We start from the raw sequence: 115,343 nt of genomic DNA, 5'->3' as shown, positions 1-115,343 counted from the left end.
CTTTATTCATATGACTGAGCCGGCCATCAAACCGATGTGGGAATCAAAACCTGATTGGGAGATTTTCGCGCTGTTAGCCAAAAAGGTGGGCGAGGTTGCGAAAAAGAAAGGGTTCACACGCTACTTCGACGAAAAGTTCAACATCGCTCGCGATCTTACCAAGCTTTATGATCTGCAAACCGATGAAGGAAAGCTGGAAACAGATGTGCAGGCTTGTCAGTTTATCCTGGACAACGCGCCGCAGACAGCAGGTATCACTCTGGACATGATTCGCAAGGAGGGACCCCAGCGCTTCAAGAGCAACTGGACCTCTCCGATGAAGGAGGGCGTGCCCTACGTACCCCTGCAAAACTTCATCATCAAGAAGAAACCATGGCCGACACTGACCGGGCGGGAACAGTTCTACATCGACCATGCCACGTTCTTCGAGATGGGTGTAGAGCTACCGGTCTACAAGGCACCGGTTGACGCTGACCAATATCCCTTGCGCTTCAACACGCCCCATAGCCGATATGCGATCCACTCCACCTGGAAGGATAACATCCTGCAATTGCGCCTGCAGCGTGGCGGCCCAATGTGCGAAATCTCGCCGGCAGATGCCAAGGCACGTGGTATCCGCGATAACGACTGGGTCGAGGTGTTCAACGATCACGGCAGGGTCATTGTGAGGTGCAAGATCCGTAACGGAGAGCAGACTGGCCGCGTGAGCATGCACCATGAGCCGGAGCTCTACATGGATCTTATTGGAGACGGCAGCTCTCAGAGTCCATTGCCTGTTCGCTTAAACCCGACCGCACTGGTAGGCAACTATGCACACCTCAAGTTCAAACCCAACTACTACGGTCCGGGTGGTGTGCAACGGGATGCCCGAGTCGAAGTGCGTCGCTACACCGGTTCTGTCACCGTCTGATGCCAGTGTAAATATGCAAACCAATACGGTGATCAGCCTCCATGGCTGATCACCTAAGAGGAATAGAAATCATGTCCAACAAGATGTTAGTGAAACCTAATCGTCAGTTGACCTATGTTGTCGACCTGAACAAATGTATCGGATGTCAGACCTGTACTGTCGCCTGTAAAAAACTCTGGACGACCTCGCCAGGTCAGGAGTTCATGTACTGGCGTAATGTGGAAACCACCCCGGGCCTGGGGTATCCGAGGAACTGGGAGAAAAAAGGCGGTGGCTACAAGAATGGCGTGTTGCAGAAAGATGGCCATAAACCCACATTGGACGAGTATGGTGTGCCGTTTGAGTACGACTATGCCGCCCGTCTGTTTGAAGGTAAAAAAGGCAGGGTGAAACCGAGCCCAGAACCCCGCTGGGCGCCGAACTGGGATGAAGAGCAGGGTACGGGAGAGTACCCCAACAATATGTTCCAGTATCTGCCGCGCATGTGTAACCATTGTGAAAATCCGGCATGTCTGGAGTCCTGTCCCAACGATGCAATCTATAAACGGGCGGAAGACGGACTCAATATAGTAAACCTGGATAAATGCAAAGGTCGCCAGGAGTGCATCAAGGCGTGTCCCTACGGCAAGGTTTACTTCAACACTACCGATCAAAAAGCCAATAAGTGTATCGGTTGTTTCCCGCGTATAGAGAAGGGTGTAGCACCCGCATGTGTCGCTCAGTGTGTTGGTCGTGCCATGCACGTCGGGTTTATTGATGACACCGAAAGCTCGGTCTACAAGCTGGCTAAGTTGTGGAAAGTAGCAATGCCCATGCATCCGGAGTTCGGTACCAAGCCCAACGTACTCTATATCCCTCCCTTCGTCGGTCCCTTAAAGGAAGACGAAAACGGCAACATGCTTGCCACACAGAAGATGCCGTTGGAAGTGCTTCAGGGACTGTTTGGTCCGGATGTGGTCGGTGTGCTGGATATCCTGCGGGCTGAGCGCGAAAAGAAGATGGCGGGTCAAGGATCGGCACTCATGGATACCATGATTGGTGAAATGAGCGATTCCATGATGATCTCACCGTTAACCTGAAGGTAGGAGTGGGGTGGGTGCATTTCACCCACCCCATGATTGCCATCCCCATCTATTCGAGAGGACTTAACATGTCTATTGGTATTCATCGATCACTGTTGATAACCAGTACGGTTTTAATTGGCCTGGTGGCTTTCAGCGGCACAGTATCAGCGGCTGGCGCGTCTGCAACCTACGAGGGAAAGGAGGTCTGTATAAAGTGCCATGACCTTCAGGGAGAAACCTTTGAAGAGACGGTTCATGCAAAAGCGTATGAATCACTTAAGCCGAATGTAAAAAGTGAAGCCAAGAAATTGGCCATGCTCGATCCTGCCAAGGATTACACCAAGGACCATAACTGCATTGGTTGCCATACCACCGGATATGGTGAACCTGGCGGATACAGTGAAGATTTACCGGCTGGTCTGAAAAAATCCCTTCAGGGCGTTACCTGTGAATCGTGTCATGGGGCCGGAAGCCAGTTTCGTGAGCTGCATGGCGAAGCGGAAAACACCCTGAGAAGAGAGGGCGAGTATACCGATCGTAGTGTCCTGATAGCTGCCGGCCAGAACTACGACTACGAGGCCAAATGCGCCGCCTGTCACCTGAACTACGAAGGTTCCGGTTTTGCCGCCACTCATCCGCCCTATACACCATTCACTCCGGCGCTGGGGGATAAGTACAAGTTTGATTACCTGGAATCTGTACTGCATGGCGAAAACAGTGACGTTAAGCCGATACATGAACACTTCAAACTGATTGGTGTATTCAACGGCGAAGCACCAGCAATACGCGAAGAGCTCCAGGAAAATGCAATAGATCCTGACAGTTATTAGCCCTAACCCGATATTCAATAGAGTAGGTATTAAGGAGCAAACGTTATGAATGTATCTGTCAGCTCGATAGATGAAGGTCGTGCAAGCATGTATGGATTGATAGCACTGGGGTTGTCTTACCCGGATGCGGAGTTGCATGAATACTGGAACCAAGGTGGATTTGTTCGAGACCTGGGCGCTGCGGTTGATAAAGCGGTACCGGAGTTACTGGAAGAGTTCCAGACAACCATTGCACCGAACCTCTGCATGACTGCCGATTATGAGGAGTTTGAGGCGGCCTATCTGACCGCGTTCGAAACTGACCTGCCAAAGCGCAGCGTATCGCTCTATGAAGGGAGCTATGTGCGGGGTGGCGGTAAGGCTGAGTTGTTGCTGGAACTGAAGGATTTCTACAACAACTTCGGTCTCGAGGTCAGCGAAGAGCTGCATGAGCTGGAGGATCGCATCACAGCGGAACTGGAGTTCATGCAATTTCTGACGTTGAAGCAGTGTCAGATTGGTATCGATAAAACCCCTTATATCCGCGCACAGCGTGATTTTCTCGAGCGTCACCTTGGACCCTGGATGGGCCCACTCCAGGAGGAAGTAAGAAAAAGGAAGATTGAACCGTTCTATATAGCGCTCACTGACCTGATGGCTGGTTACATTGAGATGGAGCTCGCCTATCTCAACGACATCTCTTTGTGTCTGCCGAAACAGCAATCAATTCAGTAAAGGGCTTCTGTCTTCAACCTCCGGGTAGTGGATGTAGAAGGAAACAGTGGATATGAAAATATTAAGCAAGACGAGAAAGCTCGGATGGTTGGGCAGCTTTACCCTAATCGGGGCCATGGTGTTCTTCGTGACCGGTATTATTTTCTGGGGTGGTTTCAACACCGTTATGGAGGCTACCAACTCCCTGGAGTTCTGTATCAGCTGTCATGAGATGGAGGATACCGTCTACAAGGAGTACACCGAAACCGTTCATTACTCAAACAGGAGCGGGGTCAGGGCGATTTGTTCCGACTGTCATGTACCGAAAGACTGGGTACATAAAATAGTTCGCAAAGTACAGGCAAGTGGAGAGATATACCACAAGATTATGGGTACGGTCAGTACACCGGAGAAGTTCGAAGCGAGACGACTCCATTTGGCCAACCGGGTGTGGGCCACCATGAAAGCCACCGACTCCAGAGAGTGTCGAAACTGCCACAGTTGGGAGGCCATGTCTTCCGATGCGCAAAAGTCCACCGCAAAGCGGCGTCACCGCAAGGCTCTGAAAACCGGTGAGACATGTATCGATTGTCACAAGGGTATCGCACACAAGGATATATCCAAATTTTATGATCCGGATGCGGCCCAGGAGTAGTTTGTGAGGCTTCCGAAGGAGAACCGGGGAGCCTGTAGAAAAAGCGGATTAATAACCGTGCTCTTAAGCAATTAACGCTGAGACACAATGAAGCAACTAACCGGAGATGTCATGATGAAAAAGATGTTTACAAAAAGCATTATTGTCGCCTTGCTCGGAATGATCACGGCTGTGCCTGCCGTGCAGGCAGCCGACATGGGTATGAAGCCCATGATGGTGGAGCGTGCAAAAATTTTAAAGGACACAGGTGTGTTTGGCGCATTCAACGCCTACAAGGTAACACAGGAGTGGGCATTGCTGCCTGCCGAAACCCGTATGAACGCCGTTGATGAAGTCACTTCGTTGATAGAGAAGTACAAAGGCAAAGTGCTGGTGGATATGTACCTGACCCGTGGTCTGGAAGCACAGTCGGATTTTCTTATTCGACTGCACGCTTATGACCTGAAAAGCGATCAGGAGTTTATGGTGGAGTTTGCGGCGACCACGCTGGGTCGTTACTCAATGCCGACTGAAACACTGGTGGGTGTTACCAAGGCACTTAACTATATCGACAAAAAGCAGTCACCGTCGCTCAACGCAGGCCTCAAGTCTGCCACCTACAGTGCTGCCCCTCCCCGTTATTTCCTGGTGGTACCTGTAAAGAAAAGCGCAGAGTGGTGGAATATGACCCAGGAGGAGCGGCTGAAAAAGATGGAAGAGCATACCGCTCCAACCCTGGCTTACCTGGTTAACGTTAAACGGAAGCTTTACCACTCTACTGGTATCGACGACACCGATTTCATCACCTATTTTGAAACCGATGATATCGAGGCATTCAATAATCTGATGATTTCACTGGCATCGGTACCCGAGAATCTCTATCAACCCCGCTGGGGCAGCCCGCTGATTCTGGGTACCATCCACACTCCCGAAGAGGTTGTGAAAGCGCTGGCGATGTAACAGTAAACATCACCATGCGTGCAGGCGCTCCACCCATGTACCGGATCCTCCTCATGGGTGGAGCTTTTTAATCAGAAAAACAGAAACGTCGTGTAACCCGCAACCATGGCCATGGCCAACACAATGGCCACGAAGGCCGCCAACAACCTGAGCGTAAACAGAGAGCGCAGCAGGATCAACTCGGTGAGGCTGGCGCCAGCGCTCCCGATAATCAACGCCAGTACTGTTCCAGCACCAACCCCTTTGGCCATCAAAGCGGCGGCCATCGGTATTACCGCTTCTGCACGGATATAGAGGGGAATACCGATAATGGCAGCCACAGGAATGGCCAAGGGATTGTCGGGACCGGCATGTTTTTCCAGCAGGCCGCTGGGCATAAAGCCGTAGATCGCGCTGCCAATGACAATGCCGACAAGCAGATAGGGCAGAACCTGTCTGAAATCTGACCAGGTTTCACGCCATACGCCGGTATAGCGTCCTTTCCCTGTCCCGGGTGCGCTTATTTGGGCCTCGCAACAACCACCCGTCGCCACTGCGGTCGAAGCGCCGCTTACAGAGACCTCTTCCAGGGGGCGGCTGTCACAGCAAACGCTCTCCTGTCTGGCAACAGCGGGCGCGTTGCAGCACCCATTGGCAGGGGGGCCGTATTGGACCTCTTGCGAAGTATTCTCTTGTCGTACATAGCGCTCGAATCCGAGCGTTTGCAATAGTCGGCCGGCACCCAGGGAGACCATGAATGCTGCCAGTACGTAGATACTGGACAGCGTGATTCCGAAAGTGGCGATCAGCAGGGCCACAATGATGGGGTTCAGCAATGGGGACGCGAACAGAAACACCATCATCGGTCCGAATCCCGCCCGAGCCCGAATCAAGCCCTTCAACATGGGGATGGTTGAACAGCTGCAAAAAGGTGTGATTGCACCGAGGCCGGCGGCCAGGAAGTAGCCCCTGCGTCGATGGGCTCCCAGCAGGGTTTCCACCCTGGATGGCGGGATATGACGTTGAACAACGCCCACCAGCAGGCTGATCCCGATAAATAATGCAGACAGTTCGACGGCCAGAAAGGCGAACATGCCGAGTGTATCCTGGAGTTGAGATGCCATCTTAAAGGTTCCTGTATTTCTAGAATAATCGAAATAATACGGAATCCTAAATTGCTGCATCCTGCCTGGTCAACTATAATTCTAAAAATATCGAAATAAGTGGAATGATCATGGATCACGAGCAAGTCGCGGCCAGTCTGGCCGAACTGGGGAATGTCCACCGGCTGTCAGTGTTTCGGTTCCTGGTCAAAGCCGGACATGCAGGGGCACCGGTAGGGGAGATACAGAAAGCCCTGGGGATTCCCGCTTCAACATTGTCACACCACCTGGCACGCATGGCCCGGGTCGGACTGATCAGGCAGGAGAAGCACAGCCGCAGCATTGTCTGTATACCCGAGTATGAACATTTAGATAATCTGATCGGCTTTTTGCAGGATCAGTGTTGCATGGGCATGGATGATGGAGGTGATTCCAGACCGCGCTGACGTTTTCTCTGTTCCCCGGGGCTGGTCTGCTTCCCGGTGCGTTGGTTGTTGAATTTCAGGTCGTCCCAGCGCGCTACCAGATGGGCTATCTGGTTCGTTATGCTCGGAAGATGGTATGTTACCAGTCGTGAATAGGTGCCGATTGGTTCTGATGTCCAAACCACTGGATACCCCGTGACCCAGCTAGAGAAGAGACCCTGTAAAGGGTTCTTTTTTTGCCAGTCGTTTGCTACCACTTTTTCATGGCAGACCGAAAACAGATGCGAACTGCCGGACCGGTTCGGTTGTCGTAGAGCCGGGACGCCCGGTACCCGGAGCTGCTTGGGCTGGATTTGACAGCAGTATCTGTTTGTATAACCGGTTGGCAAAATCCTGAGTGTGGTCAAAGCCCACCGGATCCAAAATAGCTATCATCAGTGCAAGGCCTGCCGGACAATCGGTATCAGTCGGGTCTTGCGGTGAAACGGAACCCTATATGGAACATCTGGCACAAATCCTTCTTCTTCTGGCCGTTGCGATTGCCATCGTGGTGACGTTTCAGCGCCTGCACATTCCCACCAGCCTGGGTTATCTGCTGGTGGGCGTGGTGCTGGGCCCTTATACCATGGGGCCGGTTGTCTCCATGCCGGAGCTGCATGCGCTGGCCGAGTTCGGCGTGGTTTTTCTGTTGTTCACCATCGGACTCAACTTCTCCATACCCCAGTTGAATGCACTGCGGAATCAGATTCTCGGCCTGGGGACCGGGCAGGTGGTGTTCACCACCCTGGTGGCCGGCGTGGTGGTCTGGCTGGCCGGTCTGCCGGTCGCGGCGGCCTTTGTATTCGGGGCGGTATTTGCCCAATCCTCCACCACCATTATTGCCAGTCTGTTGACCGAGCAGGGGGAGGAGAACAGCCAGCATGGACGGCTCGGTCTGGCCATGTCGGTTTTTCAGGATGTGACCGCGGTGCCGTTCCTGGTCATCATTCCGGTTCTGGGTATGTCGGTAGCGCCGGATGTGCTGTCCGTAACCCTCGTCTGGGCCCTGGCCAAGGCGGTATTTGCTTTCCTGGTGATGTTTTTTGCCGGACGTTGGTTGCTGGGGCCGCTGTTTCAACTGGTTTCCGAACGCCGCTCGCTGGAGATGTTTACCCTGACCGTCCTCCTGGTCGCACTGTTCGCCGCCTGGACCACCCATAGCCTGGGCCTGTCGCTGGCCTTTGGCGGTTTTCTGGCCGGTATGATGCTGGGTGAAACCGAGTTCCGTCACCAGATTGAATCCAGTGTCAGTCCCTTTCGTGATGTACTTTTGGGGCTGTTTTTTATCGGCATCGGCATGCGTTTTGACCCGGCTTCCATTCCGCCCATCTGGCATTGGGCGCTGCTGGGTGCACTACTGATCCTGGTAAGTAAGATTCTGATCGTGGCTATCATGGTGCACCGGGTCACAGCGGATAAACGGGTAGCCTGGCGCACCGGCCTGATGTTGAGTGTGGGGGGCGAGTTCGGACTTGCCCTGATCGCCATCGCGATCGACTCACAGGTGCTGGATCTGCAGCTGAGTCAGGTAGCGATCACCTCTGTGCTCCTCTCCATGGTTGCGGGGGCTATCCTGATTCGGTTCAATGGACCTGTGGTGAATCGCCTGGTGAAGGGGGCTGGTGCGAAGCTCGATTCTTCCGAGGGATTGAAAGATATTCCTGGACAACAGGTTGTGATCGGCGGCTACGGCCGGGTCGGCCATACCATCGCCGTGCTGTTGCACTCCTGCGGGATTCCTTTTGTGGCCGTCGATGCGGATCCAGAACGGGTAGCCCAGGGGCGGGCGGACGGTCACCAGGTGTTTTTTGGTGACATCACCGACCCGGGTTTGCTTGCGGCGATTCACGTGGAGCGGGCATCCCTGCTGGTGATTACAGTGGACGGCTCCGCCACCGCCCTGGGTGCCATATCCTATATGCGTCGGGCCTGCCCCCAGGTGCCGGTGGTGGTTCGGGCGCGGGACCTGGAGTCCAGTACGCAGCTGCTGGATGCCGGCGCCTCCCACGCTTACCCGGAGACCATTGAGGCCAGCCTGCGTCTCGGTGCCAGTGCACTGCAGATGCTCAATGTACCGGTAGATGAAATCGACCAGGTGGTTCAGGGTGTGCGGGACTGGGGTTACCGTCCGGTTCTGGAAAAAGATACAAAGGAGTCCTGATCATGCGACGTTGCACGGACTGCATGCAGGATAGGGTGTAATACTGGCTCTTCAGCACGGGGTATAAGCGGAATGAACCTGTTTAGCAATATTCTTTACCTGTCCGAAGCGGGGGCCGATCAGGCGTCCTCCCTCGAACGGGCCGTCACCATGGCGGAAAACAGTCTGGCGAAACTGACAGTGATCGACGTGGTCCCGGTACTTTCGGCGGGCATCGGTCTTCCCGCAGGTGGTCCGATTTCGGAAAAACTGCAGACGCATATGGTTTCAGATCGTCGTCAGGAACTGGAAGCCCTGGTGGAGCCTTACCGGGAACGGCTTGATATCCAGATCGACGTGTTGGTGGGGACCCGGTTTATCCAGGCCATTCGGGCGGTGCTGCGCAACCATTATGATCTGCTGATCAAACCGGTTGAAAATCCCGACTTCATACAGCGCCTGTTCGGCAGTGACGATATGCAGCTGCTGCGCAACTGTCCCTGTCCCCTGTGGCTGGTGCGGGAAGCAGAGAAGACTAACTATGAGAACATACTGGCGGCGGTCGATTTTGATCTGGACAACCTCGATACAGAGGACCAGGGCCTGAATCGCCAGATACTGGATTTGTCCAGTTCGCTGGCCCTGTCCGATTTCGCCGCGCTGCACCTGGCCCATGTCTGGGAGGCGCCGGGTGAACTGTCGATCCGGTTATGGAGTGATGATCCGGAAACCGCCAGTGTGGCCTATCTCAACGATGTGCGGTCTCGCCACGAAGCGGCCCTGGAGGCTTTCCGCAAACAGTTCAAGGAGCGGATCGGCGAGGAGACCTATGACTACCTGGCCCCCAGTTTCCATCTCTACCAGGGGGCGGCCGCCACGGTCATACCGGAACTGGCGGAGAAGATCGATGCCGATCTGGTGGTGATGGGGACAGTGGCGCGAACCGGTATCGCCGGATTACTGATTGGTAATACCGCGGAGGCGATCCTGGAGCAGTTGCAGTGTTCTGTACTGGCGATCAAGCCGAGCGGATTTGTCTCACCGGTCACCCTGCCCAAAGAGTAAGCGACCCGCCGGGCGGGTGGGGGAGGCGCATCACCTGGGAAAGCCCTCCCGCTTCATAACGCCTTTGTGTTGCCGGAAGGGTCGATGGACTCCGGTATCACCCGGGGGCTGTACAGCCCGGTCTGTTTGGTTAATGAGGTTGCCTTTTACCGCCTTTCTGCATTGTAATACCGGCCCATCCCTAAGCTAAAACCCCGACACTACCGGATAATGAGAAAACCACAGGCAAGCAGATTGTTCAATGCCCGGTCAGCGGCGGCCGCCTCAGTGCGCCATCCCGGAAGGGACTGCTAGGTGTTTTTTGCCCAGGGCCGGGAGCACTTCTTCAAACCGCTCAACGGCAAATACCGTGGCCAGGTGCTGGACTGCCTGCGCACTTTTTACGCCACTCTGTATGGCTCGCTGGCTGATTACAGTCGCAGTTTCCAGCGTGATCAGGTGATCGAGATCCTGGAGGAGACCATCGCCCGCAGCCCGGTGCTGGACGAGGATGAAGCGGAGGCCCACCAGGCCCCGGCCCGTTCCCAGCGTGAGCAGGCCAACTGGATACTGAATCAGCTGCTGGAGCACGGCTGGCTGGAGCGCCAGGTGGACGAGGCCACCATGCAGAGCACCTATGCCTTCACCCGCCTTGGCCGGCTGTTCACCCAGCCCATGGTGGAGGCTGCCGGCGGCCGGTTTCGTACCCGCCATCGCAATACCCGGAACACCCGCAACGCCCTGCAGTCGTTTCTCGATAAGGGCGAAGTGTACGACCTGCTGGATGCGTTCGAATATTCGGAACGGATCATCTCCGATTTCTCCGATGTGATTGCCGAACTGGATGAGCGTAAGCGCCAGCTGGTCCGGGAGGTGGAGGCGCAGCAGGTGGTGCAGCGCGCCTCGGATGAGTTTTTCGATTTCATGGAGCGGCGCTTCATGCCGGATCTGTCGATCCGTCTTTCCGCCGACTCGGTGGAGAAGTACCGGGACGAGATCGGTGAATTGATCAACAAGGCGCGGCGCAAGCGGCGGGAGTTCAAGGCCCGGGCGGAGCGGGAGCTGCGCCGGGCGGCACCGGAGCTGATTGAGCATGTCAGCCGATCGGTCTACCTGCGCATACTCGATGGCATCGAGACCCGTATGCACAACGCCTCTGCCATTATGCTGCCGGCACTGCGCCAGGCGCTGAACGGCTTCACCCGCCGGGCCGATATCATCATGCGCCAGTTGAGTTATACCGGGGCGTCGGCCCAGAACCGGCTGTTCAGCCTGTGCGAACAGCTGCGCCAGGCCCCGGAAGCGGAGCAGGCGCGGCTGTTGTCCGACATGGGGCGGGTTCTGTCGGTGATGGATATGGGCTTTGTCGATCCCGACACTATCCGGCTGCATCAGGGCCGGCGGCCCCGGCTGGTGAATACCGCGGTCGAAGCGGAACCGAGCGACGACCGGGCTTCGCGCAAGGCACTGTTTGTCCAGACAGCGGTGGACCTGGCATTCACCTTCAACAGCCAGGGGCAGCGGGATTACCTGGTGCGGGCGCTGTGTGAAGGTCACCGGATCAGGAGTCACCAACTGCCGGTGGGGGACGCCCGTGAACTGTTGATGAGTGCCCATGTGATCGAGGTCGGGGCCCTGGGAGCGGGCGAATTTGCCTTTCGCGTGACGCCCACCAACAACCGGGTTGGTAGTGAATATTTTCACGCCTGTGACGAATTTACCATTGAACTGATTGAGCGAGAGAGTGATGCTGAGCGAAGCGCTGGGTGAGGCCCTGGAGACAACCGGGGTGACGTTGCAGGAGTTCCGTGAACTGCTCCTGCGGTTGCTCAATTACGGGGTGCTGTGCCGCGCCGAGAGTCACACCGAACAGCAGCTCTACGACCGCTATCTGCGTATCGAATCCCTGGTTGGGGAGTATCTGGATCTGATCGGTATCACGCTGTTCCATGATCGTCGTTTCGCCTACCTGCGGCTCTATCCCCCCGGTGCCAGCGTGCCCGGCATGGAGGATGCACCCGAGGGCGCCTTTGCCGGCGGTCTGCGGGCGCGGCTGCGCCAGGATGAGGTGGCGCTACTGCTGGTACTGCGCTTGCAGTATGACAAGGCGCTGCGGGAGGGGCAGCTGGACGAGCAGGGCTATGTCATGGAGTCGGTGGAGTCCCTGTCCATCGCCATGCGCAATCTGCTGGGCCGCACCCTGCCGGACAAGATCATGGAGCGCAAGCGGGTATTCAACCGGCTGCGGCAACTGCGCCTGATCGAGTATCGCCAGGACGAGGAGATGGAGAGCGGCGAGGCCTGGATGCGGATCCATCCCATGATTGTCACCTTTGTGACGGATGAGGCCCTGGCGGCTCTGGAGCAGGGGCTGCCACAAACCGACCCGGATGAGGACGACAATGTTTCTTAAGCAGTTTGTCTATATCAACTGGGGCAATATCCCCAATATTGAATTTGACTTCGGTCCGGTCAACCTCTTTTCCGGTGGCAACGGCTCCGGCAAGACCACCGCGGCGGATGCCATCCAGACGGTGATGACCGCGGCCCATGAGAATCTGTTCCAGTACAACCCGGGCCAGGATGAGACCACCCAGCGGGGCCGTGGCGGTAAGCGGGTGCGCACCCTGGCCTCCTATGTGCTGGGTTGCGATGACGGCAGTTATGCCCGGCTCGATCCCACCGACGGCTACCTGGCGGCGGTGTTTCATCCCACCCGGGGGGAGAGCGGTGAACCCTTCACCGCCATTATTGCGGTGCGGGCCTGGCTCGACAGCGCCGGCAACAACCGGGTGGCACGCCAGGAGGATGGGCAGTTTTTCATCATCAGTGGTGAACAGCTCGGCTTGAATCACTTTGTACGCCAGGACAGTGCCGGTCGCTATGTGGTGCCTCTGCCCGAGTTGCAGACCCTGTTGATCAGTGAGTTCGGCAAGCGCCGGGTGGAGAAGTACGACACCAAAAAGGCCTATCTGCGGCGCCTCTACGGCGCCCTGCGCGGCAAACCGGATGCCGTCACCGAGGCGGAAGCGGTGGCCGCCGCCCGCGCCTTCTCCCGTTTCATGTCCTACAAGCCGATCAAGGGGATCAACCGTTTCGTGGCGGACGAGATCCTGGAACGGAAGGATCTGGGTGAGGCGGTTCGCTCGGTCTCCAGCCAGCTCAAGACCATTCACCACATGGAGCGGGACGCCGCCAATCTGCTGGCGTCCATGGCGACCCTGCAGCGTGCCGGCGATCAGGTGCAGCGTTATAACGAGCAGTGGAGTGAACTGAACCTGCTCGATTACTCCCTGGCCCAGGCGGAATACCAGACCCGTCAGGCCGATTATCTGCGCGGTAAGCGCCGGCAGCAGAGCCAGCGCGAGGCGCAGCGGGATACCGATCAGGCGCTGGTCCGGCTGGAGCACCAGATGGAGCAGGTGCGTGATCAGCTGATCAGCCTGGAGGCGCAGCGCCAGGGGGTGCACTCCCTGCGCCAGAAGGATGAGCTGGAGAAGCAGCGTGACCAGCTGAATAACCGGTTGGCGCAGCAGGCCCAATCGGTGCTGGCCCAGGACCGGCTGGTCTCGGACAACATCCAGGCCAGCCAGGATATCGCCGAGGCATTGCAGGATGGAACCCTGCTGGAGGGCCAGTCCCGGATCACGGCTATGGAGGCGGAGGCCCTGACGCGGGAGGTGGCCGGTACCGACCGGCAGCTGATCCAGGAGCTGCACCACCTGGTGCAAAGGGACATCTCCGGTGCCATGCCGACCCTGGAGGCTGAGCTGGCGCAGGCCCAGGCTTTGCAGCAGACACACAATCGCTGGCACCGGTTCTGGCATGACGGCGAAACCGGAGAGTCGCCGCGGGAGCAGCTGGCGGCTTTGTCGCACGCACGCCGATCCCGTTACCAGCAGCTGACCGAGCAGCGGCGTCAGAAGCAGCAGGAGATCGAGCGGCTGAATGCCAACCAGGTCAGCTATCCCCCCTATGTGGAGCGGGCGCTGAAAGCGATCCGTCAGCACTGCCCGGCGGCCGATCCCCGGGTGCTTTGCGACCACGTGGAGGTGAAGGACCCCCGCTGGCAGGCGGCTATCGAAGGCTACCTGGGGGGTGCGCGCTTCTCCATTCTGGTGGAGCCGGACTACGAAGCTGAAGCGATCCGCATCGTGCGACAGCTGCCGGGCCGGGACAACCGGGCCCGGGTGATCCAGGGGACCCGGGCGGCCCGGGATGCAGCCCGTCTGAGTCTCGATCCCCAATCGATTATCCATGTTCTGGCGTTCAGCCATGCGGTCGCCCGTGCCTACCTGACCGCCAGCTATGGCAGTGTGTTGCGGGTCGCATCAGCGGAGTCCCTGCGCATGACCCGCCGCGGTATCACCGAGGATGGCATGGGCTCCGGTAACTACAGTATGTGGCGCTGTGATCTGCCGGACAGTGAACTGGTGTTTGGCGCAGCGGCGCGGGAGCGGGCCTTGCAGGCCAAACTGCAGGAGCTCACCGAGATCGAACTGGAGTGGAACCAGGCCAATGACCATCTGCAACAGATCGGCCGGTTGCTGGGGGCGGTGGACCGGCTGCGTGTCACCGGCTATGGCGATGGGTTACAGGCGATCGTGGAGACCCATCAGGCGCTGGCGCGGGTCGAGGGATTACTGCAACAGCTGGACCTGAGCGAGCACCAGGAGCTGGAGGAGCGTCTGCAGGCGCTGAAGGCAGAGCAGCAGGAGTTGGAGAAGAGCAAGGGTCAACTGCATGAAAAGCGCGGTGAGATCCGTACCGAACTGGAGAGTATCGATAAACAGCTCAAGGCCCTGAGTGATCTGCAGGAGCAGAACCGGGAGCGGTTGGATCAGTGCGAGGCGGCACTGCAGGCGCTGGCGGCGACCTGGCCCGAGTTCGATCTGGAGGCACGTCTGCAGCTGGCGGACGAGGAGGCGCCTGATCTGGATATCAACACAGCGCGCAATTTCCGTCACGAACTGGAGAAGGGGTTGCAGTACTCCCAGCGCAAGGCGGAGGAGGAGATCAAGGCCCACAACCAGCACTGTCGACCGGCCGATACCATCATCTATCCCGATTTTACCGGTGACTACGATGCCGCCCTGTTTCGTGCCATGTGCGGCCTGCGACGGGAGATCGACCGGGTCTACAATATCCTGAAAAACAATATCCTGGTGGAGAAACACCAGCAGCTGGATGAGTTGAAGGGGGCGTTTAACAACGCCTTTGTAACTCACCTCTGCCACACCATTCACCAGGCACTGAACGACGGCAAACGCCAGGTCGAACAGTTGAACCGGGAGCTGCAACACCACCGCTTTGGCGCTGACCGGGAGACCTTCCGCTTCGACAGCGATTGGATACCGGAGTACCGGGACTACGCCCGCTTCTTTCAGGAGGTGGTGAAGAATCCGCAGTTGGGGGATGAGGCTACCCTGTTCGAGGTGGAGCTGTCGGCAAAATCACAGAAGGTGCTGGACGAGTTGATGGGTATGCTGCTGGACGAGGACGAGCAGCGGGCGATGCGGGATCTGGAGCGAATTGCCGACTACCGCAACTATCGTCGCTACGAGATCTACAAGGAGGTGGAAGGGAAGCCGCCCATCCCCCTTAGCGAGTACGGCACCGGCTCGGGTGGTCAGCTGGAAACGCCGGCTTATATCATCCGCTCCGCTGCCATCACCTCCGCTTTCCGGTTTGCCGAAGGCAGTACCCACCTGCGCATGGTGCTGGTGGACGAGGCGTTCTCCAAGATGGACGAGACCCGCTCCCGGGAGGTGATCGACTACCTGACCGGCAGCCTGGGTCTGCAACTGCTGTTTATCATGCCCACCAGCAAGTGCGGCCCTTACATGGACCTGATCAGTCACGAGTTCGTCTTTGCCAAGGTGCCGAGCGAGACACTGCGGGGCGAGCTGCGGACCCGTGTACTGGTGGATCGGAAGCAGTGTAACCAGGAGCGTATCCAGGCCCTCTGGGCCAATCACCGGCGTAACGTCTATCACCAGGCCGAGCTGGATTTCATGCAGGAGTTTGCTGCCAGTGGGGAGTGATGCGCTCTCTATGGCGGGGGCAGAATTTAACTTGTTCCAGAGTTTTGATTAAGGAAGAGTAGGAGGATCGGCATTGTGACAAACGGCCAATTGGATGGGCTGCCGGTACCGCCCTGGTTGCACGAAGAGCCGGAGATCCGAGATCTGCTCGATTCACTCTTGACACGGTTGGATAAAACACCGCTGGCCGAGCGCAAGCAAGCGCTCACCGTGCGGTTGTCAAAAAAGCATCAGCCGAATCTGTTCAAAAACAGTGAAGCGTCGGATTGCAGCTGGGGGCTGCTGATGTCGCTGTCAGGTGTGGTACTGACGGTCACTGAGAATCCGAAACGGAAACCGTTTGATCCTGTCTGTGCCGGTGCCACCGTTCGTTTGCTGGCCGGGGCTGAAGAGGCAGCGGAGGCGCTGCTTCGACGGTGGCTGGATCGCCCCTGTTTGCCATCCTATTCAGCTCGTTGGGCAGCAGTGGTAGCGGCAGGTGACCAGCTGTTTCCCGGGGCAACAACTGAACTCATTCGGCGGGTGCCCAAGCTGGCCGACAAGACCCCGCGGGAGTTGCTGTCCGCCTTTGTCTGCATAGGTGCCTATCAGGAAGAAGGGCTGACGCTTCGTCAGCTGAGTGCCAGATGTTTCTGGGGTAACTCCAAGTTTCTTGATTCACGAGAGGATCTGGTGCGGAGTCTGTTCCCTCAGATAATTATTGCCCCCCGTCCGGTCATTATTCATGTGTATCTCCCCGCCCAACTGACCGATGTCCTGTTTATAGAGAATCAGGATACCTACCTGCAGACTGCTGCCAGTGACTCAGCTGCGGTAGACAGACACGCACTAATTTATGTGTCCGGTTTTAAAGGAGCTGCCGCGCGAATCCGTGACCCACAGGGGGCGTTAGTGCATTTCCATGCCGTCAGCGATCCACGGCATCAAAAACAGTTTCTGGACTGGTGGTTTTCCAGGAACGAGGCCAACTGGCCTGTCTGGTTCTGGGGTGACCTGGATTTTTCCGGTTTTATGATTCTGAAGGCTTTACGGGGCGTGTTCGGTGATGTGAGCGCCTGGCCCGCCGGTTATCTGCCCATGCTGGATCTGCTGGCTAAATCAGCAGGGCATTCGGCTGAAAACGGTAACAAAGGCGGCCAGATTGATCCGGGGGATACCGGCTGTGCATACGCAGACGGGGTGCTGTTGCCGGCGCTGAGATCGAGCGGACTGCTTGTCGATCAGGAAGCCGTTTCGATCTGAATGCGACCTGCGCGGTTGCGGTCAATCTCACGGCTGCCCCGGCAATCCGGGGCAGCCATGATCAGTTCAGTGGGTCAGCATCCAGGCGATTACTTTCTTGATGTCGGCGATCGGTGCCGGGCTGGGTGGCATGGCGGTGTCGCCCCATTTTCCACCGTCACTGCCGGCCTGCACTGTCTCCGCCAGGGCATCTACTATGCCATCCTGACCGGCATATTTCTTGGCGATGTCCTGGAATGAGGGGCCGATCAGTTTGGCGTCCACCTTATGGCATCCGAGACAGCCTGACATCATGGCGGTTTGCTGGTCAGCCTGGACCACCATGGCCGCACTCATCAGTAGAATAACAACTAAGGCTTTTTTTGCTGTTCTGGTCATAGCAGTTCCCTACGGGTTAATGGAGAAAATGTTGACGGAGTTAGTGACATAATCACCGGGATCTTTCCGATCCTTCAGGATCTGTTTATTCCTGCTTATCTACACAATTTAACGGCAGCAAAAAGGGAAAGTTTACTGTTTTGCCAGCCGGCTGTTTTTATCCCTGAAACAGCCTGTTGAGATGGGTGACTGCGGGAGTGTTTGAATCGGGATACAATGCCTAAGATCGGTTGTCCAGGTGCGCCGATTTCGTCAGTGGTGGCCGTCGTATTGGCGATGTTTTTGTTCTTAATCACTCGGGACAGTCATGGTCTATAAGTTCGAACCGATCGGTTTTATCCGTTCCCCCTACAAGGAGAAGTTTGGTATTCCCCGCCAACCCGGGTTGATTACGGAAGCCCGGGGGGAGCTGGTGTTCTCCGAACCCTACAGCCGGCCCGAGGCGGTGATCGGCCTGGAGGGATATTCCCATGTCTGGTTGCAGTTCGTGTTCCATCAGGCGATGCGGGAGGCGTGGCAGCCCATGGTGCGTCCTCCCCGGCTGGGTGGTAACAAAAGGGTGGGGGTATTTGCCAGTCGTGCGCCATTCAGGCCCAACCCCATCGGTCTCTCGGTGGTGCAACTGGAGGGTGTGCAGGCCCGGGACGGGGAGGTGGTGCTGGAGCTGGCCGGACTGGATCTGCTGGATGGCACCCCGGTGCTGGATGTGAAGCCCTACGTGGCCTATGTGGACAGTATTCCGAACGCCCGCTCCGGATTTGCCCCGGAGCCGCCGGCGGTTCGGTTTCAAGTGCGATTTTCGGATCTTGCGGAAGGGCAACTGCTGTCCCGCCCGGAGCCGGATCAACTGCGCCGTTTCATCATCCGGGTGCTGGAGATCGATCCCCGTCCGGCCTATGCGGGCGACACCCAACCGGAGCGAATCTATGGTATCCGGTTGTACGACTTTGATCTGCGTTGGCGTATCGACGGGGATCTGATCGAGGTGCTGGAACTGGCGCCGCCCGGTGTGGATTAGTCTGACGCCAGGTAACGATCCACGGCCCTGCGGACCTTTTTGATATCACACAGCATACCCGCCAGGGTGGGAATGGTGTCTTCCCGCTCAATCACCGTGGTGACCCGGCCAAAGCGGTCCAGAACCCGGGTATAGAGTTGCCAGATCGGATCGATGAGGTGTGGCGGCGCGTCGCATTCGTCTTCTGTGCCCGGCTGGAAGCTGATGTCGGGGAGATGGATCTGTTGCACCCGCTCCCGGGGTAGCCGATTGATGTATTCCGATGTGTCAAATCCCTGGTTCAGGCTGCTGGTGAGCAGATTGCCGATATCGATCAGCACCAGGGAGTCAGAGCGTTCGGCCACTTCCCGGATAAATTCCGCTTCCGGGATTTCCTGCTCTCCATCATTCTGCTCCATGGGTACGTTTTCCAACAGGATTTGTCGACCCAGAAACGACTGCACCTCGTTCACCCGGGTAACCAGATGCTCCAGGGTCTCTTCGCTATAGGGCATGGGTAGCAGTTCACCCTGCTGGGCGTCTGCCCCCCGCCAGCCCAGATGATCGGAAATCCAGAGCGGCTCAATGCGCTCGATCAGCTTTTTCAGCCTATCCAGGTAGTGCGGATCCAGTGGCCAGGGGTTGCCGATAGAGAGGCTGATGCCGTGCAGCAGGAGTGGATAGCGTTCTTTCAGTCGTTCCAGCTGCTGCAGCGCCTGTTCATCCGCATCCAGGTAGTTTTCGCTGATCACCTCGATGCAGTCCAGTTCCGGTCGGGTGTGCAGAATAGTTTCCAGATACTCAGTACGCAGACGCAGACCGTATCCAGGACAGGGGGGCGTAGTCTGTTTTTCTCTTCTGGTCATGTTAATTCAGAATGCGATTGACTGGTTTGACAATACTCCGCTTACTGACCGCAAGGCAAGCGTCGGGGATAGTGGGTATATCAGTAACTGCTTGAAAACTGATTTAACCGCACCCAATTGAACACCAGAGCATTTAGGTTAGCCGGAGGCGTGTGATGCCCAATATTCTGTGTCCCCATTGTCAGGGAATAAATCGTGTTCCCGAGCAACGTCTTGGTGAGCATCCCAAGTGCGGGAAGTGTCACCAGCCCCTGTTCAATGCCCGGCCCATTGCCCTGGATGGGGCCGGTTTCGAGCGTTTTATCAGTCGTAGCGATCTGCCTCTGCTGGTGGACTTCTGGGCCCCCTGGTGTGGCCCCTGCCGTATGATGGCACCGGCCTTCGAGGAGGCGGCCCGGCGCCTGGAACCGAAGGTGCAGCTGCTCAAGGTGAATACCGAGGAACAGCAGTCGGTGGCCGCCCGGTTCGGTATCCGCAGTATCCCCACCCTGATTCTGTTCCGGGGTGGCGCCGAGGTTGCCCGGATTTCCGGTGCCATGGATGCCGCCGGGCTGGTCTCCTGGACGACCCGGCAGCTGTGATTTTTACCGGGTGCTCCATGGACAGGAGTAGCCCGCTTCAAGTAGAATCCCCTCGGTTGGCGGCTTTGCGGTTCAGTATGGTCGCTCCCAGAAAATTCTAATCTGTTCGGGATGGCTCCCTCGAGACTGTCCCGTTTGGCATGCCTGAAGGGGACTGGTTTCTTGAGTAAGCCCGCAATATTGGTCTTGGAAGACGGAACGGTCTTCCGTGGTGAATCCATCGGTGCCGATGGCCAGACGATCGGCGAGGTGGTGTTCAATACCGCTATCACCGGCTATCAGGAGATCCTTACCGATCCCTCCTACTGCAGGCAGATCGTTACCCTGACCTATCCCCATATCGGTAATACCGGTACCAACAATGAGGATGAGGAGTCCGGTAGCGTTCAGGCCGCGGGGTTGATTATCCGTGATCTGCCACTGCTGGCCAGCAACTGGCGCAATCAGCGACCCCTGGATCAATATCTGCGGGACCACGGTGTGGTCGCCATCGCCGGGATCGACACCCGCAAGCTGACCCGGATTCTGCGTGAAAAGGGCGCCCAGTCCGGCTGCATCCTGGCCGGTGATCAACCGGATGAGGCCGCCGCACTGGCCGCCGCCCGCTCCTTCCCGGGCCTGAAGGGTATGGATCTGGCCAAGGTGGTCACCACCCACTTACCGTATGAGTGGGCCCAGGGTACCTGGAGTCTGGAGGGCGGTTTGCCGGAGTCGCCGGGGCATATTGAAGAGAGCCTGCCGATCCACGTGGTGGCCTACGACTACGGTATCAAACGCAACATCCTGCGCATGCTGGTGGACCGGGGCTGTCGGGTGACGGTTGTGCCGGCCCAGACCCCGGCAGACGAAGTGCTGGCGATGCAGCCGGATGGAATCTTCCTCTCCAACGGTCCCGGTGATCCGGAGCCCTGTGATTACGCTATTGAGGCGATCCGGCAGTTTCTGGAGATCGGCATTCCCCTGTTCGGCATCTGTCTCGGGCATCAGTTGCTGGCACTGGCCAGTGGTGCCAAAACCATCAAGATGAAATTCGGTCACCACGGCGCCAACCATCCGGTGCAGAATCTGCAGGACCGGGTGGTGATGATCTCGAGCCAGAATCACGGCTTCGCCGTGGATGAACAGAGCCTGCCTGACAATCTCGAGCCCACCTATCGCTCACTGTTTGATGACTCCCTGCAGGGAATTCATCGCACTGACTGCCCGGCATTCGGCTTCCAGGGGCACCCGGAAGCGAGCCCGGGACCCCACGATGTGGCACCGGTGTTTGACCACTTTATCGAGTTGATCGAGGCCGCCAAAGCGGGCGGCCCGGACGACAACTGAAACAAGCTATTTACTGCGGGTTTAAAAGCAACCAATGCCCAAAAGAACAGACATTGAAAGCGTACTGATTATCGGTGCCGGACCGATCGTTATCGGCCAGGCGTGCGAGTTTGACTACTCCGGTGCCCAGGCCTGTAAGGCGTTGCGGGAAGAGGGCTATCGGGTGATCCTGGTCAACTCCAACCCGGCCACCATCATGACCGATCCCGACAGTGCCGATGCGGTCTACATCGAACCGATCACCTGGCGCACGGTTGCGCGGATCATCGAAAAGGAGCGCCCCGATGTGCTGCTGCCCACCATGGGTGGACAGACGGCGCTCAACTGCGCCCTGGATCTGGTGCGGGAAGGGGTGCTGGAAGAGTACGGAGTGGAGATGGTTGGCGCCTCCCGGGAGGCGATCGATAAGGCGGAGGACCGTGACCTGTTCCGCCAGGCGATGCAGAAAATCGGCCTCGACATGCCCCGTTCGGCAGTGGCCCACAGTATGGAAGAGGCGCTGCAGGTGCAGGCGCAGATCGGTTTTCCCACCATTATCCGTCCCTCCTTCACCATGGGTGGCTCCGGTGGCGGCATCGCCTATAACCGGGAAGAGTTCGTGGAGATCTGCGAGCGGGGACTGGATCTGTCCCCTACCCGGGAGTTGCTGATCGAGGAGTCTGCCCTGGGTTGGAAAGAGTACGAGATGGAGGTGGTGCGGGACCGCAAGGACAACTGCATCATCATCTGTTCTATCGAAAACCTGGATCCCATGGGGGTGCATACCGGTGACTCCATCACCGTGGCGCCGGCCCAGACCCTGACGGACAAAGAGTACCAGATCATGCGCGACGCCTCCCTGGCGGTCTTGCGCGAGATCGGTGTGGATACCGGTGGCTCCAACGTGCAGTTTGCCATCAATCCGGAAGATGGGCGCATGATCATTATCGAGATGAATCCCCGGGTCTCCCGCTCTTCCGCCCTGGCTTCCAAGGCGACCGGCTTCCCGATCGCCAAGATCGCTGCCAAGCTGGCGGTGGGTTACACCCTGGATGAGTTGCGCAACGAAATTACCGGTGGCGCCACCCCGGCCTCCTTTGAGCCGACCATCGATTACGTGGTGACCAAGATTCCCCGGTTCGCCTTTGAAAAGTTCCCGGCTGCGCCGGATCGCCTGACCACCCAGATGAAGTCGGTGGGTGAGGTGATGGCCATCGGCCGCACCTTCCAGGAGTCGCTGCAAAAGGCCCTGCGGGGTCTGGAGACCGGCAAGAGCGGTCTGGATGAGGTGGTGGACCTGGATTCCGAGGAACTCAAGACCATCCTGCGCCATGAACTGCGTGAGCCCGGCGCCGAGCGGCTCTGGTATGTGGCGGATGCTTTCCGCTCCGGTATGTCGATGGAAGACATATTCGAGGTGACCAAGATCGATCCCTGGTTCCTGGTACAGATCGAGGAACTGGTGAAGATCGAGGCCGATGTACGTGCGGGGGGTATGGCCGCTCTGGATGGCGACCGGCTGCGCTATCTGAAGCGCAAGGGTTTCTCTGACGAACGGCTGGCCGCGCTGGTGGGCGTGCAGCAGGCGCAGATCCGTGCAGCACGCTGGAACGCCGGTGTGCGCCCGGTATTCAAGCGGGTCGACACCTGTGCCGCCGAGTTTTCCACCAGTACGGCTTATATGTACTCCACCTATGAGGAGGAGTGCGAAGCGCTGCCGACGAACAACAAAAAAATCATGGTGCTGGGTGGTGGTCCGAACCGGATCGGCCAGGGCATCGAGTTTGATTACTGCTGTGTCCATGCCGCCTTCGCCATGCGCGAGGATGGCTACGAGACCATCATGGTCAACTGTAACCCGGAGACAGTCTCCACCGATTACGACACCTCGGACCGGCTCTATTTCGAGCCCCTCACCCTGGAGGATGTACTGGAGGTGATCGAGGTGGAACAGCCCACCGGTGTGATCGTGCAGTATGGTGGCCAGACCCCGCTGAAGCTGGCGCAGGCGCTGGAAGCGGCCGGTGCCGCCATTATCGGCACTTCGCCCGACTCCATTGACCTGGCCGAGGATCGTGAACGGTTCCAGCAACTGGTGGAAAAACTGGGCCTTAAACAGCCGCCCAACCGTACCGCCACGGATCCGGAAGAGGCGGTGGCGCTGGCCCGGGAAGTGGGCTATCCCCTGGTGGTGCGGCCCTCCTACGTACTCGGCGGACGGGCGATGGAGATTGTCCATGACGAGGACGATCTGCGCCGCTACATGCGGGATGCGGTGCGGGTCTCCAACGACTCACCGGTGCTGCTGGACCGCTTCCTGAACGATGCTATCGAGGTCGATATCGATGCCATTTGTGACGGCACCGACGTGGTGATCGGTGGCATCATGGAGCATATCGAGGAGGCCGGTGTTCACTCTGGTGACTCTGCCTGCTCACTGCCGCCCTACACGCTCTCCAACGAGATCCAGGATCGTATGCGGGAACAGATTCGCCGCATGGCCCTGGAGTTGAAGGTGGTCGGCCTGATGAATACCCAGTTTGCCATCAAGGATAACGAGATCTATCTGCTGGAAGTGAATCCGCGCGCCTCCCGTACCGTACCTTTTGTGTCCAAGGCAACCGGGGTGCAACTGGCCAAGGTGGCTGCCCGTTGTATGGCGGGTGTTTCACTGAAAGAGCAGGGCTTTACCGAGGAGAAGATCCCGGAGAACTATTTTGTCAAAGAGGCCATCTTCCCGTTCGTCAAGTTCCCCGGTGTGGATACGCTGTTGGGACCGGAGATGAAGTCCACCGGTGAGGTGATGGGCGTCGGGGCCACCTTTGGCGAGGCCTTTGCCAAGGCCATGGAGGGGGCGGGTGATCTGCTGCCGCGCTCCGGCCGGGCGCTGCTCTCGGTGCGTGAGCAGGATAAGAGACGCATCGTTGCGGTGGCGCGGGATCTGCATCAACTCGGTTTCCAGCTGTTTGCTACCGGCGGTACCTGCAATGTGATTCTGGAAAACGGGATCGAGTGTGAACGGGTGAACAAGGTGGCTGAGGGTCGCCCCCATATCGTGGATATGATAAAAAATGACGAATTCCGGCTGATTATCAATACCACCGAAGGCAAAAAGGCGATCGCCGATTCGGCGGCCATACGCCGTTCCGCCCTGCAGCACAAGGTGACCTACACAACCACCATGTCAGGTGGCGAGGCGATCTGTCTGGCCTTGAAACAGGCGGATAGTACCAATGTTAACCGGCTACAGGATCTGCACTGATCTGCAACGGCGGATTTCAGTCAGATTCCTGAATAGTAAACAGAGACGAGGTTTTAGGTATGAGTAAGGTGCCCCTGACTGTCAGAGGTGCGGAGAATCTTCGGGCTGAATTGACCAGGCTCAAGCAGGTTGATCGACCCAAGGTGATTCAGGCGATTGCCGAGGCGCGCGCCCATGGTGACCTGAAAGAGAACGCGGAATACCATGCGGCCCGTGAACAGCAGGGATTTATTGAGGCCCGCATCAAGGATATCGAGTCAAAGCTGTCGCACGCCCAGATTATCGATGTAAAGAGCATTAATGCTGGCGGCAGGGTGGTTTTTGGCGCAACGGTGGATGTGTATGAGGAGGAAGAGGATGCCGAACACACGTTCCAGATCGTTGGTGATGACGAGGCGGATATCAAGCAGGGGCTGATTTCGGTCAGTTCTCCCATGGCCCGTGCCTTGATCGGTAAATCGGAGGGTGATGAAGTAGCGGTGCAGACCCCCAACGGTCCACGCCACATGGAGATACTGGACGTTCGCTACGAATAACGAGTACCAGGCAGTGCGGATTTCACCAGAGGGGGCGAAAGCCCCCTTTTGGCTATGGGGGTTGGGTGATCAGTCCTGGGCCAGTGAAATGACCGGATTGTCCGGGTTACGCCTGTAAAAAGCCGCCACATGGCCGATGCTCTGTACCAGTTCGGCGCTGCATCGACTGCAAATACTGTCGATCATCGCCTGGCGCTCATCCCGGTCACCCCCATTCAGCCTGATCTTGACCAGTTCATGGGTGTTCAGGGTGATATCGATTTCATTGATCACCGCGTCGGTCAGACCGTTCTGGCCAATGATGACCACGGGGTTGAGGTGATGCACCAGGCTCTTGAGCTGGCGGATCTGTTTTTTTGTCAGTGGCATCACAGGCTCCGGTCGTACTTGAAAGGCCGCGCATTCTAACGTAGTTATAGGTAACCCGACACTATTTTGATCCCGGTGACTGTTGTGCGGAGCCATTTCCGGGCCGCTATGACCGGATTGGTATCGAGAAGAAACGGTTTTGGCCGCGACCTGATGGGTGCATTTAGCAAGTAGGCACGATGAAAAAAAGTAAAAGCAGTCACCAATGGCTGGATCGGCACTTCAATGATGAATATGTAAAGCGCGCTCAGGCCGCCGGTTATCGGTCACGTGCTTCATTCAAGTTATTGGAATTACACGAGAAAGACCAGCTGTTCTGTGCCGGACAGGTGGTTGTGGACCTGGGGGCTGCGCCCGGTGGCTGGTGCCAGGTGGCGGAAAAACTGGTGGGAGCCAATGGCCGGGTGTTTGCGCTGGATATTCTGCCGATGGACCCGCTTCCCGGGGTAGAGTTCATCCAGGGCGATTTTCGTGAAGATGAATCGGTTGAGCAGTTACGCGCCCTGCTGGCGGGGCGCCCGGTTGATCTTGTAATCTCAGATATGGCCCCCAATGTGAGTGGTATGAGTGCGGTTGATCAGCCCCGCGCTATGTATCTGTGTGAACTGGCTCTGGAATATGCACGGGAGGTATTGCGTCCCGGCGGTAGTTTTGTGGTAAAGGTTTTCCAGGGAGAGGGGTTTGATCAGTATCTGCGGGACTTGCGGAGTAGCTTCTCCAAGGTGGTGACACGCAAGCCCGCTGCGTCTCGGCCCCAGAGCCGGGAGGTGTATCTGGTGGCGAGGCGCTATAATCTATAGTACTGTAGGTCGCCCGATATGGTGATAACCAGTTGAATTAAGGCCGGTTCCCGTGGTCAGTAGATACGAGGGGCCGGGAAGTGCCGGGGACGGTATGGAGATTTCTCCGGTTTTGGTAGTTATATAGAGGGTTTTGACCTTGAACGATATGGCAAAAAATCTGGTTCTCTGGGTGATCATCGCGATCGTTTTGATGTCGGTGTTCAATAATTTTTCAACCCAGACCACACAGACCAATGCGTTGTCTTACTCGGATTTTATTGCCCAGGTCAAAAATGGTGCAGTCGAGAAAGTGACCATTGATGGTCGGGAGATCAAAGGTACCCTGAGCTCCGGTGCGACCTTTTCGACCTACAGCCCCGGCGATGACGGGCTGGTGGGTGATCTGTTGAACAACAATGTGCAGATTGTTGCCACCCCGCCGGAAAAACCCTCGATCCTGATGACCATCCTGATCAACTGGTTCCCGCTGTTCATTCTGATTGGTCTGTGGATCTTCTTCATGCGTCAGATGCAGGGTGGAGGCGCCGGTCGGGGTGCCATGTCCTTCGGCAAGAGCAAAGCGCGCATGCTGGGCGAGGATCAGGTCAAGGTCACCTTTGCCGACGTGGCGGGTGTCGAAGAGGCCAAGGAAGAGGTCTCGGAGATGGTCGAATTTCTGCGAGACCCGTCAAAATTCCAGAAACTGGGCGGTAAAATCCCCAAAGGCGTGTTGATGGTGGGGTCTCCCGGTACCGGTAAAACCCTGCTGGCCAAAGCCATTGCCGGCGAGGCCAAGGTGCCGTTCTTCACAATCTCCGGTTCCGATTTCGTTGAGATGTTCGTGGGTGTGGGTGCCTCTCGGGTGCGTGACATGTTCGAGCAGGCGAAAAAACACGCCCCCTGTATCATCTTTATTGACGAGATCGACGCCGTCGGGCGTCATCGTGGTGCTGGCCTGGGTGGCGGGCACGATGAGCGTGAGCAGACACTCAACCAGTTGCTGGTGGAGATGGATGGATTCGAGGGTAACGAGGGTGTGATCGTTATCGCGGCGACCAACCGTCCAGACGTGCTTGATCCGGCGCTGCTGCGCCCTGGTCGTTTTGACCGCCAGGTAGTGGTGCCCTTGCCCGACGTACGTGGTCGTGAACAGATTCTCAAGGTACACCTGCGCAAAGTGGCTGCTTCCGATGACGTGAAGCCGGCGCTGATTGCAAGGGGTACACCCGGCTTTTCCGGAGCAGATCTGGCTAATCTGGTCAACGAGGCAGCGCTGTTCGCCGCCCGGGCCAACAAGCGTGTGGTCGGCATGGTGGAGATGGAGCGGGCCAAGGACAAGATCATGATGGGCGCTGAGCGCAAGTCCATGGTGATGAATGAGGACGACAAACGGCTGACCGCCTACCACGAAGCGGGGCATGCCATTGTAGGACGCCTGGTTCCCTCCCATGACCCGGTCTACAAGGTGAGTATTATTCCCCGCGGTCGGGCACTGGGTGTCACCATGTTCCTGCCGGAAGAGGATCGCTACAGCCACAGCAAGGAGCACCTGGAGAGTCAGATTTCCAGTCTGTTCGGTGGTCGTGTGGCTGAAGAACTGGTGTTTGGCAAGGATATGGTCACCACAGGTGCCTCTAATGACATCCAGCGCGCAACCAGTATTGCCCGCAGCATGGTCACCAAGTGGGGCCTCTCCGAGCGCCTGGGGCCATTGATGTACGGTGAGGAAGAGGAAGAGGTATTCCTGGGTCGATCGGTCACCCAGCACAAGAATGTTTCGGATGAGACAGCCCATGCCATCGATGAGGAGGTGCATAACTTCATCGAGCGCAACTACTCCCGGGCCAGAAAGATTCTCGAAGAGCATATGGATAAGCTCCACCTCATGGCAGAGGCCTTGATGAAGTATGAGACCATCGACAGCTCGCAGATTGATGACATCATGGCTGGAAAGAAGCCCCAGCCTCCCGAGGATTGGATAGACGATTCTGATCTGCCGCCCAACTCCGGTGATGATGGCGTGAAAGCAGACGTAGTGGAGAAGCCGAAGGGCGATTCACCTGACGGCATTGGTGGTCCGGCTGGACAGCACTGATCCGTTACGGCAACAACTGATAGTTTGTCATGACGATCCTGGATTGCGCTGGTAAACCTGTCGATCTGACCCAACCACGGATCATGGGCATCCTCAATGTCACCCCCGACTCCTTCTCGGATGGGGGTGATTTTATCTCCCCTGATGCGGCCCTGAAACGGGCCCGCGCCATGGTCGACGAGGGTGCCGATCTGCTCGATATCGGGGGGGAGTCCACCCGTCCCGGTGCCCAGGCGGTTTCCGAGCAGGAAGAACTTGATCGAATTATTCCCGTCATAGCGGCTATTGCAGCGGAAATACCGGTGCCAATCTCTGTGGATACCAATAAGGCCACGGTCATGCGCGAGGCGGTTGCTGCAGGTGCCGGACTGATCAATGATGTGATGGCGCTGCGCGATGAGGGTGCCGTGGCTGCTGCGAAGGAGTCGGGCGTGCCGGTCTGTCTGATGCACATGCAGGGCCAGCCCCGCACCATGCAGCAGAATCCACAGTACCAGAATGTGGTGACCGATGTGATGGCGTTTCTGCGCTCCCGGGTGGAGGCCTGTGTTGCAGCAGGCATTCCCCGGCAGCAGCTGTTACTGGATCCGGGGTTCGGTTTTGGCAAGTCGTTACAGCACAACCTCACCCTGTTACGCCATCTCGATCGATTCCGCGAATTGCAACTTCCCCTGTTGGTCGGTATCTCCAGAAAATCGATGATTGGGGCGGTGCTGGATGGCATACCGGTGGATCAACGCTTGCCTGGTGGGTTGGCTTGCGCCGTGATGGCTGTGGAGCGGGGGGCGGATATTGTACGGACTCACGATGTTAAGGCGACCGCCGAGGCGGTGCGCATGACCCACGCGGTGATGGGAGCAGCTGGACAGGAATGATGCCTGCATAGCAGATCCCTGATCTGGTTTGGAGCAGCTGGTTGCTCATCGATTTTTCAACATAATTTGCAAGACTTGCCGGGACAGAGGGGAGCAGCTTGAAACGGAAATATTTTGGTACCGATGGTATCCGCGGCCGTGTTGGTGAGGGAAAAATAACGCCCGAGTTTGTCATGCGTCTGGGCTGGGCTGCGGGGCGCGTCCTCGGTCAGGGGCGCGGTGGTAAGGTTCTGATCGGCAAGGATACCCGGATATCGGGCTATCTGCTGGAGTCGGCGCTGGAGGCCGGCTTGGTGGCTGCCGGGGTGGATATCCATCTGCTGGGCCCCATGCCGACCCCGGGAATCGCCTATCTGACCCGTACTCTGCATGCCCAGGCCGGTATTGTGATCAGCGCTTCGCACAATCCCCACTGCGACAACGGCATCAAGTTCTTTTCCAGTGAAGGTAAAAAGTTACCTGACGAGGTGGAGATCCAGATCGAACAGGAACTGGATAAGCCGATGACCACGGTGGATTCTGAACACCTCGGCAAGGCGTATCGGGTCAATGACGCCGCTGGCCGCTATATTGAATTTTGTAAGAGTACCATTCCCTGGACCATGAGCTTCAAGGGAATGAAGATTGTTGTGGATTGCGCCCATGGCGCGACCTACCACATCGCTCCCCATGTGTTCCGGGAATTGGGTGCGGAGGTGGTAGCCATCGGTGCTGAACCGGATGGGTTGAATATCAACGCTGGTGTCGGTTCCACCCATATCGAGACTCTGCAGAAAGCGGTGCTGGAGCAACAGGCAGATCTGGGTATCGCCCTGGACGGGGATGGAGACCGTCTGATGATGGTGGATGCCGGTGGTTCAGTGCTTGATGGGGATGACATTCTCTACATCATCGCCTGTTCCCGATTGCGTCGGGGCGTCCTGGAAGGGGGCATTGTCGGTACCAAGATGACTAATTTCGGCCTGGAATACGCCCTGAATGAACAGGGTATAGATCTGGTACGCACGGACGTGGGAGATCGCTATATTCTGGAGCGGTTGCAGCTGGAGCGCTGGTCCCTGGGCGGAGAGCCATCGGGGCACATTATCTGTCTGGATCGGACCACCACGGGTGATGGTATCATTTCGGCTCTACAGGTCCTGGCGGAGATCAACAAGAGCGGCAGGACGTTGAAAGAGTTGCGGGATGGTTACAAGAAATTCCCACAGATCACCCGGAATGTGAAGCTGGGTAGTGTCCCGGCTGCAGAGCTGATGGCTGCCGGTTCGGTGTGCGAGGCGGTGGCGGAAGCTGAGCGCGCGCTGGCCGGTTCTGGACGGGTGTTGCTGCGGCCTTCCGGTACAGAGCCCCTGCTTCGGGTAACAGTAGAAGGACCGGACGATCTGCAGGTCGATCAGTTGTCCCAGCAGATTGTGGATGTGTTGACTCAGTTAGTGAGTGAGCCGGTCTAGGTCGATAGCCGAATCCAGCCACCACATCAGGAGTCCCAATCATAGGGAGAACTGATCCCATCTATACCATTTGTTGATTTGATTTGGCCCGGGTCGCTGGATAGACTTTCTCCCCTTACTAGGATTCCCCCGGAAACAATTGATGGCGATCCGCAAGGGATTGCCGGTCAGGAGAGAAAGATGCGTCAACCACTCGTTGCGGGTAACTGGAAAATGAACGGCTCTCTGGAGAGCATCAGCCTGCTGCTCCAGGGCATTAAGGCTGGCATGGGCGATGTGAAGCGTGCAGCTGTTGCTGTCTGTGCTCCAGCCATCTATCTGCCGGCTGTCCAGCAACAGTTACAGGGGAGTGGGATTGGCTGGGGAGGGCAGGACGTCTCAGCCGAAGCCTCCGGTGCCTATACCGGCGAGATCGCCACCTCCATGTTGAAGGATTTTGGTTGCCAATACGTGATTGTCGGTCACTCGGAACGGCGCGCTTATCATGGCGAAACCGATGAGCTGGTGGCACGCAAATACGCCGCTGCCCGGGCAGCCGGCCTGATCCCGATACTCTGTGTTGGCGAAACCCTGGATGAGCGGGAGCAGGGGGTGACTGAATCGGTGGTTGCCCGTCAATTGGATGCAGTGATTCAGCTGGAGGGCGTCGGTGCACTGGCTGATGGGGTGGTGGCCTATGAGCCGGTTTGGGCAATCGGTACCGGCAAGACCGCTACACCGGAACAGGCCCAGGAAGTACATGGTTTTATTCGCCAACGGGTGGCTGAACAGGACGCAACGGTGGCCGAAGGTCTCCGTATCCTGTACGGTGGCAGCATGAAACCGGATAATGCTCAGGAACTGATTGCCAAGCCGGATATTGACGGGGGGCTCATCGGAGGCGCTTCGCTCAATGCGGCAGATTTTCTTGGAATCTGCACGGCCGCCAACTGACCGGTAACAGAAATCGGAGCACTTCTTCCCCTGTTTGGGATGATTGTCCGGATTTTTCATGTGATGCGCCGTAAAAATTTGGTGTTTTGGTGTTGATGTGTCTTCTTTATCGCATCTGCATCATGTACAATGCGCGCTTTGAATTTTCAGCGATACAACGGAAACCTGAATGCAAACAGTTCTGGTCGTAGTCCATCTCTTCCTGGCGTTGGGCGTCATTGGTCTTGTGCTGATGCAGCACGGCAAGGGTGCTGACGCAGGCGCGGCTTTTGGTTCCGGGTCATCGGGTACCGTATTCGGTGCCGCAGGTTCCGCCAACTTTTTAAGCCGGGCGACCGCCTTGCTGGCAACTCTTTTCTTCCTGACCAGCCTGGGAATGGGTTGGTTTGCCATGCAGTCAGTGGAACGCCCCGGACTGATTATCGAAGATACTCAGCCAGCGGTGGAGGTGCCGGTCTCCGATCCGGCGCCTGTGTCTGAAGTCCCGGCTATTCCCGGTCCCGCAGCCGGCGCCGCAGCAGAAGAGATACCCGTGATTCCCTCCACAACAACCGGTGGTGGCGAACAGCCGAAGGGAACTGAATGATATAATTTGTAATCAGGCTCAGGCAGCCTGCATGCCGATGTGGTGAAATTGGTAGACACGCTATCTTGAGGGGGTAGTGGCGCAAGCCGTGCCGGTTCAAATCCGGCCATCGGCACCATACTTAAAAAAACGGCATCGCCCCGTTAAGGAGCGATGCCGTTTTTTGTTAATAAAATCAAACATAAGTGACTGATTATAAAGTTTTTTGTTAGCTGTATAAGCTTGACAGATCAGGCGCGCTGCTCTACCATTGCGCCCCGTTAATCTTACGGCTGGGAACACCAGAAATGGGGGCCTGGCAAGAAGGACGAGAGCAAATGTTAGAGAACTATCTTCCCGTTCTGGTGTTTGTCGGTGTCGGCCTGATCGTCGGGGTCGTCATGGTGGCACTGGGTTTTGTGCTCGGTACAAGACGTCCGGATAGCGAAAAGCTGTCCCCCTACGAATGCGGTTTCGAGGCATTTGAAGATGCCCGTATGAAATTCGACGTTCGGTACTATCTGGTCGCCATCCTGTTCATTATCTTCGATCTCGAGATCGCTTTTCTGTTTCCCTGGGCCATCGTCCTGGATCAGATCGGAATGGTCGGCTTTATCGCCATGACTATTTTTCTGGGCATTCTGGTGGTCGGTTTTATCTATGAGTGGAAGAAAGGGGCGCTGGAATGGGAGTAGAAGGCATACTTGAAAAGGGTGTCATCACCACAAGCGCCGACAAGTTGATCAATTGGGCGCGTACCGGTTCCCTCTGGCCAATGACCTTTGGTCTCGCCTGTTGTGCGGTGGAGATGATGCACGCGGGAGCGGCGCGCTATGATTTGGACCGATTTGGAATTATCTTTCGGCCCAGTCCCCGCCAGTCCGATGTGATGATTGTTGCCGGAACTCTGGTTAACAAAATGGCACCTGCATTGCGTAAGGTGTACGACCAGATGGCCGAACCCCGCTGGGTGATCTCCATGGGCTCCTGTGCCAATGGTGGCGGCTACTACCACTATTCGTATTCCGTGGTGCGCGGCTGTGATCGCGTGGTGCCAGTGGATATCTACGTGCCGGGTTGTCCACCGACGGCAGAGGCTCTGCTGTACGGCATTCTGCAATTACAGGCGAAAATCAAACGCACCAGCACAATCGCGCGTCAGGACTAGGTGAGCCGGATTAATGAACGAGACAGTCAAGACGAAATTCCAGCTTCGCCACGAGGCACTCCAGGAAACTTTGAACGAGCGCTATGCCTCCAAGGGATGTGCGGTCAGCTATGCCCTCGGCGAAGTAACCATGGTTGTACCCAGAGAGCATCTGTTGAGCATCGCTACGGAACTCCGTGATGACGAGGCGTTCCTGTTTGAAGAGTTGATCGATGCCTGCGGAGTCGATTACGCCAGTTACGGGGAGTCTGAATGGATCACCCAGGAGGCATCGGCGTCCGGCTTTTCACGCGGTGTTGATCGTCATAATATCGATGTGTCCACCCGTGGTGATAACGATCGCTTTGCCGTGGTCTATCATCTGCTCTCTGTGGCGCACAATCAACGGTTGAGGGTGCGGGTCTTTGTCGACGCCACGCAACCGATTATCGATTCCGTCGTTGGTATATGGCGTGGTGCAGACTGGTTCGAGCGCGAGGCGTTCGACCTGTACGGCATCATGTTCAGCGGCCATCCGGACCTGCGGCGAATCCTGACCGATTACGGGTTTGTTGGCCACCCGTTCCGCAAGGACTTCCCCCTGGAGGGGACGGTGCAGATGCGCTATGACGCCGAACAGGGCCGGGTGGTGTACGAACCGGTCTCTCTCGACCCCCGTGTGCTGGTGCCGAAGGTGATCCGAGAAGATAACCGTTTTGTGTCCAAAGCACAGCAGGACTCCACAGATGCCTGAAATTCGTAACTACACCCTCAACTTCGGTCCCCAACATCCGGCCGCCCATGGCGTATTGCGTCTGGTTCTCGAGATGGATGGCGAGGTTATAGAGCGCGCCGATCCACACGTTGGTTTGTTGCATCGAGCCACCGAGAAGCTGGCCGAGAGCAAACCCTTCAATCAGGCGATTCCCTACATGGATCGGCTCGACTACGTATCCATGATGTGCAACGAGCACGGTTATGTGATGGCGGTGGAGAAACTGCTGGGTGTGGAGATTCCCGAACGGGCCAAGTACATCCGCACCATGTACGATGAGATTACCCGGATTCTCAACCACCTGATGTGGCTGGGGAGCCATGCGCTCGACGTCGGTGCCATGACCGTGTTCCTGTACGCCTTCCGCGAACGCGAGGATCTGATGGACTGCTACGAAGCAGTGTCCGGGGCGCGGATGCACGCCGCCTATTATCGGGTCGGTGGTGTCTATCGTGACCTGCCGGAGGTGATGCCGCGCTACGCCAATAACCAGTTTCGTAGCGATGCGGAAATCGCGCGTAAAAACGAAAACCGGCAGGGTTCACTGCTGGACTTTATCGAGGATTTTGCCGACCGGTTCCCCAGCATGGTGGATGAGTACGAAACCCTGTTGACCGATAACCGGATCTGGAAACAGCGTACAGTGGGTATCGGCGTGGTGTCGCCGGAACGGGCCAAACAGCTCTCCTTCAGTGGTCCCATGCTGCGTGGTTCCGGAATAGCCTGGGATTTACGTAAAAAGCAGCCCTACGCCGCCTACGACAAGGTGGATTTCGATATTCCTGTGGGCGTGAATGGCGACTGTTATGATCGTTACCTGGTGCGGATTGAAGAGCTGCGCCAGTCGGCTCGAATCATCAAGCAGTGCGTGAAGTGGTTGCGTGAGAATCCGGGGCCGGTGATCGTGGAAGATCACAAGATTTCACCGCCCAGGCGTGATCATATGAAGGGCGACATGGAGAGCCTGATCCACCATTTCAAGCTGTTTACGGAAGGCTACTGTCCGCCGGCCGGAGAGGCCTATGCGGCAATTGAAGCACCCAAGGGAGAGTTTGGTTGTTACGTGGTGTCGGACGGCGGTAACAAGCCGTTCCGCCTGAAGGTCCGTGCCCCCGGTTTTGCCCATCTGGCGGCGATGGACGAGATGGTAAAAGGCCACATGCTGGCCGACGTGGTGGCGGTGATCGGCACCATGGATATCGTATTCGGGGAGATTGATCGCTGATGGGGTTTAAGAATTTACCAATGACCACAGTCAAACCGACGGAGAACAAGGAACAGCTGTTCCCGGCGGAGATTAGGGCGGAGATCGATACCTGGATTGCAAAATATCCGGAAGGTTGGCAGCAGTCGGCGGTTATGGCCGCACTGCGTATCGTTCAGGATGACAATGGTGGATACCTGACTGAAGAGTTGATGGATAAGGTGGCTGCCTATCTGGATATGCCACCTATCGCCGTCTACGAGGTGGCGACCTTCTACTCCATGTATGAACGGGAAAAAGTGGGCAAACACAAAGTGTGTGTCTGTACCAATGTCTCCTGCATGATCAATGGTTCCGACAAGCTGGTGGATCACATGGAGAAGAAGCTCGGTATCAAACTGGGTCAGACCACGGAAGATGGGCGTTTCACCCTTAAAGAGGTGGAGTGTCTGGGCGCCTGCGGTGGTGCACCTATGTTCCAGATTGGCAACAAGTATTACGAGAATCTGACCCCCGAGTTGGTGGATTCGATTCTGGACGGACTGGAGTAACGATCATGGCCAATGAAGTCTGTCTCAGAAATAATGATCTCGAACGCCCCTGGCTGCTGGAGACTTATCAGAGCCGTGGCGGCTACTCTGCACTGACCAAGATCCTGAAAGAGAAAACACCGCCGGAGCAGATAATTGAAGAGGTCAAGGCGTCCGGCTTACGGGGCCGTGGTGGTGCCGGATTTCCAACCGGTCTGAAGTGGAGCTTTATCTCCCGCAACGCACCTGGTCAAAAATATGTGGTGTGTAACTCGGACGAGGGTGAACCCGGTACATTCAAGGACCGGGATATTCTGCGTTATAACCCCCACCAGTTGATCGAAGGGATGATTATTGCCGGGTACGCCATCGGCGCTACGGTCGGTTACAACTACATCCGCGGTGAATTCTGGGAGCCCTACGAACGTTTCGAAGCTGCTCTGGAAGAGGCGCGGGCGGCCGGCTTCCTGGGTGAGAACCTGCTCGGTTCCGGGTTTGATTTCCAACTCCATACGCACCTGGGTGGCGGCGCCTATGTGTGCGGTGAAGAGACGGCGCTGCTGGAGTCCATCGAGGGCAAGAAGGGACAGCCCCGTTACAAACCGCCGTTCCCGGCTCACTTCGGTCTTTATGGCAGACCGACCATTATCAATAACACCGAGTCACTGGCCTCCATTCCGGTCATCATGGAAAAGGGTGGCGAGTGGTTCAAGCAACTGGGCGTGGAAAACAGTGGCGGTTCCAAGCTGTTCTCTATCTCGGGCAATATCAACAATCCGGGGGTGTTTGAAATTCCCCTGGGTACGCCGTTCTCTGAACTGCTGGAGATGGCGGGTGGCATGAAAGATGGCCGCAAAATCAAGGCAGTTATACCCGGTGGCTCCTCCGCTCCCATTATTCCGGGTGAGCAGATGATGGAGTTGACCATGGACTATGATGCCATCGCCAACGCCGGCTCCATGCTCGGTTCCGGTGCCGTGATTGTACTGGATGACACCAACTGCATGGTCAAGGTGCTGGAGCGTATGTCCTACTTCTATTATGAAGAGTCCTGTGGCCAGTGCACACCTTGTCGTGAGGGGACCGGCTGGCTCTACCGCGTAGTGAACCGTATTGAACGTGGTGAGGGGCGTCCTGAAGACCTGGCGCTTCTGGATGATGTTACGCAGAAAATAGCCGGTCGCACCATCTGTGCCCTGGGTGATGCGGCAGCGATGCCGGTACAAGGCATGCTGAAGCACTTCCGGCATGAGTTCGAGTATCACATTGAACACAAGAAATGCATGGTCGATTGAAGTCACGCCTCGCATTGAATGTTATTTACGCTACTGGTTAGAGAACGAAATCAATGTCTGAAGACCAGACGATTACAATTGAGATAGATGGCAAGGCGATAGAGGCCACCCCCGGTCAGATGCTGATCGAGGTGACCGATGCCGCCGGTATCGATATCCCACGTTTCTGTTATCACAAGAAACTCTCCGTTGCCGCAAACTGCCGGATGTGTCTGGTTGAGGTTGAGCGGGCGCCCAAGCCGCTGCCGGCCTGTGCGACGCCGGTGAATGATGGCATGAAGGTGTTTACCCGCTCCCCGATGGCGCTGGCTGCGCAGAAGGGGACCATGGAGTTTCTGCTGATCAATCATCCGCTGGACTGCCCTATTTGCGACCAGGGTGGCGAGTGTGAGTTGCAGGATATCTCCATGGGGTACGGCGGTGATGTCTCCCGGTTCGTGGAAGGCAAGCGGATCGTCAAGGACAAGGATATCGGTCCTCTGATCGTGACCGATCTGACCCGTTGTATTCACTGCACCCGTTGTGTACGTTTTGGCGCCGAGATCGCCGGTATCCGCGAATTGGGTGCCACTGGTCGCGGTGAGCACATGACCATCGGTACCTACGTTGAGCGCAGTGTTGATTCGGAGCTTTCAGGTAACATTATCGACGTCTGCCCGGTGGGTTCGCTGACCTCCAAACCTTCGCAGTTCAAGGCGCGCGCCTGGGAGTTGATCCAGCGCGATTCTGTTGCTCCGCATGATTCCGTTGGCTCCAATATACATGTCCACGTTCGGCGAAATGAACTGATCCGGGTTGTTCCCAAAGAGAACGAGCCGGTCAATGAGTGCTGGATCTCCGATCGGGACCGCTTCAGTTACGAAGGCGTCTACAGTGAGCAACGCCTCACCTCTCCGATGCTCAAGAAAGACGGTGAGTGGACCGCGGTAAGTTGGGATGTGGCTCTGGAGGAGACGGCCAAAGGCCTCAAGGCCGCTGGCGCCGATCTGGGCGCACTGCTTTCACCCGGCTCGACGCTGGAAGAACTATTCCTGGCGCAGAAACTGGTCAGGGCGCTTGGTAGTGAAGCGATCGACAGCCGTTTGCGGCAGGGTGATTTCCGCGATGCGGCACCCCGGGTACCCTGGCTGGGGCAGCCGATCGCGGCGCTGGAAACAGTCGATGCGGCATTGCTGGTGGGCAGTAACATCCGCAAAGAGCAGCCCCTGCTGGGACATCGTCTGCGCAAGGCGGCTCTGGAAGGTGCCAAAATCAGTTTCATCAACCCGCTGGAGTTGGACCTCAACTACAAGGCCGACCAGCTGGTGAGTTCGCCGCGCGGCATGATCGACGAACTGGCGGCGGTTGCCAAGGCGGCTGGTGCCAGTGGTGCGCTGATAGACCAGGCGGTGGTTTCTGAACAGCATCAGGCGATCGCTGCGAGCCTGAAATCCGCGTCCAACGGAACCCTGTTGCTGGGCAATCTGGCCACAGCCCACGACGACTTCGCGCTGCTGCGGACCCTGGCGACCGCCATCGCAGAGGCGTGTGACCTGACCCTGGGCTACCTGCCGGAATCGGCCAACAGTGTGGGAGCCCATATGGTTGGTGCGGTCGGGACGGCGGACAGTAACGCCCGGACGATGCTCGAACAACCCCGTAAGGCGTATCTGTTGATGGGGATACAGCCTGGACTGGATCTGTGGAACCCGACCGCTGCCAGCAGCGCTTTTGCGCAGGCTGATTTCGTGGTTGCCCTGACCGCTTATCGAAGCGCGGATCTGGAGTCGGCGGCCAACGTGCTGCTGCCAACAGCGCTGTTTGCCGAAACTTCCGGCAGCTTTGTTAACGCAGCTGGCACCCTGCAGTCATTTGCGGGAGCCATCACTCCCGCCGGCGCAATCCGCCCGGCCTGGAAAGTGCTGCGAGTCCTGGGCAATCTGCTGGATGTGTCGGGTTTCGATTATATTAGCTCCGACGAAGTACTGGCGGAGATTAAGACGGTGCTTGCCGAGGTTACCCCGGACAACGCCGTGACGACCGGTGGTATTTCGGCGGCACATCCCGGTACCGGCGGCCTGCAACGCATCGGTGATGTGCCGATCTATGCAGTGGATCCGTTGGTGCGCCATGCGCCATCCCTGCAGAAGACCCATGATGGGATTCCGGCAGGTATCTACATCAACAGTGAAGAGGCGGAGCGGCAGGGGCTATCCGAGGGCGAGACGGCTGTCGCTGTACAGGATGGTAACCGCGCCCAGCTGCCAGTCTTTATTGATCCCAACGTACCAAACGGTTGTGTCCGGATACCCGCTGCGCTGGCCGGTACCGAGACACTGGGTGCCCAGTTTGGTGAAGTGACCCTGGAGAAGGTTTAAGCGATGGATTCATTGATAACTCTCTGGGAATGGCTCGGTCAAAACCTGATCGTGGTTCAGATCCTGATTAAAATCGTGGTAATCATCGCGCCGCTGATGCTCTGCGTGGCCTACTTTACCTATGCTGAGCGTAAGCTCATCGGTTATATGCAGGTCCGTATCGGACCCAATCGGGTAGGCCCCAAGGGCTGGCTGCAGCCGATTGCCGACGCCGTCAAACTGATGTTCAAGGAGATCGTGATCCCGACCAAGGCCAACAAGGTCCTGTTTTTGATCGCACCCTTGTTGACGTTGGGGCCGGCACTGGCGGCCTGGGCAGTGTTTCCCTTTACCGATACTCTGGTGCTGGCGGATCTGAATGCCGGATTGCTTTATATCCTGGCACTGACCTCGATCGGTGTTTACGGCGTGATCATTGCCGGCTGGGCGTCCAATTCCAAGTACGCCTTCCTGGGTTCAATGCGTTCCGCCGCACAGATCGTCGCCTACGAGATCGCCATGGGGTTTGCCCTGGTGGGTGTGCTGGTTGCCGCCGGTAGTCTCAACCTGGGCGAAATTGTGCGGGCTCAGCAGAGCGAAGCGGGTATTCTGGGCTGGTTCTGGTTGCCGCTGTTTCCCCTGTTTCTGATCTATTTCATCTCCGGTGTTGCGGAGACCAACCGTGCACCGTTTGACGTGGCCGAGGGTGAGTCCGAGATCGTAGCGGGCTTCCACGTGGAGTACTCAGGCATGCCGTTCGCCGTATTCTTCCTCGGTGAATATGCCAATATGATTCTGATATCGGCCCTGACCACGCTGCTGTTCCTGGGCGGCTGGTTGTCGCCGCTGCCAGCCAGTTGGGTAGACGGTGTATTCCTGCTTGGTGATGGTATCCACTGGCTGTTCCTGAAAGCCCTGTTTGTCGGCTTCTTCTTCCTCTGGTTCCGTGCCACGTTCCCGCGTTATCGCTATGATCAGATCATGCGTTTGGGCTGGAAGGTGTTCATACCCATCACCATCGTCTGGATCCTGGTTGTCGGGTTAATGGTTGTTTACCAGTTCGCTTGGTTTAGCTGAGGTTGGATGAACGATGAAAATGCTACGCGATTACATCAAAAGTCTGGCCATGCTGGAACTCCTCAAGGGTTTGGGGGTGACCGGGCGATATCTATTCAGAAAAAAATTCACGGTTCAATACCCTGAAGAGAAGGCCCCGATCTCTCCGCGCTTCCGGGGGTTACACGCCCTGCGGCGGTATGAGAACGGAGAGGAGCGCTGTATTGCCTGCAAGCTGTGTGAGGCGACTTGTCCGGCAGTGGCCATCACCATCGAAGTGTCACCACCACAACCGGATGGGTCACGACGGACATCCCGTTATGATATCGATCTGTTCAAGTGCATCTTCTGCGGCTACTGCCAGGAAGCATGCCCGGTGGATGCAATTGTGGAAACACCGATCTACGAGTACCACTTTGAAAATCGCCAGGATGCGGTCATGACCAAGGAAAAGCTGCTGGCTGTTGGTGATAAACATGAATCCGCCCTGGCCGACTGCATTCGTGCAGACGGTAAGTACCGGTAATAGTGGTTTTTAAAAACTGAAATTGGAATAACCCATGACATTCGAGAAGTTTGTCTTTTATCTGTTTGCAGCCACCCTTGTGTTTGCTGCCACCATGGTTGTTACCCGGCGCAATCCTGTGCATTCGGCACTGTTCCTGGTGCTGGCGTTTTTTTCCAGCGCCGGTATCTGGCTGCTGGCTGAAGCGGAATTCCTGGCGATCGTCCTGATTCTTGTCTATGTCGGTGCCGTCATGGTGTTGTTCCTGTTCGTGGTGATGATGCTGGATATTGATGTCGCCACATTGCGAGCTGGTTTCATTCGCCATATGCCGGTCGGTCTGCTGGTGGCTGTGGTGATGGCGGTGGAGATATTCCTGGTGGTGGGGCCGGGCAACTTCGGCCTGGACAAAATGCCCGCTCCAGCCGCCCATGCAGCCAGTTACAACAATACCGAAGAGTTGGGTAGTGTGCTCTACACCGTCTATATGTATCCGTTCGAAATAGCGGCAGTCATACTGCTGGTGGGCATTATTGCCGCCATCGGGCTGACCATGCGCCGGCGCCCGGATACCAAGTATCAGAACCCCTCATTACAGGTTCGTGTGAAGAAGGAAGATCGCGTGCGGGTATTGAAAATGGATGCAGAGGATTGATGGGAGCCGACATGATTGCACTTTCCGACTATCTCATACTCGGCGCCATACTGTTTTCACTCAGTGTGACGGGTATTTTCCTGAACAGGAAGAATGTCATCATCCTGTTGATGTGTGTGGAGCTGATGTTGTTGGCTGTGAATATCAACTTTATAGCTTTCTCCCATTTTCTTGGTGACACCGCCGGTCAGGTGTTTGTCTTTTTCATCCTGACTGTGGCCGCCGCTGAAGCGGCTATTGGCCTGGCGATTCTCGTGGTGCTGTTCCGTAATCGGCACTCCATTAACGTTGAAGATCTGGATACTCTCAAGGGTTAAGCATGGACAAGATCTACCTCCTTATCGTGCTGGCGCCCCTGATTGGCGCAATCATCGCCGGCTTAATGGGCTCGCGTATCGGTCGTGCCGGCGCGCACTGGATAACCAGTGGCGGTGTCGGGCTGTCCATGTTGTTGTCTGTTTATGTATTGCTCCAGTTTATTAACGGTACCACCGGGGTTTATAACGAAAGCCTCTACACCTGGATGGTCAGCGAAGGTATTCGCATGGAGATCGGTTTCCTGGTGGATCAGCTGACTGCCATGATGATGGTGGTGGTTACCTTCGTCTCCTTCTGTGTACATATCTACACCATTGGCTACATGGCCCATGATGAAGAGAACTGGCCCAATGAGAGCCTGGCCGGTATCAACAGCTACCAGCGCTTCTTCAGTTACATTTCCCTGTTTACCTTCTCCATGCTCATGCTGGTGATGTCGAATAATTTCCTGCAGCTGTTCTTCGGCTGGGAAGCAGTGGGCCTGGTCTCCTATCTGTTGATCGGTTTCTGGTCGGTGCGGGAGACCGCGGTATTCGCCAATCTTAAGGCGTTCCTGGTCAACCGGGTCGGTGATTTCGGTTTCCTGCTGGGTATTGCAGCGATAGCCATGTACACCAACAGCCTGGATTACACCGAGGTGTTCAAGGCCGCTCCGCAGCTGGCGGATACCCAGATCAGCCTGTTTGGTGATACCGCCTGGTCGTTGATGACGGTGATCTGTATCTGCCTGTTTATCGGTGCCATGGGTAAATCGGCCCAGGTGCCGCTGCACGTCTGGTTGCCGGATTCAATGGAAGGTCCGACGCCGATCTCCGCATTGATCCACGCCGCCACCATGGTAACCGCCGGTATCTTCATGGTTGCGCGTATGTCGCCTCTGTATGAACTGTCCGAGACGGCGTTGACCTTTGTGCTGGTTATTGGTGCCACCACCGCACTGTTTACCGGTTTGATCGGTGTGGTGCAGAACGACATTAAACGGGTGGTGGCTTACTCCACCCTGTCCCAGCTCGGCTACATGATGGTGGCGCTGGGTGTTTCAGCCTACGCGGCGGGGGTTTTCCATCTGATGACCCACGCCTTCTTCAAGGCGCTGCTGTTCCTGGCCGCTGGTTCGGTCATCATCGGCATGCACCATGATCAGGATATCCGTAACATGGGCGGTGTCCGCAAATACATGAAGATCACCTGGATCACGGCACTGATCGGTTCGCTGGCGCTGATCGGTCTGCCGGGGTCGTCCGGGTTCTTCTCCAAGGATGCCATTATCGAAGCGGTACATCACTCCACTATCGCCGGTTCTGGCTATGCCTACTTCGCCGTAGTGGCTGGTGTGTTCATTACCGCGCTCTACAGCTTCCGTATGTACTTCCTGGTATTCCACGGCAACGGTCCGCGGGATGAGCATGCCAGGGAACACCTGCGGGAGTCGCCTAAAGTGGTCACCATTCCACTCATACTGCTGGCCATCCCATCGCTGTTTATCGGTATGTTTACCGTCAGGGAGATGGTGTTTGGTGACTGGTTCAAGGATGTGATCTTTGTATTGCCAGAGCACAACACGCTGGGGCAGATCGAGTTCCATGGTACCTGGGCCTTCTTCACTCATGGCATCTTTGGCCTGCCCACCCTGCTGGCGGCTTCAGGTGTAGCCGTGGCATTCGTCTTCTACATGGTGAAGCCGTCCCTGGCCAGCGCCTGGAAGAAGCGCTTCGAGAGTGTGGGTATTTACCAGATACTGGACAAGAAATATGGCTTTGACGAGGCTTATCAGGCGATATTCGCCGGGGGCAGTCGGGGTCTCGGGAAGCTGTTCTGGAACCTGGGTGACCGTCGTTTGATTGATGGGCTGATTGTTAACGGGTCCGCCCGCTCCGTTGGCCTGTTCGCTGGTTGGGTGCGTAACATCCAGACCGGTTATCTCTTCCATTACGCAATTGCCATGATTCTGGGTCTGCTGGTTCTGCTGACCTGGTTCGTGATCGCTTAAAAAAAGGTAGGACGCATCGCATGTTAGCAGACTGGCCCATCCTCAGTTTGACCATCTGGTTACCCATCGTTGGTGGCTTACTGGTTCTCGCAAGTGGAGACAAGGCAGCCAACGCCACGCGCTGGACGGCCCTGACCATTGCGATCCTCACATTCCTTGTGAGTCTGCCGCTCTACTCGTCTTTTGACCCGTCTACAGCAAGTATGCAGTTTGTTGAGCGCGCGAGCTGGATTGAACTGTTCAATATCGAGTACTACCTTGGGGTGGACGGTATCTCCATGCCGTTGATCATCCTTACGACCTTTATCACAATTCTGGTGATAATCGCCGGTTGGGAGGTGATTCAGTACAAACCCTCCCACTACATGGCGGCGTTCCTGATCATGGAAGGTGTCATGATCGGTGTCTTCTCGGCCCTGGATGCCATGCTGTTCTACGTATTCTGGGAAGCGATGTTGATACCGATGTTCCTGATTATTGGTGTCTGGGGTGGGCCAAACCGGGTTTATGCCACCATCAAGTTCTTCATCTACACCTTCTTTGGATCGGTCTTCATGTTGGTCGCCCTGATCTACATGTATTTCCAGGCGGGCAGTTTCGATATCCTCGCATTCCACGATCTGAAAATGGATCTGAATGTGCAGATTCTGATCTTTATTGCCTTCCTGATGGCGTTTGCCGTTAAAGTGCCGATGTGGCCGGTGCATACCTGGTTGCCGGATGCGCACGTGGAGGCACCGACTGGCGGTTCGGTTATTCTGGCAGCAATCATGCTGAAGATCGGTGGCTACGGCTTCCTGCGTTTCAGTCTGCCGATTACACCGGACGCGAGTCAGCACTTGGATTGGCTGATCATTACTATCTCCCTGATCGCTATCGTCTACATCAGTTTCGTTGCACTGGTGCAGCAGGATATGAAGAAGCTGATCGCCTATTCATCCATCGCTCACATGGGTTTTGTGACCCTGGGCTTCTTCATCGTGTTCATGATTGCCCAGAACGGCAACGCCAATGGTGGTGCCTTGTTGGGTATGGAAGGCGGCATGGTACAGATGGTGTCGCACGGTTTTGTATCGGCTGCGATGTTCCTCTGTGTCGGCGTGTTGTATGACCGTCTGCACAGTCGCCAGATAGCCGATTACGGTGGCGTGGTCCACAGCATGCCCATCTTTGCCGGTTTCATGGTGTTCTTCGCCATGTCGAATGCCGGACTTCCCGGCACCTCGGGGTTCGTGGGTGAATTTATGGTTATCCTGGCCAGCTTCCGTGCCGACTTCTGGTTCGCTTTCCTGGCCGCGACCACCTTGATTACCGGTGCCGCCTACACCCTGTGGATGATTAAACGGGTGGTGTTTGGTCCTGTGGTCAGTGACAAGGTCGCTGCACTGAAGGATATCAGTGGGCGCGAGTTTCTGGTGCTCGGCTCACTGGCAATCGCCGTGTTGGCTCTCGGTCTCTGGCCTGCGCCTCTGGTCGAGGTGATGGATGCATCCGTCGCCAACCTTCTGAAACATATTGCGGTAACAAAAATACCCTAACCGGCCCCATTCAAGGAATTGGTGAGATTCGATGCAATTTGATACATCCAGCCTGATACCGGTACTACCGGAGATCTTTATCTTGTCAGCGGCCTGTTTGATCCTGGTGGTGGATCTGTTTCTGAAAGAGGAGCAACGGGTAATCAGTTACGGCATGACCCTGATCAGTCTGCTGCTGGCGATTATTGTCACCCTGATGACATCCCCTGACGAAACACGCATTGTGTTCGACGGCAGTGTTGTGCGGGATGGTATGGCGGATATCCTCAAGATAGCCATTTTCATCATCAGTGCCGGTGCCTTCCTCTACTCCAAGGATTATCTGCGGGACCGGGATCTGTTCAAAGGTGAGTACTATGTGCTGGGCCTGTTCGCCATCCTGGGCATGATGGTGATGATCTCGGCCAACAGCTTCCTGACGGTCTATCTGGGTGTGGAATTGCTGGCGCTCAGTTTCTACGCGCTCGTCGCCTTTAACCGGGATTCTACCGGTGGTGCAGAGGCCGCGATGAAATATTTTGTACTGGGTGCGCTGGCTTCCGGCATGCTGCTCTATGGTATCTCCATGATCTATGGTTCAACCGGATCTATCGAGTTCCAGGCGATCAGTGCCGGCTTGACCAATCCGGATGTGAACAAGATTGTACTGGTCTTCGGGCTGGTGTTTGTAGTGATCGGTATGGCCTTCAAGTTTGGTGCAGTGCCGTTCCATATGTGGGTTCCCGATGTGTATGAAGGGGCGCCCACCGCCGTAGTGACCTTGCTTGGTAGTGCGCCCAAGATTGCCGCATTCGCGCTGGCGATACGGATGCTGGTGGATGGCCTGGGTGGGCTACATGGCGATTGGCAATATATGCTGGTGATATTGTCGATTCTCTCTATGGGTGTGGGTAATGTTATTGCCATTGCCCAGGGGAATATCAAACGCATGTTGGCCTATTCAACCATCTCCCATGTGGGTTTCATTCTGCTGGGTATACTGGCTGGCACGAGTACCGGTTACACGGCCGCCATGTTCTACACTATCGTCTATGCGATCATGGCCCTGGGTGCCTTCGGAATTGTCATGCTACTCAGCCGGCGGGGTTTCGAGGCGGAGAATCTGGATGACTACAAGGGTCTCAACGAGCGCAGTCCCTGGTTTGCCGGCATGATGCTGCTGGTGATGTTCTCCATGGCTGGCGTGCCGCCTACTGTCGGCTTCTTTGCCAAGATGGTGGTGCTGGAAGCGGTCATCAGTGTGGATATGACCTGGCTTGCCCTGGTGGGTGTGTTCTTCTCCATTATTGGTGCTTTCTACTACCTGCGTATCGTCAAGCTGATGTATTTCGACAAGCCGGTGGATGAGACGCCCCTGATCGCTGGTATGGACACCCAGATTGCACTATCGGTGAATGGGCTCTCCATGTTGGTCTTGGGAATGTTTCCCGCCGGTTTGCTATCGCTTTGCGCTGCAGCGTTCGGATAAGCCCTGTTAAAAGCTTCAGTTTGTTTCTGAGCTAAAAAAGCCCTGTCATTAGGACAGGGCTTTTTTCGATATACAAAACAGGAGCGTAATCTGTGAATTGTCGTGGTTATTGATTATTCCTGTTAAATGTCTGAACAGGGGTTGCCAAAGCGTTTTTATGTGCGTATTATCTGCCCTCCAGATGCGGGGTGGAGCAGTCTGGCAGCTCGTCGGGCTCATAACCCGAAGGTCGTAGGTTCGAATCCTGCCCCCGCTACCAAACCAGGAAAAGGGTCGCCAAAGTGCGGCCCTTTTTCATTTTTTGAAAGAAGAGCATTCGAACCTACGACATCCAAACAGTCAGGTTCGACAAGCGCCGCCAGGCGCGCAGTACGAGCGCAGCGAGCTCATCCTGCCCCCGCTACCAAACCAGGAAAAGGGTCGCTAAAGTGCGGCCCTTTTTCATTTTTTGAAAGAAGAGCATTCGAACCTACGACATCCAAACAGTCAGGTTCGACAAGCGCCGCCAGGCGCGCAGTACGAGCGCAGCGAGCTCATCCTGCCCCCGCTACCAAACCAGGAAAAGGGTCGCTAAAGTGCGGCCCTTTTTCATTTTTTGCAAGAAGAGCATTCGAACCTACGACATCCAAACAGTCAGGTTCGACAGGCGCCTTAGTGCAACTTTTCTCGAAGCTTAGAGTAGCTCTCTCGCGCCAGCCGTATGCTTATCCGTAGCATGGTAACCACCTTCCCGGTGGCCTGCGCCCCTGAAGAAAATATTTCTACAGCCATTGACAGGTTTTTATATGTCGAATATTCTGGACATATGGACATACAAAATGCTATTACCATGTTCGACGCACTCTCCCAGGAGACCCGGCTGCGGGCATTTCGCCTGCTGGTTCGTGCCGGGGTGGAGGGGATGCCGGCTGGAGCGGTTAGTGAGCAGTTGGGTACACCCCATAACACCATGTCATTCCACCTGAAACACCTGTCCAACGCCGGACTTATCTCTTCCCGGAAGGAAGGGCGTTCCGTGATCTATTTTGCCAATTACGATGCGATGCGTGACCTGATTGGTTTCCTGATCAAGGATTGTTGCAGTGGTGACTTTGCCAGTATCCGCCAGGATAAGCGCAAAGGCTGTTCCGTCATTGAGTTGGCTGACTTCTGTTGTGAGCCATAAGCAAACTGAAGAGTTCAATTATGAAACGTATGCATATACATCTTGGAGTCGATAATCTCGACGAAGGTATCCGGTTCTACAACACGCTGTTTGGTACGGAACCAGTAAAAATAGAGAGTGACTACGCAAAATGGTTACTGGATGATCCGTCCATTAATTTTGCCATCTCTACCCGGGTCAAACCGGGGCTCGATCATCTGGGTGTGCAGGTTGAAGAGCAGAATGAACTGGGTGAGTTACGCGAACGCATGAAAAGTGCAGATATGTCACTTTTCGATGAAGGCGAAGTGGTCTGCTGTTATGCCCGTTCCGATAAATCCTGGGTGACCGATCCAGCCGGAATCGCCTGGGAGGCGTACCAGACCATGGAGGACACGCGTTACTTTTCAGACGCGCAAGCCAGCGGTGAAGCGGTTTGCTGCGTCCCGGATGTGAACGCCCAAGCAAATTGTTGTGCTCCTTCGGATAGTGCAAGCAGTTGTTGCGGCGGGTAATTCTGGAAAGCTGCGCCTGCTTCGGGTACGGGCAGTTTTTCAAGCTGCTCCGGTAATAGGAATAAATTGGTAGAGAAAAGTTGCAATGAGTACTGAATCCTCGTCACCCATGGGAATTTTTGAACGCTTACTATCGCTTTGGGTCGCCCTCTGTATCGTCGCGGGTGTTATCTTGGGTGCTCTGTTTCCGGGCATGTTTCAACTGTTGGCGTCCATTGAATATGCCAGCGTTAACCTGGTGGTGGCGCTGTTCATCTGGGTGATGATCTACCCGATGATGGTCAACGTGGATTTTTCTTCTATCAAGGATGTGGGGAAAAAGCCCAAAGGGTTGTGCATAACGCTGGTGGTGAACTGGTTGATCAAGCCTTTCACTATGGCGGCTCTGGGTATTCTGTTTTTTGAACATCTCTTTGCCGGGCTTGTTGAACCGCAAGTGGCGAAAGAGTATATCGCCGGAATGATTCTGCTCGGCGTTGCGCCCTGTACAGCAATGGTTTTTGTGTGGAGTCAACTGGTACGTGGTGATGCCAACTACACCCTGGTGCAGGTATCCCTCAACGATCTCATAATGGTCTTTGCTTTCGCGCCAATAGCCGCGCTGTTGCTTGGGGTAACGGATATTATCGTGCCCTGGGAGACCCTGCTGCTGTCAGTTGTGCTCTATGTGGTGATACCCCTTGTGGCCGGGTATGTGACCCGCAAGTCCCTGGATGGCGGCGGCAACGAGGAGCGCATAGCGGCATTTACCGGCAGGATAAAGCCTTTCTCCGTGATCGGGCTATTGGCGACGGTTGTGTTGTTGTTTGGCTTTCAGGCCCAGACAATCCTGGATAAGCCATTGATTATACTGCTTATTGCGGTGCCATTGCTGATTCAGAGCTACGGCGTGTTTATGATAGCTTATGGGTGGGGTTATCTGTGGCGAGTCCCTTTCCGTATTGCAGCGCCGGCTGCCCTGATCGGAACCTCCAATTTCTTCGAGCTGGCCGTTGCGGTGGCGATCAGTCTGTTTGGCCTGCATTCCGGCGCTGCGCTGGCGACTGTTGTGGGTGTGCTGGTGGAGGTGCCGGTGATGCTTTCATTAGTGGCGCTGGCCAATCGGACCCGCTCACACTTTGCCTGAGGAGTTGCCGGCCTCCGGGCGACCAGGGATGGTCTGGTCCGGAGCCTGGCCTGTTGATGGGTACCGTAGTGCCGATTGCATGGAGAGTTACTCACAGGTATAATGGGCCGGATTCGGTAGCCACGGTGGTGGCTTGCAGTGGTAGTATTTAAATTCACTGCTTTTTAGAAGGGCCCCGTTTGGGGTTTTTTTATTGGTATCGCCGGCCAAAAGGTCGGCTACCTGTGTACTTGGGCCAATGGCCCTTTTTTTATTTCTGATTTTTGTTGATGAACATGGCGGGCGCATCTGAAAGCTTGATTGAAATTGTCCGGGGGGCGGTAGAGCCTCTGGGGTACGAGCTGGTGGGCGTGGAGTACCTGAGCCAGGGAAAGGGCGGGTCGCTGCTGCGCATCTATATAGATCACGAAAACGGGATCAGTGTGGATGATTGCGCCACGGTCAGCCATCAGGTTAGCGGTGTACTGGACGTAGAAGATCCGATCAAGGAAAACTACAGTTTGGAAGTGTCGTCGCCGGGTCTGGACAGGCCCCTGTTTTTTGAAAAGGATTTCGTGCGATTTGCCGGCCAGAAGATCAACGTCCGGTTGCGAACGAAATTGCATGACAGACGCCGTTTCGAAGGCGTTTTAAAGGGCGTGCAGGATGGTGAGGTCCTGGTGGCCATGGACGGTGAAGTGACCGCCCTGCCACTGGATTTGATTGATAGAGCGCGATTAGTGCCTGAATTTTGATTGGGTTGAGACAGATGAATAAAGAGATTCTGCTGGTCGTTGATGTGGTGTCCAACGAAAAGGACATTGAGAAACAGATCATTTTTGAGGCGATCGAGTATGCGCTCGCTTCTGCTACCCGAAAAAAACACGGGGGCGACATCGGTGTGCGCGTTGAAGTGGATCGGGTCACCGGTGACTACTCCAGCTTCCGCCGTTGGGAAGTTATCGATGCAGTGGAAGAGGGAGAAGAGCTGAACCCGGAGAAAGAGATTCTTCTGGAAGAGGCGCGCAAAACCCATCCGGACATTCAGGTCGGCGAGTTCATCGAGGAACCGATGGAGTCGATCGCATTTGGCCGTATCGCAGCGCAGACCGCCAAGCAGGTGATTGTACAGAAAGTACGCGAGGCGGAACGGGCGAAAGTGGTAGAGGCTTACCAGGAGCGTATCGGAGAGCTGGTGACCGGCATCGTCAAGCGGGTCGACCGGGGCAACGTCACCCTGGATCTGGGTGGCAATGCGGAAGCGATCGTCCTGCGTGACCAGATGATACCCCGTGAGCCGGTTCGCACTGGTGATCGGGTCAGGGGCTATCTCTATGACGTGCGCTCAGAACAGCGTGGGCCTCAGCTGTTTGTCAGCCGCAGCTGCCCGGAACTGCTGATCGAGCTGTTTAAGCTGGAGGTGCCGGAGGTTGGTGAAGGTCTGATCGAGATCAAGGGTGCTGCCCGTGATCCGGGTTTGCGCGCTAAAATTGCCGTCAAGACCAACGATCAGCGGATTGATCCGGTGGGTGCCTGTGTCGGTATGCGGGGTTCCCGGGTACAGGCGATATCCAATGAGCTGAATGGCGAACGGGTGGATATCATCCTGTGGAATGACAATCCGGCCCAGTTCGTGATTAACGCCATGTCGCCGGCTGATGTCGCGTCGATCGTGGTGGACGAGGATTCCCACAGCATGACTGTCGCGGTCAGTGAGGATAATCTCTCTCAGGCGATTGGACGCGGCGGCCAGAATGTACGGCTGGCCAGTGAACTGACCGGTTGGGAACTGAACGTCATGAACGAGTCCGATGCCGAGGCCCAGAGCGAGGCCGAGGTGCGTGAGTTTGTGGACAACTTCATGAAGCAGCTCGACGTTGATGAAGAGGTGGCAATGATCCTGGTACAGGAAGGATTCACCACCCTCGACGAAGTGGCCTATGTACCGATCAGCGAAATGCTGGAGATCGAGGAGTTCGATAACGAGATTGTCGAAGCGCTGCGCGGTCGAGCGAAAGAGATCCTGTTAACCCAGGCGATCGCCAAAGAAGAGGCGATGGGCGAAGGCCCGGCGGAAGATCTGCTCAGTATGGATGGGATGGATTCGGACCTGGCCTATGAAATGGCCAGCCGGGGAATCATCACCATGGAAGACCTGGCAGAACAATCGGTTGATGAGTTGATGGAAATTGATGGTATGAACGAGGAGAAGGCGGCGCAGTTGATTATGACTGCACGGGCTCCCTGGTTCGCGGACGAGCAGCAGAGCTAAGGTTGCCGGAGGTACTACCCTATGAGTGATGTAACGGTAAGGCAGCTCGCAAAAGATGTTGGAATTGCAGAAGAGCGCCTGCTAACCCAGCTGAAAGAAGCTGGAGTAAACAAGAACAGCGCTGATGACCCGATCAGCGTGTCAGAAAAAGCGCAGCTGTTAGGGTATTTGCGGGAAAGTCACGGCAAGAAAGATGGTGAATCTGCCTCCGGTGGTCCCCGGAAAATCACCCTGAAGCGTAAAACGGTCAGTGAATTGCAACAACCGGCGGCCGGTGGACGCGGTCCGGGTGGCCGGGGTGCGGTACGGGGTGCCGGCAAGACCGTGAGCGTCGAAGTGCGTCGCAAGCGCACCTACGTCAAACGGGGTTCAGCCAGCGAGAACGAGAAGACACTGCAGGACGCCGAGGAGGCCCGTAAGGCGCTCGAGGAGCAGGCCCGGAAGCGCGAACAGATCGCTGCTGAGGATCAGGCTCGCCGTGAAGCCGAAGAGGCGATGAGACTGGCGGAACTGGAAAAGGTCAGAGAAGAAGAGAACAAGCGGCTGGCTGAAGAGGCGCGGCTGCGGGAAGAAGAAGAGAAACAGCGCCGGGCTGAGCAGGAAGCCCGTCAACAGCAGGAACAGGGGCTGAAAAAACCGGAATCTGAAGAATCTCCGACTGCGGTCAAATCCACACCGAAAGAAGAAGCGCCTGCTGTGGTGGAGACTGAAGCTGCACCGGCAGTAGCTGCTGTCGCTGAAGAGCGGCCCGCCAAGCGGGCCAGCCAGAAAAAAGAGACCCGTGCCAGCGCCGGGCGCGGTCGTAAAGCCAGCGATGATGGCGACAGCCGTAAAAAGCTCCATGTCTCTGCGGATAAGCGGGGCCGTCGGAAAGGCAAGGCTGGGCGCGGCAAAACCGGAGCCTCTCAGGGCGATTCACAGCACGGGTTTGTCAAACCGACAGCCCCGGTGGTTCGTGAAGTGGTGGTGCCGGATACCATTACCGCTGCTGAATTGGCCTCACAGATGTCCATCAAGGCAGCGGCCGTGATCAAGGAGCTGATGAAGATGGGTATGATGGTTACTATCAACCAGCCCCTGGATCACGACACGGCAACCCTGGTGGTAGAAGAGCTGGGGCATGTGCCGGTCACCAAGCAGGATGACAGCATCGAAGCCCAGGTGATGAGCTCGCTGGATGAGGTTCAGGGCGAACTGGTACATCGCGCCCCGGTTGTGACCATCATGGGCCACGTCGATCATGGTAAAACCTCGTTGCTGGACTACATCCGTAGCACCCGCGTGGCGGCGGGCGAGGCGGGTGGTATTACCCAGCACATCGGTGCCTACCACGTGGAGACGGATCACGGCATGGTTTCGTTTCTCGATACCCCGGGGCATGCTGCATTCTCCGCCATGCGTGCCCGCGGTGCCCAGGTAACGGATATCGTGGTGCTGGTGGTGGCGGCCGATGATGGCGTCAAACCCCAGACCATTGAGGCGATTCAGCACTCCAAGGCCGCCGGTGTGCCGCTGATCATCGCCGTCAACAAGATGGATAAGCCGGAAGCCAACCCGGATCGGGTCAAGCAGGAGTTAAGCCAACACGAGGTGATACCGGAGGACTGGGGTGGTGATACTCAGTTCATCGAGGTCTCTGCCAAAACCGGTGCCGGTATTGACGCCCTGCTGGATGCCATTCTGCTGCAGGCGGAAGTGCTGGAACTGACCGCCGTGAAAGAGGGTCCGGCCCGGGGAATCGTGGTCGAGTCCAGTCTGGACAAAGGACGCGGTCCGGTGGCTACTATCCTGGTGCAGTCCGGTAATCTCAAGAAGGGTGACATGCTGGTGTGCGGCCAGGAGTTCGGCCGTGTGCGGGCGCTGTTGGATGAGAACCGTCAGCCGATTGACTCGGCCGGTCCTTCGATCCCGGTTGAGGTGCTGGGACTCTCCGGCGTGCCCAATGCCGGTGACGAGGTGATTGCGGTAGCCGACGAGCGTAAAGCCCGTGAACTGGCATCGGTTCGTCAGGAGACCAATCGTGACAACCGGCTGGCGGCTCAGAAAGCGGCCAAGCTGGACGAGTTCTTCTCCAAGATGACCGAAGGTGACGTGGGCGTTATCAACCTGATTATCAAGGCGGATGTACAGGGTAGTGTGGAAGCGCTGCGGGAATCCCTGCTGAAACTCTCCACCGATGAAGTAAAGGTCAAGGTGGTCGCCTCCGCGGTGGGCGGTATCAACGAGACCGATATCAACCTGGCCGCCACTTCGGATGCCTTCGTGATCGGTTTCAATGTGCGTGCCGATGCGGCCGCCCGCCGCGCCGCAGAGGATCGTGGCCTGGATATCCGCTACTACAGCATCATCTACGAGGTGATTGATGATGTGAAAAAGGCGCTCTCCGGTCTGCTCTCTCCCGAAGTGCGGGAAGAGATTATCGGTCTCGCCGAGGTGCGGGATGTGTTCCGCTCCTCCAAGCTCGGGGCCATTGCCGGCTGTATGGTTGTCGAGGGCATGGTCAAGCGCAACAACCCGATCCGTGTGCTGCGTGACAACGTGGTGATCTATGAAGGGGTGCTCGAATCATTGCGCCGTCTCAAGGATGATGTGATGGAAGTGAAGGCAGGCACCGAATGCGGTATCGGCGTGAAGAACTACAATGATGTCAAGCCGGGTGACCAGATCGAAGTGTTCGAACGCACTGAAATCGCCCGCCAGCTCTGATTGTGAACTGATCAGTCAATGGCACGTGAATTTAAAAGAACCGATCGGGTGGCTGCGCAGATCCAGCGCGAACTGGCGGAGCTGGTGCGGGTCACCCTGGACAGTCGCAAAACCGGCATGATCACCATCCAGGCGGTGGATGTGGTGCGGGATTTCTCCCACGCCAAGGTTTATTTCACCTTCCTGGGTGGGGAACTGGACCAGCACGGAGTCACCCGGGCGTTGAAACAGGCGGCTCCCGGTCTGCGTCATGAACTGGGGCAGCGCATCCGTATGCGTACTGTGCCGGAACTGCATTTCGTGCACGATGAATCGATTGAGCGGGGCAGCCGGCTCTCCGCCCTGATTGAGCAGGCGGTTAAATCGGATCATCCGGACCGTGATGAGCACAACGACTGATGGGACGCAGACGTCAACGGGGACGTAACGTCCAAGGTATTCTGTTGTTCGACAAGCCGCTGGGGGCAAGCTCCAATAAGGCGCTGCAACAGGTTAAGAATCTCTATTTCGCCAGCAAGGCGGGCCATACCGGCAGCCTTGATCCACTGGCCACCGGGCTGTTGCCAATCTGTTTTGGTGGTGCCACCAAGGTATCTGCCTTCCTGCTGGATGCGGATAAGCGTTATCGGGTTCGGGTCAAGCTGGGTGAAACCACCAGCACGGCAGACTCCGAAGGGGAAGTGCTGCAGACCCGATCCACCGAAGCCATCACGCCTGAACAGTTGAATCGGGCGCTGCAACAGTTCGTCGGTGAGATCGAGCAGATCCCACCCATGTATTCGGCGCTCAAGCACCAGGGTGAGCGACTCTATAAATTGGCCCGGGACGGGGTCGAGGTGGAGCGCAAACCACGCCGGGTGACCATCCATGAGATCCGTCTGCTCACCTGTGATCTGCCGGAATTTGAACTGGAGGTCCACTGCAGCAAGGGTACCTATATCCGTACATTGGCTGAAGATATCGGTGAATTGCTCGGTTGTGGTGGCCATGTGATCGGGTTGCGACGCACCCAGGTCGGCCCCTTCTCCGGGGAAGGTATGCTGGATCTGGCGACCCTGCAAGCGACCGCCGAACAGGGTAGGGATGCCCTGGATGCGCTGCTGTTGCCAGTGGACAGCGCCATCATGGATTGGCCCGACGTACGCCTTAATGGCGACACCGCTTTCTACCTGCGTCAAGGTCAGCCGGTCATTGTGCCCCGGGCGCCCACCCAAGGTCGGGTACGCATCTATGATGACCAGGACAACTTTATGGGCGTTGGTGAAATTCTGGATGATGGACGGGTGGCGCCCAAGCGCATGATCTGACCGACCGATTCAGTCCCTTAATGACGGAATAAGGTGCCGGCATTTGATTGCCACACCAAAACCCCGCATAATCCCCCGTTTACAGATCCCGCACGGCTGAGCCAGGCTGTTCGGTGATTGTTCGACGACCCGCACAAGCGGGTCAATAGTCCGCCCCTGATCCCACTTGTCGGGCGCGGATTTCTTAATTTAACAACAGTGAGGAAAAACAAAATGGCATTTAACGCAGAACAGAAAAAGGCGATTGTTGAGGAATATGCACAGGGACCGAACGATACCGGTTCCCCTGAGGTGCAGGTAGCCTTGTTGACCGCTCGCATCAACCAGCTGACCGAGCATTTCGCTGCCCATAAACACGATCACCACTCCCGTCGTGGACTGGTGCGCATGGTGAACTCTCGCCGCAAGCTACTGGATTATCTGAAGTCCAAGGATGTTGAACGCTATCGCTCACTGATTTCGCGTCTAGGCCTGCGTCGCTAACCCGAACCTGAACCAAATTTGAGGACACTATTGTGACCCCTACCAAAAAAGTATTTCAGTACGGTGAACACACCGTAAGCCTGGAGACCGGCGAAATCGCCCGCCAGGCGGACGGCGCGATCATGATCGATATGGACGGCACTGTGGTGCAGTGCACCGTGGTGGGCGCCAAGAGCGCCGTTGAAGGCCGGGACTTCTTCCCGCTGACCGTTGATTACCAGGAGAAAACCTACGCTTCCGGCCGGATTCCGGGTGGTTTTTTCCGGCGTGAAGGTCGCCCTTCCGAGAAGGAGATCCTGACCTGTCGCCTGATTGACCGGCCGGTTCGCCCCCTGTTCCCGAAGGGCTTTACAAATGAGGTACAGATCATCTGTACCGTGATGTCGCTGAACCCGAAAGTGGATCCGGAGATTCCGTCACTGATCGGCGTCTCCGCGGCACTGGCCATCTCCGGTCTGCCGTTCCAGGGACCGATTGGTGCGGCCCGAGTGGGTTACAAGGATGGCAACTACATCCTTAACGCTTCCAGTACCGGACTCAGCGACGAGAGCGATCTGGACCTGGTGGTTGCGGGTACCGAGCATGCGGTGCTGATGGTTGAATCCGAGGCACGTGAACTCTCCGAGGAGGTGATGCTGGGTGCGGTACTGTTCGGTCACGAACAGATGCAGGTCGCCATCAACGCCATCAAGGAGCTGGCCGCTGAAGTCGGTAAGCCGACCATCGAGTACAGTGTCCCGGTTGAAGACGAGTCGCTCACCGAGGCGGTGGCTGCCGCCGCCGGCGATGCGATCAAGCAGGCCTACACGATAGCTGACAAGATGGAGCGTTACGCCCAGCTGGACGCGGCCACCAATGCCGCTGTCGAAGCGCTCTGCTCCGGTGAAGATGCCAAGTGGAGCGAGGGTGAGGTGAAAGATGCCATCGGTAAACTGAAGAAGAAGATCGTCCGTGGACGGATTCTCTCCGGTGAGCCCCGTATCGATGGTCGTGACACCAAGACCGTACGTCCCATCAGCGTGCGTACCGGGGTATTGCCCCGTACCCATGGCTCCGCCCTGTTCACCCGTGGCGAGACCCAGGCGCTGGTGGTGACCACGTTGGGTACCGAGCGTGATTCCCAGATTATCGATGCACTGGATGGCACGTATCGTGAGCCGTTCATGCTGCACTACAACTTCCCTCCCTTCTGCGTGGGCGAGACCGGTCGTGTCGGTTCACCCAAACGGCGTGAGATCGGTCACGGTCGTCTGGCCAAGCGCGGCGTGCTCTCCTGTATGCCGACCCTGGAGGAGTTCCCCTATTCGATCCGTGTGGTCTCTGAGATTACCGAGTCGAACGGCTCCAGCTCCATGGCTTCGGTCTGCGGTACCAGCCTGGCACTGATGGATGCCGGTGTGCCGATCAAGGCGCCGGTAGCCGGTGTGGCCATGGGCCTGATCAAAGAGGATGACGCCTTTGCCGTGTTGACCGATATCCTGGGTGACGAAGATCACCTGGGTGATATGGACTTCAAGGTGGCCGGTACCTCCAACGGTATCAACGCCCTGCAGATGGATATCAAGATCGACGGGATCACCAAGCAGATCATGGAGATCGCTCTGGATCAGGCCAAGGCAGGACGCCTGACCATCCTGGAAGAGATGAACAAGGCGATCGATACCCATCGGGAAGAGATGTCCGAGCATGCGCCGCGCATCATCACCATCAAGATCGACCCGGACAAGATTCGTGACGTAATCGGCAAGGGTGGCACCACCATCCGTTCCATCACCGAAGAGACCGGTGCCACGGTTGACGTCAGCGATGACGGTGTGGTGAAGATCTTCTCGGTCGACAAGGCCGCCGGTGAAGATGCCAAGAAACGTATCGAACTGATCACCGCTGATGTGGAAGTGGGTGCGATCTACGAAGGTAAGGTGGTCCGTCTGATGGACTTCGGCGCCTTTGTCACCATCCTGCCGGGCCGGGATGGCCTGGTGCACATCTCCCAGATCTGTGAAGAGCGGGTCGAGAAAGTGAGCGACAAGCTGGCCGAAGGTGATGTGGTCAAGGTGAAAGTCCTGGAGGTGGACAAGCAGGGTCGTGTCCGTCTCAGCATGAAAGCTGTGGAAGAGGGCGAGTCCTGAAGGATCTGCCGCTTCGCTGAGTAGTATCCAAGGGGGCCTCGGCCCCCTTTTTAATGGTGCAGATTTATCATCGGCCTGTCCGTGCGGGGGGGCTGCAAGCGTCTCTCTGGTTACACCTCCTGGCGGCGGTAGAGGGAGGCGTAGAGTCCCTGGTTATTGATCAGCTCTTCATGGCTGCCCTGCTCGATAATCCTGCCATCGTCAAACACCAGCGCCCGGTCAGCCTGTTTTACTGCGCTCAGCCGGTGGGCAATGATCAGGGTGGTGCGATCCTTGAGGAAACTCTGCAGCGCCTCATGCAGATGCTTTTCCGTGGTGCTGTCAAGGGCCGAAGTGGCCTCGTCCAGAATCACCAGGCGGGGGTTGGTCAGTACCATCCGGGCCACCGCCAGCCGCTGGCGCTGGCCACCGGATAGACGCACTCCGTCCCGCCCCACCTGTGTGTCCAGTCCCTTATCCAGCTCCCGAATGGTCTCCTCCAGTTGGGCAATCCGCAGCGCCTCCCAGAGCTTGTCGTCGCTGCATGGTCGACCCAGGGTGAGGTTGATGCGCACGCTGTCGTTGAACAGGGCCGGCTGCTGCAGGACCGTGGCTACGTGCTCCCGCACCTTGTCCATGCCGATCTCGGTCATCGGTACTCCGTTGAAATAGATGGTGCCCGATTCCGGAGGATAGAGTCCGAGGATGATCTGCACCAGGGTGGTCTTGCCGCCGCCGCTGGCCCCCACCAGGGCCACTTTTTCTCCGGCCCGGATATTGAGCGACAGATTGTCCAGCACCAGCGGGCCATCGCCGTAGCGGAAACTGATATGCTCCAGGCGCAGGTCGGTGGTGGTGACCCCCTGGAAGGGATTCTGATTGTGGGGATACTCGGGTTCCAGGTCCATGCGAATCAGTTGATTGATCCGTTCCAGTGCCGCCTTGGCACCGTTATAGGAGTACTGGATCGCCAGGATCTCCTGTAATGGGGACATCATGAACCAGAGATAGGCGTAGACCGCCAGCATCTGACCGATGCTGAGACCGGAGAACAGCACCATCACCATGCTGAGAGCGCGGAAGAAGTCGAAACCGAACAGCACGGTGGTGAAGGAGAGGCGCTGGGCCGCATCACTCTTCCAGGTGAAGGCGGCGGAGTGCTGGCGTATGCGGTCCGCCTTGCCGATGATGCGCTGGATATAGTGGCGCTCCCGGTTACTGGCGCGGATCTGCTGGATCGCGTCCAGGGTCTCGGCCAGGCTCTCCTGGAACGCCTGGTAGGCGCTGTTCTCACGCCGTTTCAGCGCTTTCACCTTGTGACCGAAGATAGTGGTGATCCAGATCACGATAGGGTTGATCAGCAGGATCACGATAGCCAGTTGCCAGTGCATCCAGAGCAGCACCATGGCGGTACCGATGATACTCAGTACCGCCACCAGGAACTTGCTGGTGGCGACGCCGAGAAAGCTGTCCACCGCGTCGATGTCTGTCACCAGGTGAGAGGCCACGGTGCCGCTGCCGAGGGTTTCGTACTCCGCCATGGAGACCCGTTCCAGCCGTTTCAGCAGGCTGCGCCGGATACGGAAGGTGACATCCTTGGAGATGATGGTGAACTGGCGCATCTGCCACACGCCCAGCAGCAGAGAGGCGAGACGCATCAGCATGGTCAGTAGCAGGATGACGCCGATATAGAGCAGAGGGGAGTGCCAGGAGTCGGGAAACAGGGAGTTCATCAGTGGTACGCTGGGGCCGGGTTTGTCCAGCAGTACTTCGTCCACGATCAGGGGGATCAGCAAGGGGATCGGCACGGAGATACAGGTACCCAGGATGGCAATGATATTTGCCTTCACTAGCTCGCTGCGGTGTTCCAGTACCATGCTGACCACTTCCGGCCAACTGTAGTGTCTGCTGCGAATCTTGTGCTGTGTAGGATGGGTATCTGTCATTTTATGGCGTATCCGGGGAACGACGGCTGTGATTTCGGGTCAGAAATTTCCATGTGATCTTTCCCTCTGGCATTATTTCATGATTAACTGATACACAGAAATCGTGGCCCTGTCAGAATGCATCGTGCAGGTTCCGGTTGCTGCCCCAATATCGGGACCTGTCTCCGCTAGGTACTCCAATCAACCATGGCTGAAAACCAACATAAAATGAAATCTCCTGTCTCCCTGGTCCGTTATCTGCTGATCTGTGCCGTTCTGCTTATCTCCACCCCCGGGTACGCCGGTTACACCCTGGAGGGAAATTATGTCCAGGGCGGCCTGGTGGTGGGTAAAACCGAGCCGGGTGTACAGGTGAAACTGGATGATCTGTCGGTTGCGGTGTCGGATCAGGGTTACTTTGTGTTGGGATTCGATCGGGATCATCCGCCCCAAAGTCGGTTGCGGCTCACCTATCCCGATGGCCACAGCGAGGAGCAGGTACTGGAGATCGCCCGGCGAGAGTACAAGATCCAGCGGATCGATAATCTGCCGAAACGGAAAGTGACGCCGGAGAAGATGGATCTTAAGCGGATTCGCCGGGAGTCGGCCCTGGTCAAGGCGGCCAGGAAACTGGACGATCCCCGGACCGATTATCTGACCGGCTGGCAATGGCCGGTAAAGGGGCGCATCTCCGGCGTCTATGGCAGCCAAAGGATACTCAACGGGAAGCCGCGGCGGCCCCACTATGGAGTGGATGTGGCCGCCCCGGTCGGTACCCTGGTGCGGGCACCGGCGGATGGTGTTGTCACCCTGGTCCATCCCGACATGTTTTTTTCCGGCGGTACCCTGATCCTGGATCATGGTCAGCATCTCTCCTCCTCTTTTCTGCATCTGAGCGAGATTCTGGTAAAGGAAGGTGACCGGATCCGGCAGGGTGATCCCATCGCGCGGGTGGGAGCGACGGGAAGGGTGACCGGGCCACACCTGGACTGGAGAATGAATTTCCATCAGTTCCAGATTGATCCGCAACTGCTGGTGCCGCCCATGCCACAATAACCCACCAGTTCAGTAGCACTTTGATGATATAATTTTATGATTCTCGATTCTGTACAGGATTAACCATGAAAAAGATGTTGTTGCCGCTTTTGCTTGGCCAGTTGCTGGGGGCCTCCTCCGCCCAGGCGGAGGATCTGTGGGAGATTTATCAGCTTGCATTGCAGAATGACGCACAATTGCGAGCGGCCATGGCAAACCGGGATTCTGCCCTGGAAGCGAAGCCGCTTGCCAAGGCGTTGCTGCTGCCATACGTCAGTCTTTCCGGTGACGCCGGTCTGATCCGTTACGATATCAACCACTCCGCTTCCAGTCCGACCAAAAACCCGAACAACTATGCCACGGCGGGCCTTGCGCTCAATCTCTCCCAGTCCATCTATCATCCGGAGCTCAACATTCAGCTCGACCAGGCTGACCGGCAGATTGCCCAGGCCCAGGTGACCTACGCGGCTGAAGAGCAGAATCTGATCATCCGGGTTGCCCAGGCCTATTTCAATGTACTGTCGGCCAAGGACAGCCTGGAATTTGCCAAGGCGGAGAATGCGGCTATCGAACGCCAGCTGGATCAGGCCAAGCAGCGTTTTGAAGTGGGTCTGATCGCTATTACCGATGTGCATGAGGCGCAGGCCGCATTCGACCAGTCCCGGGCCGACCTGATCCAGGCGGAAAATGCTCTGGATAACGCTTGGGAAGCGCAGCAGGAGATTATCAGACAGTCGGTCAAGGAGTTGGCACCGCTGGCCGAAAAACTGCCGCTCAATCCCCCGCAACCGCAGAATCCGGAACAGTGGGCCGAGGCGGCCCAAACCCAGAATCTCTCCCTGCAGGCAGCAAGCTACGGTGTCGATATTGCCCGTCTCAACATCGACCTGCAGGACACCGGTGACTCCCCAACCCTGGACCTGGTGGGATCACACTCGCTGGATGTCAGCAGCAGCAGGACCGGCACCGATGCCCACACCACCTATGTGGGGCTGGAACTGAATCTGCCGCTCTATACCGGTGGCGGGGTCAGTGCCCGTACCCGACAGGCCCGTTTTGATTACGAAGCTGCCCAGCAGAGCCTGGATCAGCAGCGACGCTCGGTCAACCGTTCGGTACGGGACGCCTACCGGGGCGTGATGTCCAGTATCAGCCGGGTTGAAGCGCTCAAAGCCAGTACCATCTCCGCCGAGAGTGCCCTGGAGGCCACCACCGCCGGCTTCGAAGTGGGTACCCGCACCATGGTGGATGTGCTGAATGCGCAGCGGGACCTGTTCAGTGCCCGCAGCAATTATGCCCAGGTGCGTTATGATTTTATCCTCAATGGTCTGCTGCTGAAGCAGGCGACCGGCAACCTCTCCATTGATGATCTGAAACAGGTCAACAGCTGGCTGCAGTAACCCGGTTCTGGCAGGGGCGCCCGGCGTTCCTGCCAGACACTATCGATCATCCAACAGGCAGTACACTATGTCTGGAAACAGCTACGGAAAACTCTTTACCGTTACCTCGTTTGGCGAAAGCCACGGGCCGGCCATCGGCTGTATAGTCGATGGTTGTCCACCGGGACTGGCGCTGAGCGAGGCGGATCTGCAGGACGACCTGGATCGTCGCAAGCCCGGTACCTCCCGCCATACCACCCAGCGGCGCGAGGCGGATCGGGTGGAGATCCTCTCCGGCGTGTTCGAGGGCCGAACCACGGGCACGCCGATTGCGCTGCTGATCCACAACACCGACCAGCGCTCCAAGGACTACTCCAAGATCATGGACCGCTTCCGTCCCGGTCACGCCGACTACACCTACACCAAGAAGTACGGTCTGCGCGACTATCGCGGCGGTGGCCGCTCTTCTGCCCGGGAGACGGCCATGCGGGTAGCGGCCGGTTCCATCGCCAAAAAATATCTGCGTGAGCAGTGTGGTATCACTATCCGCGCCTGTCTCTCCCAACTGGGGCCGATCCGTATCGACAAACGGGACTGGGATCAGGTGGAGCAGAATCCCTTTTTCTGTCCCGATGCGGACAAGGTGGCCGAGCTGGAAAATTACATGGATGCCCTGCGCAAGGAGGGTAACTCGGTGGGGGCGCGTATCGATGTGGTGGCCAGCGGCATTCCGGTGGGACTGGGAGAGCCGATATTCGACCGTCTGGATGCGGATATCGCCCATGCCCTGATGAGTATCAATGCCGCCAAGGGGGTGGAGATCGGCGCCGGTTTTGACTGCGTGGCCCAGAAGGGCACGGAGCACCGGGATGAGATGACCCCGGAGGGGTTTCTCAGCAACCACGCCGGCGGTATCCTGGGTGGTATCTCCAGCGGTCAGGATATTCTGGCCAGCGTCGCCTTCAAACCCACCTCCAGCCTGCGTTTGCCGGGTCGCAGCGTGAATCTGGCTGGTGAACCGGTGGAGGTGGTGACTGAAGGGCGTCACGACCCCTGTGTGGGTATCCGGGCCACACCGATTGTGGAGGCGATGCTGGCGCTGGTGCTGATGGACCATCTGCTGCGGCACCGGGCGCAAAACCTCGACGTTCAGAGCGGGACGCCGGATATCCCTGCCTCTGTATAACCCCTGGCCGGTGGCGCAAGCGTGCTACCGGCCGGTTCACTGATCCCATAGATTGACGCGTATGCCCTATTGGCGCCTGTCGGGCTTCTATTTCTTCTACTTTGCCGCACTGGGTGTCCTGGTGCCCTACTGGGGACTCTACCTGAAGAGTCTCGAGTTCAATGCCGTGGCGATCGGCCAGCTGATGGCTATCCCCATGGCTACCAAGATTGTTGCGCCCTTTGTGTGGGGCTGGCTGGGGGATCACCTGGGCCGGCGCATGGTCATCGTGCGCTTCGGAGCCCTGCTCACTACGTTGGTATTCGTGGCGGTGTTCTGGTTCCAGGGCTTCTGGCAACTGGCCCTGGTGATGATACTGTTCAGCTTTTTCTGGAACGCGGTGTTGCCCCAGTTCGAAGCGGTTGTGCTCTGTTATCTGGGTGAGCGGGTCTCCCGGTATGCGCAGATCAGGTTGTGGGGATCGGTGGGCTTTATCGTTACGGTGGTAGTGCTTGGCGTGGCGGTGGATCTGTACGGCCCGGTCGCGGTACTGCCGGTGCTGCTGGCCATCTATGGGCTGTTGTGGGGCGCCAGCCTGCTGATCGCCGACCCGGCCAGCCGGCCCCACCCGGTGGATCAACCCAGTATCCTCTCGGTCTTGCGCAATCCGGCGGTAGTGGCTTTTCTTGCCACCTGCTTTCTGCTGCAGGCTGGTCACGGCGCCTACTACGGGTTTTATTCTATCTACATGGAGTCGCTCGGTTACAGCAAAACCCTGATCGGTCAGCTCTGGGCCCTGGGTGTGGTGGCGGAAGTGGCGGTGTTCCTGGTGGTACCCCGTCTGTTGCTGCGTCTGGGAGCGCGCAATGTGTTGATGGCCAGTCTGCTGCTGGCGGCGCTGCGCTGGTTTCTGATCGGCAATTTTGCCGACTCCCTGATTCTACTGTTTTTTGCCCAGACGCTTCATGCCGCCACTTTCGGTACCTTTCACGCCTCGGCGATCCACCTGGTACACCACTACTTCACCGGCCGTCACCAGGGCCGGGGACAGGCGCTCTACAGCAGTCTCAGCTTCGGCCTCGGCGGAGCCCTGGGTACAGTGGTGAGCGGGGCGCTGTGGGAGCACATCGGGCCTGCTGTGGTATTCAATCTGTCCGTCGCGGTATCCCTGCTGGGACTGATCATCGCCTGGCGCTGGGTAGTGAATGATCTGAATCAGTAGCGCCTGCGGGCGTCTGTAACAGGCCACTGGATTATGGGTGGTGGTGGACTGGCATACCGCCTGCCAATCAGCCTGTTCATCTTAAAAAACGTTATTCAGCGTTTGGGTTTCACAGGGGTGGCGTGGTGGCGAGAGAGTTTTGGTTACTTTTACCCGTAAAAGTAACCCGGCCCGGCGGATCGGATCACCTGTTTAAAAAGGCATTTCGCCCGGCCTGAAGGCCTTCGGCGAGGTACTTTTGTGGCCAAAACTGCCCAAAAGCCTTTCCCCGGTCAGCCTGCCCTTCGGGTACTCTGCGCTTCTCGGTCTGAGCGGCGCGTGAAAAAACTCGCCGCTGTGCGGCTCAGACAATTTCACGCTTGTATCCGCTCAGTCCTGCGATGCTCGACAGGCTGAACGGGGGAGGGACACTGGCATACCGCCTGCCAATCTACCTGTTCATTATGGAAAGCGTTAATGGTCTAGGCTTAGCACGATAATCCGACTTCCGCGCCACCGAGTATCGCAGCAAGGGACGGACAAAGGCACGCATCTGTCTGAGCGCAGCGAGTTATGCGCGCCCCGTTGCTGGCGAGAAACAGAGGGAACCCCGCCGGGGTGGCGTGGTGGAGCGGGGGTTTTGGTTACTTTTACCCGTAAAAGTAACCCAGCCCGGAGGGCTGGTTTCCCCGAGTTAAAAACAGGTTGACCTACTAGAGGAATTTCGCCCGACCTGGCGGCCTGTGACGAGGTACTTTTGGATACAAAAGTACCCACAAGCATTTCCCCGTTCAATCCTGGGATGTCTGTCAGGCTGAATGGAGAGGGGCGCTGCCGTACGTCGTGTCAATCTGCCGGTTGGTCGTCAAATAGGCAAACCAGTGCAGGCGTCCTGCCATGTACGGAATCCCTATTCGCTGAAAAAGCGGCGGACCACCTCCGCTACCGGTTGCGGATTCTCCATGTGCAGATGATGTCCACCGCTCAGTTTGGCGATTTTCAGGTTGGCGATCAGGGTTTCCCGTTGCTGCCAGTTGTAACGGGCCGGAGGGGTGCGTTCCCCGTCCCGGATGAACAGGGTGGGGGCCTGGATACGGGACAGGAATCCCTGGGCTTGCTCCTCGGTGATATAAATGGGCGAGCGGTAACGCAGTCGCGGGTCGGTGCGCCAGAAGATGCCCTCTCTATCGGTGCCGGTGTTTCGCTCCATCAGGCGGCGGGCGGAGGATTCACTCAGGTCTCCGGCCTGCAGACGGGCCCGGATGATCGGTTGCAGCGAGGGGTAATGCCGCTGTTTGGTTGGGTTCCCGTCGAGTAGTTGCCGGGTCGCTTCAGCCAGGTGATCGGCGCAGTTTTCCGGATCCTCTCCCCAGGGACCGAGCCCCTCAATCAGTACCAGGCGTTCCACCCGTTGCGGAAAGCTGGCAGCAATCAGGCTACTGATGGCGGCGCCCATGGAGTGTCCCATGAGGGAGAACTGCTCCCAGCCGATTGCGTCGGCGGCGGCTACCACATCCGCTACGAAATCGACAAAATGGTAGTGTTGTCCGGCTGGTCGGTGGGCCGAGTGGCCGTGGCCCGGCAGATCCAGGGCCAGGATATCCAGGTCCGGCAGCAGGGGCGCGATGGGGTCAAAACTGGCGGCATTATCCAGCCAGCCATGCAGCGCGATGACCGGTCTGCCCCGGCCCTCATGAAAGCGTTTTGCCGCCAGCCTGGTCCAGCGGGTATTGAGGGTTAGCTCCTGCGGCATCTGCTGTCCCCGTGGCGAGATTCAGGCCGGCTGGAATCTCAGGCGGTGTCGGGCGTCATATCGGATTGGGTGTTTGAGACGGCCGCCGGCTCGGTTTTGGTGAGTCGGTTGTCGATGATGTTTTTCAGGGCGATCATCAGGCCCATACCCAGGAAGGCACCGGGCGGCAGGATGGCCAGCAACATGCCCTTGAAATCGCTGCCCAGGCTCAGGGTCCAGCCGCTGGCGATCTCACCGAACATCAGATCCGCCTGGGAAAACAGGGTGCCCATGCCGATCAGCTCCCGCATCGAGCCCAGGGTCACCAGGGCACAGGTGAATCCCAGCCCCATGGCCAGCGCATCCACGATGGAGGGTAGCAGGCGATTCTTAGAGGCAAACGCCTCGGCCCGACCGATGATGGCGCAGTTGGTGACGATCAGCGGAATGAAGATGCCCAGCACGTTGTAGAGATCATGGAACCAGGCGTTCATGCTCAGTTCCACCGCGGTGACAAAAGAGGCGATCACAATCACGAACACCGGCAGTCGCACCTCCTGGCGCACCAGGTTGCGGATCAGGGAGACGGTGGCGTTGGACATCACCAGCACGGCGGTGGTGGCGATACCCAGCCCCAGTCCATTGATCGCGGTACTGGTGACCGCAAGCAGTGGGCAGAGACCCAGCAGGGCCACCAGGGCCTGGTTGTTGTTCCAGAGACCGTCGCGGATCAGTCGGCCATAGTTTATGTCACTCATCTTTGGCTGCCTCGTCGGGTTTCTGAAACAGGGTCTTGCCCTGTTTCTGGTAGTACAGAAGGGTGTTCTTCACACCGTTGACAATTGCCCGGGGCGTGATGGTGGCTCCGGTGAACTGATCGAACTCGCCGCCATCTTTTTTCACTTTCCAGCCGGACAGATCCGGGTTGGTGAGCGATTTCCCTTCGAACGAGAAGATCCAGTCGGAGCGGTTCTCCTCCACCTTGTCACCCAGCCCGGGCGTCTCCTTGTGAGATACCACCCGGACACCGCCGAGTGTGCCGTCAACCTTGACCGCCACCAGCAACTTGATCGGGCCACTGTAACCGTTCGGCACCATGGAGGTGAATACGGCCGCGACCGGTTTGCCCTGTTTGCGCCCCAGGTAGACCAGGGTCTGATCGCCGCCCAGCAGCTGTTTGTCAGACACTACGCGGGTATCGGTGACAATATCGTTGTCGATGGTCTCGGCCGGCACCAGGGCGGTCAGGCTCTGCAGCAGTGCCTCCCGTTCATTGGCGGCGATCTTGTCGGCGGTCAGATTATTGGTCACCGCCACCAGTGCGGTTCCCGCCGTGGCGAACAGGGCCAGCAATATGCCTGCGAGAGAAACCGGATGCCTAATCACGTCCCGCTCCCGGATGGCCGAACGCCCTCGGTTGGGTGTAATAGTCAATGGTGGGCGCCGCCATATTCATCAGCAGCACCGCAAAGGCCACTGCATCGGGGTAGCCACCCCAGGTACGGATAATAAACACCAGCAGGCCGATGCTGGCGCCATACAGCAGCTGTCCCTTGCGGGTGGTGCAGGCGGATACCGGGTCGGTGGCGATAAAGAAGGCTCCCAGCAGGGTGCCACCGGTAAAGATGTGGAACATGCCGAAGGGGTAGGCCTCCTGGTCCAGGAAATGGAACAGCATGGCGATCACCAGCAGGCTGCCCAGCATGGAGACCGGAATATGCCAGCTGATAACCCGTTTGTAGAGCAGGAACAGACCACCCAGCAGGAACCAGTTACCGGCCCACTCCCAACCACGGCCGCCAAAGTCACCCCAGAGTGGCTGGGTCAGGATCTCGCTCAACATCCGGCTCTGATCCAACTGGGTAAACATGGCGTCCAGCGGTGTGGCCATGGTCAGGGTATCCCAGTCGAGCCCGTCCGGAAGGGCACCGGTGAAGATCACACTGGCGCTCTGTAAAAAGGTCAGGGGGTATTCGTTAAGCATGGCCGGTGGCAGCCAGGAGGTCATCTGTACCGGGTAGGAGACCAGCAGCAGCACATAGGCCGCCATGGCCGGATTGAATGGATTGTAGCCAAGGCCGCCGTAGATCTGTTTGACCATCAGGATGGCAAAGGCGACACCGAGGACGGTCAGCCACCAGGGCAGCAGGGGCGGCACCGCCACAGCGAACAGCAAGGCAGTGAGCACGGCGCTGAAATCACCCACCACCGGCAGTACCGGCCGTTTGCGCAGGCGCATGGCAAGCGCCTCACAGGCGACGGCGGTCACGCTGGCCAGCAGCATGTTGATCAAGATGCCCCAGCCGAAAAACCAGATCATGGCGGCCGCACCCGGCATCAGTGCCAGGATGACCAGCAACATGGTCTTCCTGACGCTGTTGGGCCGGTCGCTGTGGGGGGAGGTTATGGTGGTAAAACGCATCGGTTATTCACCCTGCTTTTCAGAGGTCACGGCGTCGGTTTGATTTTCGGTCCGGCGCTGATCCGCCCGATCAATCGCCTTTTGCTGGGAATCGCTGAGGTTGGCCTGGTTTTTGGGAGCGATCCCCTGTTCTGCGAGCTTGGCTTTTTTCTCGGCGGCCCGTTTCAGGGCGGCGGCGATGGCTGCTTTTTTGGGATCTGCCTCAGCACCGGCTACATCGGAGTCCGGCTGTTTTCTAACCGGCTTCTTCAGCGCCTCTTTCTTCTTCCGCAGTTTGGCCTTGCGCTCCGCCTCCAGGCGCTCCTTTCTGGCCAACTGTGCTTCGTGACGCTGACGCGCCCGTTCCGCCGCCCGCTGCTCCTTCTCCTGTGCCCAACTCTCGGTCTTGGCAAAGCGGAAATACTGCACCAGCGGGATATGGGAGGGGCAGACATGGGAGCAGCAACCGCATTCGATACAGTCAAACAGGTTGTACTCCTGCACTTTCTCCAGATCCTTGGCCCGGGCATACCAGTACATCTGTTGGGGCAACAGGTTGGCGGGGCAGGCGTCGGCACAGCGACCGCAGCGGATGCAGGGCAGTGCAGGGCCGGGATCGGGTGCCTCGTGGCTGTCGGCCGCCAGCAGGCAGTTGGTGGCCTTGGTGACCGGTACCTGGTCAGTAGTCAGGGTGAATCCCATCATGGGACCGCCAACGATCAGTTTGGTCACCTGGTCAGTGTAGCCGCCGGCCTGGGCGATCAGGGCCGCTACAGGTGTACCGATCAACGCCTCCAGGTTTCGCGGTTGCCTGACCCCATTACCGGTCACAGTGACATAGCGGGAGATGAGTGGTTTGCCATCGACCACCGCTTCCGCAATGGCGAAGGCGGTTGTCACGTTATGGCACAGCATGCCGATCTTGGCGGGGATACTACCGGAGGGTATCTCCTGGTCGGTCAACACCTTGATCAACTGCTTCTCGCCACCGCTCGGGTAGAGGGTGGGGATGGCGATTACCGAGATCCAGTCGAATCCGGCTTCATTTACCGCCAGCTGGATCTGCTCGATCGCTTTGGGCTTGTTGTCTTCAATGCCAAACAGACAACGCTCCGCACCAACCAGGCGGCGGATGATGTCCACGCCCAGCAGGATCTTCTCCGCCTGGGTCTGCATCAACAGGTCATCACAGGTGATGTAGGGTTCGCACTCCGCACCATTGATGATCAGGGTATGGATCGGGTTTTCCTGCCCTGGTGTCAGCTTTACGCTGGCCGGGAATGCGGCACCGCCCATGCCCACAATGCCCGCATTGCGGATACGTTCCCGCACCAGCGATGGGTCGACCTCCCGGTAGTCGGGCATCGGTTCCAGCTGGTTGCCCCAGGTCTCCTTGCCGTCGGTTTCAATCACCACGCAGTCGGCCCGTAAACCGGAGGGGTGGGGGATCGGCTGGGCTTCGATTGCCACCACAGTGCCGGATGAGGAGGCGTGTACCGGGGCGCTCACGTAGCCCTGTGGTTTGGCCAGCATATCGCCCTTGAGTACATGATCCCCCACCTTGACCAGGGGCTCCGCGCTCTCGCCGATATGCTGTTGCAGGGGGATGATCAGCTGTTTTGGCAGCGCCACCTGCTCCAGCGGTAGTTTGAGTGACTGGCTTTTGTTATCCGGCAGGTGCAACCCGCCATGGAATCGGTAGAGGGTATGCTTCTGCTTTGACACGGAGTGCTGCATATCGTCTAGTTCTCGGGGGCGGTTTCAAGGGTGGCACTGTTGCGGGTGTCCCCCGGGAATGGCCATTTCCAGTTGCTGATGTTGACCTCGATCGGCACCATGTCGATGCACTCCACCGGACAAGGGGGTACACAGAGTTCACAACCGGTGCACTCATCGCGAATCACCGTATGCATGTGTTTGGCGGAACCCAGGATGGCATCAACCGGGCAGGCCTGGATGCAGAGCGTACAACCGATACACTCCTCTTCCCTGATCACCGCGACGGCTTTTGGTTTCTCCTCGGCGGCGGCGCCTTCCAGCGGAACCGGATCTTTGCCCAGCAGATCCGCCAGGGAGATCATGGTGGCTTCGCCACCGGGGGGGCAGGCGTTGATCTCAGCCTCATCGTTTGCCAGTGCCTCAGCGTAGGCGTGGCAACCGGGAAAACCGCACTGGCCGCACTGGGTCTGGGGCAGCAGGGCTTCGATCTTCTCCACGATCGGATCCCCCTCGACGTGGAAGCGGATGGCGGCATAGCCGAGCAGCAGGCCAAAGGCGAGCGCCAGTAGGGCAATGGCGGCAATTGCAATCAGCATCCTGTCATCACCTCAACTGGATACCAGGCCGGAGAAGCCCATGAAGGCGATGGACATCAAGCCGGCGGTGATCATGGCAATGGCGCTGCCCTGGAAAGGCTGTGGTACATCCGATACCGTGACCCGCTCACGCATGGCGGCAAACAGCACCAGCACCAGGGAGAAGCCGGCAGCGGCACCGAAACCGTACAGGCCGGATTCAATAAAACCGTGCTGCTCCTGAACATTGAGCAGGGCCACGCCCAGAACTGCACAGTTGGTGGTGATCAGGGGCAGGAAGATGCCCAACAGTTGATAGAGAATCGGGCTGGTCTTGTGCATCACCATCTCGGTGAACTGCACCAGCACGGCAATGAGCAGGATAAAGGTGATGGTGCGCAGGTACTCCAGTCCCAGGGGTGCCAGCAGGTATTCGTTAGCCAGGTAACTGCAGATGGAAGAGAGAGTCAATACAAAGGTGGTCGCCATACCCATGCCGACCGCCGTCTCCAGTTTTTTGGAAACGCCCATGAAGGGGCACAGGCCAAGAAACTTCACCAGGACGAAGTTGTTGACCAGCACGGTACTGATGAGGATAAGCGCGTACTCTTTCATCTAAAGCGGACCTACTCTATATAAGGAGAGGGATGGTCGATGGTAGTGGTTAACCCTAATGCTAACAACCGACAGTTTGTGTGTGTATAACCTTATAACCATTGGGTATATACGGTGAATGCCTCAAATATTGCCCATTCTGTATGACCGGTCATGCAACATAATATTTGCAGCATATTTTCCGGCTCTCCCATCCCGGCCCCGTTGACCATCATCACCTGCCCACCGGCTGTTGCCGGGAGCAGGTGTCAACAGCCATCAGAAGCACCAGGTCATTGCTGTAATCCGCCTATTTGACCCGCATTCCCGGTTTGGCACCGCTGTCCGGAGACAGGATGAATATCTCTTTACCGCCCGGGCCCGCTGCCAGCACCATGCCTTCCGACACACCGAAGCGCATCTTGCGGGCGGCCAGGTTGGCCACCATGACCGTCAGGCGTCCCTCCAGGTCGGCGGGGTCGTAAGCGGACTTGATGCCGGCGAAGACATTGCGCGTTTCGCCACCCAGATCCAGGGTCAGCTGCAGCAGTTTGTCTGCCCCTTCAACCCGTTCCGCCTTGACGATTTTCGCCACCCGCAGATCGATCTTGGCGAAGTCGGCAAAGTCGATGGTGTCGCTGATCGGATCATCGGCGAGCGGTCCGGCCGGTTGGGTGGCGGCATCCGCCTGTTTTTCCAGATCCTCTTTCGATGCGTTGATGATCGCCTCGATCTGGCTCGGCTCAATGCGGGTCATGAGCGGTTTGAAGGCGGCGATATGGTGATCCAGCAGCGGGTTTTTCAATGACTCCCAGGTCAGTGGATCAACCTGCAGGAAGGCCTCGGAACGCTCCGCGGTAGCCGGTAGAATGGGCCGCAGGTAGCCGATCAGCAGCCGGAACAGGTTGAGCCCCATGGAGCAGACCTGCTGCAGTTCCGCATCGCGCTCCGGCTCCTTGGCGATAATCCAGGGTTTCTGCTCATCGATATACTGGTTGGCCCGATCGGCCAGGGCCATGATCTCCCGCACCGCCCGGCTGAATTCCCGTTTTTCATAATGTCCGGCGATCTGCTCACCGGCCTGGACAAAACTCTGGAACAGGTTCGGGTCGGCCAGTTGCCCGGCCAGCTGGCCGGCAAAACGCTTCTTGATAAAGCCGGCGCAACGGCTGGCGATATTGACCACCTTGCCCACCAGGTCCGAGTTCACCCGGGCCTGGAAATCCTCCAGGCTCAGATCGATATCCTCGATTCCGGCGCCGAGCTTGGCAGCAAAGTAGTAGCGCAGGTACTCGGGATTCAGGTGATCCAGGTAGGTGCGGGCCTTGATGAAGGTGCCCCGCGACTTGGACATTTTCTGGCCGTCCACGGTGAGGAAGCCGTGGGCGAACACCGCGGTCGGGCTGCGGAAGTCGGCGCCATTGAGCATGGCCGGCCAGAACAGGGCGTGGAAATAGATAATATCCTTGCCGATGAAGTGGTACAGCTCCGCATCCGACTCCGGGCCCCAGAACTCGTCGAACTCCAGACCCTCAGTACGATCACACAGGTTCTTGAAGCTGGCCATGTAGCCAATCGGTGCATCCAGCCAGACATAGAAGTACTTACCCGGATGGTCGGGGATCTCGAAACCGAAGTAGGGGGCGTCCCGGGAGATATCCCATTCATGCAGCCCCGCCTCGAACCATTCGCCCAGCTTGTTGGCTACCTCCTCCTGAAGATGACCGTCGCGAATCCAGCCTTTCAGCATGGCTTCAAAGTTGGCCAGTTTGAAGAAGTAGTGTTCGGAGTCCCGCTCCACCGGCGTGGCCCCGGAAACGGCCGACACCGGGTTTTTCAACTCGGCCGGGGAATAGCTGGCGCCGCACACTTCACAGTTGTCACCGTACTGGTCCTGGGCGCCGCATTTGGGGCACTCACCCTTGATGAACCGGTCCGGCAGGAACATCTCCTCGATCGGGTCATAGGCCTGGGTGATGGTTCGGCTGGCGATGTTGCCCTTCTCCTTGTTGCGCTGGTAAATCAGGCTCGCATAGTGCCGATTCTCTTCTGAATGGGTGGAGTGGTAATTGTCGAAACCGACGTTGAAATCGGCGAAATCGGCCTTATGCTCCTGGGCAACCCGGGCGATCAGGGCCTCCGGTTCGATCCCCTCTTTGCGGGCCCGCAGCATGATGGGCGTTCCGTGGGCATCATCGGCACAAACGTAGAGGCACTGGTTACCGCACATTTTCTGGAAGCGAACCCAGATGTCGGTCTGAATGTACTCCACCATGTGACCGATATGGATCGGACCGTTGGCGTAGGGAAGGGCGCTGGTCACTAGTATTTTTCGCGCTGTCTGATTCATGATCTCACGGTTGCGTCCGGGGGAAAGATTTTCGACCGGTGGGGTTGCTGATCTAAAGCCACAGGCACCGGCCCGATAAAACAGGCAATTATCACATAATTAGAGGGATTGCGAAAAGCGATCAACGTCGATGGTCTGACCAGATTTCTGTTAAAAGATTAGTATCCCAGGGGTTTAAAGTAGGTATAAACGACATTTGTCAATCTACCCAGGAGTAAAGACCAAGCGATTTGGTTGGGCATAAGTGTTTTTTAATGTAGAATGTCCGGCTATTCATTACGCAAATCTGCGGCCTCCCGTTGGGGCCATCTCGTAGGAGCATGCAATGGCTGAAGTAACAAAAGAGATGATCGAAGAGGCGATCAAGGGCTACACCGAGCCCCATCTGGATAAAGATCTGGTAAGTGCCAAATTTATCAAGGGCATAGAGATCGACGGCGGCGCGGTAAAGGTGGCTGTTGAGTTGGGTTTCCCGGCAAAAGGTTTCAAAGACGAACTGGCCGACGCGCTGAAAGCGCAGATCGCCGGTGTGGCGGGAGTCTCTTCGGTGGACGTGGATGTCAGCTGGAAAATTACCGCCCATTCGGTACAGAAATCCCTCAAGCCGATTGATAACGTAAAGAACATCATTGCCGTGGCATCCGGCAAGGGTGGGGTGGGTAAATCCACCACCGCCGTCAACCTGGCCCTGGCCCTGGTTGAAGAGGGCGCCACCGTGGGACTGCTGGATGCGGATATCTACGGTCCCTCCCAGCCCCGTATGCTGGGCGTCTCCGGACAGCCGGAATCGAAAGACGGCAAGAGCCTGGAACCGATGGAAAACTACGGCATCCAGGCCATGTCCATCGGCTTCCTGATCGATGAAGAGACCCCCATGATCTGGCGCGGACCCATGGTCACCCAGGCGCTGGAACAGCTCCTGAACGACACCAACTGGTCCGACCTGGACTACCTGATTATCGATCTGCCGCCGGGTACCGGTGATACCCAGCTGACCCTGGCGCAGAAAGTACCTGTATCGGGTGCCGTAGTCGTGACCACGCCGCAGGACATCGCCCTGCTGGATGCCCGCAAAGGCTTCAAGATGTTTGAGAAAGTCGAGGTGCCGGTGCTGGGCATTGTGGAGAACATGAGCATCCACATCTGTTCCAAATGCGGTCACGAGGAACACATCTTCGGTGAAGGCGGCGGTCGCCGCATGGCGGAGCAGTACGGGGTTAACTTCCTGGGTGCCTTGCCACTGGATATCCGTATCCGGGAAGAGACCGATGGCGGCAAACCCACCGTGGCCGCCGATCCGGATGCGCGCATTTCCCAGATCTATCGCGAGATCGCCCGCCGGACCACCGCCAAACTTGCCCTGCAGGCCAAGAGCTACGCAGCCAAGTTCCCCAATATCGTGATTCAGAACAACTGACCGTGAGATGCCGGGTGACGGTTTCGCCGTCACCCGGTGATGCACTTTGTCCCGTGCACATCAACCGATCTTCAATGAGGCCACCTGAATGAGTGTTAAATGGGATACCCGTTTCCTGGGCCTGGCGGCTCATGTCTCCGCCTGGAGCAAGGACCCCTCTTCCCAGGTGGGGGCGGTTATCACCGATGGTAACCGGATTGTTTCGGTCGGTTACAACGGCTTCGCGGCCGGGGTGGAGGATCGCACGGAACGGCTCACTGACCGCAACTGCAAGCTCAATCTCACCATCCATGCCGAAGAGAATGCCATGATCTTCGCCAAGCGGGATCTGACCGGTTGTACTGTCTACGTCACCCATCCCCCCTGTCCGCGCTGTGCTTCCAAGCTGATCCAGGAAGAGGTGGGGCGCATTGTCTGTATCGCTCCGAGCGAGGATTTTCTGTCCCGCTGGGCGGATGATCTGAAACTCTCCCAGGAGATGTACCAGGAGGCCGGGGTGGAGTACAGCAGTTACGATCTGGAGCAGATCAATGTGGATGATGCCCGTATCACGGTGGCGCCGGGTGGTTTTTTCAGATCGGTGATGAGCCGCCTGTTACGGCGCGACTGACTCAGCCGTTGCCATCCTGCCAGGTGACCGAGATCAGTTCCATGATGTAGTTGCCTTCCTTCTCATGCTTGGTGATCTTCACCGGCAGGTAGTTCAGCTCCGGGGCGAACCAGAAGGTGGTGCGGGAGGGACGATCACCCTTGTTGCGCACCAGTTTGATGGCGCTGTATTGGCCCGATTTGGTGTTGACCTGTTCCCGGTCCACTTCCGTATAGCGATAACTTTTCAATAGTCCGCCGTCGGCCACCCGGTATTCCGCCGCCTTGTCGCCACGGCCCACCGCCAGTATCAGGGCCAGTTGCTGGCTGAATTTGTCCTGGGTCCCCTCCGGGATCTGCATTGACCAGGGGGTGCCGGCGATCTGGTTGGCCACCCGTCCCGCGGGCCAGTTGAAGTCCAGGTTTACCTCACGGGTCCGTTTGGGCCGTTTGTGGCTGTACAGGTAGCGGGAGGGGACGACGGCATCATTGACAATCCGACCTTCGCTCTGCTCGGTGATCTCATCCTTGCGAAACAGGGCCGCCAGGCCGACCGGCCAGGTGTAGGCGCGATAGCTGTACTGGCCGTCAGCAGAGAGATCCAGGGTGATTTTGGCTCGACCCACCACCAGGCTGCCCAGGCTGAGCTGATACTCGGCACGGTAAGGTTTGAGTATCTGTCCGGCGGTCGGGGTGGCGATTCCGGGCAGTAGGGCCAGGCAGGTGGCCAGCAACAGTGTGAAGAGGGATCTCATGGGGAGACCGGTCATCCATTGGTTACTTGGTTAAACTCCATTATAACCGGCCCTTGCAGGGCCTGCCCGTCCAGTTCCAGGGTGCCGTCATTGACCCGCAGGCGTCCCTCCGCGATCCAGCGAATGGCCAGGGGGTAGATAAGATGTTCCTGGGTCAGTACCCGGGCGGCCAGCGTCGATTCGTCATCGTCCGGCTCTACCGGCACCCGCACCTGCAGGATAACCGGCCCCCCATCCAACTCCTCGGTCACCAGGTGCACACTGGCGCCGTGGACCGGATCGCCTGCCTCCAGTGCCCGTTGATGGGTGTGCAGGCCGCGGTATTTGGGTAGCAGGGAGGGATGGATGTTCAGCAGGCGTTCCTTATAGTGGTTGACGAAACCGGGGGTCAGGATGCGCATGAAACCGGCCAGTACCACCAGTGCCGGGCTGTAGTCGTCGATCAGCGCCATCAATGCCCGGTCATAACTCTCCCGGTCCGGGTAGTCGGTGTGATCGAGCAGCCGGGCGGGGATCGCAGCCCGCTTGGCCCGTTCCAGTCCGTAGGCGTCAGCCCGGTTACTGATGACCGCGCGGATCTCCACCGGCAGATCCTGGGCGGCAGCGTCGATAATCGCCTGCAGGTTGCTGCCGCTACCGGACACCAGCACCACGATGGGTAGTTTCTGCTGCTCTGTCACGCCGTCAGTTCCACGCTGGGGGCGCCATCGTGGGATTCGATATGGCCCAGTTTCCAGACCGATTCCCCCTGGGCCTGCAGCAGTGCCATGGCCTGCTCGGCATCCTGTTCAGCGACGCAGACCACCATGCCGACGCCGCAGTTGAAGGTGCGCAGCATCTCCGATTCGACCACGTTGCCGGCGTCCTGCAACCACTGGAACACCGCCGGGCGTTGCCAGGAGTTGCTGTCGATCACCGCCCGGGTGCCTTCGGGCAGTACCCGGGGCAGATTCTCCGGCAGGCCGCCGCCGGTGATATGGGCCATGGCGTGGATGTCGATCGACTGGTGCAGCGCCAGCAGGGATTTCACATAGATCCGGGTCGGGGTCAGCAGGGCGCTGCCCAGGGTGGTGTCCCCCAGGGGCTGTTGCAGGTCGGCTTTGGAGACCTCCAGGATCTTGCGGATCAGGGAATAGCCGTTGGAGTGGGGACCGGAGGAGGCGAGTCCCAGCAGCACATCACCCGGCTGGACCCGCTCCGGCTGAATGATACGGGATTTCTCCACAATACCAACGCAGAAGCCGGCCAGGTCGTAGTCACCGGTTTCGTAAATGCCCGGCATCTCCGCGGTCTCACCGCCGGTCAGGGCGGCACCGGATTGCCGACAACCCTCGGCGATGCCCTCGATCACGCTGCTGGCCACCGCCACGTCGAGCTGGCCAGTGGCATAGTAGTCGAGGAAGAACAGCGGTTCGGCGCCGGTGACAATAATGTCATTGACGCACATCGCCACCAGGTCGATGCCGATGGTGTCATGTTTCTGCAGGGCCAGGGCCAGGCGCAGCTTGGTGCCCACCCCGTCGGTCCCGGATACCAGCACCGGTTCCCGGTAGCGGTCCAGCGGCAGTTCAAAGAGCGCCCCGAATCCCCCCAGACCGGTCATGACGCCGGGTCGGAAGGTATTTTTGACAATAGGTTTAATCCGCTCGACCAGGCTGTTTCCGGCGTCGATATCGACACCGGCATCCCGGTAACTCAGGGAGGCGGAATCGGTTTTATTCTGATCCACTGATCACTCCAGGCTAGGTGCGCGTTAACAGAACGTGCTGAAGTTGTTGATTCTACCAAATCCGCAGGGCTGGATCAGGCAAAGGAGACGGATTATATCACCGGAAATGGTGACGAGCGCTCTTTCCGACCTTGGAATTGTCCCGGGGGGGCAATCTAGGGAGCGCGAATGGATTTGCAACCGGCGGCAGGCTAGAATCTGGCGGATCAGTTTTCTATTGTCGGATTCCCAGCACATGCCCAGTCGTTCATCGATTTCATCCCACCTTATGATCAAGCTCACCCAGGCGTTGCTTCTGCTGACCCTGTTTATGGGGTGTGTCACCCTGGCGTCAGCCAGCCAGGTGAGCGGGTTATACAGCGCCGAGGTACCGGTGGAGGGGCAGTCGGCAGGACAGCGTACTGCCGGCATCAAGCGCGCCTTTGCCCAGATGTTGATCAAGGTGACCGGTAACCGTGGCGTGGCCCAGCGCCCCGAGTTGCAGGGTGATATCGGCCAGGCCCAGAACTACGTGCAGCAGTTTCGCTACCGTTTTGGTTCCGGTGGCTCCTCCGATGGTGGCGCCGGTCGGCTGTTGAGTGTGCAGTTTGATGCCGCGGCGGTACAGCGCCTGTTGCGGGAACGGCGTCTGCCGGTGTGGGGAGAAAACCGTCCCTCCGGGCTGGTCTGGCTGGGTATCGAAGCCAACGGTCAGCGCCGGGTCATGCGTCCCGAGGAGGATGGGCGTCTGCTGAATGCCATGACTGCGGTGGCGGAGCGGCGCGGTATACCGCTGATGATTCCGTTAATGGATCTGGAAGACCAGTCCAGCGTCCAGGTGGCCGATCTCTGGGGCGACTTTGAGCAGAATATCCGGCGCGCATCGGAACGCTACAGCCCGGATCTGATTGTCACCGGGCGGTTGACCCGGCTCTCCGGCCAGCTCTGGCGGGCGGCCTGGCGACTCTATCACGGCAACCGCATCTCCAGCTGGAGTGACGAAGGCGCCGATCCGGCCGCGCTGACCGCCGAGGGTGTTCAGCATGTGGCCGACCTGCTGGCGGACCGCTATGCGCCGGTAGGCGGCGAGGCCAATCTGTCCCGCATCCGCCTGCGGGTGGGGGGCGTGACCGGACTGGAGCAGTACGCCGCACTGGCTCGCTTCCTGCAGTCCCAGAGTTCGGTGGAACGGGCCGATATGGTATCGGTCGATCCGGATGCTATCACCTACGATCTGCGGGTTCGGGGTGGTGTCCAGGTGTTACAGCAGGGGCTTGCCCTGGATGGTCTGATCGAACCGGTCACCGATCTGGGCGACACGGCGGCACCGCTGTCTGAAGGCGTCGATCTCTTCTACCGTATGCGATAATTTCCGGCAGGCGTCACCGGGACAGCCCCGAATCGCTTACCCCTCACGCGGTTTTCTCAATCTTGACAGAGTAATAATGTTGAAACGCGAAGATATTCCCAATCTGATCAGTGTGTTGCGTATCTTCATGTCGATACCGGTGGTCTGGATGCTGCTGGAGCAGCAGTTTGGCGTGGCGCTGGTGCTGTTCGCCATTGCGGGTATCTCTGACGGGCTGGACGGTTACCTGGCCAAGCACTACGGCTGGCAGAGTCAGTTGGGGGGGCTTTTGGACCCGCTGGCGGACAAGGTGCTGCTGATCTCCAGCTACCTGACCCTGGCGGTGATTGATGTTATTCCGGTCTGGCTGGTGCTGCTGGTGGTTCTGCGTGACCTGGTGATAGTGACTGGGGCGCTGGTCTACCATTTTCGGGTCATGGAGCTGACTGCCAAACCCAGTATTATCAGTAAATTCAATACCTTTTCGCAGATCATCTTGGTCCTGGCGGTGGTTCTCGATCGGGGCCTGGTGGGGCTACCGGAACTCCTGCTGGAGAGTCTGATCTGGCTGGTGATGGCGACCACTATCGCCAGTGGAGTCAACTACGTCTGGGTGTGGAGTCGGCTGGCCATGGCGCACCAAAAGGAGCCCTGAGCGCACTCACCGCTCTCCGGTCAGCTCCTTACGCTGCCGCTCCAGGTAGGTTTTGATGAACGGAATCGTCAGGCCCCGTTTGGCTTCCAGTGAGGCCTGGTCAAGCTGTTTCAGCAGTTGCCGGAGTGATCCCATGTCCCGCTGGGTGTGGCGCAGGATGTAGCGGGCGGTCTCGTCACTTAAGGCCAGCCCGCGCCGGCTGGCCGCTTCACTCAGGGCCTGGATTTTGTCCTGGTCATTCAGCGGTTGTAGCTGGTAGCAGAGGCCCCAGCTCAGGCGCGACGCCAGGTCGGGCAACCCGAGCGGCAGATGTGCCGGGCTGCAGCGTGCCGCCACCAGCAGGGATCTGCCCCGTTCCCGGAGCCGATTGAACAGCCCGAACACTCCCTGTTCCCAGTCCCCCTGTCCGGCGATCCGGTCAACCCCGTCCAGACAGACCAGGTCCATCTGCTCCAGATCCTCGAAAATGACCGGCGACAGCTGCGCGGCCTGGTCCAGGGGGATGTAGAGGGCGCTGCGGCCTGACTGGTCCGCCAGTTGGGTGGCGGCCTGCAACAGGTGGCTTTTGCCGGTCTGCTCGGCGCCCCAGAGATAGATGAACAGTTCGCCCAATCCCCGGGCGCAGGCCGCCACATCGGCTACCGCCTGCTGGTTTGTGGCCGGCAGGTAGCTCTCAAAACTGGTACTCTCCGGCAGGGTCAGGCCGAGGGCGAGTTGTCTGGCCATCGGTCAGTCGCTGCTGGCCAGTTTCCGGGCAATAGAGGCGACCCGTTTACCCATCGCCTGGCAGAGCTGTTTCTCGTCGTCTGACAGTGGCAGTTTGCTGTCCACTCCGGCCAGGTGGCTCGGGCCGTAGGGTGTACCCCCGGTCGTGGTGTGCAGCAGTTCGGTCTGGCTGTAGGGGAGTCCGGCGATCAGCATGCCGTGATGCAGCAGGGGCAGCATCATGGAGAGCAGGGTGGTCTCCTGGCCGCCGTGCAGGCTGGAGCTGGAGGTGAACACCGCCGCCGGTTTGCCGATCAGCGCGCCGGTCAGCCAGAGCGGGCTGGTGCTGTCGATAAAGTGCTTGAGTGGTGCCGCCATATTGCCGAAGCGGGTCGGGCTGCCCAGGATCAGGCCGTCACAACTCTCCAGATCGGTTGTGGAGACGTAGGGTGCGCCGCTATCGGGCACGGCCGGCTCGGTCGCCTCGCACACCGGGGAGACCGGCGGTACGGTACGGAGTATGGCCTGCATGCCGGCCACCTCTTCCACGCCCCGGGCAATCTGCCGGGCCATCTCAGCGGTGGCACCGTAACGGCTGTAGTAAAGGATCAGTATGTTAGCCATCAGAGAATATCCAGTACCCGTTCCGGTGGACGACCGATGACCACCTGGCCGTCTTTCACCACGATAGGTCGCTCGATCAGTTTAGGGTGATCCAGCATCGCCTGAATCAGCTGATCATCGGTCAGTGCCGGATCGTCCAGCCCGGCTTCCTTATACTCCGCTTCACCCTTGCGCATGAGTTCACGGGGTTTCAACCCCAGCGCCTTGAGGATGTCGATCAGCTCCGCCCGGCTGGGGGGCTGTTTCAGATATTCGATGACCTGGGGGGATGCCCCTTTGTCCTGCAGGATCTGGAGGGTCTGGCGGGATTTACTGCAGCGCGGATTGTGATAGATCTTGAGCGTCATGACGATCGCATGCTCCTGTCGGACTAACGGCCCTCTATTGTAACGAAACCCTGGCTGCTGAAACAGCTGCGCCGGGTGTGCTTTTTATCCCCATGCCCGGCATGGGGGTAGGGGGATATGGTGTATTATTCCATCTGACTTTCTGCAACAGGGCGGCAGGTTGGACTGCGGGGCACGATGATGGATCAGGGTGAAGAGACAGGGGCGCGGGGAATCCCGGCTATTGCGCAATGGCTGCGCCGCTTTGGCACCCTGATCGTATCCCGTTTTGTGGCCGACCACGGCCTGCCCACGGCGGCGGCGCTCACCTTTACCACCCTGTTGGCCCTGGTGCCCCTGATGGCGGTATCACTGACCCTGTTCACCGCCTTTCCGGTGGGGGATCGGGTACAGCTCCAGTTGCAGGACTTTGTGTTCAACAATTTTTTGCCCGCCTCCGGCGAGATTCTGCAGCAGTACCTGAATCAGTTCAGTCAGAAGGCCGCCCGCATGACCGGTACCGGGCTGTTTTTTCTGTTTGCCACGGCGCTGCTGATGATGGCCAACATCGAGCACGCCTTTAACCGGATCTGGCGTATCCAGCAGCGACGCCATCCCCTCAACCGCTTCATGGTTTACTGGGCCATTCTGACCCTGGGGCCGCTGCTGATCGGATTGAGTGTGGCGCTCACCTCCTACCTGGTCTCCATGCCGTTGCTGTCCGATGCGGCGGCACGCTTCGGACTGAGCGCCGGTCTGCTGCGGGTGATGCCGGCCCTGGCTTCGGCAGCTGCCTTTAGTCTGCTCTACCTGGTGGTCCCCAACCAACGGGTGCCCCTGGTGCACGCAGTGGCCGGTGGTGTGCTGGCGGCCCTGCTGTTTGAGATTGCCAAGCGGTTATTTGCTTACTATGTCACCCTTTTCCCCGCCTACGAGATGATTTATGGTGCCCTGGCGGTTATCCCGCTGTTTCTGGTCTGGCTCTACCTCTCCTGGATCATTACCCTGCTGGGTGCGGAGTTCTGTTGCTGTATCGGGATTATGGGACGGCAGAGTTGGTCACGACTCAGGAGCGGGCCGGATCCCCTGCTGATCCGTTTTCACCTGGTGCGTCTGCTGGCGATGGCCCAGCGGCGCGGTGACAGCCGTTCCCTGGAGGCGCTGGTTGATCAGCTGCCCGGCGTTGATGAGGATCTGTTGGCGGATCAGTTGAATCTGTTGCTGGAGGCCAACTTTCTCTGTCATACGGATAGCGGTGGCTGGATACTGGCCCGGGATCTGGCCACGGTCACCCTGCTGGATCTCTACCTGGTGCAGCCGGAGCGGTTGCCCGACCCCGGGCCGTTGGTGACATCTGATCAGCCTGCTGAACGGGCGCTTGCCAAAGCGCTGGCGCAGGCGGGGCAGGCTCTGTCGGGGGCGCTGGACAAACCGCTGGGTGAGCTTTTTCTACTGGATCTGGAGTGCAATGAGAAGACCGAGACGAATCAGTGATTGGTTAATCCGGAGCGCGTGGCTGCGCCCGGTTATGGCGCTGTTGCTGCTGCTCTGTGTGGGCACTGTTCAGGCGGTTGATGTGATTCTGCCTGACCTGAATGGCAGGGACCGTTCCCTGGATGAGTTCCGGGGGCAGTGGGTGCTGGTAAACTTCTGGGCCAGTTGGTGTCAGCCCTGTATCGAGGAGATGCCGGAGTTGGAGCGTTTCCACCTGGCCCATCATGAGCATGATGCCGTGGTGATCGGTATCAACATGGAGGATTCAACCCCGGAACAGCTGAAGGCTTTTCTGCGGCGGCAACCAGTCAGCTATCCTGTGCTGCTGGCACCGGTTGATGGCCACACTACGCTGGGCAGAGTCCTTGCGCTGCCCACTTCCATGCTCATATCTCCGGAGGGTCAGCTGATTACCCGGCATGTGGGCATCATCACGGCGGATAAAATTGAACAGTTGATCGAACAGGGCGAGCAGGCTCGACAGCCCGACCGGATAACTAAAAATCAAAGGAGTGTTCAGTGACGATCTGTATGCGATACCGGGTTTCGGGAAAGGTGCAGGGTGTGTTTTTTCGCGCCTCTACCCGATTTGAAGCCGAGCGCCTGAAGCTTACCGGCTATGCCAAGAACCTGCCCGATGGTCGGGTTGAAGTATTGGCCTGTGGCGAGGCTGATGCGGTTGAACAGCTGCGGATCTGGCTCACCCGTGGGCCCGCCCAGGCCCGGGTGGAAGGCGTCTCCAGTGAACCGGTGCCAGCCCAGGAGCTGGCCGAGTTCACTATTCGCTGAACCGGCGGGCCACTGTCTCGATCATTGGCCGGGTTGCTGTGGCGCACTCTCCTCATCGGGATCTGTCCATGGCCTGAAGACGGCGGTGGAGCCGTTTATCCGATAACTATCCGTCGGCCTCCCGGCAGCCGCTGCCGGCGCGTGGTTAGTAGCGGGATTTCGGGCTGCTTCCGGGGCTGATGCTTGGGGGCTCCAGGCTGGGGGCGACGGGTTATTTGGCGTCGGTTGTCCTGCTGCCGGATAGCCTGGAGATTGTTCATAACCATAGGCCGGATAACCAGCCGCTGGTTCTCCCTCCGGAGCGGCGTAGCCGGATGGGGCGCCGGGATAGCCCTGGGCCGGTGCCTGGGAAGGGGCGCCGTGGCTGTTGTCATACCCGCTGTTTCCGTAGCCCGGATAGTCGCCGCCGGTCCCGAATCCCGGTTCACTGGCGGACGGACCATAATACCCCCCTCCATAGTCCGGCCAGTAGCCGTAATCCGGCGGTGCTGCATAGGGACTGTAACCGGGGGCCGGCTCAGTCGGGTATGGGTAGCCGTAGGCCGGCATCGGGTTGTAACCCGGGTAGGAGGGGTATCCCCATTCGCCGGGATAGGTTGCCTGGGGATACGGGTAGGGGGGCTGGCTGTAGTTGTCCGGAGCGTCGTAGTAGTAACCGTAGGGAGGCGGTTCGGCAACGTTGCCATAGCCGGGAGCTGCACCATAGGATTGGTTGTCTGGCACGGCCCTGTTGTCAGGGGGCGGTTCCGGTTGATTGTAGTTCTTTGGCCGGTAGCGTACCGGGGCGTCGTGGGGCGATCCTGCTACCGGCGGCTGGTCGGCTGCTGACGGATTGAGTGGACGCCAGCCAGGGGTGTTGTGGGCGTTGGGTGTGTAGCGATTGCCATCCGCTAATGCACTGGTCATGACAAGCGTCAGGCAGAAGGCGCCGATAAAGAACCTTTGCATGCTTTTTCTCCGTTGAAATCACCGGATGAACAAGCACTCCGGCTCTTGTCGCTGGCTTTATCATAACCATAAAAAGGGATGGTTGTCGCCGTCTGCCCTGGCTGTGGCGTTGTGCACCGGTTCAGTAACCGGTGGTCTTCAGATCCAGCCCGGGGGGCAGGGCGGCAATTCGATCGACGCCGCTATTGATCTGTCCGTCCGGCAGCAGTTCAAGCCAGCGGAATCCCGGGGCGTCCATGCTGATGCCGAACTTGTCCTGGTTTTCCACGAACTGAATGCAGGTGGAGGGGGTCCCCATCATCCGGATGCCATGCCACTCCGCCTCAAATGTCTGATGGATATGGCCCCAAATCACGCCTTTCACATTTTCATGGCGATCAAGGATGGAGAGGAATGCCTCCGGATTATCCAGTGCCATCTTGTCCATCCAGGCGCTCTTGATGTGGATTGGATGGTGGTGCAGGGCAATCAGCGCGTGTCGGCCAGGATTTTCGCTTAATGAGCGTTCCAGAAGCTGCAACTCCTGTTCATTCAGGTGTCCGCCTTCTGAATCCAACTGGGTGGAATCCAGCATGACGATGAGCCAGTTACCCAGCTTTACCTCCTTGGGTACATTCACCAAACCACCCTCCATGTGGCGGGCGAGCAGTTCCGGGTCATCATGATTGCCGGGCAGGCAGCAGGCTTGTACGCCGAACTCCTGTACATAGTTTCGCAGTCTTGTGTAACCGGCCGCAGAGGCGTCATGGACCAGGTCGCCGGTGAGCAGTAACAGATCCGTTTCTGATTTCTGCTGTGCAGCGAGAGACATCACCGAGTCGAAGCTGATCTGGGTATTGATGCCCGCTAGTTTCCACTCCAGATCGGTATGCAGATGGCAGTCCGTGATCTGCAGGACCCGAATGGCTTGCTGGCGGTCAGCCGATCCCGCTGGCTGGCTGCTCAAGTTGGCGAATTTTTGGTGCATAGTAAAATCTGATTGCGACCGGTTTGGTTAAATATTAAGGCATGCGGGATCAGTTTGTATCCGGCAGGGGTGTGATGGATACGGCATTAAGCGGCCGCTGGAGGTAATTTTTTCCTGAAACCTGCTTTTTTGTGCACTATGTCACACTTATATTCATCCCAGGGCAAAGCATGGGATTTTCAGGGGAGTGGCAGGTGTGGCGGGAAGCCCTGGGTGACGCAGGGAATCTGGCTGCGCGGCGGCAGAGCCTGCGTACAGCGTAAACTGACTGATGCAGGGTGCCCTTCCGCGAAGTTGCAGTGTCAGATTGGGTCAGAAGTTGTCAGTGGAGACAAACAGGCCGACCCGCAGATCCTTGGCAGTATAGATCTCTCTGCCGTCCACCTTCATGACGGCATCCGCCACGCCCATCACCAGGCGGCGGGTAATGACCCGTTTCAGATCGATCTGGTAGGTGACCAGTTTTGCCGACGGCAGCACCTGTCCGGTGAACTTCACCTCGCCCACACCCAGTGCCCGACCGTGGCCGGGATTACCCAGCCAGGCAAGATAGAAGCCGACCGCCTGCCACATGGCGTCCAGTCCCAGACAGCCGGGCATCACCGGGTCGCCGGGGAAGTGGCACTGAAAAAACCAGAGGTCCGGATTGATGTCCAGCTCCGCCAGTATCTCGCCCTTGCCGAAGAGGCCACCCTCATCGGAAATCCGGCTGATGCGATCCATCATCAGCATGTTGGGGACCGGCAGTTGTGCGTTTCCCTCACCGAACATTCTGCCGTAGCCACAGTCCAGCAGCTGCTCTCTTGTAAAACTCTCTACTTTTGCCATGAATCCAGGTTCTCTTGTGTTGATCTATTCAGGGAACAGGCCTGGCTCAGCTGCGCGGAGCCAGTTGCTCCTGAATAAAGGGTAGTATCTGTTCCATATCGATCATGCGGTTATCGGTCTCGGTTCTGGCACGGTACTCCAGTTTGCCCTCGTCCAGCCCCCGTTCACCGATCACGATCCGGTGCGGTATGCCAATCAGTTCCATATCGGCAAACATGGCGCCCGGCCGGGCACCGCGATCATCCAGCAGTACTTCGATCCCGGCGTCGGTCAGATCACGATAGAGCTGCTCGGTGGCCTCCCGCACCCGGTGTGATTTGTCCATCTTCATGGGGCAGAGGGCCACCTGGAAAGGGGCGATGGCGTTCGGCCAGATAATGCCCCTGTCGTCGTGATTCTGTTCGATAGCCGCCGCCACTACCCGGGAAACGCCGATGCCGTAGCAACCCATCTGCATCACCAGGCTGCGGCCATTCTCGTCCAGCACAGTGGCATTCATCGCCTCACTGTACTTCTTGCCCAGCTGGAAGATATGCCCCACCTCGATGCCCCGGGCGATGGTCAGCACGCCCTTGCCGTCAGGGCTGGGGTCGCCCTCCTGGACATTACGGATATCGGCTACCGTGGGGGTGGGCAGATCCCGTTCCCAGTTGATGCCGAAGTAGTGTTTGTCATCCTGGTTGGCGCCAGCGCTGAAATCGGCAGTGAGGGCCACGGTACGATCGATGATGCAGGGGATCGGCAAGTTGAGCGGGCCCAGGGAGCCGGGGCCGGCACCGATGGTCTCCCGGATCTCCTCTTCCGTGGCGAAGGTCAGGGGGGCGGCCACTTCAGGCAGTTTCTCCGCCTTGATCTCGTTCAGCTCGTGATCACCACGCACCAGCAGGGCGATGAACTTTGCCGGTTGATCCTCCGCGGCCGCCACGATCAGGGTCTTGACGGTCTTTTCGATCGGTTGGTCGAAGCGCTCCACCAGATCCTGGATGGTTTTGGTGTTCGGTGTGTCCACCAGGCGCAACTCCTCGCCCGGTGCCGGGCGTGTGTTGCCCAGGGCGACCGCCTCGGCGGTCTCTATATTGGCCGCGTAATCGCTCTCGGTAGAGAAGGCGATGGCATCCTCACCGGAATCGGCCAGTACATGGAACTCTTGTGACGCATTGCCGCCGATACTGCCGCTGTCCGCCTGCACCGCCCTGAAATCCAGGCCGCAACGGGTGAAAATGCGGCTGTAGGCCTGGTGCATTAGATCATAGGTCTGCTGCAGCGACTCCTGGTCGATATGGAATGAGTAGGCGTCCTTCATCAGGAATTCCCGGGCGCGCATGACACCGAAACGGGGTCTGATCTCGTCCCTGAACTTGGTCTGGATCTGGTAGAAGTTGATCGGTAGCTGCTTGTAACTGTGCAACTCATTCCGGGCCAGATCGGTGATGATCTCTTCGTGGGTTGGCCCATAACAGAACGAGCGGTTGTGCCGGTCATTGAGGCGCAGCAGTTCGGGGCCATACTGCTCCCAGCGACCGGACTCCTGCCACAGTTCGGCGGGCTGAACGGAGGGCATCAGCACCTCCAGAGCGCCGGCGCGATCCATCTCTTCCCGCACGATATTTTCAACCTTGTGCATGACGCGCAGGCCCAGGGGCAGCCAGGTGTAGAGTCCCGCTGCGAGCTTGCGGATCATGCCGGCCCTGACCATCAGCTGATGGCTGCTGATCTCGGCATCGGAGGGGGTCTCCTTGACCGTGTTAAGAGGAAATTGGGATGTACGCATGTCCAGGATCCAAAGGTATTGGTGCAAAAGGCGTTTATTCTAACGGTATGCCATGATGGGGACAAATGGATAACGCCTCTGTGCCGTTTCCTATTGTGGGTAGTGTCGGCGCTTTGGAAGGTACGGGTTAATGGGGTGTTCCTGCGGGCGGATGGGGGAGTCGGCTTTGTACCGACTGATCATCTGCGGCCGAAGCGTGTGGTACGGAAATAATTGCCCAGAATAACAGCGGTTCTTCGCCGGTCAGCGGGGAACAAAGGATTTCACCCGAGCTGACGGCCTTTGGCGAGGTGCTTTTGCGGATAAAAATAACCCGCTACAGAGGCGGAAAATAAAAGACCCCGAGGGGGTCCGTATCCTCGGGGTCGCCGTCGAATTCTTCTGGCAGAAAGTTGATTCCCTTCATTCGTCCCTGAAGTGTATCACCAGTCCCTGATCTTCCTTGTTGACGGTGATTAAATTGTCCCTATATCCAATCGGGTTGTCTGTAGGGAGAGTGTGGTCAGGTTGTAGGGATTTTCCTCAAGTTGGCTACTTTTCGCAAAACTCTTCAACCTGTGCTTTGCTCTCATCGATCTTCTGCTGACGCTCCTCTTCGGTAAGGCGTTTGTAGAGGCCGTCCGGGGTTCTGATCAACCGGTTGCCCAGATTGGTGTAAATCTCAAGATTTTGTCGGGCAGCAGCACAGTTTTCCGCCTTGATCCTGTTGGACTCTTCTATCTGCGCCTTGGTCGGTCCATCCGCCGGTTTGTCAGCAGCGCTCTCGGCCGGTGTATCGTCTGCCGTTTGCTTCTCGCTTGCGTTGTCCGGTGGTGTTGGAGGGGCTACCTGGACCTTGATTTCCGTGGCCTTCCCGGATGGTGGGGGAGACTGGGAGTAAACGGTAGTGCCGTTCTCATCAACCCAGCGATACATGCGCGCGTCAGCCGCTCCGGTCCAGAAGACAACAAGCAGCAGGGGCAGCAGTAGTCGGATAACCATGGACATCATCCTTGTTATGTTGTTGGTGGAGGAAGGTCGAGATCATTGTAGGGTTTGCGTTCGGGGGCAGCAAGGATCGATTTCTCAAAACCGCTTTTTCAGTCGTGGGTACGGATGGGTGAAGCGTTACCGGAATATGGATTCGATGCCCTGCGGTGGTGCAGGACGTTCCGTTGTTGCTTGACCTGCCTGACGTATATGGGTAATTTGTACCGTTCGATTTTTCCCTTATATATTGTGCCAACAGGCGTGGAAATGGCCCATAACCCGGTTGGTTTGGAGGTTATTTGTGGAATTAAGTGGTGCCGAGATCGTCGTTCAGTGTCTGAAAGACGAGGGCGTTGAGCATGTGTTTGGTTATCCTGGTGGAGCGGTGCTCCATATCTATGATGCGCTGTTTAAACAGGATTTCGTAAAACATATCCTGGTGCGGCATGAACAGGCGGCAACCCATGCGGCGGATGGCTATGCCCGTTCAACCGGCAAGCCCGGTGTGGCCCTGGTAACCTCCGGACCCGGGGCGACCAATGCGGTTACCGGTATTGCCACGGCTTTCATGGACTCCATTCCCATGGTGGTGCTGACCGGCCAGGTACCGACTCCCTTTATCGGCAGTGACGCTTTCCAGGAAGTGGATACGGTCGGCATCACCCGTCCCTGCGTAAAGCACAATTTCCTCATCAAGGATGTTCGGGATATCGCCGAGACCATGAAGAAGGCGTTTTATATCGCCACCTCGGGCCGCCCCGGTCCGGTGGTGGTGGATATCCCCAAGGATATTACCGACCCTAACAAGAAAATCCCCTACAGCTATCCCAAGAAGATCAAGATGCGTTCCTATAACCCGGTGCTCAAGGGGCATCTGGGGCAGATCAAGAAGGCAGTCAACCTGATGTTGAGTGCGGAACGCCCGGTCTTCTATACCGGCGGTGGGGTGGTGCTGGGGGATGCCAGTGAGGAGTTGACCGAGCTGACCCGGGAACTGGGTTTCCCCATCACCAATACCTTGATGGGACTGGGTGCCTATCCGTCCAGTGACCGGCAGTTCATCGGCATGCTGGGCATGCACGGCACTTACGAAGCCAATATGGCCATGCACGATACCGATGTGCTGATTGCCATTGGTGCCCGTTTCGATGACCGGGTTACCGGGCATATCGCCCACTTCTGTCCGAACGCCAAGATTATCCATGTCGATATAGACCCGTCGTCTATCTCCAAGAATGTGCGGGTGGATGTGCCCATTGTCGGCCCGGTGAAATCGGTGCTGCAGGATATGCTGCGCATTGTCCGGGAGAGTAAAAAGAGTCCCAAGGCCAGTGCGCTGAAAAAGTGGTGGGAACAGATCGACAACTGGCGGGGCGCCAACTGTCTCAGCTACGATCATAATCATCCGCAGATCAAGCCGCAATTTGCCGTTGAGACACTGCATAAGGTTACCCGGGGTGACGCGTTTGTAGCCTCGGACGTGGGGCAGCACCAGATGTTTGCAGCCCAGTTTTACGGCTTTGACAAACCGCGCCGCTGGGTCAATTCCGGTGGTCTGGGCACCATGGGTTTTGGCCTGCCGGCCGCCATGGGTATTCAGATGGCTCATCCCGGTGCCGATGTGGCGCTGGTTACCGGCGAGGCCAGTATCCAGATGTGTATCCAGGAGCTGGCCACCTGTAAGCAGCATGATCTGCCGATCAAGATTCTGTTGCTGAATAACGGCTATATGGGCATGGTGCGGCAGTGGCAGGAGTTTTTCTATGACGGTCGCTACTCCCACTCCTATGTGGACGCGCTGCCGGACTTCGTGAAACTGGCCGAGAGTTACGGCCATGTGGGTATGAAGATTGAGCGCCCGGAGGATCTGGAGGGGGCCATGAAAGAGGCCTTTGACCTGAAGGACCGGCTGGTGTTTATGGATGTGGTGATCGATCCGACGGAAAATGTCTACCCGATGATCGAGGCGGGCAAGGGTCACCACGAGATGTATCTTCCTCCGAAAAGTGAGCTGGTCTAAGCATGAGACATATAATTTCAATCCTGATGGAGAATGAAGCCGGGGCGCTGTCACGGGTGGCCGGGCTGTTTTCCGCCCGCGGCTACAATATTGAATCCCTGACGGTGGCGCCGACCGAGGATGCCTCGCTGTCGCGCATGACCCTGGTGACAAGAGGGGACGAAAATATCATCGAACAGATCACCAAGCAGCTGAACAAGCTGGTGGAGGTGGTCAAACTGCTGGATCTCTCGGAAGGCCCGCACGTGGAGCGGGAGATGATGTTGATAAAGGTGAAGGCCGAGAAGAGCCAGCGTGACGAGATCAAGCGGTTGGTGGATATCTTCCGCGGCAAGATCATCGATGTCACCCACTCCAGTTATCTGATCGAGATGACCGGCCAGGCGAGCAAACTGGATGCCTTCGTCAACGCCGTGGAGGAAGATCTGATCGTCGAGGTGGTGCGTACCGGGCCGTCCGGCATCTCCCGTGGTGCCAAGGGCCTTACTCTCTGACTCTAATTTCGAAAGACCGGTTCAGAAATACGATATTGAATAGACATGCTGGATGGCGTGTCCCTGGATAGACGCAATTATTTTAAAGGTACTACAGAAATGACCATGAATATCTATTACGACAAAGACGCCGACCTCTCCCTGATCCAGGGTAAAAAGGTCACGATCGTGGGCTACGGTTCCCAGGGCCATGCACATGCCAACAATCTGAAGGACTCAGGTGTGGATGTCACTGTCGCACTGCGTGAAGGATCCTCCTCGGCAGTCAAGGCGCAGAATGCCGGACTCACGGTCAAGAGCGTTGAAGAGGCGGTGGCCGATGCTGACGTGGTCATGGTACTGACCCCGGATGAGTTCCAGTCCCAGCTCTACCGCGACCAATTGGAGCCCAACCTGAAGCAGGGTGCCACCCTGGCTTTCGCCCACGGCTTTGCTATCCACTATAACCAGGTGGTGCCCCGCGCCGATCTGGATGTGATCATGATCGCCCCCAAGGCGCCGGGCCACACCGTGCGTTCAGAGTTCCAGCGTGGCGGCGGTATCCCGGATCTGATCGCCGTGTTCCAGGACGCCAGCGGCCAGGCCAAGGATATTGCCCTCTCCTACGCCTCCGCTATCGGTGGTGGTCGGACCGGTATTATCGAAACCACTTTCAAGGATGAGACGGAAACCGATCTGTTCGGTGAGCAGGCGGTGCTTTGTGGCGGCGCGGTGGAACTGGTCAAGGCCGGTTTCGAGACCCTGACCGAAGCGGGTTATGCCCCCGAGATGGCCTACTTCGAGTGTCTGCATGAGCTGAAGCTGATTGTCGACCTGATGTACGAGGGTGGCATCGCTAACATGAACTACTCCATCTCCAACAACGCGGAGTTTGGTGAGTATGTGACCGGCTCCAAAGTGATCAACGAGGAGAGCCGGGCGGCCATGCGCGAGTGTCTGAAGAATATCCAGACCGGTGACTACGCCAAGCGCTTCATTGCTGAGGGTCAGTCCAACTATCCATCCATGACCGCCATGCGCCGTTTGAACGCGGCCCACGATATCGAAGTGGTGGGTGAGCGTCTGCGCAGCATGATGCCCTGGATTAAGAAAATCGTGGACAAGTCCAAGAACTGATCCGCTTCCCAGGTCGATTAAAACCGCCGGCTGCATTGACTGCAGTCGGCGGTTTTTTGTTTGGCGATTGACCGGGATTGTTCTGCTCCCTTACTGTCTTTGGTCGACAACTCCTTTATAATCACGCCAGTTTATCCCAAACAGGAAAGAAACCATGCCGGAGCCCTCTCTGCAGCAGAAACGCAGCCGTGGCATCTATCTGTTGCCCAACCTGTTTACCACAGCGGCCCTGTTCAGTGGATTCTATGCCGTTCTGGCGGCCATGAACGGCAAGTTCGAACATGCGGCGGTTGCCATCTTTCTCGCCATGGTGATGGATGGTCTGGATGGCCGGGTGGCGCGCATGACCAATACCCAGACCGCCTTCGGGGCCGAATATGACAGCCTCTCCGATATGGTGGCGTTTGGCCTGGCCCCCTCGTTGGTGATCTATGTCTGGTCGTTGAATAGCCTGGGCAAGCTGGGCTGGTTGGCCGCCTTTGTTTATACCGCCGGCGCGGCCCTGCGTCTGGCCCGTTTCAATACCCAGGTAGGTACAGCCGACAAGCGTTTTTTCCAGGGGTTGCCCAGTCCTGCCGCCGCCGCCATTCTGGCCAGCAGTGTCTGGGTTGCGGAGGAGTACCAGATTCAGGGGGTGGATGTCTCCTATCTGGCCTGTTTCATTACCCTGGCGGCCGGATTGCTGATGGTCAGCAACGTCCGCTACAACAGTTTCAAAGAGATCGATTTCCGGGGCAAAATCCCATTCATGAAGGTGGTGGTGCTGATGCTGGTGCTGGCGGTGGTGATCAGTCAGCCGGCGAAGGCCCTGTATGTCCTGTTCATGGTCTACGCGGTCTCCGGACCGGTGTTGACCCTGCGCTACCTGCACCAACGCCGGGCGGAACGCCGGGCCGGGCAGCGGGGCAGTACAGCGGCAAAAGAGGAGGATGGGGAACAGTGAGGTGATGGCAATCTTCCAGTAGATTGTCCCGGGCGGAGATTCCCGTGCTTGGCAACCGCAAAACCTTGCGGTATATTCGAGTAACATTCAGGTACGGGACACCGATGAAATCATTCAGCGCACACTCTATCCAGCACACTGCCTCCCGGGCGGTCGTGTCTGTGCGTCCCCGTCAGTCCCTTCTCTTCCTGCTACGCTCCCTGCTGCTACTGCCCTGTGGGGCATAAGACAAGCACATGCCCTGGCGAGGGCCAACCACGCGGACAAGACGAGTTTCAAGAATAGAGCAGAGGGCGATTCAGTACGTCAGTGACTGAGCCGACCCGGGAGCAGATGATGAGCAATTCAGACAAGTTGTATATCTTCGATACCACCTTACGTGATGGCGAGCAGAGTCCCGGCGCCTCCATGACCAAGGAGGAGAAGCTGCGCATCGCCAAGGCGCTGGAGAAGATGCGGGTGGATATTATCGAGGCCGGATTTCCGATCGCCAGCCCGGGTGATTTTGATGCCGTGCAATCCATTGCCCGGACCATCAAGGACAGCACCGTCTGTGGCCTGGCACGGGCGCTTGAGGCCGATATCGACCGGGCGGGCGAGGCGTTAAAAGAGGCCAATTCAGGCCGTATTCATACCTTCATCGCCACCTCGCCGATCCATATGCAGCAGAAGCTGCGCATGACGCCGGATCAGGTGGTGGAGCAGGCGGTCTGGGCAGTCAAGCGGGCACGCCAATATACCGACAATGTGGAGTTTTCACCGGAAGATGCCGGCCGCTCCGAGATCGACTTTCTCTGCCGGGTGATCGAGCAGGCCATCGCGGCGGGCGCCACCACTATCAACGTGCCGGATACGGTGGGTTACAACCTGCCCCAGCAGTTTGGCGAGACCATTCGCACCCTGATCGAACGTATTCCCAACTCCGACAAGGCGATCTTCTCGGTTCACTGCCACAACGACCTGGGGTTGGCGGTGGCCAACTCCCTGGCCGCTGTTAGTCAGGGAGCCCGGCAGGTGGAGTGTACCATCAATGGTTTGGGTGAACGGGCCGGTAATGCCTCTCTGGAGGAGGTGGTGATGGCGGTACGCACCCGGCGCGACCTGTTCAGCTGCGATACCACCCTGGACACCACCCAGATCGTCAACTGTTCCCGTCTGGTGTCCGGCATTACCGGTTTCCCGGTGCAACCCAACAAGGCGATCGTGGGTGCCAATGCGTTTGCCCATGAATCGGGTATTCACCAGGATGGCGTCCTCAAGCATCGTGAAACTTACGAAATCATGCGCGCCGAGGATGTGGGCTGGAGTCAGAACCGGATGGTGATGGGTAAGCACTCCGGACGGAACGCCTTCCGTACCCGGCTGGAAGAGCTCGGTATCACCTTCGCCTCGGAAGAGGAGATCAATGACGCCTTCCGCCGGTTCAAGGATCTGGCCGACAAAAAACATGAGATCTTTGATGAAGACCTGCAGGCGCTGGTTTCCGATGCCGGTTTTACCGCCGAAAATGAACATATCAAGCTGGTGTCGCTGAAGGTCTGTTCCGAGACCGGGGAGACCCCCTACGCCCGGGTGGTGCTCTCGGTGGATGATCAGGAGAGAGAGGGCGCAGCATCCGGCAGTGGTCCGGTGGATGCGGCCTTCAAGGCGATTGAGTCCATCGTTCAGAGTGAGGCGGAACTGCAGCTCTACTCGGTCAATGCCATCACCAGTGGTACTGACGCCCAGGGCGAGGTGACGGTGCGGTTGCGGCGTAATGGTGGCATCGTAAATGGTCAGGGCGCCGATACCGATATCGTGATCGCCTCCGCCAAGGCCTATGTGAACGCGGTCAATCGACTGGACCAGGAGCAGAAGGCCCACCCCCAGGGTGATGTCTGATCTGTCGATCAAACGTCATGAACGAGGCACAGCGTCGGGAGTATTTACAGGCCATGGGTATCCAGTACTGGGTACCCAGGTCTGTGGCGGCGGAGAATAACCCGGTGGAGTCCGAGGCGGAACCGTCGCTGGCCGCGCCCCCGGTGCCATCTGCTCCCACTGCTATGGATGATGCTTCCGCAACTGCTCCACCCGTAGCTGCGCCGGTTTCAAGGCCGGAATCCGGGACAGGCGTTGCTTCTCCATCTCCAGCACCGGATGAACCCCCGGCCTGGCTGGATGAGGTGCCACCGCCAGCAGATGAGTATCACCCCACAGTTGATCCGGCTGGATCGGCTGGTCAGTTCGACTCGGACGGCCTGCTGGACGATCGGGTGAGTCAGCTGGACTGGCCCGGGCTGGCGGCCAGGGTTGCCCAATGCGAGGCCTGTGAACTGCACAAAAGCCGTACCCGCACCGTATTCGGGGTGGGGGCGCAGACTGCCGATCTGATGATTATCGGCGAAGCTCCCGGCGTGGATGAGGACCGCAAGGGTGAGCCCTTTGTGGGCCGGGCCGGGCAGTTGCTCAACGCCATGTTGAAGGCCATTGGCCTGGGTCGTGAACAGGTCTATATCGCCAACATTCTGAAGTGTCGCCCGCCCGGTAATCGGGATCCCCGTGCCGAAGAGGCACTCAAGTGTGCCCCCTACTTGCAGCGCCAGGTGGAACTGGTGAATCCAAAGGTGATTCTGGCTGTTGGCGCAGTGGCCGCCCGCAACCTGCTGCAACGTGATGATGCGGTGGGACGTCTGCGGACTGGTCAACATCACTACCGGGACATCCCTCTGGTGGTCACCTACCATCCCGCCTACCTGCTGCGCTCACCGGAGCAGAAGGCCAAGGCCTGGCAGGATCTGCAGAAGGCTGTCCGGTTGCTGCGTTGACCGGGCGCTTTTAAGATGCTTTCCATGAATGCCATTATCAGAGACCCGCTGCTACGGATTCGTCCCCTCAGGGAGAGTGATATCGACGCCATCATGACGGTGGAACAGCGCTGTTACGACTTCCCCTGGACAGCGGGGATCTTCCGGGACTCCCTGCGGGTAGGTTATATCTGCTGGGGTTATTTTCTGGACCAGCGCCTGGTGGGTTACGGCGTCATGTCGGTTGCTGCCGGCGAGGCCCATGTGCTGAATATCTGTACCGATCCGGAAGTGCGTGGCCAGGGACTTGCCCGTCGCTTGCTGCAGCGGCTGATCAACCAGGCCCGGGAGCGTGATGCCGATACGGTGTTTCTGGAGGTGCGGGCCAGCAACCGGGTGGCGATCGGACTGTACGAGTCCCTGGGCTTCAATGAGATCGGCCGGCGCCGCGGCTACTATCCGGCCGACCAGGGGCGCGAGGATGCCATCCTGTTCGCCAAAGCGTTGTAAATCGGCCAGTTCACACCCGTGACGGGCTGCGACGGACCGCGGAACTCCAAGGATTACGGACTCTTCTTTCGATTCGTTTTATCGACACCCCCTGAGTCATACGGAATTGCTGTATAATCCCGCTCTTTTCAACCAGTAACTGATCCCCCATGTCCGAACTGCTCAATCAACTGCAACGGCGACGCACTTTCGCCATCATCTCCCATCCCGATGCCGGTAAAACCACCCTGACGGAGAAGCTGCTGCTGTTTGGCGGAGCCATTCAGATGGCCGGTACGGTGAAGGGGCGCAAGGCGGCCCGCCACGCCACTTCTGACTGGATGGAGATGGAGAAGGAGCGCGGTATCTCGGTCACCTCCTCGGTGATGCAGTTCGCTTACGGCGACGGCATTGTCAATCTGCTGGATACGCCGGGACATGAGGACTTCTCCGAGGATACCTACCGCACCCTGACGGCAGTGGATTCGGCCCTGATGGTGATCGACGTGGCCAAGGGTGTGGAGGCCCGCACTATCAAACTGATGGAGGTGTGCCGCATGCGCGATACGCCGATCCTCACTTTTGTTAATAAGCTGGATCGGGAAGGGCGGGATGCGCTGGACATTCTCGATGAGATCGAGCAGGTACTGCAGATCAAGTGTGCACCGGTAACCTGGCCCATCGGCATGGGCAAGCGGCTCAAGGGGGTCTTCGACCTGCGTACCGAAACCACCCACCTGTTCTCCGCCACTCACGGGGGTAAAATCCAGTCCGGTGAGTTGATCGTAGGTCTGGACAACCCGCGCCTGGACGAAATGCTGGGGGATATGGCGGAGGAGCTGCGGGAGGAGATCGAACTGGTGCGGGGTGCCAGCCATGCACTGGATCTGGACGCCTATCTGCGTGGCGAACTGACGCCGGTCTTTTTCGGCTCGGCGATCAACAACTTTGGTGTCAAGGAGTTGCTGGATGCGTTCGTCCAGTATGCTCCGGCTCCCCGCGCCCGGGAGACCCGGCAGCGGCTGGTGGAACCGGCGGAGGAGAAGTTTTCCGGGTTTATCTTCAAGATACAGGCCAATATGGACCCGGCCCATCGGGATCGTATCGCCTTCATGCGGGTCTGCTCCGGTAGCTACAAGAAGGGCATGAAGATGCGCCATGTGCGCACCGGCAAAACCGTGCAGATCAGCAACGCGATTACCTTCCAGGCCGATGAGCGTAAGCATGTGGAAGAGGCCTGGCCGGGCGACATCATCGGTCTGCATAACCACGGCACCATCCAGATCGGCGACACCTTTACCGAGGGTGAGGAGCTGAAGTATGAAGGTATTCCCTATTTTGCACCCGAACTGTTCCGCCGGGTGGTGCTGAAAGATCCGCTACGTCTCAAGGCGTTGCAGAAGGGTGTGCTGCAGCTCTGCGAGGAGGGGGCAACCCAGGTGTTCCGGCCGTTGAAGAACAACGACATGATCCTGGGGGCGGTAGGTGTGTTGCAGTTCGACGTGGCTGCCCATCGCCTGAAGGGTGAATACGGGGTGGAGGCGATTGTGGAGCCGGTCGGCGTCAATACCGCCCGCTGGGTGCAGTGTGATGATCCCCGGATGTTGGAACAGTTCCGGGCCAAGGCCCATGAGAACCTGGCGCTGGATGGTGACGACCAGCTGGTCTACCTGGCGCCGACCCGGGTGAACCTGAGCCTGGCCGAGGAGCGCTGGCCCGATATCCGCTTCCTGTCGACCCGGGAGCTGTAGAGAGTTCCGCAAAGCAGAGCGTCTGCCAGTCTGGTTGCGGTCACCGGGCGGAATACACCTGTCGGGTGTCGGTTAAACCGGTTCTCCCAATACGTTATGATCCAGTGATAGTTTTTTAGCGAGGTAGCAGAGATGGAAATTGATGCAATTGTGAAGCTGATCGAGACCGGGCTGCCTGGCTGCGAGGCCAGGGTGAGCGGTGATGGCCGCCATTTCGAGGCGGTGGTGATCAGCGATGAGTTTGAGGGTAAGAGCCCGCTTCAGAAACAGCGGCTGGTCATGGCCACCGTCAAGCCTCAACTGGAGAGTGATGAGTTACACGCCCTCTCCATCAAGACCTACACCCGGGAGCAGTGGCAGGCGCTGCAGGGTTAGGGGGATCTGCTGACCGGGTCGCCGGCGGGCGACCCGGGACAGATCATCCTGTGGGAAAGGTTTTTCAGCCCATTAACTCAGAGCTTGCCGATCTTGACCCGCCATTCAGCCGGACCGCTCTGGTGCACCGAGTTGCCCTTGGTGTCCACTGCCACCGTGACCGGCATATCCTCCACTTCAAACTCCCGGATCGCCTCCATACCCAGATCCTCGAAGGCTACCATGCGTGACGAACGGATCGCTTTGGAGACCAGGAACGCCGCGCCACCCACCGCCATCAGGTAGATGGCGCCGTGTTTCTTGATCGATTCGATGGCGCCGGGTCCCCGTTCCGCTTTGCCCACCATGCCGATCAGGCCCATATCACCCAGCATCATCTCGCTGAACTTGTCCATTCGGGTCGACGTGGTGGGGCCGGCCGGGCCCACCACCTCGTCGCGTACCGGATCGACCGGCCCCACGTAGTAGATGAAGCGGTTCTTGAAATCGACCCCTTCCGGGAGGGGCTCGCCTTTGGCCAGCATGTCCTGGATACGTTTGTGGGCGGCGTCCCGACCGGTCAGCAGCTTGCCGGAGATCAGCAGGCTCTCGCCCGGTTTCCAGGTGGCGATCTCCTCCTTGGTGAGATTGTCGATGTTGACCCGACGGGCACCACCGCCCTCCAGGCTGATCTCCGGCCAATCCGATACCTTGGGGGGCTCCAGCAGTGCGGGTCCACTGCCATCCAGGGTGAACTCCACGTGGCGGGTGGCGGCGCAATTGGGGATCATTGCCACCGGCAGTGAGGCGGCGTGTGTCGGGTAGTCCCGGATCTTCACATCCAGTACGGTGGTGAGACCACCGAGCCCCTGGGCGCCGATTCCGAGGGCGTTGACCTTCTCAAACAGCTCCAGGCGTAACTCCTCAACCCGGTTGCTGGGGCCGCGTGCCATCAGTTCGTGGATGTCGATGTGCTCCATCAGAGACTCTTTGGCAAGCAGCATGGCCTTTTCCGCCGAGCCGCCGATACCGATACCCAGCATGCCGGGTGGACACCAGCCGGCACCCATGGTCGGTACGGTCTCCAGGACCCAGTCCACCAGGCTGCCGGACGGGTTGAGTACGGTGAATTTGCTTTTGTTCTCAGAACCACCGCCTTTGGCCGCCAGGGCGATCTCCACCGTGTCGCCTGGAACAATCTGGGTGTGAATGACTGCCGGGGTGTTGTCCCGGGTATTGATGCGGGCGCCGGCCGGATCACTGACCACGGAGGCGCGCAACACATTGTCCGGGTTGCCATAGCCGCGGCGCACCCCTTCGTTGACCATGTCCTCCAGGCCCATTTCCGCATCCCACCGTACGTCCATTCCCACCTTGAGAATGGCGGTTACCATGCCGGTATCCTGACAGATCGGGCGATGGCCTTCGGCGCACATCCTGGAGTTCACCAGGATCTGGGCCATGGCATCTTTGGCGGCGGGGGACTCCTCTTTCTCCCAGGCGGCGGTCAACGCTTTGATGTAATCGGCCGGATGGTAGTAGGAGATATATTGCAGGGCATCCGCGATACTCTGGATCAGATCGTCTTGCTTGATTATGGTCATGGCTGGTCCCGGATGTGGTGGTTAATAAAGCCGCCATTATACCTTCACTTGGGTCTGGCCGGGTAAAAAAACCATGTAAAAACGGATGGTCATCCAATAATCACTCCTGCTGCAGTTGCTTCAACATCTCCACGCCCTTTGTCCGTTGCGCGTGCATGATGTCCAGCTCTCTGGTTAACTGGAGGCGCTTCTCTTCATCCTGCTCCCGTTCGATACGCGCTTTCAACTGATGCTCCTTTTCCCGCAGCTGTTTCAGCACCTCCCGAATCTTCTCGCGTTTTTTGCGCTGGTTACGTTGGTCCAGACTGAGATAATCCGCCAATTTTTCCAGTAGTTTTTTTCCTTTCATATCGGATCATTCCAGTGTCAGTTGGGGCTTCTGTGTGGTCTCTTCGACCTGCTCTTTTTCGGATACCGCCTGCAGCTCGTTGTCATCCAGGGAGATTGTCCGCGCTGCCTGGGTCAGCTCCCTGGGACCCGATGCAAACAGGGTTTGGGCGGCCCGTATCAGGTTTTTGGCAATACTGTGAGTGTAGTGGCTGTCATTCATCAGCGATGAACCCTGTTGCGGGGATATCCGTCTCTGTCGGATTCTGTCAATCAGGGAGGTATTGAACCCCTCATGGATCTCCTTGAGCATCAATCTCAGGGCATCGAGCGAGAGTATCGCTGTCTCGCTCTGATCCACCAGTCTGATATCTTCAAGTTGCCGGATGATGACAGCCAATTGGCTACGTAGCTGGTCATAGGCGTGGCGTAACTCTCTGTCCCCCGAATTGACGTACCGCAGCAGGTTTTTCTGCAGATGTTTGACGTCCTTGATCGCCTCCACCAGATGTTGGTTGGCTTCCCGCAGATGGTGCAGATCGGCAGACTGTTCCATTTGCCAGGAGAAGTCGGCCCGGCTGATAAAGGCGATGATTTCACTGTAGAGTCCCTTGATGCTGCGTTCATAGGCGGCATCGATGTCCAGCTTGGTCAACTTTTTCTGCGCCTCAGCCACCTCCAGAAGATCCAGGGTGGAGAGCACCTCCGGGCGCTTGAAACCCAGTGCATGTATGATAATACCCTGGGCGTTGTCATAGAGGTGCAGGGACTCCTGCAGTACCGCCTTGGCAGCCGTTTCCGGGAACTCCACCGCTGAGTCGGTCAGGTATTTCGGTTGATCAATCTCCGGTCTCTTCTCCTTGATCACTCGCTCCAGCAAATGTACCAATGGCCCGATCAGGGGGGCCATCACCACCACCCCGATCAGATTGAACAGGGTGTGAAAAACAGCCAGTTTCAGGGTGTAGTCATCCTCCCGAATGCCACTGAACTGGCTGATCTGGTCCACGGCGTACATCAGCTGGTAGACAAGCAGGATGGCAATCAGACCGGTAACCAGGTTGAAAATCAGATGGGCCCCCGCCAGGCGGCGACCCTGGGCGTTGGCGCTGATGGAACCGAGTATGGCGGTGATGGTGGTGCCGACGTTGGCGCCGATAGCCAGTGCCAGGCCATTTTCGTAAGTGATCTGCTGGGCCGCCAGAGCGGTGATTATCAACACCAGGGTGGCGTGACTGGATTGCATCACCACAGTGGCGAACGCGCCGAGCAGCATGAAAAGAAACAGACCGGGATAACCGGCAACGGCAAACTGGGACAGATTGATCGTGTCCCTGAAGGCATCGAACCCCTCTTTCATATAGTGGATGCCAAGAAACAGGAATCCCAGTCCGGCCAGGATATAGCCCAGTCCGTTCAGATTTTTCGCTTTTTGCAGGATCAGCAGAACACCGAATACCAGCATCGGCATGGCGTAGGCGGCAATATTGATCTTGAGCCCCAGTCCGGCGATCAGCCAGGCACCGGTGGTGGTGCCCAGGTTGGCACCGAAAATGATTCCGATACCGGCCATCAGTGTCAGCAGGCCGGCGCTGAGAAACGAGATGGTAATCACCGATATGAGAGAGCTGGATTGCATGATACTGGTGGTCACCATGCCGAACAGCAGACTTTTCCAGGGGCTGGATGTGCTGCGATTGATCAGTCGCTCGAGTACACCGCCGGTAAAGGTTCTGAAGCCCTGCTCCAGTGACAGCATGCCAAACATGAAGATTGCTACGCCGGCGGATATCTCCTTGAAATCTTCACTCAGCCAGAAACCGTAGGCGAGGATGAGACATATCGTGGGGAGCAGTATTTTTTTTAGCATAGACCTGCCAGGTTGGCTGTATCGGGTAAATTATTATCGGCCAACTTCTGGGGATCAGTATAGTCATCCATAAAAAAACCGGGGCTCCTGTTGCAGGATCCCCGGTTTTATCAGTGTATCCAGACCTGGTCTGTTGGTTACTTAAACCTGCAGCAGCAGGCGGGTGGGATCCTCCAGCATGTTCTTGATAGTGACCAGGAACTGTACCGCCTCACGGCCATCGATAATGCGATGATCGTAGGAGAGGGCCAGGTACATCATGGGCCGGATCTTGATCTCGCCGTCAATGACCATGGGGCGCTGCTGGATGGTGTGCATACCCAGGATGGCACTCTGGGGCGGGTTCAGAATCGGCGTTGAGAGCATGGAACCGAACACGCCACCATTGGAGATGGTGAAGGTACCGCCAGTCAGCTCTTCGTAACTGAGGGAGCCGTCATTAGCCTTCTTGCCGAAATCTCGCACTGCCTTCTCGGTCTCGGCAAAACTGAGTTGATCAGCATCACGCAGGATCGGTACCACCAGGCCGCGGGGTGATCCGACCGCGATGCCGATGTCATAGTAGCCGTGGTAGATGATGTCTTTGCCGTCGATGGAGGCGTTGACCGCCGGGAACTGCTTCAGCGCTTCCACCGAGGCCTTGATGAAGAACGACATGAAGCCGAGTTTGACCTCGTGATCTTTCTCGAACTTATCCTTGTAGTTCTTGCGCAGGTCATTGATCGCCTGTAGATCCACTTCGTTGAAGGTGGTCAGAATGGCGGCGTTCTGCTGCGCCTCCAGCAGCCGTTCTGCAATGCGGGCCCGCAGACGGGTCATGGGCACCCGCTGCTCGGGACGTTCGCCCTCGATACCCGTCTGGGTGATTTCACTCTCCGGGCTGGGCTCTGCAGGTGCCTTGCTGGTTGCGGCTTCCAGGCTCTCCAGGTAGGCGGTTACATCGGTCTTGAGGATACGACCATCCTTGCCGGTACCAACGATATCCTTGGGGTCAATGCCTTTCTCTTTAACCAGTCGACGTACCGCCGGCGTCAGAACCGGCTCTTCATCGCTGGCCGTATCGGTGGCGGCCGGCGTAGATGCCTGGGGTGCCGGTGCGCTGCCTTCCTGAATCGACGTGAGCAGATCACCCGCCTGAACGGTGTCACCTTCGGCCGCACTGATCTCACCCATTATCCCATCCTTAGGGGCAGGTACTTCCAGCACGACCTTGTCGGTCTCCAGATCGACGAGATTCTCATCGCGGGAGACCGCATCGCCCGGCTTTTTGTGCCAGGTGAGAATGGTGGCGTCGGCGACAGATTCCGGCAGTGCCGGTACGGTTACATTGATACTCATTTTATGCAGGCGTCCTTCGGTTCATTGAGGGATTGATTTGGCCGGTCAGGGCTTCATCGATCAGGGTCTCTTGTTGTTGAACGTGTATCGGGTAGTATCCCACCGCCGGCGCGGCAGCGGCGGGCCGCCCCACGTAATAGAGGTGTTTACCCTTATCCAGCAGGGTGTGGAAACGGTGTTTTATCTGGTCCCAGGCACCCTGGTTCTGGGGCTCTTCCTGGCACCAGATGATCCGTTCAACCTGGGGATATTGATCGATAATCGAATCAAATATCTCATGCGGGAACGGATACAGCTGCTCTATACGGATAATCGCCACGCTGCGCAGTCCCCGTGCCCGACGTGCTTCCAGCAGCTCATAGTAGACCTTGCCGGAGCAGACCACGATATGCTCGATCTCTGCCGGATCCAGATCGTCGGTCTCTCCGATAACCGGTTGGAAACCACCCTGGGTGAACTCTTCCAGGGATGAGGTGGCCAGGCGATGTCGCAGCAGACTCTTGGGTGACATCACGATCAGGGGTTTGCGCATCGGACGCAACATCTGCCGACGCAGCATGTGGAACACCTGGGCCGGGGTGGTTGGGACACAGACCTGCATGTTGTGTTCTGCACAGAGTTGCAGGTAACGCTCCAGCCGGGCGGAAGAGTGTTCCGCACCCTGGCCTTCATAGCCGTGCGGCAGCAGCATCACCAGCCCGCAGTAGAGGCCCCACTTGGCGCCACCGGAGCTGATGAACTGGTCGATCACAACCTGGGCACCATTGGCAAAGTCACCGAACTGGGCCTCCCAGATGGTCAGCGCCCGGGGTTCGGTGGTGGCGTAGCCATACTCAAAGCCCAGCACCGCCTCTTCAGAAAGCAGTGAATCGATGACCAGGAAGTTGGCCTGATTCTCCGAGATGTGCTGTAACGGTGTATAGCTCTCGCCGGTGAGTTGATTGTGCAGTACTGCGTGACGATGGGAGAAGGTGCCGCGGCCGCAGTCCTGACCGGAGAGGCGTACCGGAATGCCCTCATCCACCAGCGCAGCATAGGCCAGGCACTCACCAAAGCCCCAATCCACCAGTTGGTCGCCGGTGGCCATCTTGCGACGGCCCTCGATCAGCTTCTTCACCCGGGGATGCAGGTCGAACCCTTCCGGGGCCTCCAGCAACCGGTTGGCCAGCATGGACAGCTTCTCCGGGCTGATCGTGGTATCGGCCGGGTGTTCCCAGTCGATATGCTGATAGGGCGCCCAGTTGACGTGGTACGGGTAGTTCAGGTCGGTCAGGGTGGGGCGGGCTACGGTGGAATTCTGCTCCAGGGAGGAGCGGTAGTCTTCCACCATGTCGCGACTCTGGTCAGGTGTAATAACACCCTCGGCGATCAGCTGATCCGAGTAGTTGGACCGGGTGGTCGGTAAGCGACGGATCTTCTGGTACATCATCGGCTGGGTCATGGCCGGCTCATCGGCCTCATTATGGCCATGACGACGGTAGCAGACCAGATCAATGATCACATCTTTATGGAAACGTTGACGATAATCCATAGCCAGCCGGGTAACAAAAATCACCGCTTCCGGATCGTCCCCGTTAACGTGGAAGATCGGTGCCTGCACCATCTTGGCCACATCGGTACAGTAGAGCGTGGAGCGGGTGTCCAGCGGGTTGCTGGTGGTGAAGCCAACCTGGTTATTGATAACGATATGGATCGATCCACCAGTGGTGTAGCCCCGGGCCTGGGACATCTGGAAAGTCTCCATTACCACACCCTGGCCGGCGAAGGCGGAGTCACCGTGGATCAGGATCGGCAACACTTCATTGCCTTCCCGGTCACCGCGTCGCTGTTGCCGGGCCCGAACCGAGCCCTCAATCACCGGGCTGATGATCTCCAGGTGAGACGGATTGAAACCCAGTACCACGTGGGTAAAGCCACTCGGTGTCTCGATATCGGTGGAGAACCCCATGTGGTACTTCACATCACCGGAGCTTTTATAGGGTTCCGGGCTTTTCCTGCCTTCGAACTCGTCGAACAGTTCGGCCGGGGCTTTGCCCAGAATGTTGGTCAAGACGTTCAGTCGACCGCGGTGGGCCATGCCGATGGCCACTTCCCGGATACCATCCTTGCCGCCCCGCTGGATCAGTTCATCCAGCAGCGGAATCAGGGATTCACCCCCTTCCAGGGAGAACCGTTTCTGTCCGACGTAACGGGTATGCAGATACTTTTCCAGGCCCTCGGCGGCGGTCAGCAGGGTCAACAGCCAGCGCTTGTCATCGGCACTGAGATCCGCTTTTGCCCGGGATCCCTCGACCCGTTTCTGAATCCAGCGTTTCTGGCGGGTATCGGTAATGTGCATATACTCAGAACCGATATTGTTGCCGTATACCTCTTTTATAAAGTTGATGATTTCCCGTAACGGCATCCGGTCGGGCGCAAACAGGGAACCGGTGTTGAATACCGTGTCCATGTCTGCTTCGCCCAAACGGTGGAACGCCGGGTCCAGGTCGGGTACATCTTCGATATCCCGCAACCGCAGCGGATCCAGCGTGGCATACTGATGTCCGCGCACACGCCAGGCATTAACCAGACGCAATACCGCGGCCTGTTTTTCGGCTGCTCCCGGGGACATGCGTTCAGTACTCTGTCGGGACGCCGGCCGCTTCTCCCTCGCCAGACGGGCAAAGTTTGATCTGACCGGGCCGTGGGCAATATCGGGTGCCTCGTTTGCAGAGTCCTTGATAATGTCGTCGAAGCGTTCTCTCCAGGCAGAATCAACGCTGCTTGGGTCCTGCAGGTAACTTTCGTAGAGATCCTCTATAAAGGCGGCATTACCGCCGGAGAGGGCAGATGTGTTGCGTAACAACTCCAGAAGTGCGCTCATTTGGATGATCGGCCTATTATTGAGTGGATGGGGAGCGATTAGGGGGATAGTAGCATAAGAGACACTTTTTTAAAGTCTTTTTGTATTAATTAGTACAATTGTCCAAAAAAGTCGTTATTTTTGTGCAGTTGCGTCATTCCGGCAGTTGTGCCGGGTTGAACTAAATCACACTTATTCATGCAGTTAGATATTTGTACTGCCGGGGCGTTATACTGCTGCGAGGGTATTGAAATAACCCGGGTCAAATCCGCAAGCAACGTGAGTTTATGCAGGAATCGGAAAAAAAACAGAAGAAAAAGTGGGCGCGTCTCACCCTCAGTTCACTGGAGGCTGACGTGGCCTATTTTGATGCCCGATTGGCGTTGCTGAACGACCGGAAAAGTACTTATTACCAACTTGCCCAGTACCGTGCCTATACTGAGTTGGAGCGGGTCCTTTCCGATATCCTGACCCGGTTGCAGGCGCGCAAAGATGAGCCTTCCACAACGCCTCCCGCAGCCGGCATCGAAGTGACGATCGAAACCGAATCCGCACCGCTGAATGGTGTGTTGGTTGAAGAGAAGCAACGGGCCGAGGGTTCAGGTCAGGCCTGACGGTCATTCCAGGCCGGGTTCGCTTCCTCACCACACAGCATGGATCGGCATAGAAAAGGTAGTCAGGTAACGAACAGTTGCCGCCGCCCGGCCGCACCCTTCGTCGATATAAGGACGGTATCAAACCGGCTTTAAACGATCTTTGATCGGATAGTAGTGAAAGAGATCGGTCGTTGTGCGGGTCTGTTAGGATAGCGTTGCAGGAAAATGGCGCCCCCGACACGATTCGAACGTGTGACTTCACCCTTAGGAGGGGTGCGCTCTATCCAGCTGAGCTACGGGGGCTGTGAGGGTGCTGTGCTATCTCAGGCAAACCGTAGAAAGTAGCAGCAGGATATCCCGGCTCCCCTGAGAATGGCGCATTCTAGCATTTTCCCGGGGCTGTTTGGCAACCTGCTGATAACCGCGCTGACTGAGCAGTATTCGTTGCCCTGTCGGTCGCCGTAAACTATATAGATGAATTGTTGGTCAAGGAATGTTTGTTATGTTGGATACAGCCCATCTGCTCTCCCCCACCACTTTTCCCGCTATCAATCGGGGGCAGTTGGAAACACTCCAGATTAACCTGGGGTATCAGTGCAATCAGACCTGCAAGCATTGCCATGTCAATGCCGGTCCCAAGCGGACCGAGATGATGGAGCGGGAGACGATTGATGATGTGCTGCGATTTATCGACAGGCAGCAGATACGCCGTATCGACCTGACCGGCGGGGCACCCGAACTGAATGTCCATTTCCGTTATCTGGTGAAAGCCGCAAGAGAGCGGGGTGTGGGTGTGATCGATCGCTGCAACCTCTCCATCCTGGGTGAGCCCGGGCAGGAGACGCTGGGTAGGTTCCTGGCTGAACAGCAGGTGGAGGTGGTTGCTTCGTTGCCCTGTTATCTGGCGGAGAACGTGGATCAGCAACGGGGTGCGGGGGTCTACGATGCCAGTATCCGGGGGCTCCAGCAGTTGAATGAACTGGGTTATGCCCAGGAGGGGAGTGGTCTGGTGCTGAACCTGGTCTTTAATCCCCTGGGGCCTTCACTCCCGCCGGCCCAGTGTGCCCTGGAGCAGGACTTCAAACGCCGCCTGTGGAACGACCATGGTATCCGTTTCAGCCAGCTCTTCACCATCACCAATATGCCGATCAGTCGTTTCGGCAGCATGTTACTCTCCCAGGGGCAGTTCCATGATTACCTGGCCCTGTTGAGAAGCGCCTACAGCAGCGATAACCTGGAGACAGTCATGTGCAGAAACCAGTTGAGTATCGACTGGCAGGGTTATCTCTACGATTGCGACTTCAACCAGATGTTACAGATGCCCATCGCCCGGGAGGGGCGGGACAGGATTCATATCGGGGAGATTTCCGACCAGCAGCTGGAGGGTTGGGCGATCCGTATCGCTGAGCACTGCTACGGTTGTACCGCAGGGCAGGGCAGCAGTTGTGGTGGAGCGCTGAGTGAATGAATGTCAAAAGTGCCGTGCTGGCGCCCTGTCGGTCGTTATCCCCTGTCTGAATGAGGCGCACGCCATTGGTCCCTTGCTGGAGACCCTTCAGGTCGCCCGCGCCGATGGCGTGGAACTGATTCTGGTGGATGGAGGCAGTCGGGACGATACAGTGGCGCGGGCTAAGCCCCTGGTGGATAGGTTGATCGAGTCGGCTCCGGGGCGGGCACGGCAGATGAATGCCGGTGCCGCCGTTGCAACGGGGGAGGTCCTCTGGTTTCTCCATGCTGACAGTGTTATTCAGCCGGACTTTCCCGCGCTGATCTGTACGGTTATGGCCTCCTCCACGGGGGGCTGGGGACGTTTCGATATCCGCTTGTCGGGCCGCCATCCGTTGCTGCGGCTCATCGGGTTCATGATGAACTGGCGCTCCAGGCTGACCGGGATCGCTACCGGTGACCAGGGCATTTTCGTGCGCCGGGAGCTGTTTGCCCGACTGGGCGGGTTCGCGGACATTCCCCTGATGGAGGATGTGGAGATCAGTCGGCGTCTCAAGCGCTGCTCCCGGCCGCTGATCCTGCCGCAACGCCTGGTGACCTCCAGCCGTCGCTGGGAATCACGCGGCATCGTGCGCACCATCCTGTTGATGTGGCGTTTGCGCTGGGCCTATTTTATGGGGGCCGACCCGGCGCGACTGGCGGAACGGTATCGATAATGCGTTATCCCCATGCCCGTATTCTGCTGTTTGCCAAGGCTCCCGAGCCGGGGCAGGTGAAGACGCGCCTGATTCCAGCCGTCGGCGCGCAACACGCTGCGGCTATTTATCGGGAGCTACTGGTACGGATGATCGGGGAGGCGAGTGCCGATATTGCACCCCTCGACATCTGGTGTGCACCGGATACCCGGCATGGGGTTTTTCAGGCGGCGGCCCAAAACCGGTCGGTAACGCTTCACCCGCAGGTGATGGGTGACCTGGGGCAGCGCATGGCCCACGGGGCCGAACAGGCGCTGGCTCGTTCCCAGATGGTGCTGTTGATCGGAGGCGATTGTCCGGTACTGACGGGGGGGCATCTGTGTCGGGCGCTGGCTTGGCTGGAGTCAGGTGCAGACGCGGTGCTGGGACCGGCCGAGGATGGTGGCTATGTCCTGCTGGGGCTGCGGCGGATGGAGCATCGACTGTTCAGTGATATTCCCTGGGGTACAGATCAGGTGTTGGCGATAACCCGGCAACGCCTGGCGCAACAGGTCGGATACTGGCGTGAGCTGGAGCCGCTCTGGGATCTGGACCGGGAGGCCGATCTGGATCGCTACCGGCAGCTGTCGGAGCCGGCGATGCTGGAGTGATGCTGGAAACGGACAGGTACGTCTGGCCGGGCTCTGTTGCGCAGGCCCGCTCGTCGGTTGTGCATGGCTGCTGCGGGCTTTTTCCTGTTCTCAGGCTTTGGCCAGTGGGTGGCCGGGCTGGTCCGGTTCCTGCTGGCCCTTGGCGCCGTAGGTGTTTCTGCTCTCGGTGCGTCCGCAAAGCAGATCCAGCGCCTGCTTGTTATGGCGTTGGCTGAGGGCCAGGATGCCGCCATTGATCTCATTCTGTTTCTGCAACTGGTCCGCAATTCCACCCAGTTGACGCCACAGATCGGCGCAGGCGGAATCGCTGTTTGATTGAAAAAACCGGTTCAGGTCAGGCGCATCAACGTTGATACCCAACGAGGTGAGTAGACGTTCCCGTTGCCTGGAGTGGGCCTGCATCTGCTCCACGGCCTGCTGCTTTTCTCTGCTGATCTCCAGAACCTGATCGGGATCGGTTGCTTTCAGTGCCGCCTGTTCACGCTTTAGAATCTCTTCCAGCGTTTGGGCGCATTTCACCTCGGCCGAGAGTGCCTGGGTGAGCTGGTTCTGCTGATCGGCAGAGAGGGTCATTATTTACTCCTTTGTTTCCAGTTTCGAAAACTCCCGCTCCTGGGCCAGCAGGTGCTCTGCTGCCTCTTCCGGCTCGAAGGCAAATGTGCCGGTGGCCAGGGAGCGTTGCACGTCGGAGACGTGCTGGGCATCGGCGATCGGCAGGCTGGCGACCTGCGCTTCAAGTTCCTGAAGGCGGGTGGCGGAGCCTGTCAGGCTGACGGTATCACCGGAGGTTCCGTCTGATTTGCGCGAGCTGGATGCGCCCGCTGTCTGGGTGTTGCTGGTCGCTGTGCTTTTAGCGCTTTCGCCGGTAGTGATGGGTTGTCCGGCCGGACCTTTGATTTTCATGCTGTTAATCACCTTGCTGAGAAAGTACCCATTTGCGTAGCGGCCAAACGGCTACAAGCTTTAGTTGAAATATAGTCCGTTTGATGCGGAAAATCCGCGTCAGTTCACACTGCGGTAAGCGCTAGATAGGCGTCTCCGGGGCCATTGGCGGGTCTAGGTTGTGGCCTTGACCACGCCCGTGTCGATAACGGTAGCTTCAATCTGTCGATTGGAGCTGCTGTTTTTTACCTTGATCCGCTCGCCGATGGCGCCGTTGGTCAGTGCCTTTCCGTTCATGCGGACCACCAGGGTGCCGATCCGGGCTACGATGACCACCTGGGTACCCTTTTTAACGGCGTGTTGAATATTCAACTGGCCCGGGGTCAGGATGGCTCCCTGACGGATTCGGCGTTTCACAATTTTTCCGACCGCCTGTTGGGGGCGTTCAAGATAGCCACGGTGCAGTTTCGCCACATCCCTTTTTTCGATTGTGATGTCGGCCGGCGTGAGGATGGTGTCGCTTGGCAGTTCCCGGTTGGCGATTACCACCTCCTTGATCAGAGAGAGGGTTACCGGCACATAGAGCGTCCATCCGTCTGCCGCATTGCAGCGAACGCCGACAGTGATCCGGGAAATGTTTTTCCGGCTGTAGGGTGAGAATGTCTCCAGGTCCTCATCGCAAGCGGCAAGACGTAGCCGGCTGTCGAGCCGTTTTGCGGTAGCGTTCACCTGCTGTCCTTTCTGATCAAATTGATCCAGCACATGTTGTTCTGCCGCCTGGCGTATGCTGTCATGGGACTGCGTCTGGGCCGCAGTGGCGGTTGTCGCCACCAGTGACCAGGCGAGAAGCAGGCAGGACCAGCGGTGCCGTGTCCTGATTGTGGATATTGATCCGCTCATGGTGTCACCTGTTAAAAAGCATTTAGTTCCATTGTTTGTCGTTAAGAAATATGCAAAATACATGCCTGAATATCCTGTGGCTGGGAGCTTTCCGGGGCTGTCAGGTAGCGGGGGCTGGTGCTGCTCCTAAAGCAATCGGTCTCTAGGTCGCTAATATGGGACAGGGAAAACAGAGAGGAATTAGAGATGGCAGGCGTTCTTGACGGTGTGGATCAACGAACCAGGCTGGCGGGCAGAAACCGGCTGGAACTGCTGCTGTTTCGGCTGGCTGGGGAGCAGCGGTTTGGTATTAATGTGTTCAAAGTGCAAGAGGTTATCCAGTGCCCGCCCCTGACCCAGTTGCCCGGCTCTCACCCGGTAGTACGGGGCGTTGCCAATATGCGCGGCAAAACCATTCCGGTCGTGGATCTCTCCCACGCCATCGGTGGTGCGCCGCTGGATAGTACCGAAGGGCGTTTTGTTGTCATCACTGAGTACAACTGCAGGGTGCAGGGGTTCCTGGTGGGTTCGGTTGATCGAATTGTGAACATGAACTGGACGGAGATTCTCCCGCCCCCCAGGGGTGCGGCGAAAGAGAGTTACATGACGGCCGTCACTCGGATCGATAATGACCTGGTGGAAATCATTGACGTGGAGAAGGTGTTGAGTGAGATCGTCGCCCTGCCCGAGGAGGTGTCCGAGGGTGTGATTGACGAGGAGGCGATCGATGAGACCCAACACATACTGGTGGCTGATGACTCCGCCGTAGCCCGTAAGCAGGTAAAACGGGTACTGGACCGGCTGGGTGTGATGGCCACCATCTGCAACGATGGCAAGCAGGCGTTGGATCAACTCAAGGCATGGAGCAACGAGGGGCGCCGAGTATCTGATTTTCTCTCCCTGATTATTTCGGATGTGGAGATGCCCGTGATGGATGGTTACACTCTGACTACGGAGATCCGCAAGGATCCGGAACTCGCCAATTTGCCGGTTATACTCCATACTTCACTGAGTGGCGTGTTTAACCAGAGCATGATTGAAAAAGTAGGGGCCAATTCGTTCTTGGCTAAATTTGATCCGGACGAGCTGGCCCGTGTGGTCCAGGCGCGTCTTAAGGAGCATAAGGAGGAGTTGAAGGCTCGCTCCTCTCAACAGGCGTAGCCAACATCAAAGGAATGGATAACTATATTGCAGTCACTGGCGAGTCAAAATATGCTGTCACCGGGTGACTATGAGGCATTTCGGAAATTTCTTGAAAATGCCTGCGGCATTGTACTGGGTGCGGGGAAGGAGTACCTGGTTTCCAGTCGTCTTGGTGGATTGATGCGTGACTACGGCATCAGCACTGTCGGACAGTTGCTGGAGCAGCTCAACAGCAACCGTAATCCCAGCCTGCGGGCGGGCATCATCGACGCCATGACCACCAATGAGACCTTCTGGTTTCGTGATATGTCCCATTTTCGCATGCTTCAGGAGATGGTCTGCCCGGAGATCAAGGCCCGTCACAGCCACGCCATCCGTATCTGGTCGGCGGCCTGCTCCTATGGTCAGGAGGCGTATAACCTGAGCATGGTGGTACAGGACTATCAACGGGCCAATCCCGGAGTCTTGCCTGGGGGAGTGGATGTGGTTGCAACCGATATCTCCTCCACGGTACTGAAAGAGGCCAGAAAGGGTGTCTATTGTGGTATGTCGGCATCTCGGGGGCTGACCCTGGAACAGCAGGCGCGCTAT

The 115,343-nt window shown here is 57.7% G+C and carries 106 protein-coding genes and 3 tRNA genes (2 of these 109 only partly in view); 76 read left to right on the top strand and 33 right to left on the bottom strand.

The window, feature by feature from the left end; genetic code table 11:
- The 6 genes from AAY24_RS08420 to AAY24_RS08395 form a co-directional block, all read left to right on the top strand.
- Nucleotides 1-910 carry the 3' portion of a molybdopterin-dependent oxidoreductase gene (locus AAY24_RS08420; RefSeq protein ID WP_052761143.1) on the top strand. The gene continues 1,892 nt to the left of window position 1, outside the view, so only the last 910 of its 2,802 coding nucleotides appear in the window; its start codon lies beyond the left edge, outside the window; the stop codon is at nt 908-910.
- Nucleotides 911-981: 71 nt separating this feature from the next.
- A complete protein-coding gene (locus tag AAY24_RS08415; RefSeq protein WP_046859306.1) occupies nt 982-1,989 on the top strand; it encodes a 4Fe-4S dicluster domain-containing protein in 1,008 nt (335 codons plus the stop codon).
- 71 nt (nt 1,990-2,060) lie between these two features.
- The gene (locus AAY24_RS08410; protein WP_046859305.1) at nt 2,061-2,804 is read left to right on the top strand and encodes a cytochrome c family protein; all 744 of its coding nucleotides are present in this window, start codon (nt 2,061-2,063) and stop codon (nt 2,802-2,804) included.
- A 45-nt stretch (nt 2,805-2,849) separates the two neighbouring features.
- Nucleotides 2,850-3,518, top strand: a complete 669-nt coding sequence (locus AAY24_RS08405; RefSeq protein WP_046859304.1) for a molecular chaperone TorD family protein — start codon at nt 2,850-2,852, stop codon at nt 3,516-3,518.
- 52 nt (nt 3,519-3,570) lie between these two features.
- Nucleotides 3,571-4,152, top strand: a complete 582-nt coding sequence (locus AAY24_RS08400) for a NapC/NirT family cytochrome c (RefSeq protein ID WP_082117082.1) — start codon at nt 3,571-3,573, stop codon at nt 4,150-4,152.
- Between the two features lie 111 nt (nt 4,153-4,263).
- Nucleotides 4,264-5,091 (top strand): chlorite dismutase family protein, encoded by an 828-nt coding sequence (locus tag AAY24_RS08395; RefSeq protein WP_046859302.1) that lies wholly within the window; start codon nt 4,264-4,266, stop codon nt 5,089-5,091.
- 71 nt (nt 5,092-5,162) lie between these two features.
- On the opposite strand, the gene AAY24_RS08390 is transcribed toward AAY24_RS08395, so the two are convergent.
- A complete protein-coding gene (locus AAY24_RS08390) occupies nt 5,163-6,194 on the bottom strand; it encodes a permease (protein ID WP_046859301.1) in 1,032 nt (343 codons plus the stop codon).
- 110 nt (nt 6,195-6,304) lie between these two features.
- Here AAY24_RS08390 and AAY24_RS08385 point away from each other — a divergent pair, with 110 nt between their 5' ends.
- The 7 genes from AAY24_RS08385 (at nt 6,305) to AAY24_RS08355 (ending at nt 17,107) form a co-directional block, all read left to right on the top strand.
- Entirely contained in the window at nt 6,305-6,619 is a 315-nt protein-coding gene (locus AAY24_RS08385) for an ArsR/SmtB family transcription factor (protein WP_046861139.1), read from the top strand.
- A 475-nt stretch (nt 6,620-7,094) separates the two neighbouring features.
- On the top strand, nt 7,095-8,798 hold the full coding sequence (locus AAY24_RS08380) for a cation:proton antiporter (RefSeq protein ID WP_046859300.1): 1,704 nt from the start codon (nt 7,095-7,097) through the stop codon (nt 8,796-8,798).
- Nucleotides 8,799-8,870: 72 nt separating this feature from the next.
- Nucleotides 8,871-9,842, top strand: coding sequence for a universal stress protein (locus tag AAY24_RS08375; protein WP_046859299.1), 972 nt, complete (start codon nt 8,871-8,873; stop codon nt 9,840-9,842).
- A 294-nt stretch (nt 9,843-10,136) separates the two neighbouring features.
- The gene (locus tag AAY24_RS08370; protein WP_046859298.1) at nt 10,137-11,591 is read left to right on the top strand and encodes a Wadjet anti-phage system protein JetA family protein; all 1,455 of its coding nucleotides are present in this window, start codon (nt 10,137-10,139) and stop codon (nt 11,589-11,591) included.
- Entirely contained in the window at nt 11,554-12,234 is a 681-nt protein-coding gene (locus AAY24_RS08365; protein ID WP_234422264.1) for a DUF4194 domain-containing protein, read from the top strand. Before AAY24_RS08370 ends, AAY24_RS08365 begins: the two co-directional genes overlap by 38 nt.
- Nucleotides 12,224-15,865, top strand: coding sequence for an ATP-binding protein (locus AAY24_RS08360; protein ID WP_046859296.1), 3,642 nt, complete (start codon nt 12,224-12,226; stop codon nt 15,863-15,865). Before AAY24_RS08365 ends, AAY24_RS08360 begins: the two co-directional genes overlap by 11 nt.
- 75 nt (nt 15,866-15,940) lie before the next feature.
- Nucleotides 15,941-17,107: a Wadjet anti-phage system protein JetD domain-containing protein gene (locus AAY24_RS08355; RefSeq protein ID WP_052761141.1), complete on the top strand. Its 1,167-nt coding sequence runs from the start codon at nt 15,941-15,943 to the stop codon at nt 17,105-17,107.
- A gap of 66 nt (nt 17,108-17,173) precedes the next feature.
- Here AAY24_RS08355 and AAY24_RS08350 read toward each other — a convergent pair whose 3' ends face one another.
- Nucleotides 17,174-17,485 carry a c-type cytochrome gene (locus tag AAY24_RS08350; protein ID WP_046859294.1) on the bottom strand — a complete coding sequence of 104 codons (312 nt, stop codon included), beginning with the start codon at nt 17,483-17,485 and terminating at the stop codon, nt 17,174-17,176.
- Between the two features lie 307 nt (nt 17,486-17,792).
- On the opposite strand from AAY24_RS08350, the gene tsaA reads away from it, so the two are divergent.
- Nucleotides 17,793-18,503, top strand: a complete 711-nt coding sequence (gene tsaA / locus AAY24_RS08345) for a tRNA (N6-threonylcarbamoyladenosine(37)-N6)-methyltransferase TrmO (RefSeq protein ID WP_046859293.1) — start codon at nt 17,793-17,795, stop codon at nt 18,501-18,503.
- Here the strand turns inward: tsaA and AAY24_RS08340 are convergent.
- Nucleotides 18,500-19,348: an MbnB/TglH/ChrH family RiPP precursor modification enzyme gene (locus AAY24_RS08340; RefSeq protein WP_046859292.1), complete on the bottom strand. Its 849-nt coding sequence runs from the start codon at nt 19,346-19,348 to the stop codon at nt 18,500-18,502. The genes tsaA and AAY24_RS08340 overlap by 4 nt on opposite strands.
- Before the next feature lie 155 nt (nt 19,349-19,503).
- On the opposite strand from AAY24_RS08340, the gene trxC reads away from it, so the two are divergent.
- The 4 genes from trxC (at nt 19,504) to greA (ending at nt 25,032) form a co-directional block, all read left to right on the top strand.
- Nucleotides 19,504-19,929 carry a thioredoxin TrxC gene (gene trxC / locus AAY24_RS08335; protein WP_046859291.1) on the top strand — a complete coding sequence of 142 codons (426 nt, stop codon included), beginning with the start codon at nt 19,504-19,506 and terminating at the stop codon, nt 19,927-19,929.
- Between the two features lie 162 nt (nt 19,930-20,091).
- Complete coding sequence (carA, locus tag AAY24_RS08330) at nt 20,092-21,255, top strand: glutamine-hydrolyzing carbamoyl-phosphate synthase small subunit (protein WP_046859290.1); 1,164 nt, start codon at nt 20,092-20,094, stop codon at nt 21,253-21,255.
- Nucleotides 21,256-21,289: 34 nt separating this feature from the next.
- Nucleotides 21,290-24,496, top strand: coding sequence for a carbamoyl-phosphate synthase large subunit (gene carB, locus AAY24_RS08325; RefSeq protein WP_046859289.1), 3,207 nt, complete (start codon nt 21,290-21,292; stop codon nt 24,494-24,496).
- A 59-nt stretch (nt 24,497-24,555) separates the two neighbouring features.
- On the top strand, nt 24,556-25,032 hold the full coding sequence (gene greA / locus AAY24_RS08320; protein WP_046859288.1) for a transcription elongation factor GreA: 477 nt from the start codon (nt 24,556-24,558) through the stop codon (nt 25,030-25,032).
- Between the two features lie 69 nt (nt 25,033-25,101).
- On the opposite strand, the gene yhbY is transcribed toward greA, so the two are convergent.
- On the bottom strand, nt 25,102-25,401 hold the full coding sequence (yhbY, locus tag AAY24_RS08315; RefSeq protein WP_046859287.1) for a ribosome assembly RNA-binding protein YhbY: 300 nt from the start codon (nt 25,399-25,401) through the stop codon (nt 25,102-25,104).
- 179 nt (nt 25,402-25,580) lie between these two features.
- On the opposite strand from yhbY, the gene rlmE reads away from it, so the two are divergent.
- The 32 genes from rlmE to pnp all read left to right on the top strand — a co-directional run bounded on the left by rlmE (nt 25,581) and on the right by pnp (nt 58,580).
- Nucleotides 25,581-26,201, top strand: coding sequence for a 23S rRNA (uridine(2552)-2'-O)-methyltransferase RlmE (gene rlmE, locus AAY24_RS08310; RefSeq protein ID WP_046859286.1), 621 nt, complete (start codon nt 25,581-25,583; stop codon nt 26,199-26,201).
- 148 nt (nt 26,202-26,349) lie between these two features.
- A complete protein-coding gene (gene ftsH / locus AAY24_RS08305) occupies nt 26,350-28,278 on the top strand; it encodes an ATP-dependent zinc metalloprotease FtsH (RefSeq protein WP_199930534.1) in 1,929 nt (642 codons plus the stop codon).
- A 29-nt stretch (nt 28,279-28,307) separates the two neighbouring features.
- Nucleotides 28,308-29,153: a dihydropteroate synthase gene (folP, locus tag AAY24_RS08300; RefSeq protein ID WP_046859284.1), complete on the top strand. Its 846-nt coding sequence runs from the start codon at nt 28,308-28,310 to the stop codon at nt 29,151-29,153.
- A 98-nt stretch (nt 29,154-29,251) separates the two neighbouring features.
- Nucleotides 29,252-30,604: a phosphoglucosamine mutase gene (gene glmM, locus AAY24_RS08295; protein WP_046859283.1), complete on the top strand. Its 1,353-nt coding sequence runs from the start codon at nt 29,252-29,254 to the stop codon at nt 30,602-30,604.
- A gap of 180 nt (nt 30,605-30,784) precedes the next feature.
- Complete coding sequence (tpiA, locus tag AAY24_RS08290; protein ID WP_046859282.1) at nt 30,785-31,537, top strand: triose-phosphate isomerase; 753 nt, start codon at nt 30,785-30,787, stop codon at nt 31,535-31,537.
- A 169-nt stretch (nt 31,538-31,706) separates the two neighbouring features.
- Nucleotides 31,707-32,123, top strand: coding sequence for a preprotein translocase subunit SecG (secG, locus tag AAY24_RS08285; protein WP_046859281.1), 417 nt, complete (start codon nt 31,707-31,709; stop codon nt 32,121-32,123).
- A gap of 33 nt (nt 32,124-32,156) precedes the next feature.
- A tRNA-Leu gene (locus AAY24_RS08280) sits at nt 32,157-32,241 on the top strand.
- 199 nt (nt 32,242-32,440) lie between these two features.
- On the top strand, nt 32,441-32,797 hold the full coding sequence (locus AAY24_RS08275; protein ID WP_046859280.1) for an NADH-quinone oxidoreductase subunit A: 357 nt from the start codon (nt 32,441-32,443) through the stop codon (nt 32,795-32,797).
- Nucleotides 32,788-33,270, top strand: coding sequence for a NuoB/complex I 20 kDa subunit family protein (locus tag AAY24_RS08270; protein ID WP_046859279.1), 483 nt, complete (start codon nt 32,788-32,790; stop codon nt 33,268-33,270). Before AAY24_RS08275 ends, AAY24_RS08270 begins: the two co-directional genes overlap by 10 nt.
- A gap of 13 nt (nt 33,271-33,283) precedes the next feature.
- Entirely contained in the window at nt 33,284-34,003 is a 720-nt protein-coding gene (locus tag AAY24_RS08265) for an NADH-quinone oxidoreductase subunit C (RefSeq protein WP_046859278.1), read from the top strand.
- Nucleotides 33,996-35,249, top strand: a complete 1,254-nt coding sequence (locus tag AAY24_RS08260) for an NADH-quinone oxidoreductase subunit D (RefSeq protein ID WP_046859277.1) — start codon at nt 33,996-33,998, stop codon at nt 35,247-35,249. The genes AAY24_RS08265 and AAY24_RS08260 overlap by 8 nt, the downstream gene beginning before the upstream one ends.
- Nucleotides 35,249-35,779: an NADH-quinone oxidoreductase subunit NuoE gene (gene nuoE / locus AAY24_RS08255; protein WP_063370457.1), complete on the top strand. Its 531-nt coding sequence runs from the start codon at nt 35,249-35,251 to the stop codon at nt 35,777-35,779. Before AAY24_RS08260 ends, nuoE begins: the two co-directional genes overlap by 1 nt.
- A 5-nt stretch (nt 35,780-35,784) precedes the next feature.
- On the top strand, nt 35,785-37,053 hold the full coding sequence (nuoF, locus tag AAY24_RS08250; protein WP_046859275.1) for an NADH-quinone oxidoreductase subunit NuoF: 1,269 nt from the start codon (nt 35,785-35,787) through the stop codon (nt 37,051-37,053).
- Nucleotides 37,054-37,106: 53 nt separating this feature from the next.
- On the top strand, nt 37,107-39,410 hold the full coding sequence (nuoG, locus tag AAY24_RS08245; RefSeq protein WP_046859274.1) for an NADH-quinone oxidoreductase subunit NuoG: 2,304 nt from the start codon (nt 37,107-37,109) through the stop codon (nt 39,408-39,410).
- A 3-nt stretch (nt 39,411-39,413) separates the two neighbouring features.
- Nucleotides 39,414-40,466, top strand: coding sequence for an NADH-quinone oxidoreductase subunit NuoH (gene nuoH / locus AAY24_RS08240; RefSeq protein WP_199930533.1), 1,053 nt, complete (start codon nt 39,414-39,416; stop codon nt 40,464-40,466).
- A gap of 13 nt (nt 40,467-40,479) precedes the next feature.
- Nucleotides 40,480-40,971 (top strand): NADH-quinone oxidoreductase subunit NuoI, encoded by a 492-nt coding sequence (nuoI, locus tag AAY24_RS08235; RefSeq protein WP_046859273.1) that lies wholly within the window; start codon nt 40,480-40,482, stop codon nt 40,969-40,971.
- A 34-nt stretch (nt 40,972-41,005) separates the two neighbouring features.
- A complete protein-coding gene (locus AAY24_RS08230) occupies nt 41,006-41,605 on the top strand; it encodes an NADH-quinone oxidoreductase subunit J (protein WP_046859272.1) in 600 nt (199 codons plus the stop codon).
- An 11-nt stretch (nt 41,606-41,616) separates the two neighbouring features.
- The gene (gene nuoK, locus AAY24_RS08225; protein ID WP_046861137.1) at nt 41,617-41,922 is read left to right on the top strand and encodes an NADH-quinone oxidoreductase subunit NuoK; all 306 of its coding nucleotides are present in this window, start codon (nt 41,617-41,619) and stop codon (nt 41,920-41,922) included.
- 2 nt (nt 41,923-41,924) lie between these two features.
- On the top strand, nt 41,925-43,913 hold the full coding sequence (gene nuoL, locus AAY24_RS08220) for an NADH-quinone oxidoreductase subunit L (protein WP_046859271.1): 1,989 nt from the start codon (nt 41,925-41,927) through the stop codon (nt 43,911-43,913).
- Nucleotides 43,914-43,933: 20 nt separating this feature from the next.
- Nucleotides 43,934-45,451 (top strand): NADH-quinone oxidoreductase subunit M, encoded by a 1,518-nt coding sequence (locus tag AAY24_RS08215; RefSeq protein WP_046859270.1) that lies wholly within the window; start codon nt 43,934-43,936, stop codon nt 45,449-45,451.
- Nucleotides 45,452-45,482: 31 nt separating this feature from the next.
- Nucleotides 45,483-46,919, top strand: coding sequence for an NADH-quinone oxidoreductase subunit NuoN (gene nuoN, locus AAY24_RS08210; protein ID WP_046859269.1), 1,437 nt, complete (start codon nt 45,483-45,485; stop codon nt 46,917-46,919).
- Between the two features lie 182 nt (nt 46,920-47,101).
- Nucleotides 47,102-47,178, top strand: a tRNA-Met gene (locus AAY24_RS08205).
- Between the two features lie 546 nt (nt 47,179-47,724).
- Nucleotides 47,725-48,084 carry an ArsR/SmtB family transcription factor gene (locus tag AAY24_RS08200; RefSeq protein WP_046859268.1) on the top strand — a complete coding sequence of 120 codons (360 nt, stop codon included), beginning with the start codon at nt 47,725-47,727 and terminating at the stop codon, nt 48,082-48,084.
- A 20-nt stretch (nt 48,085-48,104) separates the two neighbouring features.
- Nucleotides 48,105-48,578, top strand: coding sequence for an ArsI/CadI family heavy metal resistance metalloenzyme (locus tag AAY24_RS08195; protein ID WP_046859267.1), 474 nt, complete (start codon nt 48,105-48,107; stop codon nt 48,576-48,578).
- Nucleotides 48,579-48,663: 85 nt separating this feature from the next.
- Entirely contained in the window at nt 48,664-49,704 is a 1,041-nt protein-coding gene (gene arsB, locus AAY24_RS08190; RefSeq protein ID WP_046859266.1) for an ACR3 family arsenite efflux transporter, read from the top strand.
- Between the two features lie 269 nt (nt 49,705-49,973).
- Nucleotides 49,974-50,438, top strand: a complete 465-nt coding sequence (gene rimP / locus AAY24_RS08185) for a ribosome maturation factor RimP (RefSeq protein ID WP_335337227.1) — start codon at nt 49,974-49,976, stop codon at nt 50,436-50,438.
- 14 nt (nt 50,439-50,452) lie between these two features.
- Complete coding sequence (gene nusA, locus AAY24_RS08180) at nt 50,453-51,955, top strand: transcription termination factor NusA (RefSeq protein WP_046859265.1); 1,503 nt, start codon at nt 50,453-50,455, stop codon at nt 51,953-51,955.
- 21 nt (nt 51,956-51,976) lie between these two features.
- Nucleotides 51,977-54,661 (top strand): translation initiation factor IF-2, encoded by a 2,685-nt coding sequence (gene infB / locus AAY24_RS08175; protein WP_046859264.1) that lies wholly within the window; start codon nt 51,977-51,979, stop codon nt 54,659-54,661.
- Between the two features lie 18 nt (nt 54,662-54,679).
- Nucleotides 54,680-55,060, top strand: coding sequence for a 30S ribosome-binding factor RbfA (gene rbfA, locus AAY24_RS08170; protein WP_046859263.1), 381 nt, complete (start codon nt 54,680-54,682; stop codon nt 55,058-55,060).
- Nucleotides 55,060-55,968 (top strand): tRNA pseudouridine(55) synthase TruB, encoded by a 909-nt coding sequence (gene truB, locus AAY24_RS08165; RefSeq protein WP_046859262.1) that lies wholly within the window; start codon nt 55,060-55,062, stop codon nt 55,966-55,968. Before rbfA ends, truB begins: the two co-directional genes overlap by 1 nt.
- 213 nt (nt 55,969-56,181) lie before the next feature.
- Nucleotides 56,182-56,451 carry a 30S ribosomal protein S15 gene (gene rpsO, locus AAY24_RS08160; RefSeq protein WP_046859261.1) on the top strand — a complete coding sequence of 90 codons (270 nt, stop codon included), beginning with the start codon at nt 56,182-56,184 and terminating at the stop codon, nt 56,449-56,451.
- Between the two features lie 32 nt (nt 56,452-56,483).
- Complete coding sequence (gene pnp / locus AAY24_RS08155) at nt 56,484-58,580, top strand: polyribonucleotide nucleotidyltransferase (RefSeq protein ID WP_046859260.1); 2,097 nt, start codon at nt 56,484-56,486, stop codon at nt 58,578-58,580.
- A gap of 110 nt (nt 58,581-58,690) precedes the next feature.
- Here the strand turns inward: pnp and AAY24_RS08150 are convergent, their stop codons facing one another.
- The gene (locus tag AAY24_RS08150; protein ID WP_046859259.1) at nt 58,691-60,505 is read right to left on the bottom strand and encodes an ABC transporter ATP-binding protein; all 1,815 of its coding nucleotides are present in this window, start codon (nt 60,503-60,505) and stop codon (nt 58,691-58,693) included.
- Between the two features lie 186 nt (nt 60,506-60,691).
- On the opposite strand from AAY24_RS08150, the gene AAY24_RS08145 reads away from it, so the two are divergent.
- From AAY24_RS08145 to AAY24_RS08130, 4 genes are all read left to right on the top strand, one after another.
- On the top strand, nt 60,692-61,540 hold the full coding sequence (locus tag AAY24_RS08145; protein WP_234422263.1) for a M23 family metallopeptidase: 849 nt from the start codon (nt 60,692-60,694) through the stop codon (nt 61,538-61,540).
- Between the two features lie 65 nt (nt 61,541-61,605).
- Nucleotides 61,606-62,919, top strand: a complete 1,314-nt coding sequence (locus tag AAY24_RS08140; protein WP_046859257.1) for a TolC family outer membrane protein — start codon at nt 61,606-61,608, stop codon at nt 62,917-62,919.
- 67 nt (nt 62,920-62,986) lie between these two features.
- Nucleotides 62,987-64,084, top strand: coding sequence for a chorismate synthase (gene aroC, locus AAY24_RS08135; RefSeq protein WP_046859256.1), 1,098 nt, complete (start codon nt 62,987-62,989; stop codon nt 64,082-64,084).
- A gap of 61 nt (nt 64,085-64,145) precedes the next feature.
- Nucleotides 64,146-65,285, top strand: coding sequence for an MFS transporter (locus AAY24_RS08130; protein ID WP_046859255.1), 1,140 nt, complete (start codon nt 64,146-64,148; stop codon nt 65,283-65,285).
- A gap of 889 nt (nt 65,286-66,174) precedes the next feature.
- Here the strand turns inward: AAY24_RS08130 and AAY24_RS08125 are convergent.
- From AAY24_RS08125 to metG, 8 genes are all read right to left on the bottom strand, one after another.
- Nucleotides 66,175-67,017: an alpha/beta fold hydrolase gene (locus AAY24_RS08125; RefSeq protein ID WP_052761140.1), complete on the bottom strand. Its 843-nt coding sequence runs from the start codon at nt 67,015-67,017 to the stop codon at nt 66,175-66,177.
- 38 nt (nt 67,018-67,055) lie between these two features.
- Entirely contained in the window at nt 67,056-67,754 is a 699-nt protein-coding gene (locus AAY24_RS08120; RefSeq protein ID WP_046859254.1) for an electron transport complex subunit E, read from the bottom strand.
- Entirely contained in the window at nt 67,747-68,382 is a 636-nt protein-coding gene (gene rsxG, locus AAY24_RS08115; RefSeq protein ID WP_046859253.1) for an electron transport complex subunit RsxG, read from the bottom strand. Before rsxG ends, AAY24_RS08120 begins: the two co-directional genes overlap by 8 nt.
- Nucleotides 68,375-69,418, bottom strand: a complete 1,044-nt coding sequence (rsxD, locus tag AAY24_RS08110) for an electron transport complex subunit RsxD (protein ID WP_046859252.1) — start codon at nt 69,416-69,418, stop codon at nt 68,375-68,377. The genes rsxG and rsxD overlap by 8 nt, the downstream gene beginning before the upstream one ends.
- 3 nt (nt 69,419-69,421) lie before the next feature.
- Nucleotides 69,422-71,122, bottom strand: coding sequence for an electron transport complex subunit RsxC (gene rsxC / locus AAY24_RS08105; RefSeq protein WP_046861134.1), 1,701 nt, complete (start codon nt 71,120-71,122; stop codon nt 69,422-69,424).
- A gap of 17 nt (nt 71,123-71,139) precedes the next feature.
- A complete protein-coding gene (gene rsxB / locus AAY24_RS08100) occupies nt 71,140-71,712 on the bottom strand; it encodes an electron transport complex subunit RsxB (protein ID WP_046859251.1) in 573 nt (190 codons plus the stop codon).
- 12 nt (nt 71,713-71,724) lie between these two features.
- Entirely contained in the window at nt 71,725-72,306 is a 582-nt protein-coding gene (rsxA, locus tag AAY24_RS08095; protein WP_046859250.1) for an electron transport complex subunit RsxA, read from the bottom strand.
- Nucleotides 72,307-72,595: 289 nt separating this feature from the next.
- On the bottom strand, nt 72,596-74,635 hold the full coding sequence (metG, locus tag AAY24_RS08090) for a methionine--tRNA ligase (protein ID WP_046859249.1): 2,040 nt from the start codon (nt 74,633-74,635) through the stop codon (nt 72,596-72,598).
- 325 nt (nt 74,636-74,960) lie between these two features.
- Between metG and apbC the strand changes: the two genes are divergently transcribed.
- Nucleotides 74,961-76,052, top strand: a complete 1,092-nt coding sequence (gene apbC, locus AAY24_RS08085) for an iron-sulfur cluster carrier protein ApbC (protein ID WP_046859248.1) — start codon at nt 74,961-74,963, stop codon at nt 76,050-76,052.
- Nucleotides 76,053-76,140: 88 nt separating this feature from the next.
- Nucleotides 76,141-76,662 carry a deoxycytidylate deaminase gene (locus tag AAY24_RS08080; protein ID WP_063370455.1) on the top strand — a complete coding sequence of 174 codons (522 nt, stop codon included), beginning with the start codon at nt 76,141-76,143 and terminating at the stop codon, nt 76,660-76,662.
- 1 nt (nt 76,663) lies between these two features.
- Here AAY24_RS08080 and AAY24_RS08075 read toward each other — a convergent pair whose 3' ends face one another.
- From AAY24_RS08075 to purM, 3 genes are read right to left on the bottom strand one after another with little or no spacing between them, the layout of a single operon-like run.
- Complete coding sequence (locus AAY24_RS08075; protein ID WP_199930532.1) at nt 76,664-77,395, bottom strand: DUF3108 domain-containing protein; 732 nt, start codon at nt 77,393-77,395, stop codon at nt 76,664-76,666.
- A gap of 11 nt (nt 77,396-77,406) precedes the next feature.
- Nucleotides 77,407-78,075, bottom strand: a complete 669-nt coding sequence (gene purN, locus AAY24_RS08070; protein WP_046859246.1) for a phosphoribosylglycinamide formyltransferase — start codon at nt 78,073-78,075, stop codon at nt 77,407-77,409.
- On the bottom strand, nt 78,072-79,124 hold the full coding sequence (purM, locus tag AAY24_RS08065) for a phosphoribosylformylglycinamidine cyclo-ligase (RefSeq protein ID WP_046859245.1): 1,053 nt from the start codon (nt 79,122-79,124) through the stop codon (nt 78,072-78,074). Before purM ends, purN begins: the two co-directional genes overlap by 4 nt.
- Before the next feature lie 235 nt (nt 79,125-79,359).
- On the opposite strand from purM, the gene AAY24_RS08060 reads away from it, so the two are divergent.
- Both AAY24_RS08060 and AAY24_RS08055 read left to right on the top strand, forming a co-directional pair.
- Nucleotides 79,360-80,472: a DUF2066 domain-containing protein gene (locus AAY24_RS08060; RefSeq protein ID WP_199930531.1), complete on the top strand. Its 1,113-nt coding sequence runs from the start codon at nt 79,360-79,362 to the stop codon at nt 80,470-80,472.
- A gap of 76 nt (nt 80,473-80,548) precedes the next feature.
- Nucleotides 80,549-81,106: a CDP-alcohol phosphatidyltransferase family protein gene (locus tag AAY24_RS08055; protein WP_335337226.1), complete on the top strand. Its 558-nt coding sequence runs from the start codon at nt 80,549-80,551 to the stop codon at nt 81,104-81,106.
- 6 nt (nt 81,107-81,112) lie between these two features.
- Here the strand turns inward: AAY24_RS08055 and hda are convergent, their stop codons facing one another.
- The 3 genes from hda to arsC are packed head-to-tail and all read right to left on the bottom strand — an operon-like array spanning nt 81,113 to nt 82,782.
- Nucleotides 81,113-81,832, bottom strand: a complete 720-nt coding sequence (gene hda, locus AAY24_RS08050) for a DnaA regulatory inactivator Hda (protein WP_046859244.1) — start codon at nt 81,830-81,832, stop codon at nt 81,113-81,115.
- Between the two features lie 3 nt (nt 81,833-81,835).
- Nucleotides 81,836-82,435 (bottom strand): NAD(P)H:quinone oxidoreductase, encoded by a 600-nt coding sequence (gene wrbA / locus AAY24_RS08045; protein ID WP_046859243.1) that lies wholly within the window; start codon nt 82,433-82,435, stop codon nt 81,836-81,838.
- On the bottom strand, nt 82,435-82,782 hold the full coding sequence (gene arsC, locus AAY24_RS08040; protein WP_046859242.1) for an arsenate reductase (glutaredoxin): 348 nt from the start codon (nt 82,780-82,782) through the stop codon (nt 82,435-82,437). Before arsC ends, wrbA begins: the two co-directional genes overlap by 1 nt.
- A 177-nt stretch (nt 82,783-82,959) precedes the next feature.
- On the opposite strand from arsC, the gene AAY24_RS08035 reads away from it, so the two are divergent.
- The 3 genes from AAY24_RS08035 to AAY24_RS08025 are packed head-to-tail and all read left to right on the top strand — an operon-like array spanning nt 82,960 to nt 85,044.
- Nucleotides 82,960-84,255, top strand: a complete 1,296-nt coding sequence (locus AAY24_RS08035) for a virulence factor BrkB family protein (protein WP_052761138.1) — start codon at nt 82,960-82,962, stop codon at nt 84,253-84,255.
- Nucleotides 84,256-84,289: 34 nt separating this feature from the next.
- A complete protein-coding gene (locus tag AAY24_RS08030) occupies nt 84,290-84,778 on the top strand; it encodes a TlpA disulfide reductase family protein (protein ID WP_046859241.1) in 489 nt (162 codons plus the stop codon).
- Between the two features lie 8 nt (nt 84,779-84,786).
- Nucleotides 84,787-85,044, top strand: coding sequence for an acylphosphatase (locus tag AAY24_RS08025; protein ID WP_046861129.1), 258 nt, complete (start codon nt 84,787-84,789; stop codon nt 85,042-85,044).
- Between the two features lie 21 nt (nt 85,045-85,065).
- Here the strand turns inward: AAY24_RS08025 and AAY24_RS19155 are convergent, their stop codons facing one another.
- The 5 genes from AAY24_RS19155 to AAY24_RS08000 all read right to left on the bottom strand — a co-directional run bounded on the left by AAY24_RS19155 (nt 85,066) and on the right by AAY24_RS08000 (nt 90,539).
- Nucleotides 85,066-85,992: a hypothetical protein gene (locus AAY24_RS19155; RefSeq protein WP_199930530.1), complete on the bottom strand. Its 927-nt coding sequence runs from the start codon at nt 85,990-85,992 to the stop codon at nt 85,066-85,068.
- 121 nt (nt 85,993-86,113) lie between these two features.
- Complete coding sequence (gene cpdA / locus AAY24_RS08015) at nt 86,114-86,959, bottom strand: 3',5'-cyclic-AMP phosphodiesterase (protein WP_052761137.1); 846 nt, start codon at nt 86,957-86,959, stop codon at nt 86,114-86,116.
- Between the two features lie 312 nt (nt 86,960-87,271).
- Complete coding sequence (gene fabA / locus AAY24_RS08010; protein WP_046859239.1) at nt 87,272-87,787, bottom strand: 3-hydroxyacyl-[acyl-carrier-protein] dehydratase FabA; 516 nt, start codon at nt 87,785-87,787, stop codon at nt 87,272-87,274.
- 46 nt (nt 87,788-87,833) lie between these two features.
- The gene (locus tag AAY24_RS08005; RefSeq protein WP_046859238.1) at nt 87,834-89,558 is read right to left on the bottom strand and encodes a proline--tRNA ligase; all 1,725 of its coding nucleotides are present in this window, start codon (nt 89,556-89,558) and stop codon (nt 87,834-87,836) included.
- A gap of 531 nt (nt 89,559-90,089) precedes the next feature.
- The gene (locus tag AAY24_RS08000) at nt 90,090-90,539 is read right to left on the bottom strand and encodes a DUF4124 domain-containing protein (protein WP_052761136.1); all 450 of its coding nucleotides are present in this window, start codon (nt 90,537-90,539) and stop codon (nt 90,090-90,092) included.
- A gap of 289 nt (nt 90,540-90,828) precedes the next feature.
- Between AAY24_RS08000 and AAY24_RS07995 the strand changes: the two genes are divergently transcribed.
- The 9 genes from AAY24_RS07995 (at nt 90,829) to AAY24_RS07955 (ending at nt 100,501) form a co-directional block, all read left to right on the top strand.
- Nucleotides 90,829-92,547, top strand: coding sequence for an acetolactate synthase 3 large subunit (locus AAY24_RS07995; RefSeq protein ID WP_046859237.1), 1,719 nt, complete (start codon nt 90,829-90,831; stop codon nt 92,545-92,547).
- Nucleotides 92,548-92,549: 2 nt separating this feature from the next.
- Complete coding sequence (gene ilvN, locus AAY24_RS07990) at nt 92,550-93,041, top strand: acetolactate synthase small subunit (protein WP_046859236.1); 492 nt, start codon at nt 92,550-92,552, stop codon at nt 93,039-93,041.
- Between the two features lie 99 nt (nt 93,042-93,140).
- Complete coding sequence (ilvC, locus tag AAY24_RS07985; RefSeq protein ID WP_470406629.1) at nt 93,141-94,157, top strand: ketol-acid reductoisomerase; 1,017 nt, start codon at nt 93,141-93,143, stop codon at nt 94,155-94,157.
- 154 nt (nt 94,158-94,311) lie between these two features.
- Complete coding sequence (pssA, locus tag AAY24_RS07980) at nt 94,312-95,100, top strand: CDP-diacylglycerol--serine O-phosphatidyltransferase (RefSeq protein ID WP_046859235.1); 789 nt, start codon at nt 94,312-94,314, stop codon at nt 95,098-95,100.
- A gap of 336 nt (nt 95,101-95,436) precedes the next feature.
- Nucleotides 95,437-96,981, top strand: a complete 1,545-nt coding sequence (locus AAY24_RS07975; protein WP_046859234.1) for a 2-isopropylmalate synthase — start codon at nt 95,437-95,439, stop codon at nt 96,979-96,981.
- Nucleotides 96,982-96,998: 17 nt separating this feature from the next.
- Entirely contained in the window at nt 96,999-97,907 is a 909-nt protein-coding gene (locus AAY24_RS07970; RefSeq protein ID WP_046859233.1) for a uracil-DNA glycosylase, read from the top strand.
- A gap of 24 nt (nt 97,908-97,931) precedes the next feature.
- Nucleotides 97,932-98,396: a ribosomal protein S18-alanine N-acetyltransferase gene (gene rimI, locus AAY24_RS07965; RefSeq protein WP_046859232.1), complete on the top strand. Its 465-nt coding sequence runs from the start codon at nt 97,932-97,934 to the stop codon at nt 98,394-98,396.
- Between the two features lie 149 nt (nt 98,397-98,545).
- Entirely contained in the window at nt 98,546-100,126 is a 1,581-nt protein-coding gene (locus tag AAY24_RS07960) for a peptide chain release factor 3 (RefSeq protein WP_046859231.1), read from the top strand.
- Between the two features lie 132 nt (nt 100,127-100,258).
- Nucleotides 100,259-100,501: a BolA family protein gene (locus tag AAY24_RS07955; protein ID WP_046859230.1), complete on the top strand. Its 243-nt coding sequence runs from the start codon at nt 100,259-100,261 to the stop codon at nt 100,499-100,501.
- Between the two features lie 77 nt (nt 100,502-100,578).
- Here the strand turns inward: AAY24_RS07955 and AAY24_RS07950 are convergent, their stop codons facing one another.
- From AAY24_RS07950 to AAY24_RS07930, 5 genes are all read right to left on the bottom strand, one after another.
- Nucleotides 100,579-102,084 carry a fumarate hydratase gene (locus AAY24_RS07950; protein ID WP_046859229.1) on the bottom strand — a complete coding sequence of 502 codons (1,506 nt, stop codon included), beginning with the start codon at nt 102,082-102,084 and terminating at the stop codon, nt 100,579-100,581.
- A 100-nt stretch (nt 102,085-102,184) separates the two neighbouring features.
- Entirely contained in the window at nt 102,185-102,433 is a 249-nt protein-coding gene (locus AAY24_RS07945; protein WP_046859228.1) for a hypothetical protein, read from the bottom strand.
- Nucleotides 102,434-102,439: 6 nt separating this feature from the next.
- A complete protein-coding gene (locus AAY24_RS07940; protein WP_046859227.1) occupies nt 102,440-104,281 on the bottom strand; it encodes a Na/Pi cotransporter family protein in 1,842 nt (613 codons plus the stop codon).
- A gap of 141 nt (nt 104,282-104,422) precedes the next feature.
- Complete coding sequence (gene odhB, locus AAY24_RS07935) at nt 104,423-105,619, bottom strand: 2-oxoglutarate dehydrogenase complex dihydrolipoyllysine-residue succinyltransferase (RefSeq protein WP_046859226.1); 1,197 nt, start codon at nt 105,617-105,619, stop codon at nt 104,423-104,425.
- A 1-nt stretch (nt 105,620) separates the two neighbouring features.
- The gene (locus tag AAY24_RS07930; protein WP_046859225.1) at nt 105,621-108,482 is read right to left on the bottom strand and encodes a 2-oxoglutarate dehydrogenase E1 component; all 2,862 of its coding nucleotides are present in this window, start codon (nt 108,480-108,482) and stop codon (nt 105,621-105,623) included.
- A gap of 266 nt (nt 108,483-108,748) precedes the next feature.
- On the opposite strand from AAY24_RS07930, the gene AAY24_RS07925 reads away from it, so the two are divergent.
- A complete protein-coding gene (locus AAY24_RS07925) occupies nt 108,749-109,075 on the top strand; it encodes a hypothetical protein (RefSeq protein ID WP_046859224.1) in 327 nt (108 codons plus the stop codon).
- A gap of 208 nt (nt 109,076-109,283) precedes the next feature.
- On the opposite strand, the gene AAY24_RS07920 is transcribed toward AAY24_RS07925, so the two are convergent.
- Nucleotides 109,284-109,360 (bottom strand) — tRNA-Arg (locus AAY24_RS07920).
- Between the two features lie 199 nt (nt 109,361-109,559).
- Between AAY24_RS07920 and arsS the strand changes: the two genes are divergently transcribed.
- Genes arsS through AAY24_RS07905 form a run of 3 tightly spaced genes read left to right on the top strand, consistent with a single transcriptional unit; the run spans nt 109,560 to nt 111,848 of the window.
- Nucleotides 109,560-110,525 carry an arsenosugar biosynthesis radical SAM (seleno)protein ArsS gene (arsS, locus tag AAY24_RS07915; protein WP_046859223.1) on the top strand — a complete coding sequence of 322 codons (966 nt, stop codon included), beginning with the start codon at nt 109,560-109,562 and terminating at the stop codon, nt 110,523-110,525.
- Nucleotides 110,518-111,219 (top strand): TIGR04283 family arsenosugar biosynthesis glycosyltransferase, encoded by a 702-nt coding sequence (locus AAY24_RS07910; RefSeq protein WP_046859222.1) that lies wholly within the window; start codon nt 110,518-110,520, stop codon nt 111,217-111,219. The genes arsS and AAY24_RS07910 overlap by 8 nt, the downstream gene beginning before the upstream one ends.
- Nucleotides 111,219-111,848 (top strand): TIGR04282 family arsenosugar biosynthesis glycosyltransferase, encoded by a 630-nt coding sequence (locus AAY24_RS07905; protein WP_046859221.1) that lies wholly within the window; start codon nt 111,219-111,221, stop codon nt 111,846-111,848. The genes AAY24_RS07910 and AAY24_RS07905 overlap by 1 nt, the downstream gene beginning before the upstream one ends.
- Nucleotides 111,849-111,938: 90 nt before the next feature.
- Here AAY24_RS07905 and AAY24_RS07900 read toward each other — a convergent pair whose 3' ends face one another.
- The 3 genes from AAY24_RS07900 to flgA form a co-directional block, all read right to left on the bottom strand.
- Nucleotides 111,939-112,421, bottom strand: a complete 483-nt coding sequence (locus AAY24_RS07900) for a flagella synthesis protein FlgN (RefSeq protein WP_046859220.1) — start codon at nt 112,419-112,421, stop codon at nt 111,939-111,941.
- Nucleotides 112,422-112,424: 3 nt separating this feature from the next.
- The gene (flgM, locus tag AAY24_RS07895) at nt 112,425-112,751 is read right to left on the bottom strand and encodes a flagellar biosynthesis anti-sigma factor FlgM (RefSeq protein ID WP_046859219.1); all 327 of its coding nucleotides are present in this window, start codon (nt 112,749-112,751) and stop codon (nt 112,425-112,427) included.
- A 153-nt stretch (nt 112,752-112,904) separates the two neighbouring features.
- Entirely contained in the window at nt 112,905-113,630 is a 726-nt protein-coding gene (gene flgA / locus AAY24_RS07890; protein WP_052761135.1) for a flagellar basal body P-ring formation chaperone FlgA, read from the bottom strand.
- A gap of 186 nt (nt 113,631-113,816) precedes the next feature.
- Here flgA and AAY24_RS07885 point away from each other — a divergent pair, with 186 nt between their 5' ends.
- Nucleotides 113,817-114,770 carry a chemotaxis protein CheV gene (locus tag AAY24_RS07885; RefSeq protein ID WP_046859218.1) on the top strand — a complete coding sequence of 318 codons (954 nt, stop codon included), beginning with the start codon at nt 113,817-113,819 and terminating at the stop codon, nt 114,768-114,770.
- Nucleotides 114,771-114,797: 27 nt separating this feature from the next.
- Nucleotides 114,798-115,343 carry the 5' portion of a CheR family methyltransferase gene (locus AAY24_RS07880; protein ID WP_335337225.1) on the top strand. Its footprint extends 297 nt past the window's final position, so the window shows 546 of its 843 coding nt (coding positions 1-546); the start codon lies at nt 114,798-114,800; its stop codon lies beyond the right edge, outside the window.

Source organism: Sedimenticola thiotaurini (assembly GCF_001007875.1).
Lineage (GTDB): Bacteria > Pseudomonadota > Gammaproteobacteria > Chromatiales > Chromatiaceae > Sedimenticola > Sedimenticola thiotaurini.
This window is presented reverse-complemented; position numbering and strand designations above follow the sequence as displayed.

Coding starts and splice junctions, on each gene's coding strand:
- AAY24_RS08415 (WP_046859306.1), top strand. CDS start 982: ATGTCCAACAAGATGTTAGTGAAACCTAATCGTCAGTTGACCTATGTT.
- AAY24_RS08410 (WP_046859305.1), top strand. CDS start 2,061: ATGTCTATTGGTATTCATCGATCACTGTTGATAACCAGTACGGTTTTA.
- AAY24_RS08405 (WP_046859304.1), top strand. CDS start 2,850: ATGAATGTATCTGTCAGCTCGATAGATGAAGGTCGTGCAAGCATGTAT.
- AAY24_RS08400 (WP_082117082.1), top strand. CDS start 3,571: ATGAAAATATTAAGCAAGACGAGAAAGCTCGGATGGTTGGGCAGCTTT.
- AAY24_RS08395 (WP_046859302.1), top strand. CDS start 4,264: ATGATGAAAAAGATGTTTACAAAAAGCATTATTGTCGCCTTGCTCGGA.
- AAY24_RS08390 (WP_046859301.1), bottom strand. CDS start 6,194: ATGGCATCTCAACTCCAGGATACACTCGGCATGTTCGCCTTTCTGGCC.
- AAY24_RS08385 (WP_046861139.1), top strand. CDS start 6,305: ATGGATCACGAGCAAGTCGCGGCCAGTCTGGCCGAACTGGGGAATGTC.
- AAY24_RS08380 (WP_046859300.1), top strand. CDS start 7,095: ATGGAACATCTGGCACAAATCCTTCTTCTTCTGGCCGTTGCGATTGCC.
- AAY24_RS08375 (WP_046859299.1), top strand. CDS start 8,871: ATGAACCTGTTTAGCAATATTCTTTACCTGTCCGAAGCGGGGGCCGAT.
- AAY24_RS08360 (WP_046859296.1), top strand. CDS start 12,224: ATGTTTCTTAAGCAGTTTGTCTATATCAACTGGGGCAATATCCCCAAT.
- AAY24_RS08350 (WP_046859294.1), bottom strand. CDS start 17,485: ATGACCAGAACAGCAAAAAAAGCCTTAGTTGTTATTCTACTGATGAGT.
- tsaA (WP_046859293.1), top strand. CDS start 17,793: ATGGTCTATAAGTTCGAACCGATCGGTTTTATCCGTTCCCCCTACAAG.
- AAY24_RS08340 (WP_046859292.1), bottom strand. CDS start 19,348: ATGACCAGAAGAGAAAAACAGACTACGCCCCCCTGTCCTGGATACGGT.
- trxC (WP_046859291.1), top strand. CDS start 19,504: ATGCCCAATATTCTGTGTCCCCATTGTCAGGGAATAAATCGTGTTCCC.
- carB (WP_046859289.1), top strand. CDS start 21,290: ATGCCCAAAAGAACAGACATTGAAAGCGTACTGATTATCGGTGCCGGA.
- greA (WP_046859288.1), top strand. CDS start 24,556: ATGAGTAAGGTGCCCCTGACTGTCAGAGGTGCGGAGAATCTTCGGGCT.
- yhbY (WP_046859287.1), bottom strand. CDS start 25,401: ATGCCACTGACAAAAAAACAGATCCGCCAGCTCAAGAGCCTGGTGCAT.
- rlmE (WP_046859286.1), top strand. CDS start 25,581: ATGAAAAAAAGTAAAAGCAGTCACCAATGGCTGGATCGGCACTTCAAT.
- ftsH (WP_199930534.1), top strand. CDS start 26,350: ATGGCAAAAAATCTGGTTCTCTGGGTGATCATCGCGATCGTTTTGATG.
- folP (WP_046859284.1), top strand. CDS start 28,308: ATGACGATCCTGGATTGCGCTGGTAAACCTGTCGATCTGACCCAACCA.
- tpiA (WP_046859282.1), top strand. CDS start 30,785: ATGCGTCAACCACTCGTTGCGGGTAACTGGAAAATGAACGGCTCTCTG.
- secG (WP_046859281.1), top strand. CDS start 31,707: ATGCAAACAGTTCTGGTCGTAGTCCATCTCTTCCTGGCGTTGGGCGTC.
- AAY24_RS08275 (WP_046859280.1), top strand. CDS start 32,441: ATGTTAGAGAACTATCTTCCCGTTCTGGTGTTTGTCGGTGTCGGCCTG.
- AAY24_RS08270 (WP_046859279.1), top strand. CDS start 32,788: ATGGGAGTAGAAGGCATACTTGAAAAGGGTGTCATCACCACAAGCGCC.
- AAY24_RS08265 (WP_046859278.1), top strand. CDS start 33,284: ATGAACGAGACAGTCAAGACGAAATTCCAGCTTCGCCACGAGGCACTC.
- AAY24_RS08260 (WP_046859277.1), top strand. CDS start 33,996: ATGCCTGAAATTCGTAACTACACCCTCAACTTCGGTCCCCAACATCCG.
- nuoE (WP_063370457.1), top strand. CDS start 35,249: ATGGGGTTTAAGAATTTACCAATGACCACAGTCAAACCGACGGAGAAC.
- nuoF (WP_046859275.1), top strand. CDS start 35,785: ATGGCCAATGAAGTCTGTCTCAGAAATAATGATCTCGAACGCCCCTGG.
- nuoG (WP_046859274.1), top strand. CDS start 37,107: ATGTCTGAAGACCAGACGATTACAATTGAGATAGATGGCAAGGCGATA.
- nuoH (WP_199930533.1), top strand. CDS start 39,414: ATGGATTCATTGATAACTCTCTGGGAATGGCTCGGTCAAAACCTGATC.
- nuoI (WP_046859273.1), top strand. CDS start 40,480: ATGAAAATGCTACGCGATTACATCAAAAGTCTGGCCATGCTGGAACTC.
- AAY24_RS08230 (WP_046859272.1), top strand. CDS start 41,006: ATGACATTCGAGAAGTTTGTCTTTTATCTGTTTGCAGCCACCCTTGTG.
- nuoK (WP_046861137.1), top strand. CDS start 41,617: ATGATTGCACTTTCCGACTATCTCATACTCGGCGCCATACTGTTTTCA.
- nuoL (WP_046859271.1), top strand. CDS start 41,925: ATGGACAAGATCTACCTCCTTATCGTGCTGGCGCCCCTGATTGGCGCA.
- AAY24_RS08215 (WP_046859270.1), top strand. CDS start 43,934: ATGTTAGCAGACTGGCCCATCCTCAGTTTGACCATCTGGTTACCCATC.
- nuoN (WP_046859269.1), top strand. CDS start 45,483: ATGCAATTTGATACATCCAGCCTGATACCGGTACTACCGGAGATCTTT.
- AAY24_RS08200 (WP_046859268.1), top strand. CDS start 47,725: ATGGACATACAAAATGCTATTACCATGTTCGACGCACTCTCCCAGGAG.
- AAY24_RS08195 (WP_046859267.1), top strand. CDS start 48,105: ATGAAACGTATGCATATACATCTTGGAGTCGATAATCTCGACGAAGGT.
- arsB (WP_046859266.1), top strand. CDS start 48,664: ATGAGTACTGAATCCTCGTCACCCATGGGAATTTTTGAACGCTTACTA.
- rimP (WP_335337227.1), top strand. CDS start 49,974: ATGAACATGGCGGGCGCATCTGAAAGCTTGATTGAAATTGTCCGGGGG.
- nusA (WP_046859265.1), top strand. CDS start 50,453: ATGAATAAAGAGATTCTGCTGGTCGTTGATGTGGTGTCCAACGAAAAG.
- infB (WP_046859264.1), top strand. CDS start 51,977: ATGAGTGATGTAACGGTAAGGCAGCTCGCAAAAGATGTTGGAATTGCA.
- rbfA (WP_046859263.1), top strand. CDS start 54,680: ATGGCACGTGAATTTAAAAGAACCGATCGGGTGGCTGCGCAGATCCAG.
- truB (WP_046859262.1), top strand. CDS start 55,060: ATGGGACGCAGACGTCAACGGGGACGTAACGTCCAAGGTATTCTGTTG.
- rpsO (WP_046859261.1), top strand. CDS start 56,182: ATGGCATTTAACGCAGAACAGAAAAAGGCGATTGTTGAGGAATATGCA.
- AAY24_RS08150 (WP_046859259.1), bottom strand. CDS start 60,505: ATGACAGATACCCATCCTACACAGCACAAGATTCGCAGCAGACACTAC.
- AAY24_RS08145 (WP_234422263.1), top strand. CDS start 60,692: ATGGCTGAAAACCAACATAAAATGAAATCTCCTGTCTCCCTGGTCCGT.
- AAY24_RS08140 (WP_046859257.1), top strand. CDS start 61,606: ATGAAAAAGATGTTGTTGCCGCTTTTGCTTGGCCAGTTGCTGGGGGCC.
- aroC (WP_046859256.1), top strand. CDS start 62,987: ATGTCTGGAAACAGCTACGGAAAACTCTTTACCGTTACCTCGTTTGGC.
- AAY24_RS08130 (WP_046859255.1), top strand. CDS start 64,146: ATGCCCTATTGGCGCCTGTCGGGCTTCTATTTCTTCTACTTTGCCGCA.
- AAY24_RS08125 (WP_052761140.1), bottom strand. CDS start 67,017: ATGCCGCAGGAGCTAACCCTCAATACCCGCTGGACCAGGCTGGCGGCA.
- AAY24_RS08120 (WP_046859254.1), bottom strand. CDS start 67,754: ATGAGTGACATAAACTATGGCCGACTGATCCGCGACGGTCTCTGGAAC.
- rsxD (WP_046859252.1), bottom strand. CDS start 69,418: ATGCGTTTTACCACCATAACCTCCCCCCACAGCGACCGGCCCAACAGC.
- rsxB (WP_046859251.1), bottom strand. CDS start 71,712: ATGCTGATTGCAATTGCCGCCATTGCCCTACTGGCGCTCGCCTTTGGC.
- rsxA (WP_046859250.1), bottom strand. CDS start 72,306: ATGAAAGAGTACGCGCTTATCCTCATCAGTACCGTGCTGGTCAACAAC.
- metG (WP_046859249.1), bottom strand. CDS start 74,635: ATGAATCAGACAGCGCGAAAAATACTAGTGACCAGCGCCCTTCCCTAC.
- apbC (WP_046859248.1), top strand. CDS start 74,961: ATGGCTGAAGTAACAAAAGAGATGATCGAAGAGGCGATCAAGGGCTAC.
- AAY24_RS08080 (WP_063370455.1), top strand. CDS start 76,141: ATGAGTGTTAAATGGGATACCCGTTTCCTGGGCCTGGCGGCTCATGTC.
- AAY24_RS08075 (WP_199930532.1), bottom strand. CDS start 77,395: ATGAGATCCCTCTTCACACTGTTGCTGGCCACCTGCCTGGCCCTACTG.
- AAY24_RS08060 (WP_199930531.1), top strand. CDS start 79,360: ATGCCCAGTCGTTCATCGATTTCATCCCACCTTATGATCAAGCTCACC.
- AAY24_RS08055 (WP_335337226.1), top strand. CDS start 80,549: ATGTTGAAACGCGAAGATATTCCCAATCTGATCAGTGTGTTGCGTATC.
- hda (WP_046859244.1), bottom strand. CDS start 81,832: ATGGCCAGACAACTCGCCCTCGGCCTGACCCTGCCGGAGAGTACCAGT.
- wrbA (WP_046859243.1), bottom strand. CDS start 82,435: ATGGCTAACATACTGATCCTTTACTACAGCCGTTACGGTGCCACCGCT.
- arsC (WP_046859242.1), bottom strand. CDS start 82,782: ATGACGCTCAAGATCTATCACAATCCGCGCTGCAGTAAATCCCGCCAG.
- AAY24_RS08035 (WP_052761138.1), top strand. CDS start 82,960: ATGATGGATCAGGGTGAAGAGACAGGGGCGCGGGGAATCCCGGCTATT.
- AAY24_RS08030 (WP_046859241.1), top strand. CDS start 84,290: ATGGCGCTGTTGCTGCTGCTCTGTGTGGGCACTGTTCAGGCGGTTGAT.
- AAY24_RS08025 (WP_046861129.1), top strand. CDS start 84,787: ATGCGATACCGGGTTTCGGGAAAGGTGCAGGGTGTGTTTTTTCGCGCC.
- AAY24_RS19155 (WP_199930530.1), bottom strand. CDS start 85,992: ATGCAAAGGTTCTTTATCGGCGCCTTCTGCCTGACGCTTGTCATGACC.
- cpdA (WP_052761137.1), bottom strand. CDS start 86,959: ATGCACCAAAAATTCGCCAACTTGAGCAGCCAGCCAGCGGGATCGGCT.
- fabA (WP_046859239.1), bottom strand. CDS start 87,787: ATGGCAAAAGTAGAGAGTTTTACAAGAGAGCAGCTGCTGGACTGTGGC.
- AAY24_RS08005 (WP_046859238.1), bottom strand. CDS start 89,558: ATGCGTACATCCCAATTTCCTCTTAACACGGTCAAGGAGACCCCCTCC.
- AAY24_RS08000 (WP_052761136.1), bottom strand. CDS start 90,539: ATGGTTATCCGACTACTGCTGCCCCTGCTGCTTGTTGTCTTCTGGACC.
- ilvN (WP_046859236.1), top strand. CDS start 92,550: ATGAGACATATAATTTCAATCCTGATGGAGAATGAAGCCGGGGCGCTG.
- ilvC (WP_470406629.1), top strand. CDS start 93,141: ATGACCATGAATATCTATTACGACAAAGACGCCGACCTCTCCCTGATC.
- pssA (WP_046859235.1), top strand. CDS start 94,312: ATGCCGGAGCCCTCTCTGCAGCAGAAACGCAGCCGTGGCATCTATCTG.
- AAY24_RS07975 (WP_046859234.1), top strand. CDS start 95,437: ATGAGCAATTCAGACAAGTTGTATATCTTCGATACCACCTTACGTGAT.
- AAY24_RS07970 (WP_046859233.1), top strand. CDS start 96,999: ATGAACGAGGCACAGCGTCGGGAGTATTTACAGGCCATGGGTATCCAG.
- rimI (WP_046859232.1), top strand. CDS start 97,932: ATGAATGCCATTATCAGAGACCCGCTGCTACGGATTCGTCCCCTCAGG.
- AAY24_RS07960 (WP_046859231.1), top strand. CDS start 98,546: ATGTCCGAACTGCTCAATCAACTGCAACGGCGACGCACTTTCGCCATC.
- AAY24_RS07955 (WP_046859230.1), top strand. CDS start 100,259: ATGGAAATTGATGCAATTGTGAAGCTGATCGAGACCGGGCTGCCTGGC.
- AAY24_RS07950 (WP_046859229.1), bottom strand. CDS start 102,084: ATGACCATAATCAAGCAAGACGATCTGATCCAGAGTATCGCGGATGCC.
- AAY24_RS07945 (WP_046859228.1), bottom strand. CDS start 102,433: ATGAAAGGAAAAAAACTACTGGAAAAATTGGCGGATTATCTCAGTCTG.
- AAY24_RS07940 (WP_046859227.1), bottom strand. CDS start 104,281: ATGCTAAAAAAAATACTGCTCCCCACGATATGTCTCATCCTCGCCTAC.
- odhB (WP_046859226.1), bottom strand. CDS start 105,619: ATGAGTATCAATGTAACCGTACCGGCACTGCCGGAATCTGTCGCCGAC.
- AAY24_RS07930 (WP_046859225.1), bottom strand. CDS start 108,482: ATGAGCGCACTTCTGGAGTTGTTACGCAACACATCTGCCCTCTCCGGC.
- AAY24_RS07925 (WP_046859224.1), top strand. CDS start 108,749: ATGCAGGAATCGGAAAAAAAACAGAAGAAAAAGTGGGCGCGTCTCACC.
- arsS (WP_046859223.1), top strand. CDS start 109,560: ATGTTGGATACAGCCCATCTGCTCTCCCCCACCACTTTTCCCGCTATC.
- AAY24_RS07905 (WP_046859221.1), top strand. CDS start 111,219: ATGCGTTATCCCCATGCCCGTATTCTGCTGTTTGCCAAGGCTCCCGAG.
- AAY24_RS07900 (WP_046859220.1), bottom strand. CDS start 112,421: ATGACCCTCTCTGCCGATCAGCAGAACCAGCTCACCCAGGCACTCTCG.
- flgM (WP_046859219.1), bottom strand. CDS start 112,751: ATGAAAATCAAAGGTCCGGCCGGACAACCCATCACTACCGGCGAAAGC.
- flgA (WP_052761135.1), bottom strand. CDS start 113,630: ATGAGCGGATCAATATCCACAATCAGGACACGGCACCGCTGGTCCTGC.
- AAY24_RS07885 (WP_046859218.1), top strand. CDS start 113,817: ATGGCAGGCGTTCTTGACGGTGTGGATCAACGAACCAGGCTGGCGGGC.